81 protein-coding genes are annotated in these 91,523 nt (G+C 52.5%); 45 read left to right on the forward strand and 36 right to left on the reverse strand.

Annotation, left to right across the window (positions count from 1 at the left end; genetic code table 11):
- From ACFQ1T_RS13560 to ACFQ1T_RS13580, 5 genes are all read right to left on the reverse strand, one after another.
- Nucleotides 1–734: hypothetical protein (locus tag ACFQ1T_RS13560; protein ID WP_379077710.1), on the reverse strand; the 734-nt coding region annotated here is incomplete at its 3' end.
- 424 nt (nucleotides 735–1,158) lie between these two features.
- Entirely contained in the window at nucleotides 1,159–1,413 is a 255-nt protein-coding gene (locus tag ACFQ1T_RS13565) for a hypothetical protein (RefSeq protein ID WP_379077713.1), read from the reverse strand.
- Nucleotides 1,414–1,572: 159 nt separating this feature from the next.
- Nucleotides 1,573–2,232 carry an NAD(P)H-dependent oxidoreductase gene (locus ACFQ1T_RS13570; protein ID WP_194747080.1) on the reverse strand — a complete coding sequence of 220 codons (660 nt, stop codon included), beginning with the start codon at nucleotides 2,230–2,232 and terminating at the stop codon, nucleotides 1,573–1,575.
- Between the two features lie 10 nt (nucleotides 2,233–2,242).
- Nucleotides 2,243–5,641 (reverse strand): UvrD-helicase domain-containing protein, encoded by a 3,399-nt coding sequence (locus ACFQ1T_RS13575; RefSeq protein ID WP_379077862.1) that lies wholly within the window; start codon nucleotides 5,639–5,641, stop codon nucleotides 2,243–2,245.
- Entirely contained in the window at nucleotides 5,641–8,412 is a 2,772-nt protein-coding gene (locus ACFQ1T_RS13580) for a PD-(D/E)XK nuclease family protein (protein WP_379077716.1), read from the reverse strand. Before ACFQ1T_RS13580 ends, ACFQ1T_RS13575 begins: the two co-directional genes overlap by 1 nt.
- A 247-nt stretch (nucleotides 8,413–8,659) precedes the next feature.
- Here ACFQ1T_RS13580 and ACFQ1T_RS13585 point away from each other — a divergent pair, with 247 nt between their 5' ends.
- From ACFQ1T_RS13585 to ACFQ1T_RS13595, 3 genes are all read left to right on the forward strand, one after another.
- Nucleotides 8,660–14,650, forward strand: a complete 5,991-nt coding sequence (locus ACFQ1T_RS13585; protein WP_379077719.1) for an alpha-2-macroglobulin family protein — start codon at nucleotides 8,660–8,662, stop codon at nucleotides 14,648–14,650.
- A gap of 5 nt (nucleotides 14,651–14,655) precedes the next feature.
- Nucleotides 14,656–16,851, forward strand: a complete 2,196-nt coding sequence (pbpC, locus tag ACFQ1T_RS13590; protein WP_379077721.1) for a penicillin-binding protein 1C — start codon at nucleotides 14,656–14,658, stop codon at nucleotides 16,849–16,851.
- A 123-nt stretch (nucleotides 16,852–16,974) separates the two neighbouring features.
- Nucleotides 16,975–17,343, forward strand: a complete 369-nt coding sequence (locus ACFQ1T_RS13595) for a hypothetical protein (RefSeq protein ID WP_379077724.1) — start codon at nucleotides 16,975–16,977, stop codon at nucleotides 17,341–17,343.
- A 64-nt stretch (nucleotides 17,344–17,407) separates the two neighbouring features.
- Here the strand turns inward: ACFQ1T_RS13595 and ACFQ1T_RS13600 are convergent, their stop codons facing one another.
- Nucleotides 17,408–19,945 (reverse strand): methyl-accepting chemotaxis protein, encoded by a 2,538-nt coding sequence (locus ACFQ1T_RS13600; protein ID WP_379077727.1) that lies wholly within the window; start codon nucleotides 19,943–19,945, stop codon nucleotides 17,408–17,410.
- Between the two features lie 268 nt (nucleotides 19,946–20,213).
- Here ACFQ1T_RS13600 and greB point away from each other — a divergent pair, with 268 nt between their 5' ends.
- The 10 genes from greB to ACFQ1T_RS13650 all read left to right on the forward strand — a co-directional run bounded on the left by greB (nucleotide 20,214) and on the right by ACFQ1T_RS13650 (nucleotide 27,122).
- The gene (greB, locus tag ACFQ1T_RS13605; RefSeq protein WP_194747074.1) at nucleotides 20,214–20,696 is read left to right on the forward strand and encodes a transcription elongation factor GreB; all 483 of its coding nucleotides are present in this window, start codon (nucleotides 20,214–20,216) and stop codon (nucleotides 20,694–20,696) included.
- Between the two features lie 93 nt (nucleotides 20,697–20,789).
- Entirely contained in the window at nucleotides 20,790–21,200 is a 411-nt protein-coding gene (locus ACFQ1T_RS13610) for a hypothetical protein (protein WP_338657244.1), read from the forward strand.
- A gap of 72 nt (nucleotides 21,201–21,272) precedes the next feature.
- Complete coding sequence (locus ACFQ1T_RS13615; protein WP_313984044.1) at nucleotides 21,273–21,929, forward strand: hypothetical protein; 657 nt, start codon at nucleotides 21,273–21,275, stop codon at nucleotides 21,927–21,929.
- 35 nt (nucleotides 21,930–21,964) lie between these two features.
- Nucleotides 21,965–22,309: a heavy-metal-associated domain-containing protein gene (locus ACFQ1T_RS13620; protein WP_313984047.1), complete on the forward strand. Its 345-nt coding sequence runs from the start codon at nucleotides 21,965–21,967 to the stop codon at nucleotides 22,307–22,309.
- Nucleotides 22,309–22,701 carry a hypothetical protein gene (locus tag ACFQ1T_RS13625; RefSeq protein WP_379077865.1) on the forward strand — a complete coding sequence of 131 codons (393 nt, stop codon included), beginning with the start codon at nucleotides 22,309–22,311 and terminating at the stop codon, nucleotides 22,699–22,701. The genes ACFQ1T_RS13620 and ACFQ1T_RS13625 overlap by 1 nt, the downstream gene beginning before the upstream one ends.
- Nucleotides 22,702–22,896: 195 nt before the next feature.
- On the forward strand, nucleotides 22,897–23,400 hold the full coding sequence (locus ACFQ1T_RS13630; protein ID WP_379077731.1) for a hypothetical protein: 504 nt from the start codon (nucleotides 22,897–22,899) through the stop codon (nucleotides 23,398–23,400).
- A 130-nt stretch (nucleotides 23,401–23,530) separates the two neighbouring features.
- Complete coding sequence (gene earP, locus ACFQ1T_RS13635; RefSeq protein ID WP_379077734.1) at nucleotides 23,531–24,619, forward strand: elongation factor P maturation arginine rhamnosyltransferase EarP; 1,089 nt, start codon at nucleotides 23,531–23,533, stop codon at nucleotides 24,617–24,619.
- Between the two features lie 198 nt (nucleotides 24,620–24,817).
- A complete protein-coding gene (gene efp / locus ACFQ1T_RS13640; protein WP_018986563.1) occupies nucleotides 24,818–25,378 on the forward strand; it encodes an elongation factor P in 561 nt (186 codons plus the stop codon).
- Nucleotides 25,379–25,581: 203 nt separating this feature from the next.
- Nucleotides 25,582–26,070, forward strand: coding sequence for a hypothetical protein (locus tag ACFQ1T_RS13645; RefSeq protein WP_379077737.1), 489 nt, complete (start codon nucleotides 25,582–25,584; stop codon nucleotides 26,068–26,070).
- 14 nt (nucleotides 26,071–26,084) lie between these two features.
- Complete coding sequence (locus ACFQ1T_RS13650; RefSeq protein ID WP_379077740.1) at nucleotides 26,085–27,122, forward strand: hypothetical protein; 1,038 nt, start codon at nucleotides 26,085–26,087, stop codon at nucleotides 27,120–27,122.
- 3 nt (nucleotides 27,123–27,125) lie between these two features.
- Here the strand turns inward: ACFQ1T_RS13650 and ACFQ1T_RS13655 are convergent, their stop codons facing one another.
- A complete protein-coding gene (locus ACFQ1T_RS13655; RefSeq protein ID WP_379077743.1) occupies nucleotides 27,126–27,386 on the reverse strand; it encodes a DUF2934 domain-containing protein in 261 nt (86 codons plus the stop codon).
- A gap of 255 nt (nucleotides 27,387–27,641) precedes the next feature.
- Between ACFQ1T_RS13655 and ACFQ1T_RS13660 the strand changes: the two genes are divergently transcribed.
- Nucleotides 27,642–28,805, forward strand: a complete 1,164-nt coding sequence (locus tag ACFQ1T_RS13660) for a sugar MFS transporter (protein ID WP_379077746.1) — start codon at nucleotides 27,642–27,644, stop codon at nucleotides 28,803–28,805.
- 137 nt (nucleotides 28,806–28,942) lie between these two features.
- On the opposite strand, the gene ACFQ1T_RS13665 is transcribed toward ACFQ1T_RS13660, so the two are convergent.
- From ACFQ1T_RS13665 to ACFQ1T_RS13680, 4 genes are all read right to left on the reverse strand, one after another.
- Complete coding sequence (locus ACFQ1T_RS13665; protein WP_379077749.1) at nucleotides 28,943–29,257, reverse strand: hypothetical protein; 315 nt, start codon at nucleotides 29,255–29,257, stop codon at nucleotides 28,943–28,945.
- 113 nt (nucleotides 29,258–29,370) lie between these two features.
- The gene (gene tldD, locus ACFQ1T_RS13670) at nucleotides 29,371–30,810 is read right to left on the reverse strand and encodes a metalloprotease TldD (protein WP_379077752.1); all 1,440 of its coding nucleotides are present in this window, start codon (nucleotides 30,808–30,810) and stop codon (nucleotides 29,371–29,373) included.
- A gap of 96 nt (nucleotides 30,811–30,906) precedes the next feature.
- The gene (locus ACFQ1T_RS13675) at nucleotides 30,907–31,761 is read right to left on the reverse strand and encodes a carbon-nitrogen hydrolase family protein (protein WP_194747063.1); all 855 of its coding nucleotides are present in this window, start codon (nucleotides 31,759–31,761) and stop codon (nucleotides 30,907–30,909) included.
- 34 nt (nucleotides 31,762–31,795) lie between these two features.
- Complete coding sequence (locus ACFQ1T_RS13680; RefSeq protein WP_379077755.1) at nucleotides 31,796–35,647, reverse strand: YhdP family protein; 3,852 nt, start codon at nucleotides 35,645–35,647, stop codon at nucleotides 31,796–31,798.
- 217 nt (nucleotides 35,648–35,864) lie between these two features.
- Here ACFQ1T_RS13680 and ACFQ1T_RS13685 point away from each other — a divergent pair, with 217 nt between their 5' ends.
- The 12 genes from ACFQ1T_RS13685 (at nucleotide 35,865) to ACFQ1T_RS13740 (ending at nucleotide 50,818) form a co-directional block, all read left to right on the forward strand.
- The gene (locus tag ACFQ1T_RS13685; RefSeq protein WP_379077758.1) at nucleotides 35,865–37,766 is read left to right on the forward strand and encodes an ATP-binding cassette domain-containing protein; all 1,902 of its coding nucleotides are present in this window, start codon (nucleotides 35,865–35,867) and stop codon (nucleotides 37,764–37,766) included.
- Nucleotides 37,767–37,813: 47 nt separating this feature from the next.
- Complete coding sequence (locus tag ACFQ1T_RS13690; RefSeq protein WP_194747060.1) at nucleotides 37,814–38,386, forward strand: hypothetical protein; 573 nt, start codon at nucleotides 37,814–37,816, stop codon at nucleotides 38,384–38,386.
- A 171-nt stretch (nucleotides 38,387–38,557) separates the two neighbouring features.
- Nucleotides 38,558–39,238 (forward strand): response regulator transcription factor, encoded by a 681-nt coding sequence (locus ACFQ1T_RS13695; RefSeq protein WP_194747059.1) that lies wholly within the window; start codon nucleotides 38,558–38,560, stop codon nucleotides 39,236–39,238.
- Nucleotides 39,239–39,256: 18 nt separating this feature from the next.
- Entirely contained in the window at nucleotides 39,257–40,387 is a 1,131-nt protein-coding gene (locus ACFQ1T_RS13700) for a HAMP domain-containing sensor histidine kinase (protein WP_379077761.1), read from the forward strand.
- A 76-nt stretch (nucleotides 40,388–40,463) separates the two neighbouring features.
- On the forward strand, nucleotides 40,464–42,002 hold the full coding sequence (gene lysS, locus ACFQ1T_RS13705; protein ID WP_379077764.1) for a lysine--tRNA ligase: 1,539 nt from the start codon (nucleotides 40,464–40,466) through the stop codon (nucleotides 42,000–42,002).
- 151 nt (nucleotides 42,003–42,153) lie between these two features.
- Entirely contained in the window at nucleotides 42,154–43,593 is a 1,440-nt protein-coding gene (locus ACFQ1T_RS13710; RefSeq protein WP_379077766.1) for a porin, read from the forward strand.
- 156 nt (nucleotides 43,594–43,749) lie between these two features.
- Complete coding sequence (locus ACFQ1T_RS13715) at nucleotides 43,750–43,944, forward strand: YezD family protein (RefSeq protein WP_379077768.1); 195 nt, start codon at nucleotides 43,750–43,752, stop codon at nucleotides 43,942–43,944.
- Between the two features lie 60 nt (nucleotides 43,945–44,004).
- Nucleotides 44,005–45,735, forward strand: coding sequence for an alginate export family protein (locus ACFQ1T_RS13720; protein ID WP_379077771.1), 1,731 nt, complete (start codon nucleotides 44,005–44,007; stop codon nucleotides 45,733–45,735).
- A 14-nt stretch (nucleotides 45,736–45,749) separates the two neighbouring features.
- The gene (locus tag ACFQ1T_RS13725) at nucleotides 45,750–46,757 is read left to right on the forward strand and encodes a sulfate ABC transporter substrate-binding protein (RefSeq protein ID WP_379077774.1); all 1,008 of its coding nucleotides are present in this window, start codon (nucleotides 45,750–45,752) and stop codon (nucleotides 46,755–46,757) included.
- Nucleotides 46,758–46,837: 80 nt separating this feature from the next.
- A complete protein-coding gene (locus ACFQ1T_RS13730; protein WP_194747052.1) occupies nucleotides 46,838–47,116 on the forward strand; it encodes a DUF2325 domain-containing protein in 279 nt (92 codons plus the stop codon).
- Between the two features lie 171 nt (nucleotides 47,117–47,287).
- Nucleotides 47,288–48,940 (forward strand): putative bifunctional diguanylate cyclase/phosphodiesterase, encoded by a 1,653-nt coding sequence (locus ACFQ1T_RS13735; RefSeq protein ID WP_275356856.1) that lies wholly within the window; start codon nucleotides 47,288–47,290, stop codon nucleotides 48,938–48,940.
- A 246-nt stretch (nucleotides 48,941–49,186) separates the two neighbouring features.
- Nucleotides 49,187–50,818, forward strand: a complete 1,632-nt coding sequence (locus ACFQ1T_RS13740) for a putative bifunctional diguanylate cyclase/phosphodiesterase (RefSeq protein WP_379077779.1) — start codon at nucleotides 49,187–49,189, stop codon at nucleotides 50,816–50,818.
- 24 nt (nucleotides 50,819–50,842) lie between these two features.
- Here the strand turns inward: ACFQ1T_RS13740 and ACFQ1T_RS13745 are convergent, their stop codons facing one another.
- The 4 genes from ACFQ1T_RS13745 to epsC form a co-directional block, all read right to left on the reverse strand.
- Nucleotides 50,843–52,162 carry a TAXI family TRAP transporter solute-binding subunit gene (locus ACFQ1T_RS13745; protein WP_379077782.1) on the reverse strand — a complete coding sequence of 440 codons (1,320 nt, stop codon included), beginning with the start codon at nucleotides 52,160–52,162 and terminating at the stop codon, nucleotides 50,843–50,845.
- Between the two features lie 171 nt (nucleotides 52,163–52,333).
- Nucleotides 52,334–54,247: a family 2A encapsulin nanocompartment cargo protein cysteine desulfurase gene (locus ACFQ1T_RS13750; RefSeq protein WP_379077785.1), complete on the reverse strand. Its 1,914-nt coding sequence runs from the start codon at nucleotides 54,245–54,247 to the stop codon at nucleotides 52,334–52,336.
- The gene (locus tag ACFQ1T_RS13755; protein ID WP_379077786.1) at nucleotides 54,234–55,148 is read right to left on the reverse strand and encodes a family 2A encapsulin nanocompartment shell protein; all 915 of its coding nucleotides are present in this window, start codon (nucleotides 55,146–55,148) and stop codon (nucleotides 54,234–54,236) included. Before ACFQ1T_RS13755 ends, ACFQ1T_RS13750 begins: the two co-directional genes overlap by 14 nt.
- Before the next feature lie 47 nt (nucleotides 55,149–55,195).
- A complete protein-coding gene (gene epsC / locus ACFQ1T_RS13760) occupies nucleotides 55,196–56,098 on the reverse strand; it encodes a serine O-acetyltransferase EpsC (RefSeq protein ID WP_379077789.1) in 903 nt (300 codons plus the stop codon).
- Nucleotides 56,099–56,406: 308 nt separating this feature from the next.
- On the opposite strand from epsC, the gene cysK reads away from it, so the two are divergent.
- From cysK to ACFQ1T_RS13790, 6 genes are all read left to right on the forward strand, one after another.
- Nucleotides 56,407–57,393 carry a cysteine synthase A gene (gene cysK / locus ACFQ1T_RS13765; protein WP_379077792.1) on the forward strand — a complete coding sequence of 329 codons (987 nt, stop codon included), beginning with the start codon at nucleotides 56,407–56,409 and terminating at the stop codon, nucleotides 57,391–57,393.
- 187 nt (nucleotides 57,394–57,580) lie between these two features.
- Entirely contained in the window at nucleotides 57,581–58,561 is a 981-nt protein-coding gene (locus ACFQ1T_RS13770) for a sulfate ABC transporter substrate-binding protein (RefSeq protein WP_313984108.1), read from the forward strand.
- A gap of 50 nt (nucleotides 58,562–58,611) precedes the next feature.
- Complete coding sequence (locus ACFQ1T_RS13775; RefSeq protein ID WP_379077868.1) at nucleotides 58,612–59,481, forward strand: EAL domain-containing protein; 870 nt, start codon at nucleotides 58,612–58,614, stop codon at nucleotides 59,479–59,481.
- Nucleotides 59,482–59,590: 109 nt separating this feature from the next.
- Nucleotides 59,591–60,424 carry a sulfate ABC transporter permease subunit CysT gene (gene cysT, locus ACFQ1T_RS13780; protein WP_194747044.1) on the forward strand — a complete coding sequence of 278 codons (834 nt, stop codon included), beginning with the start codon at nucleotides 59,591–59,593 and terminating at the stop codon, nucleotides 60,422–60,424.
- A 57-nt stretch (nucleotides 60,425–60,481) separates the two neighbouring features.
- Nucleotides 60,482–61,372 (forward strand): sulfate ABC transporter permease subunit CysW, encoded by an 891-nt coding sequence (cysW, locus tag ACFQ1T_RS13785; protein ID WP_379077795.1) that lies wholly within the window; start codon nucleotides 60,482–60,484, stop codon nucleotides 61,370–61,372.
- Nucleotide 61,373: 1 nt separating this feature from the next.
- On the forward strand, nucleotides 61,374–62,351 hold the full coding sequence (locus ACFQ1T_RS13790; protein ID WP_194747042.1) for a sulfate/molybdate ABC transporter ATP-binding protein: 978 nt from the start codon (nucleotides 61,374–61,376) through the stop codon (nucleotides 62,349–62,351).
- A 190-nt stretch (nucleotides 62,352–62,541) separates the two neighbouring features.
- Here ACFQ1T_RS13790 and ACFQ1T_RS13795 read toward each other — a convergent pair whose 3' ends face one another.
- The 7 genes from ACFQ1T_RS13795 to ribA form a co-directional block, all read right to left on the reverse strand.
- Entirely contained in the window at nucleotides 62,542–62,910 is a 369-nt protein-coding gene (locus ACFQ1T_RS13795; RefSeq protein ID WP_379077799.1) for a phenolic acid decarboxylase, read from the reverse strand.
- Nucleotides 62,911–63,247: 337 nt separating this feature from the next.
- Entirely contained in the window at nucleotides 63,248–63,544 is a 297-nt protein-coding gene (locus ACFQ1T_RS13800) for a hypothetical protein (RefSeq protein ID WP_379077802.1), read from the reverse strand.
- 70 nt (nucleotides 63,545–63,614) lie between these two features.
- The gene (locus ACFQ1T_RS13805; RefSeq protein WP_379077804.1) at nucleotides 63,615–63,881 is read right to left on the reverse strand and encodes a hypothetical protein; all 267 of its coding nucleotides are present in this window, start codon (nucleotides 63,879–63,881) and stop codon (nucleotides 63,615–63,617) included.
- A gap of 551 nt (nucleotides 63,882–64,432) precedes the next feature.
- Nucleotides 64,433–65,161, reverse strand: a complete 729-nt coding sequence (locus ACFQ1T_RS13810; RefSeq protein ID WP_379077807.1) for a hypothetical protein — start codon at nucleotides 65,159–65,161, stop codon at nucleotides 64,433–64,435.
- A 32-nt stretch (nucleotides 65,162–65,193) separates the two neighbouring features.
- The gene (locus ACFQ1T_RS13815; RefSeq protein WP_379077810.1) at nucleotides 65,194–65,712 is read right to left on the reverse strand and encodes a hypothetical protein; all 519 of its coding nucleotides are present in this window, start codon (nucleotides 65,710–65,712) and stop codon (nucleotides 65,194–65,196) included.
- A 135-nt stretch (nucleotides 65,713–65,847) separates the two neighbouring features.
- Nucleotides 65,848–66,630, reverse strand: a complete 783-nt coding sequence (locus ACFQ1T_RS13820; protein WP_379077813.1) for a hypothetical protein — start codon at nucleotides 66,628–66,630, stop codon at nucleotides 65,848–65,850.
- Nucleotides 66,631–66,834: 204 nt separating this feature from the next.
- A complete protein-coding gene (gene ribA / locus ACFQ1T_RS13825; RefSeq protein WP_379077816.1) occupies nucleotides 66,835–67,434 on the reverse strand; it encodes a GTP cyclohydrolase II in 600 nt (199 codons plus the stop codon).
- Nucleotides 67,435–67,673: 239 nt separating this feature from the next.
- Here ribA and ACFQ1T_RS13830 point away from each other — a divergent pair, with 239 nt between their 5' ends.
- Genes ACFQ1T_RS13830 through ACFQ1T_RS13840 form a run of 3 tightly spaced genes read left to right on the forward strand, consistent with a single transcriptional unit; the run spans nucleotide 67,674 to nucleotide 69,945 of the window.
- A complete protein-coding gene (locus ACFQ1T_RS13830; RefSeq protein ID WP_228518646.1) occupies nucleotides 67,674–67,949 on the forward strand; it encodes a PepSY domain-containing protein in 276 nt (91 codons plus the stop codon).
- Nucleotides 67,949–68,614 carry a winged helix-turn-helix domain-containing protein gene (locus tag ACFQ1T_RS13835; protein ID WP_379077820.1) on the forward strand — a complete coding sequence of 222 codons (666 nt, stop codon included), beginning with the start codon at nucleotides 67,949–67,951 and terminating at the stop codon, nucleotides 68,612–68,614. The genes ACFQ1T_RS13830 and ACFQ1T_RS13835 overlap by 1 nt, the downstream gene beginning before the upstream one ends.
- Nucleotides 68,611–69,945, forward strand: coding sequence for an ATP-binding protein (locus ACFQ1T_RS13840; protein WP_379077823.1), 1,335 nt, complete (start codon nucleotides 68,611–68,613; stop codon nucleotides 69,943–69,945). The genes ACFQ1T_RS13835 and ACFQ1T_RS13840 overlap by 4 nt, the downstream gene beginning before the upstream one ends.
- 17 nt (nucleotides 69,946–69,962) lie before the next feature.
- Here the strand turns inward: ACFQ1T_RS13840 and ACFQ1T_RS13845 are convergent, their stop codons facing one another.
- Nucleotides 69,963–70,292: a PepSY domain-containing protein gene (locus tag ACFQ1T_RS13845; RefSeq protein WP_379077826.1), complete on the reverse strand. Its 330-nt coding sequence runs from the start codon at nucleotides 70,290–70,292 to the stop codon at nucleotides 69,963–69,965.
- Between the two features lie 220 nt (nucleotides 70,293–70,512).
- Between ACFQ1T_RS13845 and ACFQ1T_RS13850 the strand changes: the two genes are divergently transcribed.
- Nucleotides 70,513–70,770 carry a hypothetical protein gene (locus tag ACFQ1T_RS13850; RefSeq protein WP_194747027.1) on the forward strand — a complete coding sequence of 86 codons (258 nt, stop codon included), beginning with the start codon at nucleotides 70,513–70,515 and terminating at the stop codon, nucleotides 70,768–70,770.
- A gap of 6 nt (nucleotides 70,771–70,776) precedes the next feature.
- Here ACFQ1T_RS13850 and ACFQ1T_RS13855 read toward each other — a convergent pair whose 3' ends face one another.
- The 3 genes from ACFQ1T_RS13855 to ACFQ1T_RS13865 are packed head-to-tail and all read right to left on the reverse strand — an operon-like array spanning nucleotide 70,777 to nucleotide 74,011.
- Nucleotides 70,777–71,229 (reverse strand): response regulator, encoded by a 453-nt coding sequence (locus ACFQ1T_RS13855; protein ID WP_194747026.1) that lies wholly within the window; start codon nucleotides 71,227–71,229, stop codon nucleotides 70,777–70,779.
- Nucleotides 71,226–73,208: a hybrid sensor histidine kinase/response regulator gene (locus ACFQ1T_RS13860; RefSeq protein WP_379077830.1), complete on the reverse strand. Its 1,983-nt coding sequence runs from the start codon at nucleotides 73,206–73,208 to the stop codon at nucleotides 71,226–71,228. Before ACFQ1T_RS13860 ends, ACFQ1T_RS13855 begins: the two co-directional genes overlap by 4 nt.
- A gap of 2 nt (nucleotides 73,209–73,210) precedes the next feature.
- Nucleotides 73,211–74,011, reverse strand: a complete 801-nt coding sequence (locus ACFQ1T_RS13865) for a LuxR C-terminal-related transcriptional regulator (protein WP_379077833.1) — start codon at nucleotides 74,009–74,011, stop codon at nucleotides 73,211–73,213.
- Nucleotides 74,012–74,165: 154 nt separating this feature from the next.
- Here ACFQ1T_RS13865 and ACFQ1T_RS13870 point away from each other — a divergent pair, with 154 nt between their 5' ends.
- From ACFQ1T_RS13870 to ACFQ1T_RS13880, 3 genes are all read left to right on the forward strand, one after another.
- A complete protein-coding gene (locus tag ACFQ1T_RS13870) occupies nucleotides 74,166–74,447 on the forward strand; it encodes a hypothetical protein (RefSeq protein WP_379077836.1) in 282 nt (93 codons plus the stop codon).
- A gap of 153 nt (nucleotides 74,448–74,600) precedes the next feature.
- A complete protein-coding gene (locus tag ACFQ1T_RS13875; protein ID WP_275356833.1) occupies nucleotides 74,601–76,187 on the forward strand; it encodes a SulP family inorganic anion transporter in 1,587 nt (528 codons plus the stop codon).
- A gap of 49 nt (nucleotides 76,188–76,236) precedes the next feature.
- A complete protein-coding gene (locus tag ACFQ1T_RS13880; RefSeq protein WP_313984155.1) occupies nucleotides 76,237–76,881 on the forward strand; it encodes a carbonic anhydrase in 645 nt (214 codons plus the stop codon).
- A 72-nt stretch (nucleotides 76,882–76,953) separates the two neighbouring features.
- On the opposite strand, the gene fdx is transcribed toward ACFQ1T_RS13880, so the two are convergent.
- The 9 genes from fdx to cysE form a co-directional block, all read right to left on the reverse strand.
- Nucleotides 76,954–77,295: an ISC system 2Fe-2S type ferredoxin gene (gene fdx / locus ACFQ1T_RS13885; protein WP_194747020.1), complete on the reverse strand. Its 342-nt coding sequence runs from the start codon at nucleotides 77,293–77,295 to the stop codon at nucleotides 76,954–76,956.
- A 1-nt stretch (nucleotide 77,296) separates the two neighbouring features.
- A complete protein-coding gene (gene hscA, locus ACFQ1T_RS13890; protein ID WP_275356832.1) occupies nucleotides 77,297–79,186 on the reverse strand; it encodes a Fe-S protein assembly chaperone HscA in 1,890 nt (629 codons plus the stop codon).
- 6 nt (nucleotides 79,187–79,192) lie between these two features.
- A complete protein-coding gene (gene hscB, locus ACFQ1T_RS13895) occupies nucleotides 79,193–79,705 on the reverse strand; it encodes a Fe-S protein assembly co-chaperone HscB (RefSeq protein ID WP_379077841.1) in 513 nt (170 codons plus the stop codon).
- Between the two features lie 43 nt (nucleotides 79,706–79,748).
- The gene (gene iscA, locus ACFQ1T_RS13900; protein WP_194747017.1) at nucleotides 79,749–80,072 is read right to left on the reverse strand and encodes an iron-sulfur cluster assembly protein IscA; all 324 of its coding nucleotides are present in this window, start codon (nucleotides 80,070–80,072) and stop codon (nucleotides 79,749–79,751) included.
- A 1-nt stretch (nucleotide 80,073) separates the two neighbouring features.
- Nucleotides 80,074–80,457, reverse strand: a complete 384-nt coding sequence (gene iscU / locus ACFQ1T_RS13905) for a Fe-S cluster assembly scaffold IscU (RefSeq protein WP_194747016.1) — start codon at nucleotides 80,455–80,457, stop codon at nucleotides 80,074–80,076.
- A 180-nt stretch (nucleotides 80,458–80,637) separates the two neighbouring features.
- The gene (locus tag ACFQ1T_RS13910) at nucleotides 80,638–81,855 is read right to left on the reverse strand and encodes an IscS subfamily cysteine desulfurase (protein WP_379077845.1); all 1,218 of its coding nucleotides are present in this window, start codon (nucleotides 81,853–81,855) and stop codon (nucleotides 80,638–80,640) included.
- Between the two features lie 26 nt (nucleotides 81,856–81,881).
- On the reverse strand, nucleotides 81,882–83,027 hold the full coding sequence (locus tag ACFQ1T_RS13915) for a cysteine desulfurase family protein (protein ID WP_379077848.1): 1,146 nt from the start codon (nucleotides 83,025–83,027) through the stop codon (nucleotides 81,882–81,884).
- 27 nt (nucleotides 83,028–83,054) lie between these two features.
- Nucleotides 83,055–83,525: a Fe-S cluster assembly transcriptional regulator IscR gene (gene iscR, locus ACFQ1T_RS13920; RefSeq protein ID WP_379077851.1), complete on the reverse strand. Its 471-nt coding sequence runs from the start codon at nucleotides 83,523–83,525 to the stop codon at nucleotides 83,055–83,057.
- Nucleotides 83,526–83,677: 152 nt separating this feature from the next.
- The gene (cysE, locus tag ACFQ1T_RS13925) at nucleotides 83,678–84,412 is read right to left on the reverse strand and encodes a serine O-acetyltransferase (protein WP_275356828.1); all 735 of its coding nucleotides are present in this window, start codon (nucleotides 84,410–84,412) and stop codon (nucleotides 83,678–83,680) included.
- A gap of 199 nt (nucleotides 84,413–84,611) precedes the next feature.
- On the opposite strand from cysE, the gene ACFQ1T_RS13930 reads away from it, so the two are divergent.
- Nucleotides 84,612–84,920 carry a YkgJ family cysteine cluster protein gene (locus ACFQ1T_RS13930; RefSeq protein WP_379077854.1) on the forward strand — a complete coding sequence of 103 codons (309 nt, stop codon included), beginning with the start codon at nucleotides 84,612–84,614 and terminating at the stop codon, nucleotides 84,918–84,920.
- Between the two features lie 102 nt (nucleotides 84,921–85,022).
- Here ACFQ1T_RS13930 and ACFQ1T_RS13935 read toward each other — a convergent pair whose 3' ends face one another.
- Complete coding sequence (locus tag ACFQ1T_RS13935) at nucleotides 85,023–85,775, reverse strand: RNA methyltransferase (protein WP_313984174.1); 753 nt, start codon at nucleotides 85,773–85,775, stop codon at nucleotides 85,023–85,025.
- An 84-nt stretch (nucleotides 85,776–85,859) separates the two neighbouring features.
- Here ACFQ1T_RS13935 and ACFQ1T_RS13940 point away from each other — a divergent pair, with 84 nt between their 5' ends.
- From ACFQ1T_RS13940 to ACFQ1T_RS13960, 5 genes are all read left to right on the forward strand, one after another.
- The gene (locus tag ACFQ1T_RS13940; RefSeq protein WP_194747009.1) at nucleotides 85,860–86,669 is read left to right on the forward strand and encodes an inositol monophosphatase family protein; all 810 of its coding nucleotides are present in this window, start codon (nucleotides 85,860–85,862) and stop codon (nucleotides 86,667–86,669) included.
- A gap of 248 nt (nucleotides 86,670–86,917) precedes the next feature.
- Nucleotides 86,918–89,464 carry a DNA mismatch repair protein MutS gene (gene mutS / locus ACFQ1T_RS13945; protein ID WP_379077858.1) on the forward strand — a complete coding sequence of 849 codons (2,547 nt, stop codon included), beginning with the start codon at nucleotides 86,918–86,920 and terminating at the stop codon, nucleotides 89,462–89,464.
- Between the two features lie 10 nt (nucleotides 89,465–89,474).
- Nucleotides 89,475–90,074: a nitroreductase family protein gene (locus ACFQ1T_RS13950; RefSeq protein WP_275356823.1), complete on the forward strand. Its 600-nt coding sequence runs from the start codon at nucleotides 89,475–89,477 to the stop codon at nucleotides 90,072–90,074.
- Between the two features lie 94 nt (nucleotides 90,075–90,168).
- Complete coding sequence (locus tag ACFQ1T_RS13955; RefSeq protein ID WP_275356822.1) at nucleotides 90,169–90,537, forward strand: thioredoxin family protein; 369 nt, start codon at nucleotides 90,169–90,171, stop codon at nucleotides 90,535–90,537.
- Between the two features lie 278 nt (nucleotides 90,538–90,815).
- Nucleotides 90,816–91,391, forward strand: a complete 576-nt coding sequence (locus tag ACFQ1T_RS13960) for a hypothetical protein (RefSeq protein WP_275356821.1) — start codon at nucleotides 90,816–90,818, stop codon at nucleotides 91,389–91,391.
- The last annotated feature ends 132 nt before the right edge of the window (nucleotides 91,392–91,523 follow it).

Consider the following 91,523-nt stretch of genomic DNA (forward strand, 5'->3'; position numbering starts at 1 on the left):
AGCGTACCTGACTTTACATTGACGGTACCAGAGTTGTTGAAAGCGGTATTAATGCTTGTTTGTTTGCCGGAAGCATCTTGCACAAAGGTACCAGCGTTGTTGAAGGTGTTGTCTGATGACCAATAGTTCTGAATGGTGTTGTCATAAACATTTGCACCATTGTCACGGACATCGCCCTTACTGGTGAATGTGCCGTTGTTATTGATGACACTTGCTTTACTCACATTGAGCGCAGCACTTTGAAAAGCAGTATTGCCGTTCAGGTTTAGTGTGCGACCAGACTCATCGTTACCTAAATGTTGATAAGAGTAGTTATTACCATCGCCGATGGTTGCATTGCCGCTGACAGTTGTGGTGCCATTGCCTTTTTGAGTCGAGCCATAGCCAAACCAGTTGAGCACTGTGGTCAACAAACTACCACTACCACCGATGGTGCCGCCTGTGTGATTAATCCCCAAAACAGTGTGGCTTATATCAAGGTTAACAAACCCATTATTTATCTCGGCAATATCATTCAAGCCTGGAATGATATTGTTTAAGCCATCACTCCAGCTGCTTTCTGTAAACCAGTCATTTGTGCTGCCATCCCAAACAATCGTTGCAGCATTTGCTGGAGCAGAGAGTGTCATGACTGCTGCTGCGATTGGTGCAAGTTTGAATAAGCTTTTTTTGTGCGATGAATTGAATGCTATTTGTTTGGCCGACGAATTACCTGGCCTGCGGTTGCTGGACATAAAAACTCCTCTCAAGATTTAGGCGATTTGGTCAGCCTGTTTTATAAAATTTTTTCAGTGGCAAAAAATTTATACAGGTGTTAATCCCTGATATTTTTCTGTGAGTATCTATTGGAGAGGTATGGGTGTCTATTCCATAAATATGGAATAACTGGCAGATTTTTAAGTCACGAAAGATGGTTTTTTTATTGGTGACTTGGTTTAAGTGTTTGTAATCAAAACAAGTTCTTAAATTATCAACAAAAACTGGAAATGTGATTTTTTTATGACATGCGGCACTGGAGCTTCATTTTAGGTAACGATCTGCGACAGGCGTATGAGCTTTTTGTGGACCTAAGGATAGACATTTTATAGATTTAAACCAAAAAGGCCGTTTACCGGCCTTTTATTTTAGCTGTATGGTTCACAGACTAGGCAAGCCAGATCAGGCAAGCATGGTCTCCGAGTCCGAGCTGTCAGCTTGATCATCATCGTTGCTAGCTATTTTGGCTGTCATGTTGCGATACGTATTTTCGCAGGCATCAAACGTCAAGACGCATGGCACCACGGCATGCGAGAAGGGAAGGCCTGCAGGCGCAATCTCATGCGATAACGTCCAGTGACCTGTAGTTGCATTGGCCGCAACACTTGCCAACATGAGCACATTGCAAGCGAACATATTTTTAAATACTGATTTCATCCGTCACCCCTTTATTTATTTTGAAATCAGACTGTAGCAAAGGGTGGCAAGTCATTTAAATAGCCCTTTGAGGCCAATGCTTGAAGCGTCGCCGTGCGTGAACAATCAAGGTGTCACTGCGTAGTGTTCAGCAGGGGTATCCGAACGCTCCAAGTAAGCTCACTTCCAGGTGACTACCTGCGCCATGGCCCGGCGTGTTTTCGCTTTGGGTGCATGTTTGCGGTAACCAAAGGCGACCATATAGGCCAGTCCATATTCTTGCAGGTTTACGCCAAACTGCTCTGCCAGCAAGGTCTCGGTTTCTTGTTGTTTAAAGCCTTCAATCGGGCAACTGTCTATGCCACGCATGGCGGCGACGGTCATCATGTTGGCCAGCGCGATGTAGCATTGTTTGCTGGCCCAGTCGAACAGTTTGCGCTCGTCTGTGAGGCCAAAGTCAGACTGTTGAAACTGTTTGTAAAAGCCCAGTCGCATGTTGGCGATGTCGTCCGGATGGTGCTGCACTTCACGCATGAATTGCGGCAGGTAGGGGCTGTCTGCGTCCAGAAAGGGAGATTTCATGGCCAGACACAATACAAAGTGGCTGGCGGTATCCAGCTTGAGCGGCGCGCCCCAGGCATGCTGCTTCAGGCTTTCGCGTAGGGTTTTATCTTGCACCACAATAAAATGCCAGGGCTCAAAGCCGAATGAGCTGGGTGAGAGGCGGGCGGCTTCCAGGATCAATTCAAATTCTTCTGCAGGAATCTGTTTGCTGGCATCAAATTCTTTACAGGCATGGCGGAATTGAAATGCATCGAGAATCGCTTGTGTATCTATCATCATCTGTCCTTCAAATAATCTCCACAGGCACGAGTTTGCCTGCGCTTAAAAATAAAATAGCCGTTTTCACCGGCAAGCCTTCGGCCGCAAACAGCTGGGCATAGGCAGCTAATTGTGGCTTGAACGTGGCTGCCAGGCTGGGTAAATCGTCACTTGCTGTGACGGGGGCCGATTTGTAATCGACAATCCAGCGTACACCCTCAGCAACAAAAGTACGGTCTATGACTTTTTTATTGGCGGCAAGTTGCTCCATCGCTAGCTCAGAGGCTGCTTGCGGATGGTCAGCAAGCACCCAGCGGCCATCCGCTGATTGCAGCGTGGTGGTGAGCAGCGTCGCCACTTGCTGGCTGGCTGGCACGGCCTCCGCTTCAGCATAACCTTGCTGCGAAAACCAGCGTTGCATGGCTGCCAGCAATTCCTGGCAACCCGTGCTGCCGTGGGCTTGCCAGGCAGCCAGGCCTTGCTCGGCAATCAGTTGCAGGTAAAGGTGGGCGAGGGTGCCGATATCGGCCTCCAGGCTGCTGACGGTGCTGTCTGCGTGGGCCGTGGCATCATAAGCGCGCGCGAGATCGTTGCTGGGTTGCAAGAGGGCGGGACTGGTGGCTTGCGGCAAGCGGATCAGCTTGGGCACAAACTGCCGGATATCGGCCTGCTGGCTTTGTTGCGGGTAGCGGACCACGATATCTTGTTCGCGATTGAAATGCGTACTCACGGCTGGCCACAGCAGCTGTAAAAACGTATTTTTACGGGGTTGCGCGTCACCATTTTTATCCGGTTTGGCAATGCCGAGCAGATGCAACTGGCGCTCGGCCCTGGTTGCAGCCACATACAGCACGCGGGCGTCTTCATAGGCCGCACGGGTTTTGTCGAGGTCATTCAGGTAATCGTAGGGCGTGACACCGGTGTACTGTCGCTTGAGGGCTGTGGGTACAAAGGGTGCCGCGACCAGTGCGACGTCACCATCGGCTGTCGTGACTTCTTCCCAAATCACCAGCTTGGCGTCATCGGGCGGGTTGCTGCCATCCAGGCCCGGCAGAATGACCGTGTCAAACTCCAGACCCTTGGATTTGTGGATGGTCATGAATTGCAAGCGGTCATCGGCTTTGGCATCGGGGGCCGCATACAGTTTTTTCACATCTTCGGCCAGGCTTTGCGGGCTGAACTGGCCGTGTTGCTCGAGCGCGGCAATGCGGGCAAAAAACGCCTGCACATCTTGCACATCGTTTTCGTTCCATAAGCAGTGTGCGCCGCCCAGCCTCAACCAGGTGTTGTGCACCCAGCGGCTGGTGGCGGTGCGGGACCGCCATTGCAAGGCCGTTTGCATGACCTCACGCACATGGCGGGCGCGGGTCTGGCCATCTGCACTCAGGCGTGCCATCACTTGTTCATCTTCGAGCAGACTCATGACGCTGCGTTGCCCGTCCTGGCCGATTAAGGCATGCAGATCGGCCAGCGTCAGTCCGCACCAGGGTGCGCGCAGCAAGGCCAGCCAATGCACGCGATCAGCCCGCTGGTGCAGGGCGTAGGTGAGCGTCAGCAGGTCTTGCACAATCTGGCGGTTTGCCAGCTCTTCAATCTCCACCGCCTGAAAGCTCAACTCGGCATGGTTGCGCCGCATTTCTGTGACCAGCGCATGCAAGTGCTTTCGTGCACGCACCAGCACGGCAATGGTGGCATCTGGCTGTTCGGCGCGTGTTTGCTGGATAATGCGGATAATCTGTTCGGCTTCGAGTCGGCGCAGATCTGCCGGTTCTTCCTCTTCATGTTCGCTGACTGGCTGGATCAGCGGATGCACAAACACCCCCTCACCAGGCAGAGACGGGCGCGTGGCGACAAAAGGCCGGTAAGCAATCGCGCCTTGCTGCGGGGCATCCTCAGACGGCAGCATGCCTTTAAAGGTCTGGTTGATCCATTCGACCACGGCCGGGCACGAGCGGTTATTGCGCCACAGTTTGAGCGGGGTCAGCGCGATGTCACCGATGCCGAATTCGGCCGCATTCAAAAACAGGCCGACATTGGCTTTGCGGAAGCGGTAAATCGACTGCATGGGGTCGCCCACGGTAAACAGGGTACGGCCATCGCCCGCTTGCCAGCCGCGCGTCAGCGCCTTGAGCAGGTCGATCTGCATCGGGCTGGTATCCTGAAACTCATCGACCAGCAGATGCTGTATGCGGTAGTCCAGCCGCATGGCCAGCTCGCTTGCTTCGCCGCCTTCTACCAACGCTTGCAAGGCGCGCTGGGCGATCTCGACAAAGTCGACTTCGTTTTGCGCCTGAAAGTGCAACCAGAGCTGGGCCGCGGCAATATTCAATAGCTGGCTCAAGTCTGCAATCAGCGCCTCGTCACGGGCATTGGGGTCTGGCAGCATGCGGATGCGCGCCAGGCTGCGTTCTGCGCGGCGATCTTGTGCCAGGCCGTCCAGAATCTCGGTCAAGGCCTCCTTGTAAGGCTTGGCTTCGTCGGTGGCAGGCAGTCCCATGTTTTTATCCAGCCGTTTGCGCAGCCCCCCCGTGCCGGTCAATAACAACTCGGCCAGCGCGCGCCAGTTCGGCAAATCAGCCAGGCGAGGTTGCAAAGCCACTTGCCAATCGCGTAGCTGAGCGATGGCGTGCGTGTCTGGGAGTTGACTGCCGGCATAGCGCGCAATGGGCATCAGCGCCTGTTGCAAACGGGCGGGCAGATGCTGGTGAATCTGCGCCAGCTCACCTTCAATTAAATGCACCAGTGCCAGTTGCCCAGACAGTGTGTGCCCGGTCTGGCTGTGATGCAGCCATTGTTCGCGTTTGGCCAGCATGGACATGAGTAGGGCTTCCAGCCGGGTTTGATCATTATCCATATAGCGCAACACTCGCCGCACCGGTTCGCCCAGCACAGGCTCATCCATGCTTTGCAGCGCCAGCCCGGCGGCTTCGCGGTAGTAACTCCACGCATCTTCTGTCACCGCCGGTTGCGTGCCAAAGCGGCTCAGCAACGGCATTTGCCGTGCCAGGTTGGCACATAACGAGTCTATGGTGTAAATCCGCAAGCGGGCCGGACTTTGCAGCAATTGCCAGTTGAGCGCGGCCGAGCGCTGCAAGGCTTGCTGGCCCAGTGCAAACGTGATTTTCTTGTGTGCGGCTTCGGGTGCCACGCCACTGGCCGCCAGCAACAGGCTATCCAGAATCCGTACGCGCATCTCCGAAGCGGCCTTGTTGGTAAAGGTGATGGCGATAATTTCTTCGGGGGCTTGTACGGTTTGCAGCAACTTGAGAAAACGCTGGGTCAGTAACTCGGTTTTGCCCGCGCCCGCCGGGGCCTCGACAATAAATGACTCCAGCGCCAGCGCGCGTTCACGGTTGGCGGCATCCAGTGTCAGCGCCTCTGACAAAACGGTCTCTGCTGTCATCGTTGATGGTGTTTCTGAGTGCATCATGCGGCACCTTTTGATTTCAAGTGCGCCGATTGCAAGAGGCCAGATTGCAAGTGCTCAAACTGCAATTGCCGCTCTGGCAATCTAAGCAAAGGCAACACATCGCAATAATCCAGATCCTGCTCCGCCTCAAACAGCACCGCCGCCTCGCCCGCCTTGAGGGATTGCGCAGTTAACGTGATTTGCGTGCGCCAGTGCTGCAGAATCGACGGCCAGTCGGGAAAGTCTGCCGGGTCAAACAGTTTGTTTTTTTCGTGATTAAACGCTTTGACGCCAGGCACAATATCTTCTTCGGCGGCGATGCCGGCAAAGCCACCATCCGTGAGCCGCAGCTTGCCAAAGCAGACCGCCGCAATCTCGGCGTCTTGCAAAATAAAGGCCGCATAAATGGGCAGTTGTGGTTCGGTGATTTTATCGCTGGCCCAGTTTTTGGTGTCAGGCATGCTGCCAGTTTTGTAATCAATCACCACCAGGCGGCCATCTGCTAGCGTATCCACGCGGTCTATCACCAGTTTGACCTGGATACCTTCAATCAGCGGCTTAAAGGTTTTTTCAACCAGTGACACGGTAAACGGTTGCATGCGCTCGCGCTCGACTTGCAGCAGCCAGGTCAGGGCGAGTTTGCTCAGGCGCTCGGCTTCGAGCTGGCAAAACACCTCTGTAAATGGCTGCGAAAACTCGGTATTGAATTCGGCCATGACTTGTGCGGCAAGGGCGTCCAGCTGACTTTTCAATTCCTCTTCAGCACAGCTTTGCCAGTCCTCGCGCGGTTGTTGCCAAAATGCCGCCATCACGCGGTGGATGAGGTCGCCGCGCTGCATGACATCCAGCCCGTTATGCGGCGTCTCCAGTTTGCGGGCTTTAAGCCGGTATTGGTAAAACGCCCACGCCGGGCAAATCGCCTGCGCACGCAGCAGGCCAGTGCCGCCACTGACGTGTTCGCCTTCTTGCACGGGCGGGGCCTGATGGTCGTCTAACCATTGCCAGTGCTCGGGCTGGCTGGTGGCCAGGGTTTCCGCCAGCGTGGCGACCCCGGCACTGGCAGCGACTTCGGCAATGTCTTGAATCAGCGGGCTCATGCGCAACAGGCGGTCACCTTCTTTTTGCGCATAAGAAAAAATGACCCGGTGCGCCGTGCCCAGCAGGCGCTGGTGAATCTGGCTGGCAAAGGCGATTTGCACCTCACTGCTGGCATTGGGCGTGCCTGCCTGCCGTTGCAGCTCGGCCGGGATCAGGGCGTTGGTGCGCGACAGCGGGGGCCACACATGGTCGTTCATGCCCATCACCCACACCCCGTCCAGCGGCTGGGCACTGGCTTCCAGCATGCCCATGACGGTGAGGTTGGGCTGGCGCACGGTTTGCGGTTGAAAAATCTGTGCCTGACATAATTGTGTCAGCCGCTGGATGGCTGTAATGGCCGGGATGGGGCCCAGCCAGGCATCCAGCGCACCGAGTTGCACCATGACCTTGTAAAACGATTGCTGGCACTGGTATTCATGGCTGGAAAGGCTGCGCTCGCCTGGCCAATGGCTGGCGGTGAGCAGTGCCGTCAGGCTCTTGGCCCAGGCCGAAGGCAGTTGTTTGGCAGGTAGCTGTCTGGCCGTGGTCAGCAAGGCGTTGAGGTCTTGTAATAGCGCCGGACTATGAATCGCATGCTCATCTTGCTGCTTGCGGGTAATAAACCGCGCAAAGGTCGTGGCCTTGACTTGCAAGGGCAACTGGCGGCGCATTTCGGCGTCCAGCGCGGCGCGCGCATCGGCTTCAAATAGGGCTTGTGACCAATACACATCCGCCAGCAGCGCTGACAGCTCGGTTTGTGCCAGCGGCGTGTGTTGAAAAGCCAGCCGCAACAGGGTTAAGGCGGTATTCACCAGCGGCCAGCGCGTTAACGGCGTGCCCAGCGAAAACTCATAACAGCGGAGGATTTCGGCATGCGCAGGATGCAAGGCCTCAGGATGAAAGGTGTCATCCAGCAGATTGGCCAGTGTGTCGCGCACAGCTTCCAGGTCTGGCACCACGATGGCCAGCCTGGCCTGTTTGTGGGTGCTGAGTGTCTGCTTGGCCCAATGCACGGCAGCGCGCATTTCGTCCAGGCTCTCAGCAAAGGCCATGCGCTGCACCTGCTGCGCGGTGATGCGATGTTCAAAGGGCTCTACGGTCACACCTGCGGCTTGCAAACGGTCGATCAGACGCTGCAAATGCGGATTGATGCGGTCAAACCCGGCCAGGGCAATGCGCTCGGGCAACGGTAGCAAGCCCTGTTGCAGTTGTGCCAATTGCCAGGCTTGGTAACGCACGCCCTCAAGATAGCCACTTTGCTTGCACAGCATCTGAAATTGCTGGCGCCACTGCATGAACTGGCGGGTCTCCTCACTGGCTGCGTCCATATCCAGGCTGATATTCCACTCAATCAGGTAGCGGTTCGCCTCCATCGCCGCGCTGGCGAGGCCGTTAGTGTTCAATAAATCGAGGTGGTCATGCTGGCGCAGACAATGCTGAATCGCTTGCTCCCACAGCAGCGCCTCTTGCGTGGAGGAGAGCATGCCCGCCGGGGCATCCGCCACGGCAATGCGGCCACATAAAATGGCTTGCTCAGTGAGCTGGTGCAGCCAGTCTTGCAGCGGAAACACCTGCGGTGCCTGCCATTGCAACAGCCCTTGCTGCGGGTAGCTGGACGATAACCATTGCCGGATACCTTGCGCCAGACGCGCGGAGGCGCAGAGGATGGTCGCCGCTGGCGTGGGTGAAGGAGGGAGAGAAGCGCTAGGCATGTTCAGCAAAGTGTCATTAACCAACAGGTCATTTTATAAGATAATGTCCCTTTCGGGCACCTCTAATCAATCAACTTGCGTCGCGAGATTGCGTTGCGCATAAAAAAGTTTTCCTCCCGTATCAACGATATGCGGCGACTGAATTTTTTAATCGCGCCATTTTTTAATCGCGCTTAGTCTGGCTTGGCAATTTGAATGATGAGAGCTGCCCTTTCGTCCGCGTTTTTGCCATATTAAGGATCACGCTATGCTGGCCCGTTTTTTGACACACGCTGTGCGCGCACAACCGGCGCGGTTTTCTGAGCGCCTTGCCAGCGGCTGGATGACTGCAAGTTGGCTGGCTGCCTGTTGTGTGCTGTGGCTAGGGTTGCTGGCCGAACATGTATGGGCGGCCGAGGCTGACACCGAAGCGCGCGTGACCTTTGCACCGCAAGGCGAGGTGAAGGCGGTCAGACAAGTCAGCGCCAGGTTTTCGCTGCCCATGGTGGCTTTTGGCGATCCGCGTCTGCCTGCACCGTTTGACATTCAATGCGATGCCAAAGGGCAGGGGCATTGGCTGGATGACAGGCAGTGGGTGTATGACTTTGAGGCCGATTTACCGGCCGGTTTGCAATGCCGCTTCTCTGTTAAAAAAGGTTTGCAAAGCGTCGCGGGCATACCGGTTTCGTCGCAATCTTTCAGTTTTTCTACCGAGGGGCCGGCCATCATCACCTCGCTGCCAGAAGAGGGCATTGAATATATCGATGAGTCGCAGGTGTTTTTGCTGGGGCTGGATGCCCCTGTCAATGAAGACAGCGTCAAGCAGCATGCGGCTTGCAGCATACAAGGGGTGGGTGAGCTGTTTCCGCTCAAGTTGATCACGGGCCAGGCACGCGAGCAGATCCTGCGCGAGCAAAAAGACCGTGCCAGCCAGTTGTTTTTGGTGTTGTTTAAAAATGCGCAGCAGGGTCTGCTCTCAGTCAAAGACCGCCGTATGCAGCAGGCGAATATTGTGGTGGCACAGTGCAGCCGCCCGTTGCCTGCGGGCAGTGAGGTGAGTTTGCATTGGGACGCAGGCATCACCTCCGTCAGTGGTGTGGTTGCCAACAAGCCGCAAGTGCTGAGGTTTAAAGTGCGCGATGCGTTTAAAGTGAATGCCAGCTGCACGCGCACCAATGCCAAGGCGGACTGTATTCCGGTGTTGCCAATACAGGTGCAATTTAATGCGCCCGTCAGTCGTCGCCAGGCTGAAGCGATTCGCCTCAAGCTGCCGGATGGCAGCACGCAAAAGCCGGTGATTGCAGACTATGCACAGGGCGAGACCCTGGAAGCTGTGCAGTTCAAGGGCCCGTTTACCGCGAATAGCCGGGTGGTGCTGCAATTGCCAGGTGACTTTAAAGATGATGCCGGGCGCGTGCCGGTCAATGCGCGCGCTTTCCCGTTGGCGATGACAATGGATGTCGATCCGCCCCTGATCAAGTTCCCGGCAAAATTTGGCATTTTGGAGCGGTATGCGCAACCTGCCTTGCCGGTGACGGTGCGTAATGTCGAGGTCACCTTGCAAGGCGCGCGCATCACCCCCGGCGCCAATGCCGAGCAATCTGGCCGTGTGGGCCGCTTGCAACCTGAGAATGATGCTGAACTGGCGGCCTGGTATTTTAAAGTCACCCAGCATCCTTATGGCAGTGGGGAGTCTGACGCCTTTTTGAAAACGCATGACCGTTACCCGCGCGAGGGAGAAATCCCCCTGCTAATAGGCAACAAGGACGTAGCTTCCAGTGAGATCCGCCTGCCGCGCAGGCAAGGGCAGAAAACGTTTGAGGTGATGGGCATCCCGCTGCAAAAGCCTGGATTCTATGTGGTCGAATTTGCCAGTGACCGCCTGGGGGCGGCGTTGCATGGCGAGCAAAAACCTTATTTTGTCTCATCTAGCGCGCTGGTCACCAACCTGGCCGTGCATTATAAAAAAGGCCATGAGTCCTCGCTGGTATGGGTGACGCGGCTGGATAATGCCAAACCGGTCTCGGGGGCCGAAGTCAGGGTGTCCACCTGCGATGGCGTCTTGCTCTGGCAAGGCAAAACTGACCGCCAGGGCCGCGCGAATATTGCACAGGCCCTTGAAGACAGCTACCGCAAAAGTTGTTATGGTCATCTGGTCACGGCACGCAAAGACGATGATTTGTCGTTTATGTTTTCACAGTGGGACGATGGCCTCAGCCCCTGGCAATTCAACCTGGGCGGCGGCGAGAGCGCGGGCCCGGTACTGGCACATACGGTATTTGACCGCCCCTTGTTCCGCGCCGGCGAAACCGTCTCCATGAAGCACTTTGTGCGCTTGCACACCGGCAAAGGACTGCGCCTGCCCGAGCGGTTGCCGGATGAGATCACCTTGACGCATCAGGGCAGCGGTGAAAGCGAGACGCGCGCGGTGCGCTGGGCCAATGCGGCCGGTACGTCTAGCTGGGTGATTCCCAAAGAAGCCAAGCTGGGCAACTATGTGGTGACCATGATGGTGGAGGGCATGGAGGTAACGATGGGGCATTTCCGGGTTGAGCAATACCGCGTGCCCTTAATGCATGCCAGCCTCAAACCGCCCGCCGCACCGGTGGTCAACCAGCGTCAATTACAGGTGGATGTGCAACTCAACTATCTGGCGGGCGGGCCTGCGGCTGGCTTGCCGGTCAAGTTTCGCAGTCGGCTAGAGCCTTATACCATGCAGTTTGCGCAGTATGAGGCGTTTCGTTTTGGCGGTGAGCGGCCACAGGAAGGGCTGCACGCCATACAACCTTTTTCTTATGACCCGGAAGAAGGCTGGAGTGATGGGCAATCCTCGGATCCAGCATCTGCTGATAGTGACAAGCGCTACCCGCCCCGCACGCAGGCGGTGACGCTGGATGGCAGTGGCGGTGCGCGTGTCACGTTTGACCGTTTGCCGGGTGTACGTACCCCCCATGCCTTGCAGGTGGAGATGGAATATGCCGACCCCAACGGCCAGATATTGACGGCAGCTACACAAGCGCTACTGCTGCCCTCGGCCGTAAATCTCGGCATTAAAATGGATAGCTATTTTGCGACGCAGCAGAGTCTGGCGTTCAAGGTGCTGGCACTGGATAGCGCAGGTAAACCGCTGGTGCGGCAACCGGTAGCCGTCGAGGCCTACCAGCGGCATACCTATGCTTACCGCAAACGGTTGCTGGGCGGGTTTTATGCCTATGAACAAACTGCTGAGGTGAAGCATGTGGGGGCGGTGTGCAACGGGCAAACCGATGGCCAGGGTTTGCTCAGTTGCAAGGGGGCGGCTCCGGCCAGTGGCGAACTGATTCTGGTGGCAACCACTAAAGACAGCAAAAAACAGCCTGCCATCGCCAGCCAGGAAGTGTATGTGGCTGATGAAGACGGCTGGTATAGCGCAGGCGCCAGCGACCGCATTGATATTTTGGCTGACAAGCGCGAGTATGCCCCGGGCGAAACGGCGCAATTTGAAGTACGCATGCCTTTCCGCGAAGCGACGGCGCTGGTGACGGTGGAGCGCGAAGGCGTACTGGCCTCGTATGTCAGCAAAATCAGCATGCAGTCGCCCATCGTCAAGGTGCCGATCGCTGCCGAGTATGGGCCTAATGCCTATGTGTCGGTGATGGTGGTGCGTGGCCGTGTCGATCCGCAAGCGCCTGGACGCTTTGCCTGGCTCAAGCGCATGGTCTATCAGGTGGGCCAGTTTTTAGGCCTGGTCGATCATTTGCCGGTTGAAGTGGATACGCGGCCAACGGCCCTGGTGGATTTAAGCAAGCCGGCCTTCAAGCTGGGCATGACGCAAATCAAGGTGGGCTGGCAAGGCTATGCCCTCAAGGTCAAGGTGGACCCTGAACGCACGGTTTACCGAGTGCGTGAACAGGCCAGGGTCAAGCTGACGGTGACAGACCCGGCAGGCAAGCCGCTCTCGAATGCCGAGGTGGCGCTGGCTGCGGTGGATGAAGGCTTGCTGCAACTGGCCAAGCCTGATTCCTGGCAGTTGCTGGAGGCCATGATGCAGCGCCGGCCGATAGAGGTATATACCTCAACGGCACAGTCGCAAGTGATTGGTAAACGCCACTTTGGTAAAAAAGCCGTCGCCCCCGGCGGCGGTGGCGGACAAGGCGCTAACGCGCGTGAGCTGTTTGACACCTTGCTGCTGTGGAAGCCCGTGATCAAGCTGGATAAACATGGCCAGGCCAGTGTCAGTATCCCGCTCAATGATGCCTTGACCAGTTTCCGCATTGCTGCGATTGCCCATGCCGGTGCATCCCGTTTTGGCTCGGGCAGTGCGCTGATCCGCACCACGCAAGACCTGATGCTGTTTTCTGGATTGCCGCCGTTTGTGCGCGAGGGGGATCAGCTGCAGGCCATGGTGACCGTGCGCAATGCCAGCCAGCGACCCCTCACCACGCAAGTGACCGCCACCCCGCTGGGCGTGGAGACCGCGCTTAAACCACAGCGCGTCAAGCTGGCCGCTGGCCAAGCCGCAACCCTGGCGTTCCCGCTACGCGTGCCTTACAACGTGACCGGCCTGGATTGGCAAATAGATGCGGCGGTGGTCGGGGAGTCTACCGCGCAACCCCCAACTCGTTTGCAAATTAAAGACCGTTTAAAAGTGCACCAGCAGGTCGGTGCGGCTTATCCGGTCCGTGTCTACCAGCAGACCATACAGCAGTTGCAAGCCGGTCAGCCCTGGCAGATGACGGTACAAGCGCCAGCGCAGGCGGTACCGGGCCGGGGTGGTATAGACGTGCGGCTTAACCGCTCGCTGGTTGGTAGCCTGTCTAGCGTGCGCGAATGGATGCAGCGCTATCCCTATATCTGTTTGGAACAGCGCGCCTCGGTGGCGGTGACGCTGGAGGATCAGGCCCGCTGGAATAGCGTGATGCTCAGTCTGGGGCAGCACCTCGATGGCGATGGCCTGGCGCGTTATTTCCCTATGGATTGGTTGCAAGGCGATGACAGCCTCACCAGTTATTTATTGCAAATTGCCGATGCTGCAGGCTATGACATCCCGGACACCGCGCGTGAGCGCATGCTCAAAGGGCTGGAAGATTTTGTCGCTGGCCGCATTCACCGCTATGGCAGCATTCAAACGGCAGATGTCGTGTTGCGCAAGCTGGCGGCGATTGATGCCCTGGCACGCTATGACCATGCCAGACCAGAAATGCTGGACGCGCTGGAGATTCGTCCCGAGCTGTGGCCGACCTCAGGCGTGATTGACTGGTTATCGATTCTTAAACGCATGCCAACGCTGCCAGAGGCTGAGCAAAAGCGCGCCCAGGCCATGCAGGTGCTGCAATCGCGCTGGATGGTTTCAGGCACCCAGTTCACGTTTTCGACCGAGAAACAGGATGACTTGTGGTGGTTGATGGTGTCGCCCGACGTGAATGCGGCGCGTACGCTGGACTTGCTGGCGGCAGACCCGCAATTGCCTGCCGAGGATGCGGGCCGTCTCGCACGTGGCTTGTTGTCGCGACAACAGGCCGGCCATTGGCGGACCACCCTGGCCAATGCCTGGGGCGTGCTGGCGTTGCGGCATTTCCAGAAAGCCCATGAACAGACTGCGGTGACTGGCCAGGTCGAGCTTAGCCTGGCGGGGCAAAGCCAGCATTTGCCGTGGTCACGCGCCGCCGTTGCCAAGCCTGCTAAAGCAGTCAATGCTACCACCCAGCCAGCGCCTTGGGCCGAAGCGGGGGGATTGCTGACGCAGTATGCCTGGCCGCAGGCGGCAGCTCCGCTGCAAATCCAGCAACAGGGTGAAGGCAAGCCTTGGGCATTTGTCACCGCCAAAGCGGCTTTACCGTTGCAAGCCCCGCTGTTTGCCGGCTATCGCTTGCAACGTGAGGTCATGCCGGTGTCGCAAAAAACGGCTGGCCGCTGGCAACGTGGCGATGTCTACCGCGTCCGCCTCACAGTTGAGGCGCAAGCCGATATGACCTGGGTGGTCATCAATGACCCGGTGCCCAGTGGCGCGACCATCCTCGGCAGTGGCCTGGGCGGAGACAGCCAGCAACTGACGCAACACGAGCAACGCCTGGGCTGGCAACGCCCGGCCTATGAAGAGCGCGCACTGGATGGTTTCAGGGCTTATTATGCCTACGTGCCCAAGGGTAAATTCACGGTCGAGTATACGGTCAGACTCAATCAGCCCGGCCAGTTCAGCCTGCCTGGCAGCCGGGTGGAGGCTATGTATGCGCCAGAAGTGTTTGCCGAGCTGCCGGTGCCTGCCATGCAGGTACAGTGAGATTGATGCGACGTTTCCTCCTGCCATTGTGGTTCAGTCTGCGCAGTCGTCCGTGGCTTTGCGTAGTGCTGGCCCTGCTGGCCGGAATCTGCCTGCTGATCCTGTGGGTGGCGACAGTGAAGGTGCCAGACTTCGGCCAGTTTAAGCAACACAGCCAGAGTTCAGAGGCCTGGCTGCTGGATCGACATGGCGCACCGCTGCAACGCTTGCGCCTGAATCATGATTACCGCAGGCTGGACTGGGTGCTGCTGGCACAGATTTCCCCACGCTTGCAGCAGGCCATGCTGGTGGCCGAGGACAAGCGCTTTTATCAGCATGCGGGGGTGGATCCGTGGGCTCTGTTGTCTGCCATCTGGGATAACCTGCATCGCCCGCATCGCCGCGGCGGGAGTACATTGACCATGCAGTTAGCCAAGTTATGGCTGCAAGACACCCAGCCCGGCTTTTCAAACACCTCACCATGGCGCTTCAAGCTGGCACAAATTCGCCTGGCACTGGCCATTGATCATGATTGGCAGAAAAACCAGATTCTGGAGGCGTATTTAAATCGGGTGACGTTTCGTGGCGAACTGGTGGGCATCGATGCGGCCGCGCGTGGCTTGCTGGCCAAAGGCCCGGCGGCACTGGATCGTCTGGATGCGGCCTTGCTGGCAGCACTGGTGCGGGCGCCAGCCGCCAGTGCTTCGCGTCTGGCCGGGCGCGCTTGCGATGTGCTGGCGCATACGCACACGCAGGATGCACGCAAAGACTGCGAGCGCTTGTGGATACGCGCCGCCTTGTTGCCGAAACGGCCTTTCCCCATGGCCGGGCAGGATGATGCGCCTCATGTGGCCAGGCGGTTGCTCACACAGGCCGGACAGCGTGACCGCAGCAGCTTGGATGCCAGTGTGCAACGTTTTGCCCGGCAAACATTGCAAACCCATCTGGCTCAACTGGCCAGCCAGCATGTGACCGACGGCGCGGTGCTGGTGCTTGACAATACCAGTGGCGAGGTACTGGCCTATGTTGGCTCCAGCGGCGATTTATCCGGGGCTGCAGCGGTGGATGGCGTGGCCGCGTTGCGGCAGCCAGGGTCTACGCTCAAGCCTTTTTTGTATGCACTGGCGATAGATCAGGGCTGGTTGCAAGCCGACTCAGTGCTGGATGACTCGCCACTGGCACTGACCACGCCCAGCGGCTTGTATATTCCGCAAGACTATGACCGCCATTTTCATGGCGCGGTCAGTGTGCGCACGGCGCTCGCCTCATCGTTAAATGTACCTGCCGTGCGCGCGTTAACGCTGGTGGGTGTGGACCGCTTTTTACACGCCCTGCAACAGCTGGGCTTGCAGGATTTGAAGCAGGACGCCGATTTTTACGGTTTTGGCCTTGCTCTGGGTGGTGCCGAAACCAGCTTGCTCCAGCTCACCAATGCTTACCGGGCACTGGCCAATGGGGGCCAGTGGCAGCCAGTCAGCTTTCACACAGGCACCAAGCCTTTGTTGCCATCACGCCAGATATTGACTCCGCAAACCAGCTTTATCATCGGTGATATTTTGTCTGACCCGGTGGCGCGCAGTATGACTTTTGGCTTGTCCAGCCCATTATCGACGCGGGGATGGGCGGCGGTGAAAACCGGCACCAGCAAAGGCATGCGAGACAACTGGGCGATCGGCTACAGCCAGCGCTATACGGTAGGGGTTTGGGTCGGTAACTTTTCTGGCGAGCCAATGTGGGATGTGTCAGGCGTGACAGGCGCAGCGCCGGTGTGGCGTGACATCATGGAATATCTGCACCGGGACAGCGCGTCTACGCCGCCGGTGCCGCCAGCCGGTGTCGTGGCGCAAACCGTGCATTATGTGCCAGCCATAGAGGCACCGCGGCAGGAATGGGTCGTGGCTAATGCTGCGTTACCTGCCGCTGCCACAATCCATCTGGCGCCAGTACGACCTCAGCTGATTGCGCCACCGGCTGGCGCCGTCATTGCCCCAGACCCGGATATTCCTGACCGTAAGCAGGCCTTGCTGGTGCAAGCCGCGTTGAGCGGGCAGGGCTGTCTGTATCTGGATCAGCAATTGATTAACCAATGCCGGTTATCGGCGTTGACGGTGCCTTTGCCAGCGCCGGGGCCTCATGAGTTGAGCCTGCGCGACAAGCATGGGCAGGTGCTGGATCAGCACCGATTTGAAGTGCGTGCGATTGCCCTGAAAGCACCGGCTTAAATCAGTGGTCTGGCGGCCGCAAGACTTGCATTCGGGATTACAATAAAGATGGCTGAAACAATGATTCATCCCTTATGATTCAGCCATACAATTCATCATTAACGGAAGAGCAGGATTTTAAACATGCGTGTATTGAAGTGGCTACTATGGTTACTGTTGCCTTTGGCCTTATTTGCAATGTATACCTGGGCCAGTTTGAGTTGGGTGTATTCATCGGGCGACCGTGTCGGCTATGTGCAAAAACTCTCGAATAAAGGCTGGTTGTGCAAAACCTGGGAGGGCGAGCTGGTGCTGGTCACGGTGCCTGGCACACAGGCTGAGAAGTTTTACTTCACGGTGCGCGATCCGGGTGTGATTGCCAAAATCAATGCTTTGTCGGGTGATCGCGTCCGGTTGCAATATGAAGAGCATAAGGGCGTACCGTCAAGCTGCTTTGGTGAGACCAGCTACTACGTTTATAACGTGTTAAAGGTGAATGACGATTACAATTAACCGTGAAGCACAAAAAATGCGCCCAGGCCGGGCGCATTTTTTTATGCCTGGGGTTAGGCAAGCTTCAGGCACTTAAGCGCCACGTCTGTTGTGGCAGGGCGAGTGTTTCTTCTGGTGTTGCCTCCAGTTTGAACTGATTGACGGAGGCCACCAGGGTGTGCACCTGTTCCAGCATGCTTTCTGCGGCCGCGGCAGCTTCTTCTACCAAGGCGGCATTTTGCTGCGTGGTCTCGTCGATGGCGGTCATCGAGGCATAAATCTGCTGCATGCCGTCACTTTGCTGACCGGCTGCTTCGGAGATAGCGCCTATGCTACTGGACACCTGTTGCACGGCCAGCACAATGTCCTGCATGGTGCGACCGGCTTGCCCCACTTGTTTGGCACTGATATTGGTTTGGCTGACCGAGGCGGCAATCAATTCCTTGATCTCTTTGGCTGAAGCGGCCGAGCGGGTGGCCAGGTTGCGCACTTCGCCTGCCACCACGGCAAAGCCACGGCCAGCTTCACCGGCACGCGCAGCTTCTACCGCTGCATTCAGCGCCAGGATGTTGGTCTGGAAGGCAATGCTGTCAATCACGCTGGTGATTTGGGCGATCTGGTCCGAGGTCTCATTGATGCCTTGCATGGTGGTCGACAGTGCTTTAAAGGCATCGCCGCCTTGCAAGGCCATCTGGTTGGCCTGACTGGCCTGCTGGCGGGCCTGACGTGCATGGTCGGCCGTTTGCTTGATATGGCTGGTCAGGGTTTCCAGACTGGCTGATGTTTCTTGCAGGGCATTGGCTTGCGTCTCGGTACGGCGTGACAGGTCGTTATTACCTTTTTCAATTTCCGCGGCAGCCACCTGTATGGTTTCAGCCGCTTGCTTGACGGTTTCTATCGGCGCCACCATGCGTTGCAGAATCTCTTGTGAGCCTTGCAAGGCCAGCCTGAAATCGCCAGCATGCGCCGTCACATCCACCAGGCTATACAGTTGGCCTTGCTGGGCTTCATCGGCAATCTGGCGCGTATCGGCTACCAGTCGTTTCACGGACAGGATGCAGGTGTTCAGATTGTTGATCAGCACCTTGAAGTCGCCATGGTACTGGTTATGGATAGGGGCGGGCAGATCTCCTGCCGCAATGCGTTTAACACAGTCTGCCGCCACATGCAGTGGCGAGACCACCGCGTCCAGGGTCTGGTTGATGCCCTGGATAATCTGACGGAAATCCCCGGCGTGTGCTTCTACGTCTACCCGTGTATCCAGTTTGCCCTGTTGTGCGTCCGAGGCCAGGTGATGAACATCGCTGATCAGCTGGTGAATCGCCTGTGCGCAGTGCTGCAGGCTGGTTTGCATCAGGTTAAAGTCACCGGCAAACTGGGTGTCAATCCGGGTCGGAATATTGCCTGCCGCCATTTGATCCAGATAATGCGCCGTGGTCTGCAAGGGCGTGACCACGGCATCCAGCGTCTGGTTAAAGCCGGCCACAATCTGCCTGAATTCACCCTGATGACGTGATTCATCCACGCGTGTGGAGAGCTGGCCCTGTTCCGCGGCGGCTGACAGCGTATGCACATCTTCCATCAGGCGCTTGAAGTTCAGGCGTACCTGCTCAATGCTCTGGTTGATGTAGCTGCGTTGACCGGGAAAAGTGGTCAGTGGCTGGTTGAAATCCCCTTCGCCAAAGGCTGTGACCACCTGCAAAGACTGGCTCTGTGCCTCAATATGCTCCTCGACCATCTGGTTAATGCCTGAAGTCAGTTGCTGGTAGGCGCCTGCAAATTGGCTGCTGTCTATGCGGTAATCAATCATGCCGGCCCGGTGCTGGCTGGACATTTCATTCAGGGATTGCACGATGTTCTGAATATTGGCTTGCATGCGCTGCATTTCGTTTAACAGTCGGGCAGTTTCGTCGCTCCCTTGTGCCGCTGCCTGAGCAATAAACTGACCATTGGCGATATGCTGCGACATGCTCAGTGCCTGATCGAGCGGTCTGGTGATGGAGTGGGTCATTTTCCAGGCGATGAGCATGGCCATGACTATCGCCACCAGTAATGCGATTTCGATCTGTTTGTTCGCGCTGGCAATGGTGGATGCAAATTGCGCAGAAGCATCCGACACGCCTGCAGTATTCATATCCATCAATAGCCTGAGGGAATGATTTAATGGCTTGTCTGCGCCTTTGACTGTCGCATCAATCTCAGTCACGCCCATGCCTTCGTTTTTGAGCGCTTCGCAGCGTTTCATGGCGTCACGATAAGTGGTCAGGGCAAGGGTGATATTGCCTAAAATCTCTTTTTCCTGGGCATTGAGCGCGCCGGTCGCGGCATAGGCTTGCATGGCTTGTTCAATATCGGTGAGGCCTTGTTCAAATTTGCGGGCTTCGCGGCCGCCTCTGAGGATGTAATTTTTAAAGTGATGTACCGCATCTCCCAGGCCTTTGCTGGCGCTTTCGATCTGGGTTCGTTTGGTCAGCTGTACGGTTTCAAACTGTTGCCAGGTCTGGTGGATATGATTAAACCCGCGCCAGGCAATCACAAAAATAAAGGTGGTAAATAAAATCAGCAATCCATAACTTAAAAACAAACGGGTGCCGACATTGAGATGGGCGAGAGACTTTTTCATGCAATTCCTCAGGGACAAACTTGAACAACGGCCAGTCATCAGGCTGGCGTGGGCGTGCAGATTGCAACGCTCAACCTATTTACGTAAAACAAGGCCTGAACTAAAGCGTTTTCATCAAACTTTCACAAATGTTTCACAAAGCGAGGATGCAACAGGCGAGTGACTGCTTGGCGGGTACTAGACGCATGATGTTGTATGATATGCTCGGCGAGCATGGGCTTGCCTCTAAAGTCAGTGTGCGGGGCACAAAGAATGGATTTGGAATTGAATGGCTGAACAAAAAAACTATATTACGCCCGAGGGCTATGCCGCCCTGGAGAAAGAGTTTCAATACCTGATTAAAGTCGACCGGCCAGAGGTGGTCCGCGTGGTGAGCTGGGCGGCAGGCAACGGTGACCGCAGCGAAAATGGGGATTACATCTACGGCAAACGACGCTTGCGGCAGATTGATTCGCGTATCCGCTTTTTAACCAAACGCATGGAAGCCGCCGAGATTGTTTACAGCCATACGCAAACCAATACTGAAAAAGTGTTTTTTGGCGCCTGGGTGACCTTGTTTAACCTTGGTGATGACAGCGAGAAAACCATACGCATCGTCGGCCAGGATGAACTGGATCCTTCACAAGGCTATATTTCGTGGGTATCGCCGATGGCGAGAGCGCTGCTGGGCAAAAATCTGGGCGATACCGTGCATGTCGTAACGCCAGGGGCCGACACCGAGTATGAAATTATTGATATCCGTTATGCCTGATGGAAGCATCGCGCCGCTCCCGCTGCTGGCAGCGTCATGTAAAAGTATCGACAAAGACTTGAACTAATCATCGCCAGGCCTTATCCTAAAGACATGCGTAAACGTCTCTGCTTGTTCCTGATTTGCTGGTTGCCATGCTTTGTCATGGCTGCCAACGTCATGTCATTGCAGATGACCTTGGCTGACCAGGCCTTCAATCTGGCCGCACATGCTGTGTCTTCGCATGACCGCTCTGCTCAAGTGCAATCGCAGGCCGAGGCCATGCCTTGCCACCATATGGCAGACGCGCATGAACATGCCATGCCTGAAGGGGATAGTGAAGTCGCGCCCGGTCATCAGTGCAGTGTCTGCGGTTTTTGCATGGTCAGCACCGGTGTGGCCGATCTACAAGCTTTTCCAGCGGTTGTCTTCTTCGCACAGTCTCATGCTGCCCCCTTGTTTGAGGCAGATCCTGTGCACTCACAAACTTACCCTCCCGCGATCAAGCCACCCATATTCGCTTAACGCCCAGGACAAATCCGTCCGTACCTAGCGTTTTTGCACAATGCGTTTTTGCATTTTGAATATGGAGGCTATATGTTTAAGCAACGTTATGTTGCCTGTGGCGCCTTCTTGCTCAGCCAGATTAGTTTGACCGCCCACGCGGCGGCGCTGATGGGGTTTGAGGACAGCGCCATGCTCATGACCGAGATCGGTCGCTACAACCAGGAATGGATGTTGAATTACTCGCCCACCTTTGGGCATGCCATTGGCGTCGAGCAAATGCGCATGTCGGGGAAAGGCGAGCAAGCCACCACCATTTCCGGGATCAATTACACCGGCATCATCAAACGCTGGAACCTGCCGTCTGCCCAGGCCAATGTCTGGTTTAACGGCAGCGTCGGCGAGGCAAGCGGTCACTATGATGGCTTTGCCTATACGCCCAGCCTGCAATTTGATGTGGAGTCTACCCGGCTGTATTTTCTCGCCAAGGCGCGCATGATCCGCGCCCCTCACATGAACTATGACACCGCCGCCGTGCAAGCCGGGTTTTCATTTTATGAAACCGGCTTTAACGAGACGCAGCCATGGTTTGTGATGGAGGTTAAAACCATGCGCAACAACGATCCGTCCGTGCAGGTGACGCCTGCACTAAGGCTCATCAACAAAAACTACTTTCTTGAGTTTGGGGTGACCAACCCCTGGCAAGGCGAGGGCTTTGCGCCGCGCCTGAATGCCATGTTTGTGTTTTAACCCTGATTGAATATTGAATAAAAGGAATCTGAATCATGAAAAAATTACTGATCACATTAATGCTGTCTGCAATGACCCCTGCGGCTTTTGCCGTGACCACGATCAAGGCCGAAGTCAACGGCATGGTCTGCGCGTTTTGTGCCAAAGGCATCGAGAAAAAACTCAATGCCTTGCCACAGAAACAGGCCGCATTTGTTGACCTGAAAAGCCGGGTGGTTGCCTTACAACTCAAAGATGGCCAAGAGGTCTCCGATGCGGCCTTTAGCAAAGTGATTGAAGATGCTGGCTATACGGTGGCCAAGCTGGCCCGGGTGAACCAGACTGTTGAAGCGATTCAGGCCGAAGTGGTCAAGGCGGATCACCAGGCAGGTAGCAAATGATGGCCGCTGAAATCAATCATTTGCAAGCGAGCAAGCGCTTGAATCTGTTGTCGCTATTCACCAGTGGCTCGACGCTGATTTGCTGTGCCTTGCCAGCCACGCTGGTGGCGATCGGCTCGGTGGCAACCCTGACCAGCCTGATCAGCCATTTTCCGCAACTGATCTGGATCAGCGAGCATAAGCCGCTGGTGTTTGGCCTGGCCGGTAGCATGTTGCTGCTGGCCGGCATCATGCAGTGGCGTGCGCGCAATTTGCCTTGCCCGGTGGATCCACAGTTAGCCAAGCTATGCCAGCAAACCCGGCGGCAAAGTCTGTGGATTTACGGGATTTCTGTGGTCATCTTTTTGGTCGGCAGCTTCTTTGCTTTTATTGCCCCCTTATTGATCGCTTGAGTTGCATCCCCTGGTGTTGGATGAATCAGGGGTAGGACATTCGGCCGCGTTTATGCGGCTGAATGTCAATAAGCGGTTGAAAACAAATGCTTTTAATTCATTTGCACGTCATATTCGTGCGTATAATTCTGTTTCATTAAAGAAGTCCGTCTTTTTGACGATGACTTAATTAGAAAAACAATGCAGAGAGTTGCCATGAATCCACCTATCATCATCGACATTGAAGCCTCTGGCTTTGGCGCTGGCAGTTATCCGGTCGAAATTGGCTATGTGGATAAAAGCGGGCAGACCTGGAGTGCGCAAGTACAGCCGCATGTGGACTGGCTGCACTGGGATGATGAAGCGGAAAAACTACACCATCAATCTCGTCAGTCGCTGGAAACTTATGGCGCGACGGCACGCGAGATTGCCTTGCATTTGAATCATATGCTCAATGGCAAAACGGTGTATACCGATGGCTGGTATCAAGACTTTGTCTGGTTACACGGCTTGTATGAGGCCGCCGGCTTGAGCCCCAACTTCAAGCTTGAAGATTTGAGCCTGACGCTCACGCTTGACCAGAAAGCCGTCTGGCACGAGACCAAGCAGCGCCTGCGTGAGCAAATGGCCCTGGAGCCCCATCGCGCGTCGACCGATGCCAAGCTGTTGCAATTGACCTGGCTGGAAACCGCTGAAATGACCACCGCCTCAGCGGCATAAACGCGCCAGGCTGCCGACCACAGGCAAGATCGGGTAGACTAGCGCTTCCTGAGTTTCAGCGGCATTCCCCCGTTTTATTCCTCTTATGTGTGCGACTCATATACGCCCTGTTGCGTCACTTCCCAAAGCTGTGTCTGGCGTCCGCTGGGATATTTTTTGCAAAGTGGTGGATAACTTTGGCGATATTGGCGTGTGCTGGCGCCTAGCCAGGCAATTAGCCGATGAGTACGATATTGCACTGCGCCTGTGGGTAGATAATCTTGCGTTGGCCGAACGTTTTGCGGGTGCTGGGCATGCCCGCATTGAGTTACAGCACTGGACTGCAGACGCAGATTTTTCACCAGCCGATATCGTCATTGAAACCTTTGGCTGTGGTTTGCCTGAGCCTTATCAGCAAGCCATGTTGCAAGGCGCTGCCACTTGGATCAATGTCGATTACTTATCTGCAGAATCCTGGGTAGAGGGGTTTCATGCACAACCCTCACCACAAGCCAATGGTTTGATCCGTTATTTCTTTTACCCCGGGTTTACGCCGCAGACCGGTGGCCTGCTGCGTGAGGCCAGCTTGCCCGCATGGCAGGCGACGGCGCAGTGGTCAAGCTTTGAATTTGCTTCGCCGATAGCCGCATCCTCTCATACACTGACGCTCTCCTTGTTTTGCTACGCGCATGCCCCGCTGGCCGCATTGGTGGCGTCACTTGCGCAGTCTCTCCAGCCGGTGTTTGTGCTGGTGCCAGAAACAGTCGCGCCCATGCTGGCAGAGGTGCTAGGCAGCAGCCCGTTGCGGGTGGGTGAGCAGATCCAGCGCCAGCAGTGTACGTTTCTCGTTATTCCGTTTTTATCGCAAGCGGATTACGACCGCCTGCTTTACCTGTGCGATGTGAATTTTGTCCGCGGGGAGGATAGCTGGATACGGGCATTGTGGGCGGGCAAACCCATGGTTTGGTTGCCGTATCAGCAAAGCGAAGAAACGCATCTGGTTAAACTCAATGCCTTTCTCGATCACTATCTGGCACAAGCCGAAGCCTCGGTTGCCGAAACCGTGCGTGAAACCATGCTGGCCTGGGCACGCGGGTACTGGCGTCCTGACTTGTGGCAATCGCTGGTCACTGCATTACCCGCGCTTGCCAGCCATGCGCAAGCGTTTAAGGCGCAACAATCGCAGCAGCCAGATCTCGCCACAAACTTGGTGCGTTTTATTGACAAAATCCGGTGTTAAATGAGCGATGAGCATAAAGCGCAAGGCGCTAACAACGCAGCAAGCAAGGCAGTCGATGAGATACGGCTTGCGCACGGGTCCCGCGCAACACAGCAATTTGCAATCGTGGTCACTTAATCCCTTGTTTTCTTGAGAAATGTCACGCATATCGGGTATAATCCGGCGTTTTAAAATCCCGCATACAAATTAAGGCTTATTATGAAAATCGCTCAAGAACTCCGCGTTGGCAACGTAGTGATGATTGGCAACGACCCGATGGTGGTTGTAAAGACTGAATACAACAAATCCGGCCGTAACGCGGCTGTGGTGAAAATGAAAATGAAAAACTTGTTGACTGAAGCGCCTAGCGAAAACGTCTACAACGCACAGGACAAGTTTGATGTGATCGTGCTCGAAAAGAAAGAAGTGACTTACTCTTACTTTGCTGATCCTACCTACGTATTTATGGATGCTGAATACAACCAATACGATGTGGATGCAGAATTTATGGAAGACGCGCTGCCATACCTCGAAGACGGCATGCCCTGTGAAGTGCGTTTCTACGAAGGCAAAGCGATTTCTATCGAACTGCCAACCACTGTGGTGCGTGAGATCACTTATACCGAGCCTGCAGTCAAAGGCGATACTTCAGGTAAAGTCATGAAACCAGCAAAAATCGCTTCCGGTTTTGAAATTCCAGTGCCTTTGTTTGTGAACCAGGGCGACAAAATCGAGATCGATACCCGCACAGGTGAATACCGCAACCGCGTGATGAAATAATTCATCTGCTTGCGATGACCAACCCCGGATTTTCCGGGGTTTTTTATTGCCTGCCACTGGAGATGACAGTGCGATGATGCCTGGTAGTGCGTCATTCTAGGAAATAATGCAACCGTTCAAGTGAAACATTCACTATCTGCGCTTAAAATTTTTCCATGACAATCGCTGACAGCTTTACATCATTTCAATCTTGGGGGTGTGCAATGCGTGATCAGCGAGTCAAAAAAACAAGCTTCTTCCTGTTGTCCGTGGTGTTGGGGGCGACGCTGTTCAGCAGTGTGTCTGTCCATGCAGAAGGAGAGGGGAAAGCAGACCCCAGATCACTCAAGCATCCCCTGATCGGTTATTGGGAGTCCAGATTGCCGGAGAGTGGTTGCCTCGAAACCTACTGGTTTAAAGAAGACGGCACAGCGGTTTTTACCAGCGGCGACGAGCAACTTGAAGCGCGTTATGAAGTCACCCCGCAACCGGATGAGCATGGTTTTTTCAAGTTGAATCATCGCGTGACCTTAAGCAACAAGGCCCTGGATTGCACCAAACAACATTCTGAAATCAATACCGAGCAAACCAGTTTTGTGCTGTTTAAACCTGATGGCAGCAGTTTTATTTCCTGTGATGACGATGCCCCTTCGCTTGAAAGCTGTTTTGGCCCCATAGAGTTAAAAAATAACGCTGCCAGAAGCTTGCACTAAGCGGTTTAATCCTGATGTGGTACATCAAGCAAGGCTTGCTCAGGCGGATTGCGCCTGTGCTCGTGGTGTGTATGGGATTGACCATGGGCTATCCCACGCAAGCCATTATTCACGGGCTCACGTTTCCGGGTATGACGATCTCCACGGTCAAGCTCAGCATACAGCATGCCCACTTTTTACAGTCTGTTGAAAAGTGGGAGTATTACGACTCGATTTGCAGTGCAGCGATTGTGGGCCTCAAACCATTGACGCTGATTACCGCTGCGCATTGCATGAAAGAAGTGCGGCTGACCGGCCCCAAAGATTTGCCCGTGGTAGGCATTGCGCAACCTGAACTGCTGGGGCTTGAGGACGTGCGCTTAACACAAGCCTTCTACCGGCCCTTTGATCGTGTGGCTGAAGATTTGACTCAGGATGTCGCTGTGCTGGTATTTGATGCCAAAGTACAAAGCCTGATCCAACCGCTGCGCATTCGCATCGACGACCATGTGCCAGATGTCATTATGATTTGCGGCTATGGGCGCGGCTATGGCGAGGCGGATACGCGGCATCCACGCTGCGGCGAACGCAAGCCTGTGCATGACCTCTCGGATTTTTATCAGATATTGCCCAAGCCCTATCGCGACATGGACGAGATGTTGCACTTGCAAGCACAGACCCAGTTTGCCTATACGCAAGAATTGGTGCATGCCGAAAAGGCGCTGCTGGCGGTAAACCGATTAAACGACCTCGACCAGTACGACCATACGATTCCCATGCCTACGGTGGGCGATTCTGGCGGGCCGTGGTTGGTGTTGAACGCACAAGGACAATACGAGTTATTGGCGATTACCAGCCTGGTTGAACGCTTTTACAATCCCAGCGCTAACTGGCCGTTCTTCCAGAAACAGGTGCCGCTCTCAGAGTACCCCTATGTGGCTTATGGACTCAAGTTGAGCCACCCTGAAGTCTTGGGATTTTTGCAATATGCACAACATAGTGGTGCCGATATCCAGTTCACGTCGGCACCGTTAAATCATTACGGTAAGCGGCCTGCAAACCCAGGCCGCTGAGATTCAGGCATTCAGCTTGTGATCAATTTCTTTTTCAGCCTGTAGCCAGTAATCCATGTGGCTATCGCCAAAGCCGTTTTTCTCTGCAATATAGTAGGCCGCAATTTCAATCATCTTGTAACGCTCTTCGCTGGTGATAATAGAAGGTTTTACAGACTTTTTACGGGGGCTGGCAGATTTGGTTTTTGGGGTGTCAGTTTTAGGGGCCGCTTTTTTGGCGCTGGTTTTTTTTGCGGATACATCAGTGGTCTTGCTTGTTGCCATACATAACTCCTTGGTCTAGAGATGAATGAAAATAAAGCTTGTGGCCTCGTCATACTCATATTACAAACGGTAACCCGTCATCGTCAAGCGGCTAACTTCCTGAATATGCAGGGAATTTGATATGTGTCAGCTATTTTTGCTGTTTGAAGCATTTTTCACGGTCAAGTTCACTCGCTTTGCAAATGCAGGGTGGCCCTTCCAAAGTCGCTGCAGATATGGTGTAGTGACAGCAATTCATCATTTTTAAAAATAAATATGTATAAAAAAGCGCTCACTTCACTGACCATCCTGTTCTTTATGATGGGCTTTATCACCTGCCTGAACGATATTCTGGTGCCCTATCTGAAAGCTATTTTTGCCTTGAGCTATGCCCAGGCGGCCTTGATCCAGTTCTGTTTTTTTGCGGCTTATGGCCTGACTTCTATCCCGTTTAGCAAACTGATTGAGCAAGTCGGCTACCAAAAAGGCATGGTGATCGGCTTTGCCTTAGCCGCCCTGGGCTGCCTGCTGTTTTATCCGGCCGTGCTATTGCATACATATGGCTTGTTTTTGGCGGCCTTGTTCGTGCTCGCGTCTGGCATCGTGCTACTGCAAGTGGCCGCAAACCCTTGCGTGTCAATCATCGGACCCAAAGAAACTGCGTCTTCCAGACTGACCATGGCTCAAGCCTTTAACTCTCTCGGCACCTTTGTCGCCCCGTTTTTTGGCGCCTATTTCATCCTCTCTGGCTTGACTAACTCCAGCTATGCCGAAGGCGTGGTCTATCCTTATTTCCTGATTGCTAGCGTATTGATCGTGATCGCAGTCGTGCTATCACGCATCAACCTGTCAGGGATCGAAAGCGCAGAAGCAGACGAGAGCAGCTGGTCTGAAGTATTGCAAGAAAAAGGCCTGTTACTGGGCGTAATCGGTATTTTTGCCTACGTTGGCGCTGAAGTCTCGATAGGCAGTTTTCTGGTCAATTATGTGATGGACATCAGCCATGTTGCTGAAACCCAGGCCGCACCGTTGGTGGCTTTGTACTGGGGTGGCGCCATGATAGGCCGCTTTATCGGCATCTTCACCCTTAAGGCATTCGCCCCCGCCAAAGTGCTCATCACCCACGCATTGCTCTCGGTCATGTTTATCCTGGTCTCCATGCAAAGCACGGGCAATCTTGCAATTGCGACCATGGTGCTGGTTGGCTTGTGTAACTCCATCATGTTCCCGACTATTTTCACACTTGGCATTAAAGGCCTAAAAGCGGGCCAAGAGAAAAAAGGCTCAGGTTTGCTCGCAACAGCAATTGTGGGCGGCGCAGTGATCCCACTTTTGACCGGCTTGCTTGCTGATCGCTTGGGAATACACCATGCCTTTGTGTTGCCGGTGATTTGTTATGCGTATATCGCTTGGTTTGGCATGCGTAATTTGAAGTTATAACCGTAAGTCTGTAGGGTGGGCAACTTGTTGCCCACGCGAGGTAACTTCAAATGCGATGGATATGGTTGGATGCAGATCTATTCAGGTATTTCTGGCCGCGTTGGCAATCAATTGCCCACACTATAAAGTTGTAACCATCACAGGCCTTTAGCCAAAGCATCTTTAATCACTTGAGATACGGTTTTTTCTGTGATTCCATGTGTTTTACAGTAGTCAGACTTCATCCATTCAGAAAGTTTTTTCTGACCTTTACTGGCATTACAGCCCCTGCAACACAGTGCAATATTCTCAAGTGAAATGATGGTTTCATCGTTGATAATGTGTTCCCAGCTGGCAGCAGATCTGGTGGAGACTGAAGTGGGTGTAAACTCTCTGGCGCAATAGACACACGCTTTGTCTCTATTTCTGATGGCTGCCTCAAGCCAATCGGGAATATGCCATTGATTCGCCATAAAATAGACTTCACTTTGTGTATCAACGTATAAGGATTCTGCCCAATATCGGCTAATGATGCAATTAATCGAGCCTCACGTGACGCGTGAAATCCAAAAGCTGACCTAACACGCTACGCCGATGTCCCACCCACCGTCAACCCGTCAATCCTCAACGTAGGCTGCCCAACCCCTACAGGCACACTCTGACCTTCTTTACCACAAGTCCCTACGCCGCTATCCAGCGCCATATCATTGCCTATCATGCTCACACGTTTCAGTACGTCAGGGCCGTTACCAATCAGCGTCGCACCTTTGACAGGGTAGGTGATTTGGCCATCTTCAATCATGTAGGCTTCAGCGGCACTAAACACGAACTTGCCGCTAGTGATATCTACCTGGCCGCCGCCAAAGTTGGCTGCGTATAGGCCTTTTTTGACTGACTTGATAATCTCTTGCGGGTCTTTGTCGCCGTTGAGCATATAGGTGTTGGTCATGCGCGGCATGGGGATATGCGCGTAGCTTTCGCGGCGGGCGTTGCCGGTGAGGCTCATGCCCATCAGGCGGGCGTTGAGCGTATCCTGGATGTAGCCGCGCAGGATGCCGTCTTCAATCAATACGGTTTTTTCCGGGGCGTTGCCTTCGTCATCCATGGTCAGGGAGCCGCGGCGATCGGCGATGGTGCCGTCATCGACAATGGTGATGCCTTTGGCGGCGACTTGCTGGCCGATCATGTTGCTGAAGGCGCTGCTGCCTTTGCGGTTAAAGTCGCCTTCGAGGCCGTGGCCGATGGCTTCGTGCAGCAAAATGCCGGGCCAGCCGCTGCCGAGCACGACAGTCATGCTGCCCGCAGGGGCAGGGAGCGCATCCAGATTAACCAGGGCTTGATGCACGGCTTTTTGTGCGTAGTCTTGCAGCACCTCATCGGTGAAGTAGCTGTAATCAAAGCGGCCACCGCCACCACTGGAGCCTTGTTCGCGACGGCCATTGTGCTCGGCGATGACTTGTAGGGAGACGCGCACCAGCGGGCGCACATCGCCTGCCATGACGCCGTCACTGCGGGCGACCATGACGACTTCGTATTCGGCGGCCATGGAGGCCATCACTTGCGTCACGCGAGGGTCTTGGGCCTTGGCGTAACGTTCTAGTTTTTCGAGCAGCTTGACCTTCGCGTCTGCACTCAGACTGGCAATCGGGTCTTGCGGCAGATAGAGTGGCAGGTGGCTGCGGGTGACGATGCTGTGGCCGGTTTTTTCTTGCCCCAGGCTGGCGATAGCGCGGGTCGCGCTGGCCGCTTGTTGCAGGGCGTCGAGGTGGATGTCATCCGAATAGGCAAAAGCCGTTTTTTCGCCGCTGACGGCGCGTACGCCAACACCCTGGTCGATATTGAAACTGCCGGATTTGACCTGACCTTCTTCCAGGCCCCAGGATTCGCTGCGGCTGTATTGAAAATACAGGTCGGCATAGTCGATATTGTGCGTCATCATGCCGGAGAGCACATTGGTCAGCGCTTCTTGATCCAGTCCAGCAGGGCGCAGCAGTAAATCGTTGGCAGTGGTCAGGTGTGTTTGCATAGTGGGTCTACTTTACTTTCAGCGTCTGGTGAGCGGGTTGTTTTGGTTTGAGTGATTTTTCACCAAGGAGTGCCGCTTGCGTGCTCAGGGTTTTCATTAAATGGCTTTAATGGTTTTGTGTTTAAGCGCAGGTAAGCTTTCGCGCAGGTTTTTAATATAGTTGCGGTTAACATTGGCGATGACAATTCCGGAGCCACGTGGCAAGCGGTCAAGCACGACGCCCCACGGATCGACAATCATGCTGTTACCATGGGTTTCGCGGCCAGAGAGATGGTAACCCCCCTGCGCAGATGCAACCACATAGCACAGGTTTTCTACCGCACGGGCGCGTACAAGGGTTTCCCAATGGGCTTTGCCTGTGGTTTCGGTAAAGGCTGAGGGCACCACGATCATATCCACATCACCCATGGCGCGGAACAGCTCGGGGAAGCGTAAGTCGTAGCAAATCGAGAGACCAATTCGGCCAAACGGGGTGTCTACGGTGACCACGGTATCGCCAGGTTCAATGGTGTTTTCTTCGTGGTAATGCTCGGTGCCCATATCCATGCCAAACAGGTGAATCTTGTCATAACGGGCGACTTGTTCGCCTTTGTCGTTATACACCAGGCAGCTGTTACGCACTTTATTGGCGTAATTGCTTTCCAGCGGCACTGTGCCAGCGACAATCCAGATTTTGTAGGCTTTGGCGGTTTTGCTCAAAAACTGCTGGATAGGCCCGGTATTGGGCTTCTCGCGGATGGTGACCTTGTCAAAATCTTTAAGCCCCATGATGCAAAAGTACTCAGGCAGTACCACCAGCTTGGCGCCAGCCTTGGCCGCCATTTCGATGAGCCGCTTGGACTCGACCAGGTTGGCCGAAACACTGGGGCTGGACGCCATCTGGATCGCCGCAACTTTGACGATGTCATCATTGGCTGAGGATTTGAGTTTTTTGGTTTTATTGTCGGCCATGGCAAGTTTCCGGTTTAAATGCTTGATATTGACATTAATGCAGATTTTTTAAAGGTTGAACAGCAGGGGTGGCCGGGGCTTTTTTATCGGCGTCGGCTTCCTGCGGGTTATCCCAGGTGCCTGTAATCATATACTCACTGGCACTGATTTTGTTAAGTGGATCTTTGAGCAGCTTTTGCGCGACAAAGGCAGCCACGCCGACAATTGGCCCGCCGGCCAGCGCTGCAAGCGATACCGAGTCGGAAATATGTGGGACGACCCGCACTTTGAGGCGCTGCGTTTCGGCCTTGAGGTTGGTCTCCCCCTTGATTCTGGCCTCAGCGGCAGGGCCGGTCATAAACAGGTCGTCGCTGCGTAAAATCCCGTCGCGAATATTGGCGGTAGAGGTGATTTTGTCAAAGGCAAAGCCTTCGCTAAACAAGTCGTGGAAATCCAGCGTCAAGCGCCGTGGCAAGCTCTGCAAGCTCAACAGGCCGAGCAAGCGTCCCACGCCGGGTTGCACTTTCAGGATCTGGCCTTTTTCAAGCTGCATGGTGAAGCTGCCATCCAGGCGTTCAACCGCAAACTCGTGCGGGCTGCCTGGCCAGCTTAGTTGGCCATTCATGTTGCCTGTGCCGCCCTTGACCATTTCCCCTCCGGGTTGAAAACGCTGCAAGGTTTTGCCCAGGTTGCTTGAGTTCAGGTTGAATTTGAGCTGGGTTTGCGGGCTGCGCACCGAGTTGCGCCAGGTGCCGTCCGCGGTGAGCTGGCTGTCCGGATTGGTAATGCTCATGCGCTGGATGACCCAGCTCTCGCCGCTGTTAAAAGCTTTCAAGTCCAGGCTGCCTAATTGCTTGTCGCCAAACTGGAAGTCCTGCGCAGTGATATCCAGCTCCGGGTAGGTCATGTCCAATCTGCGCGCCTCGGCGGGGGCTGGCGTATTGTCATTATCCGGGGTGCGTGGCACACGCAGATAATTTAAACGGGCCACCAGTTTATTGGGTTTGCCAGCCAGCCAGTCTGCCTCGCCCGCCAGCTCCTGGCTTTGTATCAGCAGCTTGAGGCGTTCACTTTCGGGCGTGATATTCAGTTTGATCTGATGCAGATTGCGGTCAAACACATGCAAGGTGCCCGCGGTCAGTTCTACCTGATTGAGCGCCAGTGAAGATGTGGCCGAGTTTTGGGGCGTGCCTGACTGATTAAGATAGGGCAGCCATTCATCAATGTTGAGCTTTTGAAAGTCTGCCCTCAAGTTGATGCCATTGCCTGTGGGCAAGCGGGCAGGGGTGTTGATGGCAATTTCCCCTGCGGTAATGGTTGCCGTTTCGCCATTGACCTGGCGGAACAGGTTGGCGTGTAGCCACTCATTGTAGTCAATCGCAATTTTATCCGGCTGATTGTTTTCCTGACGCACACGGATGATCAGGTTGGCAGGTGTGTCTGCCGTTTTTTTGGCGGGCTCGGGTAAATCAATCGTCATGCCTATCAGCTGCGAGCGAATATCCAGCCTGAGATTCGGTGCCTGAATCAGCACATTGCTTTTCCAGTCGGTGGTGCCATGCAAGGCACGCGTTAACAGGTTGTTATCCAGTTTTCTGAGGGCGGCATCCGTGATGCGGCCGCTGCCCTGAATCATCACAGATTTGTCCGGGCGGGTACTCAAGCTCAGGGTGGCCGGATTGTCGAACAGGCTGAGTTGTATGCCTTGCGCCTGCAAGCCCTTCTCGTTGAATTTGAGATGCCCGTTGATGTTGCCCATTTCGGGCATGGCCATTTGCGTATTGGCGGCGATATGCCCATTTTTGATCGCATAGTCGCCCTGAAACTGGCTGGCATCCACGTTAGTGAGCGGAATTTGTAACGCCAGCTTGAGGTCTGCCGCGCCGGTGGCTTTGAGCGTATCAGTAAAGCCCATGGTGACTTGCTTGACCGGGCTGGTGTTGATGAATTTAATGCCTTGCTCCAGGTTGCCTGTTGCGACGGCCTTGACACTCAGAATAGGGTCATCCGCATCCAGTCTCGGAATCTCTACTTGTGCTTGCGTGATGTGCTGGCCGACCGTGGTGGCATTTTTAACGGCAATATCCATGCGTTTGCCTTCAAACTTGAGGAAGGCGTCGATGTCTTGCAGTTGCGGCCAATCGGTCCCGTATTCCAGGCTGGCACGGTCAAGCTGGGCTGTGACCCTGAATAAACCCAGTGACGGATCTGAATGAAACGCTGCATTCACATAGGGGAAGTCTTTGACCCGGCCTTTGACAATCACTTCGCCGTGTCTAATCTGGCCACCCAGAATCGAGGTATCCAGCCAGTGCAGAGTAGCCTGATCAAGCACCAGGGGATAATAGAACGACGCAAATTTGGCATCGCCGCGTTCAATCTGGCTTTGAAGCTGTATGGTATCGCCACCGGTGGCACCCAATTGGTATTCCATGTTGGTGCGTAACGCCAGATGCGGGTTGGCAAAATGCAAATTGTGTGTGCTGATCAACATTTTTTGGCCGTTATTGCGCCACTCGATTTCGCCTTGTAGCTGATCAATCGGTAGCGGCCAGCGCAATAGACCTGCCAATTCAAGTGTGGCCTCTTTTGTGTCCAGCTCCAGGTTGCCTGCATTGGGTTTGAGAGACAGCTGACCAGCCCAGTTTTGCAAGCCAGGGAGTTTTTCATACGCCTTGGTTTGTATATGATCGAAGCTGGCTGTGATGGCGTAATCCTGCCACTGCTTGTCGTGGTATAGCCAGCGAGCCTTGACTTTGCTGGCATTGCCCGTGGGAACCATGTTTTCGAGATAGCGGGTGAGGGCAGCGTCTGCAGGCAGCCATTGTGCCAGCAGGTTGCTATGCGTCAGACCCAGCTGTTTGAGGCTCAGGGTGCCTTCATGACCGTGCTGGTCCCATTGCACCTCACCATTGGCATCGCTGAGCATGAGGCCGGGCTCAATGTCGGCAGAAAAGTGCTTGAGTGTCAGCATTTGCCGTTGTTCTACACGTTGCCAGCGCACTTCACCACTGACCGTTTTGGCGATAAAGGTTTGCGATGTGCGGGCGGGCGAGACTGCAACATGATTGAGCGCAACCTGTGCCGCCAGTCGCTGTAGCTGCAGCTTGTCAAAGGCCAGCGTCGCGGTCAGGTTGCCTTTGCCCGCCGTCAGCGCGACAGGCAGGTCAATCCAGGGGCTCCAGGCCGCCAAATCGGTTTCAGGCAAACGGAGTGAGAGTTCGCCATGCCATGCTTCTGGCTTGGATACATCATCGCCAACCGCGACGGCTTCAAGATGAATACGTTGCTGGGTCCCTGTTGAAACCAGGCTATCAACATGAATGCTGTGACGGTGCAACAGACGTTGCCAGACCGGTGTCAATATCTGGATATTCAAATCCTTAAGCAGCAAAGGCGGAGCATGGCGTTGTTCATCAAGCCAGGTCACCGTGGCATTGGATATTTTGATGCGTCGTTGCGACAGCAGCCAGTTGGCAAACGCTGGATTCCCCTGTCCGGACATGGAAATGCCGGCCAAAAAGACTTGCCCCTCTGCAGTTCTTCTCACTACCAGATTGGGTGCATCAATATTGAGGCTGACTAGCGAGGGTGAGAGTAGCGCCAGACTGCTCCATGACAGGCGGGTGGTGACCTGGGCCAGTTCAAGCGCCGGGCGTTGTTGCGTATCGTATAGCGTCACCTTGGACAGTGTGACTTGCGGTGCCAGGCCACGCCAGCGGATGGCTATGCTGGCAATGGTGACATTTTGCTTGAGCGCGTCGCTCAAGGTGTGTTCGATCCGGCTGCGATAGTCGTCGATATGGGGGAACACGTAAAACTGGATAACCCCGACGATGCCTGCCAGCAGGATGAGGAGGCCGATCAACAAAGAGAGCAGCCAGCGTTTGATTTTTTGCAGGGGCATATAAGGGATTTTGCAGAACAAAAAAGATATTATTTATTTATGTGACTATTTTACTCGAAAACAGTTGCGTCACTGTCAGCGTTACAACTACATTACGCGCTTTTATCTGGCCTCACCGCTATTTCAGCGGCGCTTCAAGGATTTATCCGCCGAGCGGGCATGATTCGTTTAAAATGCGATTCTTTTGCTGTTCGATGACGTTTAAAGGTATTCAAGAGTGATTCAGTTTAAGCAGCTGACTTTTTCGCGGGCAGGCAAGCCCTTGGTCGAAGGCGCCAGCTTTCAGTTGCATCCCAGCCATCGGGTTGGTTTAACCGGGGCGAACGGCGCAGGCAAATCCAGCCTGTTCGCCTTGTTGCGTGGCGAGCTGGTGGCCGAGGCAGGTGAATTACTGATTCCGCAGCAATGGGTGATTGCCCATGTGGCACAAGAAACCCCAGCGCTTGCACAGTCTGCACTCTCCTACACGCTCGAAGGCGATGAAGAGTTGCATGCCCTGCAAGTAAATCTGGCGCAGGCTGAGGCCAATGGCACACAGGATCCCATACAGGTGGCGGAGTGGCATCAACGATTGGCCGATATTGATGGTTACAGTGCCGAGGCCAGAGCCAGTGCCTTGCTGGCGGGGCTGGGCTTTACCCAGTCACAACTGAGTCAAGCTGTCAGTGATTTTTCGGGCGGCTGGCGGATGCGCCTGAATCTGGCACGTGCGCTAATGTGCCGTTCTGACCTGCTATTGCTGGATGAACCGACCAACCACCTGGATATTGAAGCGGTGATTTGGTTGGAAGGCTGGCTGAGCGCTTATCGCGGCACCTTATTGTTGATCTCGCATGACCGCGAGTTTCTGGATAACACCGTTAACCATATCCTGCATATTGAGCAGCGGCAACTGAGCCTGTACCGCGGCGGCTATAGCGATTTTGAACGCCAACGCGCTGAAAAACTGGTGTTGCAACAAGCCAGCTACCAAAAACAGCAGCAGCAAATCGCCCACTTGCAACAATATATTGACCGTTTTCGTGCCAAGGCCACCAAGGCGCGTCAGGCCCAAAGCCGTATCAAGGCGCTTGAGCGCATGGAGCGCATCAGTGCTGCACATGTGGATTCGCCCTTTAGTTTCGGTTTTCGTGATCTGGGCGCCGCGCCAGATCCTTTGCTGGTGATTAATCAAGCGGCCTTGGGCTATGGTCAGCAAACACTGGTCAAGTTGGCGCATCTGGCGATTCGCCCTGGTGAGCGTATCGGATTGCTTGGTAAAAATGGCGCAGGTAAATCCACGCTGATCAAGGCGCTGGCGCAATCTGAAACCTTGTTGGCGGGCGAGCGGGTGGAGGGCAAAGACCTGCGCATCGGCTATTTCGCGCAACACCAGCTGGAGCAACTGATCGCCGAGGATTCGCCACTCATGCATTTGCAACGCCTGGACCCTAAAGCCAGGGAGCAAGAGCTGCTGGACTTTTTGGGCGGCTTTGATTTTAGGGGCGAGATGGCAAAAAGTCCGTGTGGCCCGTTTTCCGGCGGCGAAAAATCACGGCTGGCGCTGGCGATGCTCATCTGGCAACGTCCCAACCTGATTTTGCTGGATGAACCCACCAACCATCTGGATATCGAAATGCGCCATGCCCTGTCTATGGCCTTGCAGGCCTATGAAGGGGGGATGGTCATGGTTTCGCACGACCGCACACTGCTGGCGACGTGCTGCGAAAAATTTGTACTGGTTGCTGAAGGCCAGGTCAGCGTGTTTGATGGTGACTTGGAAGACTACAAGCAGTCTTTGCTGCAATCTGCGCCGTCTGCCATGTCCGAGCCAACAAGCACGGCCACTAAACAGAATGCCTATCATCAGCAAAAAGCAGATCGGCAGGCGCGGTTGCAAGCGCGCAGACCGCTGCTCAAAAGTCTGGCAGCACTGGAGAAGCAGCTGGCCGAGCTGGAGCAAACCAAGCAATCACTAGACAGCCAACTGGCTGAGAGCGGTATCTATGAAGCCTCGCAACGGGAGGCTTTGCAAGCACTGTTGATTGCACAGGCACAAAACCAGAAACAGCTGGATACGGTTGAGAGTGAATGGTTGTCGCTACAGGAAGCACTAGAGGCATTGCCGGAAGTAGATTAACTGTTGTAGCAAACATATATATAGGAATCATTGATAAAGGAATAGTTATGGAAATGACATATGAAGAGCGGCTGAAGTGGTTACATCAGCTCTGTCAGGCCCAAGCCAATGCAGTGCCGCTGTCTGCTGAAGCGGCCAAGTCTGCCTATGCGAATGCCGATGTGGAAGAGGCCGCGCATTACTTGGCAAGTTTTTTAACTTTTCAAGCCATACGTTCTGCAGAGCGCCATCCGGCCGATGAGTTGCAAAGCGACTTTGATATGCTGGGGGTGTATCAGTGTTTTGGCTTGATGTTGTACGCCTTTTTGCTCATGCCATTAACGCAGGATGGGCACCAGCCAGATTATGCCCGGGCACAAGTGACGATAGGCAAAACCTTGTTTGCAGGGCTGGCGCCAGAAATGCTGGCAGAGATTATCGAGTCTGGGTTTCATAAGTTTCAATTGATTGCAGAAACCGATTCCGAGCACTGGCTGACCTACCGCGAAAATCTGGATAAAGTGACCATCAGCTACCTGATTGCAAGCACAGACGATGACAGTCCGCATGGCCCGGAGGATGTATTGCCCCTGTTTGGTCAGTTGCTCAGCCAGTTGTGTGAGGCTTTTACTGCGGATTAAATTTTGCATCGAACATATTTGCGGTATACTTTAAATTGATTTAACATTTTCGATTCAGTTTGAAAACTTGGGTAAAATGTCTCGCTTACGCTTGTTATTGAATTTGTTTGTTCGTTAAGATTCCGTGGCTAAAGTACATTGAGCCTAATGCAAATCTCAAAAAGGACATAAATGAGCAAGCTGCTGTTGATTGACGATGATGTTGAACTAGCCAACATGCTAAAGGAATTTCTGACGCAGGAAGGCTACACCGTGACAACTGCACATGATGGCCTGACGGGTGAGCAATATGTTCTGGCTGGCAAGTTTGATCTTGCCATTCTGGATGTGATGATGCCTGGCCAGGATGGATTGCAAACATTACGCAACATCCGTCAGCATTCCGATATTCCTGTGTTGATGTTGACCGCCAAGGACGACAACGAAGGCCGTATTGAAGGGCTGGAAGCTGGCGCGGATGACTATGTTCAAAAACCCTGTTTGCCACGCGAGTTGGTTGCCCGCGTGCGTGCGATCTTGCGCCGCCATACCAGTGACAGTCCCAAGGGGAATGATATTGTGGTTGGTCAACTGGTGGTTTCCAGTGAACGCAGAAAAGTGTTCTGGGCGGATAAACCTATTATTTTCACCAGTACCGAATTCAGTTTGATTGAAATTCTTGCCAAACATGCAGGCACCATCGTTAGCAAAGAGGATCTGTCAGTCAAGGCCTTAGGTCGTCCGCTGGTCAAGTATGATCGTAGCATTGATGTTCATTTAAGCAGTATCCGTCAAAAAATCTCTGAAGTTTCCGGCGGCGTCAATGTGATTCAAACAATTTACCGCGTTGGCTATCAACTGGTAAGAGAGTAATTCGTTATTGCGAGGCCTATGGGGCGCCTGTTCTGGAAGTTATTTGCAGCACTTTTTCTGGCGCTCATTTCAACCGATATTATTGTTGGAAACATTGCAGAGTGGGAGCTGAATCGCAAGCTGGTCGGCTACCATGAAGCGTTGCATGCCGCGAGTGACCAGGTTAAAGCACAAGCCCCGACGCAACCCTCTAATGAGCTGATCGCAAAAACACTGTCACATGAACACCTGCCTATGGTGTTTAACCTTCCGGTTTGGGTGTTTGTTTTCGGCATTCTCGCCAATCTCGTCTTTGCCAGTTTGCTTGCCTGGGCCATCGCGCATCCAATCAAGCTGTTACTGATTCATCTTAAAAGTGCAGCAGAGGGCGATCTGCTCGTGCGTGTCAGCCCCAAGATCAAGGCCTCTTATGATGAGTTTTCCGGCTTGGGGCAGGCCTTTGATCTGATGGCGCTGCGCTTGAATAATATGATCAAAAGCCAGTCAAACATGATGCATCATGTTTCCCACGAACTGCGTTCCCCATTGGCAAGAATACAGATGGCTGTTGGTCTGGCTATGCAAAATCCACAAAAAATTCAGAGCTCTTTGCAGCGCGTTGAGCTTGAAGCTGTGCGCATGGAACGCATGATTTCTGAATTACTCGAAATTTTTCGCTTTGAATCGGATATACACAAGCTGCAAAAAGTAGAGGTGGATTTGCAAGCTCTGCTGACAGGCATTGTTGGGGATGTCCTGTTTGAAAAGCATGATGCCAAGCTCCGGTTGTTGATGCCTGATGAGCCCGTCATCCTGGATGGGCAACTGGAGTTGTTGCAACGTGCGATTGATAACGTGATCCGCAATGCGCTCAAATATGGTCCTGTGGATGGTGAGGTGACGATTGAGTTGCAACATAGTCAGCGTACTGGCGAAATTATTCTCGAAGTACAGGATCAGGGGCAGGGCGTAGAGCCACAAGAGCTTGAGCAGATATTCAAGCCTTTTGTGCGAGGTCGCCGCGCTTCGCAAGTCGAAGGGCATGGCATCGGCCTCGCCATGACCAAGCATATCGTTGAAGCCCATGGCGGCTTTGTCAACGCCACCAATCTAAGCCCGGACGGATTCATGATCCGTATTCATTTGCCCATCCAGCAAGAAACGACGTAGACGATCCTCTAAAAATCAGCGCTAACAATGCTAAAATAGCGCGTTTAAGATTACGCAGGCGAATGCCGGATACAATATGACAGCACAACATTCCCACCCAGATAACGCAACTGAGAGCGTGGTTGATGAAAATCATGTGATTGCAGAACGTCGCGAGAAACTACGCTTGCTGCGTGAACAAGCGCAGGCCAGCGAGAAGGCCGTTTTTCCTAACGATTTCAAGCCAGAGCATAAAGCCGTTGCGTTGCAGGCCGCATATGCCGAGACAGACAAGGAAACCCTGGACCCTCAAGAAATCCCTGTGGTAGTTGCCGGCCGCATGATGCTCAAACGCGTGATGGGTAAAGCCAGTTTTGCTACGATTCAGGATAGCTCAGCACGTATCCAACTTTACATTGCCAGGGATGAAATTGGTGAAGCCTTGTATGACCAGTTCAAGCACTGGGACATGGGCGATATCCTTGGCGCGAAAGGCCGGTTGTTTAAAACCCGTACCGGCGAGTTGTCTGTGCATGTCACTGAATTGCGTTTGCTGACTAAGTCCCTGCGCCCGTTACCAGAAAAATTTCATGGTTTGCAAGACCAGGAAATCAAATATCGCCAGCGCTATGTCGATTTGATCACCTCGGAAGAAACCCGTGAAACATTCAAGGCCCGTTCCAAAGTGGTGGCAGCGATTCGCCAGTTCATGAATGAAAATGAGTTTCTGGAAGTGGAAACCCCGATGTTGCATCCTATTCCAGGGGGCGCCTCAGCCAAACCATTTATTACGCATCACAACGCACTTGATATGCAGATGTTTATGCGGATTGCACCTGAGTTGTATTTGAAGCGTCTGATTGTCGGCGGCTTTGAGCGTGTGTTTGAAATCAACCGTAACTTCCGCAATGAGGGCTTAAGCGTACGTCACAATCCTGAATTCACCATGATGGAATTCTACGCCGCCTACACCGACTACCAGTGGCTGATGGATTTTACCGAACAATGTATACGCGCAGCTGCCATTGCTGCACGTGGCACGGCAGTATTGAGTTATGCGGGTAAAGAGGTCGATTTAAGCAAACCGTTTGAGCGCTTAACCATTTTGGGCGCCATTCAGAAATATGCGCCGCACTACACCGCCGAGCAATTGAATGACGCCGAGTTCTTGCGCAAAGAATTACTCAAGTTTGGCGTCAAGGCGTTTGACCATGCAGGACTGGGCGCATTGCAGCTATCATTGTTTGAAGAGACCGCAGAAAGCCAATTGTGGCAACCTACTTATATTATTGATTACCCGGTTGAGGTGTCACCACTGGCGCGTGCCTCCGACAAACATCCTGAAATTACCGAACGTTTTGAACTCTTTATTACCGGGCGTGAAATGGCCAATGGCTTCAGCGAATTAAACGACGCTGAAGATCAGGCCGCGCGCTTCCAGGCCCAGGTAAAAGCCAAAGAAGCTGGTGATCAGGAAGCCATGTATTACGACGCTGACTTTATTCGTGCACTGGAATACGGCATGCCGCCGACAGGTGGATGCGGAATTGGCATAGACCGTTTGGTCATGCTGATGACTGATAGCCCCAGCATTCGTGATGTGATTCTCTTCCCACACATGCGTGCTGAGACTTAACTCAGCGATGATGTGAAAAAGCCACCTTTAAAGGTGGCTTTTTTTATACTAGTCCGCTGTAAGAAATATGTAAGGTTTGTCATTAAAGTGTCATATTTGTTCTTCAAAATACGCCCCGTTGTTTATAGAAATATTCAATCAGGGAAAATTTATGAATTCAAAATTACACCGCATTTTATCTGCGGCGTTGGCTGGTGGCTTGCTTGCAAGTTTATCACTGACCGCGATGGCAGACTCTACCGTTGATCTGGTGCAAGCACTCGTGTCAAAAGGCGTATTGACTGAAGAAGAAGGCGCCTTGCTCATGAAAGGCCGTGACAACGAAGTTGAGGTCCAGAAGAAAAAAGAAAAGAAAAACTGGACTAGTCGCGTGAACATCCGTGGTTACGTGCAAACACGAAACACGACCATGTTAGGTGGTGACGAAGGAGTTAACTTGTGGTCTGACCGTTCAGTCGGCGATGATAAGTCTCTGGGGGATGCTGACAAGAATTTCTTAATTCGTCGTGCTCGTGTGATCATTTTTGGCGATTATGGCGATCACTTAAGCTATTATATTCAGCCAGACTTTGCTTCATCAGCCAGTGGTACTAATAATATCGCACAATTGCGTGATGCTTACGGTGATGTCAATTTTGATAAAACTAAAGTACATCGTATACGCGTTGGTCAATCCAAAGTCCCATATGGTTTCGAAAACCTGCAATCCTCTTCAAACCGCCTGGCGTTGGATCGTAACGATGCATTGAATAGTGCTGTTAGAGATGAACGTGATTTGGGTGCTTTCTACTACTACACGCCTACAGATGTTCAGGCATTGTTTGAGGAAATCAACAAACAGGGCCTGAAACACTCTGGGAACTACGGTATGTTTGCACTTGGTTTGTACAATGGTCAGGGCGCCAACCGCGCTGAGCAGAATGACAATTATCATGTTGTATCACGCCTGACTTACCCTTGGAAAACACAAAGTGGTCAGATTTATGAAGCAGGTATCCAAGCTTATAAAGGTGAATATGTTTCAACAACAGGCGCTTATAGCCGCCGCAATCCTGCGACAGGCGCTTTAGCTTCTGCAACCCCCACGTTAGGTACAGGTACTCCTCTTTCAGGCAGAAACGGTATTGATGATGAGCGCGTAGGTATTAGCTTTATCATGTATCCACAACCGTTTGGTATTCAAGCGGAATGGAACTGGGGTAATACACCAGGTCTTGATATCACCAAGAACGTGATTGAGAAGAAAAGCCTGAACGGTGGTTATGTACAAGCGATGTATAAAATCGACAACTTCCAGTTCCTGAGCACGAATGGTACATTGATTCCATTTATCAAATGGCAATACTTTGATGGCTACAATAAAGCCGAAACAAACTCACCTGAAAACCATGTGAACGATTGGGAGTTGGGTCTTGAGTGGCAATTGGCCCCCGAATTGGAGTTAACCGCTGTGTATCATCGCATGAACCGCACTAACTTGGTAACAGGTAACCGTTCCAGTGCGAGTGCAGCGAATAACTTGCCAGCCAGAGTTGATTACGAAAATTTCAAAGCAGAGGCTTTACGCGTTCAACTGCAGTACAACTTCTAACTTTTTCCGTACGAATCTCAAACTCAAATCCCGCAGTGATGCGGGATTTTTTTACTCTTTATATAGTTAAATGTAATATAAAAATAACGAATAATTATTTTTTAAAATATAAATAGTCTGAAATAATGCCGTTCATTCAATGTGGTGAGAGGCAGCATGTCTACAGAACAACACAAAACTGATAGCGCAGCAGATTCCGCAGTGTTGGCGGTGGTTGCTTCCGCGATCACTGCGGTACAGCAGGATACTGGCTATGGTTCCATCGAAATCACGATACACGATGGCCGGGTGACGCAAATCGAGCGACGCGAAAAAGTCCGCTTTGATCATCAAACCAAATCCAAAAAGTAATTAATAGTTTAGTAAACACTGACCAGGCCGCTGGAAGTCATTCAATTTCGGGAGAATTACATGCAATTAAAAAAAATGAGTCTCGCACTGGCGACCGCAAGCTTGTGGTGGTTGGGTAGTGGCGTGGCCTTGGCAGAAGAGGCACCGCTTGCAGAGACACAAGTAGAGGATACTGAGCAGCAGAAAAAGATCAAGGCACGCCTTGCAGAGATTAAAGCTGAGGAAAAGGCCGCTGCCAAAGCTGCAAATGGTTATTACGTTGAACGTCGCAGCTATGGCACACAAAAAGAAACAGAGCCACCTCGCTATGTCAGGCAGCTGAATAAAACCTGGCTCAAGGATTACGATTCCTTCGCTGATGTGGATTGGCTGGATATCGGCTTGGAACATCGTGCGCGTTTTGAAAGCCGCCAAAATGACTTCCGTCGTGCACAAGAAAACATTGATGAACCCATTCTGTTGCGTACACGGGCTTACCTCGGCTTGAAGAATATCCTGGATCCTTTCCGTTTTGCAGTGGAGGTGCAGGACTCCCGCCGGAATCACAGCGATTACAACGGTTTTAGCGACCCGCGAATTTCTAATGACCCCAAAGATATCGACCATGCGGACTTCATCCAAGGCTACTTGGAGCTCTATTTTAAAGAAAGCATTTTTGGCAAAGATGATTTAGGCAATAGCCGTCCATTTTGGGTGCGCGGTGGCCGCTTGGCCTGGGAAGATCTGGATCGTCGTTTGATTGCGCGCAACGAGTGGCGTAACACGACGAACTCATTCCAGGGTATACGCGCCAATATCGGTGAAAAGAAAAATGACTGGCAACTGGAAGCCTTCGCAGTGCAACCGGTACAACGGTTTGCTAATCAATTAGATCAAGTCGATCATGCCCAGCACTTTTATGGCTTGGTAGGTGATTGGCGTGGCTGGTCTGAGTACGTCACCATTCAGCCATACTACTTTTACTTGAAGCAGGATGGTAGCAGGGTCAAGTATGACGGCAATGGTGTGGAGTACGCTAATCGTGCCTGGTATAACGCGGTAAGACAGGCACAGGCACAAGTGGATCGCGAAATTAGTACGGGCGGTATTCGCGTTTTCGGCATCTTGCCTGGCACACAGTGGGACTTTGATGTGAGCTATAACAAGCAGTGGGGGCATGTACAACGCTTTGTGACGAGCAGCGCGCAATCACTCTCTTTAGCTAATGGCCGGTATATTACTGTTGATCAAGATGCTTATGCCTACAACGCTGAGGTCGGGTATACCTTTAACAAACATCTTTGGAAACCCCGTTTTAGTGCTTCTTACGGTGTAGCGACTGGTGATCATGTTTCTGGCGGTAGTAGTTCCAGAGACACCTCAGACAATCAGGGCTTTGATCGCTTGTTTGGTTTTGCCCGTCCCTGGTCTAACAATGACTACATTCAAATGAACAATATTCGTGCGACCAAAGTGCGGGCAGAGTTCGATCCTAAAGTCCCATTTTTGGAGAATGTAAAGGTTGATACAGGCTTTAGCTGGTATCGATTGGATGATGCAACCGCCAGCTGGTCTGCTGGGAGTAACTTACAAGATGTCAGTGGTCGCTCTGGGACAGATTTGGGTAAGGAGGTTGATTTGAGAATTCGCTTCCCCTTGAATCAGTACGCCTCACTTAATTTAGGCTACGCACACTTCTGGGCCGGTGATTTTGTCAAAGATGCAATCAAGATTGCTTCAAACAACAATGACCCTACGCGCTCACTGAGCTCAGACTTTTTCTACACAGAATTGACCCTGCTAGGCTTCTAGCTTAAAGGATATACATGAAACTTCATCAAAAAATTAAGCAGCTATTTGTCGTTGCGACCTTCGTTGCCCCGTTGGCAGTTTGGGCGGCCGATGTGAATCTGCTCAATGTGTCTTACGACCCGACGCGTGAGTTGTATCAAGACTACAACGAAGCCTTTGCCAAATATTGGAAAGCCAAGACGGGCGACAACGTCATCGTCAAGCAGTCACATGGAGGCTCTGGCAAGCAGGCACGTTCCGTCATTGATGGCCTGCAGGCCGATGTGGTGACGCTGGCGTTGTCTTATGACATTGACGAGATTGGCAGCAAAGGCCGCTTGTTTGGCCCGGACTGGCAGAAACGTCTGCCGCACAACAGTTCGCCTTATACCTCGACTATTGTGTTTCTGGTGCGTAAAGGCAACCCGAAAAACATCAAGGACTGGAGTGACTTGGTGAAACCAGGCACCTCGGTGATTACGCCTAACCCCAAAACTTCTGGCGGGGCACGTTGGAACTACCTGGCGGCCTACGGTTATGCGCTCAAGCAAAACAATAACGACGAGGCAAAAGCCAAAGAGTTTTTGAAAAAACTGTTTAAAAACGTGCCGGTGTTAGATAGCGGTGCGCGTGGCGCAACCACGACCTTTGTGGAGCGTGGTATTGGCGACGTGTTGCTGGCTTGGGAAAACGAGGCTTTCCTCGCGCTCAAGGAGCTGGGGCCAGACAAGTTTGATCTGGTCGTGCCTTCACTGTCTATTCTGGCGGAGCCGCCAGTGACTGTAGTCGACAAGAATGCCAAGCGTCATGGCACTGAAGCGGTATCCAAAGCCTATCTGGAATACTTGTACAGTGAAGAGGGCCAGGAAATTGCAGCCAAAAACTACTATCGTCCGACGTTGGAATCTGTGGCCAAAAAATACGAAAAACAGTTTCCTAAAGTCAATTTGATCAAGATTGACGATGCGTTTGGCGGTTGGCAAAAGGCGCAGAAAACACACTTTGCCGATGGTGGTGTGTTCGACGAGATTTACCAGAAGTAAGCATTGAAATTCAGCAGCTCATTTTAGAAAAAGGCATTTACCCAATGCCTTTTTCTTTCTCTACAACAGGAGAATGTTTCATGTCAAAAGCATTAGTCATTGGTGGTGACCGTATAGAGGGCATCAAACAGGTGTTGCACGCACAAGGGATTGATAAAATTGATCACTGGACGGGCAGAAAACCCGGCGACGTCAAGCGCGAGTTACCTGTTAACGTCAACGTGATTGTGCTGGTCACCGGCTGGCTCAATCATTCCATGATGTACCGCATCAAGCATGTCGCACATAAGCGCGGACTCAAAGTCGTTTATACCCGTAACAGTGCCGATGGCATGCAGCGTGTATTAGAAGCGGCTTGATTCGTGCGTGGTGATTGCGCGCAGCGAGACCAGCTTATTTTAAATCTGCTCTAAATATATCCCCTTTATTGACCGTTAAAACAGGTAAGTTTTAAGGTTTAATGACATTGCTCACACATGTTTTTTAACATGTGCGCAACATTGAGTCGTCAAGGTTTTTAAGGGTTGATAATGAGTCAGAACGGGATTGGCGAGCTGGTAGCGCCACTCAACGAAAACACCACACAGCGGCAGTTTATGCGGCATCGTCTTGTCCGAAAGGTACAAGACAATACGCATTTTCTGGCGATGACCAGCATGGTGTGCGGCTTGTTAGGTTTTCCCCATTATTTGCTGGATGTAGATAACAATATCTGGCTCGCGCAATTGTTGACTTACCTGACCTTTATTCTGGTCAGCTACAATCTGCTGCTCGAAAATGGCCGAAACAACCTGGCCATGTTGACCATGTCGCTGGTGACCATCAGTTTGTTCGTGGTGCAACTGTCACCTTACGCCGCCGATTTTAACGATACCGCCAGCATCTTGCGTGCCTCAGGCCAAACCGGCCTGCATGCGCCTTCCAACAGTTGGGAGTTTATTGCCGGTGGTGTGTTAGCCTGTCTGATTGCGGTCTCCTATCTTTTTCAGCGGCATCATTATGTTGCTGCCAGTCAGGGCATGCTGTGTATTGCGGTCATGATTCCTTTGATTCCTTTGCTAGGGCTGCTTTGCGGCATTGCCAATCCTTATGGTGTCATGTCCCCGCTGACCACCTTGAGTGGCATGCTCTGTGCGTTTGGCTTGCTCGCCAAGCAGGCATCGCACCCGCCCATGAGTTACCTGTTGCTGATGGACGATACCGGTAAACAGATTCGCTCCAGTATCTTGTTGTTAAGTATCTGCGCCATCTTGCTGGCGAGGGCCGGTGTGATGTTTGGGGACAATATGCGCGGCTTGCCCCTCGTGGTACTGGTTTCCTTGATCGCCATCATTTATACCCTGTCGGTGACTTATTATCACCAGGGACAGGTCAGCGAAAAGGTACTGCCCGCAACCGATATGGATTTCGCCAGCCAGGTCGAGACCGCGCTGGATAATCAGCAGTTTTTTATGATGTATCAGCCGCAGGTCGATTTTAAGACGGGCAAACTGAAAGGGGTGGAAGCATTGGTTCGCTGGCGCCATCCTGAAAAAGGCATTATTTCCCCGGAGAAATTCATTCGGGTGGCCGAGTTGACCGGGTTGATTGTGCCTTTGGGCAAATGGATCATGCAAACGGCCTGTGCACAGGCTGCTCAGTGGAAGGATCATCCGGTGCTCGGCAAGATAGAGGTGTCTGTCAACGTCTCTGCATTGCAACTTAAGTCTGGCACTTTGGTAGAAGAGATCATGCAGATTCTGCAAGACACCGGGCTCGCGCCAGAACGGCTGGTGATTGAGTTGACCGAAAGCTCTTTTGTACAGGATGACGGTGAGAATGCGCGTCTGATGCATCAGCTCAAAGAAGCAGGCATCAAACTGGCCATTGATGATTTTGGGACTGGCTATTCCTGCCTGTCTTATTTGCGTGATATTCCGGGCGATTATCTCAAGGTAGACCGTTCATTCGTGATGGAGCTGCCTGGTCACAATAAAGCAGAAGCCGTGATTCAGGCGATCGTCAGCCTGGGCAAAAGCCTGGATTACCGCATTATTGCCGAAGGGGTAGAAACCCAGGCACAGGCTGATTTCCTCAAGTCAATCGGCTGCGATATTGTGCAAGGCTTTTTGTATGCCAAACCCCTTGAAGCCGATGCGCTGCCACAATGGGTCTCTGTGGCACAACCTGAAACGCTCACCTGATTTGCATTGACTGATCATGACTTGACCTGCCATGGTCAGGACTTTTTCCCTCGTTTAGCTTGCTTCCATTCTGCTATAAAAACTATCTGTTTTATAGCGAATCACTCATGAGTATCAATTAATTTGATATAAAGAGTAGAAATGTGCCATTTTATTTTACTTTGGTATCCATTCGTTTCGCCTATAGTGAATGACATGGCCTGTGCCCGCACAGGATCAGAATAGATCAAGATTAGGGGGAGCACTATGTCAGTTTCCAGTATTGACTGGTCTACTGAGCGTCATCACGCAACTTCAACACAGCAGTTATATATGCGGCACCGGTTTTTAAGAACGGTGCAAAAGTTTGCTCCCTGGCTGGCAATTGTCAGTATTGTCACTGTGTTGTGGGGACTACCGTTTTTGCCAGTACACTCTGCGGCAAGCCTGTTTTTAGTGCAAAGCAGTGCATACCTGATCTTCATGTTCGCCAGCCTGGGGGTGGTGTACCAGACCTGGCATCAAAAGCGCGTGATTGGTGGCCTGATCCTGATTGTCGCTGCCGGTTTTCTGTGCCAGCTCTATGTCAGAAGCAGCGATGTCACATTCAACAACGGCTGGGCGACGCTCGCCACATTGTTCGCTGACCAGCAGGGCAATATGGTTTTTGATCTGGGCATGGCCATGTTAGTGTTGCTCGCAGCTGTGCTGCATCATCGCCATTGCAATCGCGCCAGCCAGGTCTTGCTGAGTATTGCCGTTTTGATGCCAGTCACTGGCTTGCTGGCCTGGGCTTATCGTATCCCGCACGCTTACGGTCAGCTCTCACTGTTGACCACGATTGGTGGCTCGCTGTGTGCGGCGGCCTTGCTGGCAAGGCAGATCACCGCTACCCCCATGAGTTACCTGTTGTTGCTGGATGACACTGGCAAGCATCTGAGATGGATCGTCTGCATCTTGATTACATGTGCGATTGTTCTGGGAGGGGTGGGCGTTTTTTTTGATAACGATCTTCGCCTGACGCCCATCATTATCACTGCTGCACTGATTTTAATCATCATTGTGATGACTTTGACCTATTATCACAAAGGGGTGATGCATGAGCAGGTGTTGCCCCCAGAAGACCTGGCTTTTGCCAGTGAACTGGAGGCTGCGATTGCGCAAGAAGCGTTTTATCTGGTGTATCAACCGCAGCTGGATTTTGAGACCGGTAAACTGGTGGGCGTTGAAGCCTTGATTCGCTGGCAACATCCCGAGCGTGGGGTCGTGTCGCCGAATCAGTTTATCGGTGTGGCCGAGTTGACCGGGCTGATTGTGCCCATGGGTGCCTGGGTACTCAAAGCCGCGTGTGCACAAGCGGCCTCCTGGACTACCGGTGAATTGAGTCGGGCCAAAGTCTCGGTCAACGTCTCCCCCTTGCAGTTAAATACCCCCTGTTTTGCCGAATATGTGTTGCTGGTACTGCAAGAGACTGGCCTGGCGCCTGAGCGCCTGGTAATTGAGCTGACCGAGAGTGCGTTTATTCATGCCGACTGCACGGGCAACGAGCGCCTGCAGAAACTCAAACAGCACGGCATTAAACTGGCGATTGATGACTTTGGCACCGGTTATTCCTGCCTGGCTTATTTGCGTGATATTCCGGGGGATTACCTGAAAGTGGATAGGTCTTTTGTCAATGACATTCCCGGCAAAGAGCGCTCAGAGGCGGTGATTAGTGCCATTGTGGTGTTGGGCAAAAACCTGCATTACCAGATTGTGGCCGAGGGGGTGGAAACCGAAGCACAGGCAGACTATCTGAAGGCACTGGGCTGTGATTTTGTGCAGGGCTTTTTATATGCCAAGCCGATGACCGCACAGGCCTTGCAAGACTGGATGCGCAATCGGGCAGACCTTGCCTGAGCTTTGTGCGTTTAAGGCTTGTGCCTAAAACGTGCGCTGATTGAGTTTGGAGCGAACCAGCTCAATATGCGCACGCAACTCGTAAGCATATTGTGAAAAAGGCACCGGTAGCTTGACGTTGACCACCTTGGTTTCAATTTCATTGAGTTTATCCAGGCACTGACGGACATCTTCAGCCGATTTGATCTCTTGCAACTGGGTGTCCAGAAAGCGTAGCTCGCCGTAATAACGGAACAGTTTGCGCTTGACCAGCCACACATACACCATCGGGATAATTTTGGTGAGCGGGATCAGCAACGCCAGCAAAGGCAAAATCACAATCAGCGTGCGATTAACAAAGGTGGCTGCCCAAAATGGCAGGTATTTATCAATAATCGGCAGGCCGGATTTGTAGAAATTCAGCGCCTGCGTGCTGATCGGGAAATCCGTATCCTTGGCAGAAGGGAATTCTCCCTTGCCGTTAAACATGCTTGGGCCACCATGCACTTCGGCAATCACTTTCATCATCAGGTAAATCAGCGCCGGATGCATGCTGTCCTTGATCACCAGCGTCGCGGTTGGCGCCACCAGATGCACATCGTGGCTGGGAATATTGCGCGCCAGGTCCATGGCGCCTTCTGGCAGCACCAGGTGATGCATAAACGCAAACTTGCGTGAAAAGGCTTCAGCGGTGTCCATACTTACCATGGTCAGATGCTTGTCTGCAATGAGCTCGCGGACCAGGCTGGAGTTGGCAACATCCACAAAAAAAGCAGCATCGAGCTTGTCTGATTGCAGGGCCGCCACTGCTTCTTCGGCACCTATGGTGACCAAGGTACTGTTGCTGGCATTGATGCCACTTTCCGAAAGCAGCGTGTTGGCCAGAAAATGACTGCCACTGCCTGGATAGCCGACGCCGATGCGTTTGCCTTTGAGGGCCGATAAATGGGTGGTTTCAGTTTTGCCGCGGCAAAAAATCCATACCGGCTGGTAGTACAGGCTGCCTAATGACAACAGTGAGCCTGCGCCTTCACTATGCGCCATGCCATCTTGAATGAATGCAATATCTACGTTGGAGTCAGGGTCCTTGAGCAAACGCAGGTTTTCATCATCCCCTGCCGTTTTGCGTATCTGCAGATGAATGCCTTCTTTTTTAAGATAAACGCCATAAATCGCGGCAAACGCATTGTAATTGAGGTCCGCTTCGCCGGTGGCAATCACAATATTGCGTGGGGGTGCAGGGTCTATGAATTTGTAAGCAAAAAACAGTGCCAGGCAAATGAGCAGGAAGGAGGGGAGCGTGGCTTCCAGCATTTCGCGGGTGAAAATGGCGGTAAATTTGTTGTTGCGCGGATCAAATTTCATCGGTTATCTGGCGTCTGGTTATGGAAATCACACTCACAGCGAGCTATGCATTACGATTCTACAGAGGCTTGCCGCGAATGTCACAATCTTGGCTGCAACATAAAAATAATCCCCTGCCTTGGCAACGCGCACGCTGCACTGGCAGGGGATGAGCTATGTTACGCGGCTATACTAGGCGTGATAGGACGCCAAGCGCTGTAACACCGTAATCATGCGGTCAATTTCATCATAAGTGTTGTAAAACGCCAGTGACGGCCGTACGGTGGTTTCAACACCAAAGCGACGCAAAATCGGCTGTGCACAATGATGGCCAGAACGCACGGCGATGCCTTCTTCATTAAGCGCTGCGCCTACCTCTTCGCTTTGATAGCCCTTGAGTGCAAAAGACAGCACACTGGCTTTATGTTTGGCTGTCCCGATCAGACGCAGATTGGGGATCTGGCACATGGCTGCTGTGGCATACTCCAGCAGGGCATGCTCATAGGCGGCGATATTTTCGATGCCTAGACGTTCCACATACTGCAAGGCGGCACCTAACCCTACCGCATCGGCGATATTACCCGTGCCTGCTTCAAACTTGGCCGGGGCCGCGTGATACACCGTTTTTTCAAAGGTGACATCTTGTATCATGTTGCCGCCGCCTTGCCAGGCAGGCATGTCTTGCAGCACATCGGCTTTGCCATACAAGGCACCAATGCCGGTGGGGCCAAAGATTTTGTGCCCGGAGAACACAAAAAAGTCAGCATCCAGCGTTTGTACATCGGTCCGCATATGTGACACCGATTGCGCGCCATCCAGTAGCACTTTTGCGCCCGCCCTGTGAGCCATTGCAATCATTTCCTGAGCAGGCGTGACCGTCCCCAACGCATTTGATACCTGGGTAAATGACACCAGCTTGGTTTTTGCCGTCAGCAGTTTCTGGTATTCCTCCAGCAGAATCTGGCCACTGTCATCCACCGGAATCACTTTCAGCACAGCCCCGGTTTCCTGACACAATTGCTGCCAGGGCACGATATTGGCGTGATGTTCCAGATGTGAGACCACAATTTCATCGCCTTGCCCCAGATGTTTTTTGCCCCAGGTTTTTGCGACCAGGTTAATCGCTTCCGTGGTCCCGCGTACAAAAATGACCTGATTCACCGAGGGCGCATTGATAAAACGACGCACGGTTTCCCGCGCTTCTTCATACGCATCCGTCGCGCGCGCGGCCAGCGCATGGGCGGCCCGGTGAATATTGGAGTTTTCGTGCTGGTAAAAATAACTCACGCGGTCGATGACCACTTGTGGTTTTTGCGTAGTCGCCGCATTGTCAAACCAGACCAACTGGCGGCCATTCACCCGCTCATTGAGGATGGGAAAGTCACGCCGTACCGCATGCACATCAAATGCCGGATGCGCAGAAGCCGGCAGGCTGCCCGTCAACCCGGGTTCGGCCTGCAAAAAGTAAAACGATTGCGCGCCGGCTACCGGCGGTTTAGCCGCAGTTTGGGAGGAGGCCGCAGACGGTGGGGACTGTATTGCACCCGCCCCCAGCCAGCGATCCAGCTCCTGCTGGTAAGGAATATCAATGCCCGTCCCGGCAAATGAGCCAGGGGTCAGAAAAGCAGCCTCGGGCTGCAATACATTCAGGTGGGCCGGATGGTTATGTAACGGGTCGCTACCCAAGGCTTCAATGCCAGGCACATACGTGAGCTGCTGAGCTTGCGCCTGCTGGGTGACGGGTTGCGCCTGCGTTTGCGCATAACTCGGTGAGGCCACACCACCTGTGCCACCCACATTGACCAGCTTGGTGGTCAATGAGTCAGTAGGCGGGACAGATGGCTGTGGGGCATGCGCAGCCGCCAACGATTGCGCCAGGTCTGCTGCCGCAAACGGTGCCGTCGCCGGAAACCCTTCAGCGTAGAGATCGTTGACCAGTTGCGTCAGCGTGGCGGTATCCAGCACACCTGTGTTTTCCAGTTCGCGTCCTACACCCAGCGCAGCAGTCATCTTGGGATGCTCACCCGGCAATGAGGCCAAGATGGCCTCAGGCTCAAAACTGGCGCCATCAGTTAAAGTCAAGCCGAATGAATTACTTGTAGTCATAGTAATGATCAACTCCGACATCTTCCAGGACGGCAATCGCGTCTTCGGTCAGCACGGCCAGTGAGCAATACAGCGAGACCAGGTAAGAAGCAATCGCTTTATGGTTGATGCCCATAAAACGTACTGACAGGCCCATGGTTTGCTGGCCTGGCAAGTTCGGTTGATACAACCCGATCACGCCTTGCTTGCTCTCGCCTACACGCAGCAGCAGGATTTTGGATTTGCCGTTGACGATAGGCAGTTTGTCGCTAGGAATCAGCGGAACGCCACGCCAGGTCAAGAACTGTGAGCCGAATAAGGAAACGGTTGGGGGTGGCACGCCACGGCGGGTGCACTCACGGCCAAAGGCGGCAATTGCTTTCGGGTGCGTCAGGAAAAACGCAGGTTCTTTCCAGACTTTGGTCAGCAGCTCATCCAGGTCATCCGGTGTTGGGTAACCATTACGGGTTTTGATGGTTTGTGATTTGGCCACATTGTTGAGCAGGCCGTACTCTTTGTTGTTGATCAGTTCGCTTTCCTGGCGCTCTTTGACTACTTCAATAGTCAGGCGCAGTTGCTCTTTGATCTGGTTGTGCGGGCTGCTATACAGGTCAGACACGCGGGTATGCACATCGACCACGGTATTCACCGCGTTTAGCACATATTCACGGCCCCATTCTTCATAATCGACAAAGGTTGCTGGCAGTTCTTTTTCATCTTTGTTGGAGCAGTCGACAGTAATGGCGTTGGGGTCTTTGGCCTTGTTGACACGGTAAATACCGGCTTCAACGGGTACCCAGTTGAGCAAATGCACCAGCCAGCGCGGGCTGATGGTGCTGAGCATGGGCACCGATTTGGTAGCATTGGCAAGCGTGCGGGCAGCGACATCGCCCAAAGCGCTCTGAAAAGGTTGTTCTGACATAAGGTCTCCTTAAAGTGCAACTATTAATAGGTTGCAATAGTTAAAAATCAAGCCGCAGCCGGAATCGGTTTGGCATCCGAATGTGCTTGTGTGAGGTGACTGTTGGCGGGCACGCTACACGTTACCCAAACATTGCCGCCAATAATCGAATGTTTGCCGATGGTGATGCGGCCAAGAATGGTGGCCCCGGCATACACCACCACGTAATCTTCCAGAATAGGGTGACGTTCAAATTTTTTCACCAGGTGGCCATTGGCATCTTTGGGGAAATTTTTTGCACCCAATGTCACCGCCTGGTACAGGCGGACGTGATTACCAATAATCGCCGTCTCTCCAATGACCACGCCAGTACCATGATCTATAAAAAAGTAATCGCCGATACGGGCGCCAGGATGGATATCAATGCCAGTTTGCGAATGGGCGATTTCGGTGATCAGGCGTGCCGTAATGGTCAAGCCCAAGCGATGTAAAACATGCGCCAGCCGGTAATGAATCAAAGCCAGAATGCCAGGGTAGCTGACCAGGATTTCATCCACACTGTCCGCGGCCGGATCGCCTTGGTAAGCCGCTTCAAGGTCGGTATCCAGTTGCAAACGCGCCGCCGGCAGTTGTTCAGCAAAGGTGAACGTCAGGGCATGCGCCTGTTCATTAAATTCGCTAGCAGGCGTGCCTGCTGCCTTAAACGCCAGTTCCAGCCGGATTTGCTGTTGTAATTCACGCAACGCTTTATCCAGCGTGGTCCCCACATAAAAGTTAATGGCATGTGGCTGAATATCAGAATCACCCAGCCGGTTGGGGAACAGCGCCGCAGCCAGGCCTTCCACGCACTTGGCCAGCACTTTACGTGAAGGCAGCTTGGGTGGTTGCGTCAAGCGCTGGCGTTGTTGCAATGCATGTTCGCGGATGCCCGCCAGTTGTTGCACGATGTGCTCGATGGCAATTTCTTGCATCGTGGATTCCTTGTCATGGTAAGTACGCGATTGCTGACAACAGGCGAAAAAAAAGCCAGTGGCCCTAGCGGGTCACTGGCTTCCAGTTGTCTGGTCAGCATGAATCTCTTTCCACTATAGAATAATCCGCAGCAAATGAACAGGGTGGCTACTAGAATCGTTGCTTATTTGATTATGTGTTTCGGTTATTAGCAGGCCCTAGCCAGCTTCATATAACTATTAAATATATTTATCACTTAAAAAATTATTTTTAAATTACTTCTGCGCTTTTTAAACTAAAGTCACTGTTTTTAGTTAAAGAGCCCTTTATGTCACACTGGTTTAACGACAATGCACAATCCATCGGTAATACGCCTTTAGTTCGCCTGAACCGATTGACCGCCCCTGGTCAGGCCACCATTTTTGCCAAAATAGAAGGCCGTAACCCGGCCTATTCGGTCAAGTGCCGCATCGGTGCGGCTATGATCTGGGATGCCGAACAAAAAGGCTTGCTGGGCCCCGGTAAAGAAATTGTGGAGCCTACCAGCGGCAATACCGGCATCGCGCTGGCCTTTGTGGCTGCGGCACGGGGCATCCCCATTACCTTAACCATGCCGGAAACCATGAGCCTGGAGCGGCGCAAATTGCTGATTGCTTATGGCGCCAAGCTGGTACTGACCGAGGGCGCCAAAGGCATGAAAGGCGCCGTAGCCAAGGCAGAAGAAATTGCCGCCGCGGATCCAGCACGTTATGTGTTGTTGCAACAGTTCAAAAATCCGGCCAATCCGGCCATTCATGAACAAACCACAGGCCCCGAAATCTGGCGCGATACCAATGGCGAGGTGGATATTCTGGTTTCAGGGGTGGGCACCGGCGGCACCATTACCGGTGTTTCCCGCTATTTCAAACAGACTCAGCATAAGAATATCCTCTCTGTTGCGGTAGAGCCGGCAGCCAGTCCGGTGTTGACACAGTTTAGGGCAGGGCAAGCACTCGCGCCGGCACCGCACAAAATTCAAGGCATAGGCGCAGGCTTCGTGCCGGATATTCTGGATTTAAGTCTGGTGGATGACATTGCACAAGTGACCAATGAAGAAGCGATTGCATTCGCCAGAAGACTGGCACGCGAGGAGGGCATTCTGGCCGGTATTTCCTGCGGGGCTGCGGTCGCGGTAGCGGTCAGGTATGCGGCTCTGCCTGAGCATGCGGGTAAACACATCGTGGTGATTTTGCCAGACTCCGGCGAGCGCTATTTGAGCTCCGTGCTGTTTGACGGCATATTTGATGAGCAAGGGCTCAGTGTGTCAGCCGCTTAAATTGCTCGCTGTTTCCCGCTTTGCGCCTTGCTGCGACCATGCGATTAAAACGCCAGTGCTTGCACTGGCGTTTTTTATCATCTTCAGTTTTATATTCTTTAAAATTATAAATATATTATATTTTATTCTTTTTAAAAATATAAAAACCCCGCTATAGTGCCTCCCTATCAAGTTCAGGGAGTTGTTTATGTCGTCTTTTATCCGTCACTTGCTGGTCTGGGCTGCGCTGCTACAAGCACCTGTTCAGGCTGCTGAATTGCTGAATGTTTCTTACGATGTGACCCGCGAGTTTTATAAAGAATTCAACCCGGCTTTTGTCCAGTACTGGAAAGAAAAGACCGGTGAATCGGTGACCATTAACCAGTCACACGGCGGCTCGACCAAGCAGGCGCGTGCGGTTGTGGATGGCTTGCCTGCGGATGTGATTACCATGAACCGTAGCGCCGATATTGATATTCTGGCGCAAAAAGCCAAATTGATCCCGGCAAACTGGCAGAGCAGATTACCCAATAACAGCGTGCCCAGCGCTTCACCCACAGTGTTTCTGGTCCGCAAAGGCAATCCCAAACAGATTAAAGACTGGGACGACCTGATCAGACCCGGTGTGGCGGCGGTGATTCCTAACCCTAAAACCTCGGGTAACGGCAAGTATAGCTATCTGGGCGCCTGGGGCTATATCACGCAAAAAGGCGGCGATGCCAGCAAGGCGCGCCAATTTGTGACCCAGGTGTTTAAACATGTGCCGGTGCTGGATACCGGTGGCCGCGGCGCCACTACCACGTTTGCCCAGCGCGAGATTGGCGATGTGCTGGTGACGTTTGAAAACGAGGCCTATCTGCTGCAAAAAGAGCTGGGGGAAGACAAGTTTGAGCTGGTGTACCCGTCCGTGACCGTACTGGCAGAGAACCCGGTGGCGCTGGTAGACAAGGTGGTGGATAGAAAAGGCACGCGCAAGCTGGCACAAGCCTATCTTGAGTATCACTTTTCACCTGCGGGTCAGGCTTTGGCTGCCAAACATTACTTGCGCCCGCAAGTGGCTGAAGTGGCGCAACCCAGCTTTAAAAAGCTCAATACATTTACGGTCAAACAGGTGTTTGGCAGCTGGAACGAAGCCGAAAACACGCATTTTAGTGATGGCGGCATCTTCGACCAGATTTATCAAAAATAGCGTTTAAAAATCATTGCCTAGCGCATGCTTAAACGCAGAAAGGAGTCATGATGACACAAAAACAGTTATCCCCAGAGCCGGAGCACATTGTGCAATTGCGTGCCGAACTCAAACAGGTGCTTGCGCTGGACCTGGAAGAGCTTGGTCTGCTGGAGGCGAGCTCGGGCGAGTATGAAAGCACCTTTATCGGTGTTCATCTTAAAACCGCTTTTCAGCCGATCTACGATGCCAAACAAGGGGATATTTATGGCTATGAAGCCCTGATTCGTCCCTTATTGTTTGGCACTCTGGGCAGCACCCCCGAGTTTGCGTTTACCTATGCCGAGCAGTCCGGCAAGCTGGTGCAGTTTGACCGCGTCTGCCGCTCGCAGCACGTGCTTAATTACCGGGCCATCCACCAGGAAAACGGCTTGCTGTTTTTAAACGTGCATCCGAAATTACTGCTCGAGGTCAGCGCTCACGGCAAGGTATTTGAACAGATCCTGCATAAGTATTCGGTGCCTACGCATCGCGTTGTGCTCGAGATCAACGAGTCGCTGATCGAGCAGGACAAGCACCTGATCGCTGCCGTGGAGAACTATCGCGCTTTGGGCTATCAGATTGCGTTTGATCATGTCGGCGGCCACCAAAGCAAGCTGTACCGCTTGTGGAGCGTGCAGCATGACTTTATCAAGTTTGATATCTCTGTGATTCAGCAGGCCGCGCAACAACCGGGCTTGGCCAAGGCACTCAAGGGGCTGGTGTCCAGCGTGCAGGATTTGGGCAGCACGCCGGTGATTGTGGGCATTGAAACCCAGCAGCAACTGGATATTGCGATCTCAGCCGGGGCGACCGTGTTGCAGGGCAACTTGCTGGCCGCACCGGTGGTGGCCAAGGTCATTAATGACCAATACCAGCACCGCACGCCAAAAGTTGCCTAATCCATCACGCTTTATATAACAGGCGCTTATAAATTAATGATTATTCATTCTTTAATGATTTAAAAGAATGCAGCTATATTAGCGCCTGTTTAACGGATCACCATACACCATGGCATCACAAAAAAAGAAACATTTACTCCCCGGCTTTGGCTTGTCACTCGGCTACACGCTGGTCTACCTAAGCCTAATCGTTCTCATCCCTTTAGCCGCTGTTTTTCTGCGCACCACCGAGCTCAGCTGGCATGAGTTTTGGGCGGTGGTCACCACGCCGCGCGTGGTTGCTACCTATAAACTAACCTTTGGCGCCTCATTGATTGCAGCGCTGATTAATCTGGTATTTGGCCTGCTCACTGCCTGGGTCTTTGTCAGGTATCAGTTTTTTGGCAAAAAAGTGTTCGATGCACTGGTCGACTTGCCGTTTGCTTTGCCGACGGCGGTGGCCGGGATTTCACTCACCGCGATTTATGCGCCGAATGGCTGGTTAGGCCATTGGCTGGAGCCACATGGCATCAAAGTTGCGTTTACCCCACTCGGCGTGGTGGTGGCGCTCACCTTTATTGGCTTGCCGTTTGTGGTGCGTACCGTACAACCGGTGCTCGAAGACTTTAGTGCCGAGGCCGAAGAAGCCGCGGCCAGCTTGGGCGCCAACCGCTGGCAAACTTTTTACAAAATTATTCTGCCCGCCATCTGGCCGGCGCTACTCACCGGTTTTTCACTGGCATTTGCCCGCGCGGTGGGGGAGTATGGGTCGGTCATCTTTATCGCCGGCAATATGCCGATGATTTCCGAGATTACGCCGCTTATGATCATCACCAAACTTGAACAATATGATTATGCAGGCGCCACGGCCATTGCCGTTGTGATGCTGGTGATTTCGTTTGTGTTGCTGCTGTTGATCAACTTGCTGCAATGGTGGAGCAGTCACCGCCATGGCGCTAAATAATCGGTAGCCGCTGAAAGCATAGCGTTGCGTATATTTTGATAAACCATAGGTAGGATGATGCAAACCACACAATTTCAACAATATCAGGGCAAAGTGGCCTCCAAACGCGCCACCTCTGAACCCACCTGGGTCCGCTGGGGCTTGATTGGCCTGGCACTGACGTTTTTAGGGCTGTTTTTGCTGGTGCCGCTGGCCGCCGTTTTTACCGAGGCCTTGCGCAAAGGCTGGGACGTCTACCTAGCTGCGATCACCGAAGCTGATGCCTTGTCCGCGATGAAGCTGACTCTGATCGCCTCGCTGATCTCGGTGCCACTGAATCTGGTATTTGGCGTGGCCGCCGCCTGGGCAATTACCAAGTTTGACTTTAGAGGCAAAAGCTTTTTGATCACCCTGATTGACCTACCGTTTGCCGTCTCGCCGGTGATTGCCGGGTTGATCTTTGTGCTGATTTTTGGCCTGCAAGGCTGGTTTGGTGAATGGTTGATCGATCACGACCTGAAAGTGGTATTTGCCGTGCCTGGCATTGTGCTGGCGACGATTTTTGTGACCTTTCCGTTTGTGGCGCGCGAGTTGATCCCGCTCATGCAGGCGCAAGGCAAAGAAGAGGAAGAGGCTGCACTGGTGCTGGGCGCCTCTGGCTGGAAAATGCTGTGGCATGTGACCCTGCCCAATGTGAAATGGGGGCTGATTTACGGCGTGATCTTGACCAACGCACGCGCCATGGGCGAGTTTGGTGCGGTGTCTGTGGTGTCTGGCCATATCCGCGGCCTGACCAACACCATGCCTTTGCATGTCGAGATTTTGTATAACGAATATAACTACGCGGCGGCCTTTGCAGTGGCCTCATTATTGACGCTGCTGGCCCTGGTAACCCTGATTTTGAAAACCTATGTTGAATGGCAGGCATCCCGCGATGCCGCCGCGATTGAAAAGGAAGTGACGGCTTAAGATGAGCATTACCATACAACAGATCAATAAAGGGTTTGGCCAGTTTAGTGCCCTGCGCGATATCAATCTGCAAGTCCCCTCAGGCGAGTTGGTGGCCTTGCTTGGGCCTTCAGGCTGCGGCAAAACCACGCTGTTACGCATTATCGCTGGCCTGGAGACCCCAGACAGCGGCCAGGTGCTGTTTGATGGCGTGGACACCACCCACCGTGATGTGCGCGAGCGCCAGGTCGGTTTTGTGTTCCAGCATTATGCGCTGTTCCGCCATATGACCGTGTTTGAAAACGTCGCCTTTGGCCTGCGCGTGCGCCCCAAAGAAACGCGCCCCTCGGAAGCCGAGATCAAAAAACGCGTGCATGACTTGCTCAAGCTGGTACAACTCGACTGGCTGGCTGACCGTTATCCACCGCAATTGTCTGGCGGCCAGCGCCAACGGATTGCCTTGGCACGTGCCTTGGCCGTCGAGCCAAAAGTACTGTTGCTGGACGAGCCATTTGGCGCGCTAGACGCCAAAGTGCGTAAAGACCTGCGCCGCTGGTTGCGCCGTCTGCATGACGAACTGCATGTGACCAGCGTATTCGTCACGCATGACCAGGAAGAAGCCCTCGAAGTCGCCGACACCATCGTCGTCATGAATCACGGTCAGGTTGAGCAGGTCGGGTCACCGCAAGCGGTGTATGACCAACCCGCCACGCCGTTTGTGTATGAGTTTTTAGGCAATGTAAACGCCTTTGAAACCCCGCAAGGCAAAGGCTTTGTGCGTCCATATGAGATTGCCGTCAGCCGAGAAGCAGACGCGCAAAGTATCGCCGGTGCGCTCACCTATGTGCACTCTGTGGGCTCACTGGTGCGTTTGGAGATCAAACGTGCAGACAATGAGCAATATGTGGATGTGGAGTTGGGGAGAGAGCAGTTTAATCAGTTAAGTTTCAAGCAGGGGGAGACGGTGTATTTGAAACCTACTCAGTTGCGGGTGTTTTAATTTGACTTGGTAAATACAAAGGCGCAGCGATTATGGCTGCGCTTTTTTGCATTTGTGGTAATCAACGATTGTTAAATGGCTGAAAGCAACTCATCGTTTGTCGAGAATGATTTCAACGCGTGGGCAACAAGTTGCTCACCCTACAAACTGCATGGCGAATGGACATCATCGTTCGCCATGCAGGTAAATCTCACTTCTCGCGTACGATAGCCCCTGAAATCACATAGCGTTCCTTGCCATCAATAATGGTCGAATACACCTTCATGGTGTTCAGGTTGACTACCTGAGTGACGTTGATTCCAGTTTTCTCAACCCAGCTAGCAAAGTAAATCTTATCGGCTATTTTAAAGCGATCAGGGCGCTCCTTGCCGCTGGCACCTTTCTCTGACCCTTCTACGCAGGTCCATGTCATGAATTGCGGGTCTTTGACCTCCACCCGGTAAATGCTTCCGCCATCATATTTGTAAAGAAACTGCCCAATAAATGCCTCAGCGGCATGCGCTGCAGGTATCCAAGTTGCAAAGAGTAAAGAGCTGAACAAGAGAGATAGCGATTTCATGCCTACTTTCCTAAAGTGTGTTTTCTGTAAGTGTCATCGGTTAAAAATGTAAGTATAGTAGGTTGCGCAACTAGTTGCCCACGCGGCACAATACCCAAACGCTCTAACTATCCCCAACCCACTCTCTTCAAACGCTAAGCAACTTTCCCAATTTTCAGCAAAAATCCTCATCTTTGAGTCGCGATGAAAAGTAGAGTAAGGCCACCCTCAATGCCCTTGCCAAATCGTGAGTATTACCCAGCCTCTTGATTGTTCTAGTGTGCGAAGGAATAAAAAAACCGCCCAAAAAACAGGCGGGTAACACAGAGAGATTTAAAATCGTTTGGTAAATCAGACGTTAGTCAGGGTTATGCGGTGCAACATATGGCCGTTTACCAATAAAATTCATTTGATGTTGATTATGTTTCATCAATTTCTTTTCAGCTTGTTCAGGGTCTTCAGCCACTAAACCAGTGCCTTCCCAGGCTTGATCAGCCCCCTTGGCTGGTTTATCAAGAATTTTGTTGTAGGGACGTTTCCCGATAAAGTGATTGTGATGTGACTGGCCTACACTTTGCTCGTTATCCGATAAATCAGCAGCATTTACTTGCGCCACAAAGCCTAAAGCCAATACGGTTAAAAATAATTTTTTCATTTGTAATCTCCTAAATTTGTCCTAAAGCAATTGGGGCGCTTCACTTTTCGCGTGGACCCTATGCCCTGGATTAAAAAGCGCGTTTACCAAGCATGTGCAGTTTTTGCACTTCATGAACGTTCGCACGTCCGCTGTTACCATCCACCACCAGTGTCGCACCTACCCAGGGTTGCTCACCGTCAGCTTTCGCAACCACTGGGCTAGCATATGGACGCTTGCTCAAAAAGTGTTGAGCAGTTTGTACTTTTTCAATCCCACCATTTTGTTCAACCGCCACTACTGGGGCAGCAACAATAAAACCACTTACTAAAGCAATTGCAGAAATAACGTTACGCATGTTTGTTCTCCTATCTATTAGTCAATGTGATGGCAATCTGTTAAAAATTTGCTCAATCACGATGGTTTGTATTATGCGCGGACTTTTTCCATAAATCGTCTATAGATATAGGTAGGTTGGTATATACCAAACGGCATACTTGGATTGCTTTAAGCATAAGAAAAATCAGAGCTGAGATGAGCTATTTTCAAGTCTCAACGAGGATTCGATGATCACAATAACGGTGTAGCAATAGGGTAGCTTCCCGCAGCGCAAAGCGCACATCGACATCACATAAGAAGCGTTGCTTACGGTAAGTGACTACTGTGAAAGGTAACTTGTTTTAGGAGGGTTGGCGCGTTGGTGATGCAATATTGAATCAATATGCGAGGGATTTAACGCGTGGGCAACAAGTTGCCCACCCTAAAGGGCTAACCAGAATGCCAGTGGTACACAAGCTGATGGTGTGTGCTAATAGGAGGCGCGTTGAATCTCTGCTATTGCAGAGTTAACCAGTACTGCGCGGTTTTATTGCGCAGCGTCCAGCGAAGTGAGATTGATAGTGGGTAGTTTCATTTTGAAAACCAAATTTCAAGAAATCTCTTTTCACTGCCCTTGAACCAGAGATACGCGGCTGACCACATGGAACCGCAGACAGTCGACCAATAAATGAATTGTATCCAAGCGCAAATGGGTTTGTTGGTGCGTGAATCGTTGAATATCTTCACGAGCTTCTGAAACGGTTCGGTTAGACCAACTGCGAGAAAAAAGATGATACCAGCAGAAAAAGATAATGCTGCAAAATGCCCCCAAAGAGCTAGTGAACTCTTAGGTAGTTTAGGGGCGGATTGTGATGGACAGTCAATGTATTTAAACTCGTTATAAGGAACGCGTCTTGGTTCTTTTCCACGAAAAAAACAAGGACGAGCTTCCCACTTCGCACGTTCCCAATCATGTTTTAGAAGTATTGCCATTCGCTCAGTAAACTCTTTTACTTGAGCATCTTTGTCTTCGGCTGTGGCCAGCAGTTCTGCTGCTTTGATCAATGCCCTATCCTCGGCGCTAAAAGGACTTACGTTCAAGGCAAGCTGGGAGCAACAAAATCTAACGGTTTGAATGTCTTTCGTAAGACTTGCCTTGACGAGAGAGTCGGAAAGATTCCGCATAGTGATACGCCATTTGGCGCGTTCTTGGGTGACATTCTCAATCTGAATTTTTCTCTCATTTGTACGAAGAGAAATGAGTGCTGCCACAAAAGCAGATACTACGGTTGATGACAGAAAAACGCTAAATGGCTCCAAGGTGACTCCTGTAATGGTTATGAACTTTTAAATTAGCTAGAAGACTGCGCAGCTTTTTGCGTCGCTGCGGTTGAATGAATATTTGGATTTTTTACTGGCAAAATTGAGTTTACACTTTGCTCAAGCTTGGGTTCCCAGAAAGTAACTAAATCTGCGGTTAGAGAATTGTCACCGAGTAATTGGCTGCGTGCATATAAGAGAATATCGAATATTGATTTTGAATCTGGACGAAGTTGAAGTGTCTTGCTGAGTTCAGCTGCGAGCTCCTCTGGGAGCCAAAGGCTTGCTTGAAATGAAAGTTTATTCAGTGTTGTGCGTTGATCTGTTGGTATTTCCTCGCCATTAGGATGTTTTATCCATTCGGCTAGCAATTCTGCTACTAGCTCAATCTTTTGTTTTCTATCGAGCTCTCGCTTGTATGTCTCAAATTGGCGGTCATACTCGTTTTTGATTGAATGAGTAATGCGAGCTGTAAACCAAGTCTTTAGTAGGAAGATTGTGAAGATTACACCTAATGACGACGAGAAAAATACTTTGGCAAAATCTTCCATATTATTGACTTCAAAAAGTTAATGATTGACATAAGAGGATTGCAATATCGGGAACGCAATTCTTATAGGAATTTAAATTCTATCATCGAAAAATGATTGAGCCAGTCATGCATGATGGATTGATTAAGCATGTGGTTACGCATTCTTGATGTAGGACCGATCCCACCATCGTTTGCATAGGCGAGGAATTCCAGGGAATCGGTCGGAGCGTGGTTCGATGTCAGGGCAGTGCGAGTAGACCTGTTCTTTGAGTATTGTAAACCCTTCCGAGTTACTCATATAGGCACGTTCCCATTCATTTGCGGCATGATATTCCCATGCAGGAACTTTGAAACCAAACCGATTAAGAGAGTGCTTAAATTGCTGATTGCTTAACAAACATGGGTGTGTTTCATCACCGTTCATTCCCACGTAGTTCCAGCCTAACAGCCAATATGGGAATGATTCTCCCAGTCCAGAATAAATCGTGACGATTGCACGTTGCAGGGCTTGAACGAAGATAAGAATGTTGGTTTCATCAAGCTCCTTATAAAGAGAATGATCTTTACGCTTGCGATGAGTAACTTCATTTCTAAGGTCGAGGAAGTCAGCTATACAATTAATATCTGCCGGAGTAATTGCTGTTTCACAAAATTCTGAGGGCCACCTTTCGAGCTTGTCGCGTAGATTTGTAAAGCGAAGGCGCTTTAGCACTTGGTCTTCATCGACACCTTTACTTTTGCAATGGGCGCGCATCTTGGCGTTCAAGAATGATTCAATAGCACAGCCACCGAATAGAAGCGAAGCACTCAGGTGGTGGTACCGCTCAATTTCGTTACAAGACGTATGTGTAAGCGAAGCCTCTTGGAACATAGAGGAATAGCTTTGCCACACGTCATCAACATTCCACCGCCAAATGTCCGTTATTTCTTCCACCATATGTTCCTCACATGCTCAATGCTCGTGTTAACGCGATTAAAGCGCATAGCAATACGAGATAAGCTGATTATCGTAAACGCTTTACAGAAAATCAATTTAAAAGATTATCCTGTAAGAGCAGACGCAATTTGGCAATTCCGAAAAGAGACTACCTTTTATTGCAATTAAGCGTTTTGGTTTGTTTGAAGCTTTGGTGATGAATCATCACAAGTCTGGAATCAAATGCCCAAGTTTGACTGACTTGGTTTGCAAGTATTTGAGGTTCTCTATGGTTGGGGTCGTGAGCAAGGGGACTTGCTGATCCACGCTGATCCCCAGCGATTGCAAGGCTGTGCGTTTTTCCTGGTTATTGGAAAGCAACTGGATGGTGTTGATTTCAAAATAGTGCAGCATGTCTGCGGCTGCTTCGTAGGTACGCGCATCGACTGGCAGGCCCAAGGCAAGGTTAGCCTCTACCGTATCCATGCCTGTGTCTTGCAAGGCATAGGCGCGCATTTTGTTATTGAGGCCAATGCCGCGGCCTTCGTGGTTTTTTAAATACAGGATCAGGCCTAGGCCGGTTTGCTGGATCAGGCGTTGCGCGTGGTGCAACTGTTCACCACAATCACAGCGTGTTGAGCCAAACACATCGCCGGTTAAACATTCGGAATGCACCCTGACCAGCGGCGACTGCGCGCCTTGCAGGTTGCCGCAGGCCAGCGCAACATGTTCGAGGCCATTGCGGTTATCGGTAAAGACATGGATATCAAACTCGCCAAACTGGGTAGGTAAGCGGGCGGTGGAGCTGTGAGATAAAAATTGCATGATGCGTTGGGCGTTGGAGATGTGTGCCAAACCAATATTGTAGCTGCAACCGGCTTTTTAAAGGGCGGGTTTTGAAATAATCCATCGTCTGTGGCCATGCAGCCAGGTCATGGCCCAATTTAAGCTTGGTTTAAGATGAATGCTGTTAAACTTTTCGGCATAGTCTCTGTTGCAGGAGTTGGATACGCATGGTTGGGATGCCCCGTCGCGCCAGGAGAGTACTTCTCGCGCTTTTGATCATGAGCACTACATTAGCCTGCTTGCCGCAGGCAGATTCAGGGGAAAGCCCTGACAATGCCGGCCGATTGTCTGCCAAAGGTGAAATTCTGAGTCTGGAAAAAATCTCTCAAAAAGCCAGAGCTTACAAACCCGGTGAAATTCTCGAGGTTGAGTTGGAGAAGAAACATGGCCGCTACGTGTATGAGATAGACATTCTGGATGCGGGTAGCCAGGTGTGGGAGCTGAAACTGGACGCCAAGACCGGGCAGTTGCTCAAAATGGAACAGGATGATTGATGCGGTTGCTGTTAGTAGAAGATGATGCCTTATTGGGCGCACAGCTGCAGCAGTCACTTGCGCAGGCGGGCTACGCTTGCGATTGGTTGCAAGCGGGCGTTGAAGCCGCGATACAGGGTAGCCTGGAACCTTATGATCTGGCGATTCTGGATTTGGGCTTGCCGGACCGTCCGGGCATGGACATTCTGGCCGAGTGGCGGCGCAAGGGGCTGGCGTTGCCGGTGATTGTTCTGACCGCGCGTAGCAGCTGGCAGGAAAAAGTCGAAGCCTTTCATGTGGGCGCCGATGACTATGTGACCAAGCCCTTTCACTTGCAGGAGCTACTGGCCAGATTGGCGGCCGTGCATAAACGCACGGTGGGGGTGGTCAGTGGTGAGTTGGTGGTGGACGATCTGCGTTTGGATGAGCAAACGCAAACGGTGTGGCAAGCGCAGCGCGCGCACGTGTTGACGGGCACCGAGTTCAGGCTGTTACGGTATTTAATGCTGCATCCTGGGCGTATTTTTTCTAAAACCGAGCTCACCGAACACGTGTACGCCTATGATGCAGACAAGGACAGTAATGTGATCGAAGTCTATGTGAACCGCTTGCGGCACAAGATCGGCGCTGACCGTATCCAGACCCGGCGTGGACAGGGCTATGTGTTGATCGTGCAGGCAGCATGAAGTCTTTACGCACGCAATTGTCGCTAGGGTTGACGCTCAGTCTGGTGGGGCTGCTGACGCTGCAATGGGCGGTGGTGACGTTTACCATAGACCACCTGATCCAGTCGCAGATGACGGCGCGCATGCAGCAGGAAGCAGAAGGGGTGCTCGCGGGTGTTACAGTCAATGCGCACGGGCAATTGGTCTTGGCACCGCATGTGATGACGGCGGCATACCAGCGTCCTTTTTCCGGGCGTTATTTTATTGTGATGCTGGACCAGTCTAAAACCCAATCCCGCTCGTGGTGGGATGTGAACTTGCCGGTGAGCGCGCTCAAGGTGGGTGAAGAGCGGGTCATGCACCTCACCGGCCCTGAGTCGCAGCCACTGTTGTTATGGGGCCATGGCTACCGCAAGCAGCAGCGAACCATCACGATTTATATCGCCGAGAGTCTTGTCGAGTTGCAGCAAAGTTTGCGCATGTTTCATTGGTTGTATGGCGTGTTTTCCTTGCTGGGGTTGCTGGCACTGCTCGCCTTGCAGCGCTGGATTGTCGTGAATACGCTCCATCCCTTACAGCAGATCAAGGAAAGCCTGGCAAAAGTGGCCAGCGGCGAGTTGCAGCAGATGAATGCCAGCGGTCCGGCCGAAGTCATGCCGCTCATCAATGAGTTTAACCGTATCCTCAAAAGTGCCAGCCAGAAAACCCGGCGCTCGCGGCTGGCTATCGGCAATCTGGCCCATGGGCTTAAAACTCGTCTCACCCAGCTGCAATTGTTGTCAGGGGACGCCTCACTAGAGAGTGATGCTCAGTTGCGGCACATGGTACAAAGCTGTGCCGATGAAATTTATCAGGATGTGGAGCGCGAGTTAAAACGGGCGCGCTTGATGGGCGATGCCTATACCAGCCAAACGACGGACCTGGAACTGGTGCTACCCACGCTGGTGGCGACCCTGCAAAAAATCTATAGCGAAAAGACCGTAGGATTTGCCTGGCAGCACGACGGTCAGCCGCGCGTGATGATAGATCGCGAAGATATGCTGGAACTCCTTGGGAATGTGCTGGATAACGCGTTTAAATGGTGCCGCAGCCAGGTTCAGTTAAATATCTCGGTGCAGGCGGAGATACACATCATTGTTGAAGACGATGGGCCCGGTAGCCAGGCTTCAGAACTGGCGGCCTTGCTGCAACGTGGCATGCGTATGGATGAATCCAAGCCGGGCAGCGGATTGGGTCTGGCCATCGTGCAGGATATTGTGCAGCATTATCAGGGCAGCATCGTACTCGACCATTCGCCATGGCTGGGCGGACTGCGGGTGACATTCACGCTCAGGCCCGGCGTGCAGGCCTAAGCGCTTGAGTCGACCCGTTAAAACCAGTCGCGGTTGAGGCTATTCACTTTGCCGGTCTTGGCATCCAGCGTGACTTCCCACTCTTTGCCCTTGGCATCGAAGATTTCCACTTCGTAGTCCCAGCCATCTCTAAATTTGCGGCGTTCCAGCTCTATCTCCTTTACCACGCCAGGCTTGGCTGCCAGGGCTTTGGTCTGTGCCTCCTGCTGAGAAATCAGGCCGAACGCTTTTACCATTTGTTCCATTTTCTGCATATCGTCTTCATCGTCGTCGTCAGCCCAAGCTGGCTGCAACAAGCTGCTGGCAATTAGCAGGCTACTCAATACATAAGGCAGTATTTTGTTCATTTTGGGGCTCCTTGTTTCACAATGAACCGTCAAGATACCTGCGCAGCCTTAACTCAAGCTGAAAAGCCCTTTATTCAAGAAGTCTTTTTTAATTCATATTTTTTTAATATTTGCAAGGCTGTTGTAAGGGATTGTGTGCAGAATGACACTTACAGAATCCGTTAAGCCTCATTTGTTAAGCAAGACGGCCCTCGTAACCACTTAAAGACAGGAGTTTCAAATGAATATTTCTAAATCATTGGTTGTTGTGGGTATGGCATTATTCACTGTTGCAGGAACTGCATTAGCGGATCAGAGCATCCCTGTTCAGCAACAAAACTTTGGTAAACGCCCATTAACAGTAAATGCGACTGCTGAAAAATCAGAACAGGCTTGGGAAGGCACCGGCTTGAAGGTAACTGATCCGGCACAAAGCGTTGCACAGCATCAGCGTCAATTATTAAATCTGCGCTTTGCCAGCAAACGCGCTTATCAATAAGGTTGTTTACTGATAGCCCGGCAATTGCAAATCAGGTTGATGTTGCTTGAGCTGGGTGAATAACCAGCGCGTCTCCAGCAGAATCCAGACGCGCAACATGGCCTCCATGGGGTCAAAAGGTTTGGTTAAAAAATCTTTTGCCCCCAGGGCCAGCGCCCGTCTACGGGTAGCGATGGTCGCATCCGCAGTCAGTACCAGCACCGGCAAGTATTCATTATGGCCGACATGGTGCGAGAGCTGGTCGAGCACGGCAAACCCGTCCAGTACCGGCATCATCAAATCCAGCAAGATTAAATCAGGTTGAAAGGCGTTGACCAGATCCATGGTCTTGGTTGGGTCTGTGGTGCTGATCACCTGCTCAAACCCTTCTTTGGTCAGCAGTTCTTCGAGTAAGCGCAAGTTGGCTTCAGCATCATCAATAATCAGAATTTTGGACGCACGCAGTTGTTCTATGTTCATGAGGCAGACTCTGGTAATAATTTAAGCAATAGCTGGTTGAAACTGGCTACATTTAATGGCTTGGTAAAATAATGTGTAATGCCCAGCTGACTCAGGCGCTCCCTGGTTTCCGGCAAGGCATCCGCACTTAACACGACGATGGGCATGGACTGCAAGGACTGCCGTTCGGCCTGTATGTGCTGAATCAGTCTCTCCCCCGAACCGTCTGGCAAATTGAGATCCAGCAATAGCAAATCTGGCTGCATATCCCTTAACCAAACCATGCTTTCCTGCAGGTTGGCAGCCAGATGCAGCTTGAGGTGACGATGCTTGCTCACAATCGCTTCAATCAGGGCCTGGTTACTCGGGTTGTCTTCCACGTACAAAATAGGCCGTTTGCCGGTGGAAGGGGTGGTGACCGGCTGCACAGGCGCGCCTGGCTCCACTGGCGCAGACACATGCATGGGCTGGGGGTGTGCATTAGGCTGTGCCGGCAGGCTGATCCAGAATAGGCTTTTATCTTCAGCGACCCCGATTTGCCCGCCCATGGCGTCCATCAGTTGTTTACTGAGCACCAGCCCCAAGCCGGTGCCTTCCGTCACGGTACGTTCGGCGCCGAGGCGGTCAAATGGCGTAAACAGCCGGGAACGCATCGCGAGCGGAATGCCTTTGCCCGCATCCTCGACCTCTACGCGTACCTGACCATGCTGGGGATAGGCCCTGAGCTTGACCACACTGTTTTCGGGGCCATATTTCAAGGCATTTGACAGCAGGTTAAGTACCACTTGCAGCAGCCGCTGACGGTCTGCCTGTACGGCCAGGTCTGCTGCAAACTCGGTTTGGATCGAAATATCACGCACCTTTTCCAAGGGCTTGAGGTAGTGGTAAGCCTCTTCTAGCAGTCCATTCACCGAGACGTGTTCCAGCGCCATGTCAATATCGCCACTTTCAATCCGCGAGATGTCCAGCACCTCGTTAATCAGCTTTAACAGATGCTGGCCCGCATTATGAATCAAGGTTGCGCTGTCTTTTTGCCGCCCCTCGGGCAAGTCATTTTCCAGGATCTGGGCAAAGCCTAAAATGGCATTGAGTGGCGTACGCAACTCATGACTGGTGCGCGACAAAAAATTACTTTTTGCGGCACTGGCTTCTTCGGCTTCTACCCGTGCCAGATGCGCCTCCTGTGCACTTTTAGTCAGCAATTGTGAGGCATGCTCCAGCTCACTGGTCAGCTCACCGAGTTCGTCGCGGCTAATGCTGGGCAATGCCAGCGGTTCGCCTTTGACCAGATGGGTGGCACTGTCACGGATGGTCCGCACCCTGGCGACGATGGTCTGGCTGAAAAGCCAGACACCAATCAGGGAACCCGCTACCCCGGCGATGACTGCCATCAGCGTAATGCGCAAATTGCGTTTGCGCTCAAAAATCACTTCTTTCTTGTCTTGCTCGACGATGGCTGATTCGCGCGCGCTCATCTGATTCAAATGATTGCGCAATTGATTCAAGGCTTTGCCTTGTGAGGAAAACTTTGTAATCAGCGCCTGGTCGGCTTCCTGCGCTCGGTGACTGGCCATCACGGCCAGGTCTTCCAGGTTTTGGGCGACCAGCGGGTGAATGACATCGAGCAGGTGTTGTTGCGAGGCATCGTCCAGGTTGGTTTCGAGTGAGTGCAGCAAATGCGGCATACTTTGCTTGGCACTTTCGTAGCCAGTCAGGAATTGCCGGTTACCCGTCAGTAAAAAGTCTCTTACGCCAGTGGAGGCTTCCAGCAACAAGGTTTGCAGGGTCTGGATATCCTGCTGGATTTGCAAGGCATTCTGCACCCGTCTTTCGAGCAGGGCTGCTTGCTGTTCACTCTCGAAAATCAGCGCCAGTGACGCCAGTAAGACTGTGAGCGGCAAGGCATTGAGCACGATCCCCTTGGTGGTGAGCGATAAATCCTGCCACAGCCGGTTCATGCGGTTGCTGAATTGGTGTAAGCCTGCCACGATCCACTGCATGTTTATAGCCCGTCGCTGCTAAAACCGGCTTCAACTGCCTTGACTGCCGCTTGTGTGCGGTCCCGCAAGTCCAGTTTGCTTAAAATACGTTCTACATGAATCTTGATCGTGCCCGGTGAAATGCCCAGCTTTTGCGCCAGGATGGCATTGCTGGCGCCGGAGGGTAACAAGGCAAAGACCTCGCGTTCGCGCGGGGTCAGTTTTTGCAGCACGCTGTCATCAATGCTAGTGGCAGTGCGGGTGGATTGTTGCAGGGCAAATCCAATCAATCCGCACAGGCTATGCAATAGCTGCAGATTGGCGGGGCTAAGTGGATTGCTGGTCATGAGTGCCAGCAGGCCAACCGCCCGCTGCTGGACGGCAATCGGCAGATGATAGCAATGCAAGGTGGGTGCTGTGCCTGCGGGCGGTTGTAGCGTCCATAAGCTGGCGACATATTGAGTATGCACTTCAAACGTGATTGGTTCCTTGAGCCATAGCGCCAGCGCACCCAGCATGGGGATACGCGCGCCCACCGGATAGGTATTGCCTCTTTGTGCCAGAATTTTGAGCGCCCCGGCATGCTGCTGGCTGATCAGGGCATGCGGCGCACCAAATTGTCCGCTTAACTCATCCAGTACCCATTGCAGCAGGCTCTCTGACCAGCCATGACTAAATAATTGCTGCCCGAGCTTTTCAAACAGGCGCTCATGCGCGATTTGCACCTGATTTTGTTTGAGGGCGTTGCGCAGGGCAAATGCACTTTCCGTGGCAGGCGCATTTGCAGTATGGGGTATGGGTGAGTGAGCACTGTCGTTAGACATATGCCATTTAGTATATACCGAACTCCGTATATTGGTTGATTTTTTATTGTCAGGACCCGTGCACAATGCTTGATCTGGTTATCAGACAACGCATTGTGGTGCATGAGATACCCGGCGTCATTGAGATGAATCAGTGACACGAAAAGGATAAACAATGAAAAAATTATGGTTGGCAGTCATCGCTGCATTTGGTTTAATGGGTTCAGTCCATGCGGATGATGTTGATCAGGCGCAAGCGGTCAAGCAACAGCAGCATCACAACTTTTTGAGCAAACGGCCTTATGCAAAAGTGCCAGTTGCCAAACAGGATGCCGATGGCAAATGGATTGGCGCAGGCATCGTGACTGACAAGCCTGAGAAGGGCTTTGACAAGCACCAGCAAATGCAACTGCATTTTATCGGCAGGCGTCCTTACACTGCGCCCATGGCTGACTAAGGCGGCACTTGAACAAGATCGGGTGGGAACAGGTCAGCGATGGCCGTATTCCCTCCGTTGCACACTGGTGATCGCACATCCCGCATACAGGCGGGGCTAGTATTTAAAAAAATGATGATAAAAACGAATAAATTAAAAGAGGACTGATACACCATGTCAACCGATACTCAACGGTCAGGGCCGTTGTCATTGTTAGCGCATTTGAACCGCGACCTGCCGGCTTCGATTGTCGTCTTTTTTGTCGCCTTGCCCCTGTGCCTGGGCATTGCACTGGCTTCTGGCGCCCCCTTGTTTTCCGGTGTGATTGCCGGGATTATCGGTGGCATTGTGGTTGGCCTCGCCAGTGGTTCGCAACTGGGGGTGAGTGGACCCGCGGCCGGCCTGGCGGTGATTGTGCTGGCCGCCATCAGCAACCTGGGTTCTTATGAGGCATTTCTCGCTGCGGTCGTACTGGCCGGGGTGTTCCAGTTTTTGCTGGGCCAGTTTAAAGCCGGCTTCATTGCTTATTTTGTGCCATCTTCGGTGATTAAAGGCATGCTGACCGGCATCGGCCTGTTGATTATCCTCAAGCAGATTCCGCATGCCTTTGGCTATGATGCGGACTTTGAAGGGGACGAAGCCTTTGAGGAGGCAGGCGGCCACAACACATTTAGTGATATTTTGCAGGCCTGGGATTTATTGACGCCAGGCGCCATCCTGATTGCCGCTGTTTCCTTTGCCATCCTGATTTTTTGGGATGTCTATTTGAGTAAAAAGCATCGTGTGTTTCAAGTGCTGCAAGGGCCGATTGTGGTGGTGTTAACCGGTATCGCGCTCAACTGGGCGTTTATGCATGAATGGCTGGACTTCAAACTGGCGGCAGACCAGATTGTGAGCTTGCCCGTTGCCAGCAGTCTGGGCGACTTCGCCAGTTTTTTCACCCACCCGGATTTTAGTCAGATGGCTCAGCCTTTGGTGATCAAAACCGCACTGGTGATGGCGATTGTGGCCAGCCTGGAAACCCTGCTGTGTGTGGAGGCGACGGATAAACTAGACCCGCATAAGCGTGTGACACCGACCAACCGTGAGCTCAAGGCGCAGGGGTTAGGCAATGTTCTGTCTGGCCTGATTGGCGGTTTACCCATCACACAGGTGATCGTGCGTAGCAGTGCAAACATTACCTTTGGTGCACACACAAAAATGTCAGCGATACTGCATGGTTTTTGGTTACTGTTGAGTGCCATCACCATCGCCAGCCTGTTGAATATGATTCCGCTGGCCAGCCTGGCAACCATTCTGATTATGGTCGGCTATAAGCTGGCCAAACCCAGCCTGTTTAAGCAGATGTATGCCTTGGGCTGGGAACAGTTTGTGCCGTTTGTGGTAACGATTGCCGCGATTGTGTTGACTGACTTGCTGACCGGCATCGGCTTGGGCCTGGTGGTGGCTATTTTCTTCACCTTGCACCATAGCTATCGTAATTCGCATTACATCAAGCAAACGCGCTCGAACGAAGAGGGCCGCGAAGTGTATCATCTCGTTTTGGCCGAAGAGGTATCGTTTTTTAATAAAGCGAGCATCCTCGAAGTCCTGGCATCCATCCCGCGCAATAGCAAGGTGGTGATTGATTGCACCAATAGCAAATCTATCGCCTATGATGTGGTGGAGTTTATTCAAGACTACCAGCAACAGGCCAAACTGAAAAATATTGAGGTTGAAACCATCCAGTTTAACCCGCCCAAATTTATGCTTGGCCATTAAGATTTTGGCTGATCAATAATAAAAAACTGATTATTAAGGATAGATTGATATGTACAAACATCCCTTGCTCGACCGTGACAAAATGACCCCGCGCGAAGCGCTGGAGATTCTGGTCGAAGGCAACCACCGATTTACCAGTGATCTCGAGCAGGACAAGGACTTCAAAAGCCTGATTCAAATCACCAAAGATAAGCAACACCCGTTTGCTTCATTCCTCAGTTGCAGTGACTCCCGAGCACCGGTGGAGTTGTTGTTTGATCAGGCGCTGGGCGATGTGTTCAGTGTGCGTCTGGCAGGCAATATTGCCTCGGATAAAGCGATTGGCAGTCTTGAATTCGCCAGTAAATACCTCGGCAGCAAACTGATTGTGGTCATGGGCCATAGCTCTTGCGGCGCAGTCAAAGCGGCTTGTGACGATTTTAAAGACGGGCATATTGGTGAGATTATCAATCTGATCAAACCCTCTATCCGTCACGAAAAAACAGTCTCAGACCCGGCGCAGCGTAATTCTAAGAATGGCGACTTCGTGGAAAAGATTTGTGCACTCAATGTGAAATATCAAATCGATACCATCATCCGCTGCAGTGATATTGTCGATGATATGCTGCAAAGCAAGCAAATCGGTATTGTTGGCGCGGTTTATGATATCTCGAATGGCAAAGTTGACTTTCTCGAAGAGACGTATATTGGCTAGTGGCTGGTCTGGTACAAACAAAAAGCCGATGCATGCATCGGCTTTTTTTGTGGGAGCACAGGACTCAGGCGCCTAGTGGTTACCCTCTTTGGCCAGATTGATGCTGTATTTCGGAATCTCAACCGTGACATCCTGATCCTGCAACACGGCCTGGCAGGACAAGCGTGAATGCGGTTGCAGGCCCCAGGCACGGTCCAGCATGTCTTCTTCATCTTCTTCGATCTCGTTCAAGCTGTTAAAGCCTGCACGCACAATGACATGGCAGGTGGTACAGGCACACACGCCGCCACAGGCATTATCAATGTCTATGTCGTGCTTCAACAAGGCGTCGCAAATCGAAGTCCCTGAGGCTGCTTCAATCACGGTGCCTTCCGGGCACAGTTCAGCGTGGGGAAGTATGGTAATTTTAGGCATATCAGAGTTCCAGTGAATCCAGGTTTTTACCGGCCAGCGCTTTTTTGACAGACGCATCCATGCGTCTGGCGGCAAAGGTTTCGGTGGCATGGTTGAGGGTTTCGGTCGCTTGCTTGATGGCTTGGCTATCGTGTTCATTACACAGGGCACGTAACGCCTGGATAGACGCTTCTATCTGCGCACGCTCCGCCGTATCGAGCAAGGTATCGCCACTCTCTGCGAGGGCGGCTTCAATCGCTTCAATCAGGCGCTGGGCATCGACTATCGCTTCACGCAGCATGCGCGCCTGTTTGTCTGCTTCGGCGGCGCCAAACGAGTCTTTGAGCATACTGGTGATTTGTTCTTCGTTGAGGCCATAAGACGGCTTGACGGTGACATTGGACTCGACGCCACTGGTCTGTTCGCGCGCGGAGACCGAGAGCAGGCCATCGGCATCAATCTGAAAGGTGACGCGGATACGGGCAGCCCCAGCCGCCATGGGCGGAATGCCACGCAGTTCAAAGCGTGCCAGTGAACGGCAGTCGCTGACCAGCTCGCGCTCGCCTTGTACCACATGGATCGCCATTGCCGTTTGGCCGTCTTTGTAGGTGGTGAAATCCTGGGCACGTGCAATCGGCAAGGTCGAGTTGCGCGGAATGACTTTTTCAACCAGCCCGCCCATGGTTTCCAGTCCCAAGGAGAGCGGCGTCACATCCAGCAGCAATAAATCATCGCCACTACGGTTGCCAGCGAGAATGTTGGCCTGAATGGCAGCCCCCAGGGCCACCACTTTGTCCGGGTCCAGATTGGTTAAGGGTTCTTGCTGAAAAAAGGCTTGTACGGCATGACGGATATGCGGCATGCGCGTTGCGCCGCCAACCAGTACCACGCCCTTGATTTCATCGATGGCCAGTCCGGCATCGCGCATGGCTTTGCGGGTAGGGCTCAGGGTTTTATTGACCAGATGTTCGGTCAGAGCAACAAACTGGCTCACGCTCAGGGTTTCATCCACCAATGCACCATTACTGAGTTTGCAGACAATATTGGCTTCATGGTTATCGGTCAGCCATTCTTTCGCCTGGCGCGCTTTGGTCAGCAACAGGCGCGTGTCTTCTTCGGTTAACGGTTTGAAGTCTGCCGTTTTGCTACGCACCTGATCAAGCACCCAGCAGTAAATCCGGTGGTCAAAATCATCGCCGCCCAGGGCAGAGTCGCCATTGGTTGACAGGACTTCAAACACCCCTTTGCTCAAGCGCAGGATGGAAATATCAAATGTACCGCCGCCCAGGTCATAAATGACATAGACGCCTTCTGCCGCGTTATCCAGGCCGTAGGCAACGGCGGCGGCCGTCGGTTCATTGAGCAGGCGCAAGACATGCAAGCCTGCCAGTCGGGCCGCGTCTTTGGTCGCCTGACGTTGCGCATCATCAAAATAGGCGGGCACGGTAATGACTGCACCGGTGAGTTCACCGCCCAGCGCCTTTTCAGCGCGCACTTTCAGTGTCTTTAAAATCTCGGCAGAAATCTCAATCGGGCTTTTGAGCCCGGCACGGGTTTTCAGCTCCAGTATGCCGTGTGAGCTGTCGTTCTCGACAAAATGGTAGGGGATGTGCGCGCGGTCGGTGATGTCGTGCAAGGCCCGGCCCATAAACCGTTTGACCGAAACAATGGTATTCACCGGGTCCTGGCTTTGTGCCGCTTGCGCCTCATGGCCGACGACGACAGCCTCTTCGAGGTAACGTACCACAGAAGGTAACAAGGCATGCCCGTGTTCATCGTGCAACACGGTGCTCATGCCGCTACGCACGGTCGCCACCAGCGAGTTGGTGGTGCCCAGGTCTATGCCCACCGCCAGTTTGTGCTGGTGTGGGGCTGGGGAAAAACCTGGTTCTGAAATCTGTAATAGGGCCATGAAATTCTAATCTTCCAACTGGGCGATGATCTGGTGGATATCCTCAGTCACTTTGTCAATAAAACGCATTTTACGCACGGTCATCGCCGCCGCTTGCGGGGCGTCAGCCAGCTCGGCTTTCACCTGTTGTTGCAAGTCTTTGGCCGCCAGATGCATTTCTGACAGCAAGCGTTCCAGTGCTGGAATGTCTTTGCCAAACTTGGCGTCTTCCATTGCCTCGCGCCACTCCATTTGTGACATCAGAAAATCCGCGGGCATGGCGGTATTCTGTTCCTCATCGGTAGCAATCCCCTGCAGTTGCAGCAGATAACGGGCACGGGCAGTCGGCTGCTTCAAGGTTTGATAGGCCTCGTTGGCCAAGGTGGCCATCTGCATCGATTGCATGCGTTCAGCAGGGGAGGCGTTCACAAACTTGTCAGGATGCACTTCAGCTTGCAGTTTGCGGTAGTGCGCATCGAGTGTGGCCAGATCAATTTCAAATTGGGCTGGTAGCTGAAACAGCGAGAAATGGTTTTGCATAAAGTCATCAGCCGCAGAAAACGAAGGTTATCTGCGGCAACAATTAAACCGTAAAAGACTCACCACAACCACATTCGTCCTTGACGTTGGGGTTGTTGAACTTAAAGCCTTCATTGAGGCCTTCTTTGGCAAAGTCGAGCTCGGTGCCATCGATGTAGACCAGACTCTTAGGGTCTACAATCACTTTAATGCCATGGCTTTCAAACGTCGTATCCTCTGGCTGCAGATCATCCACAAACTCCAGCGTGTAAGCCATGCCCGAGCACCCTGTGGTTTTGACACCGAGGCGCAAGCCTATGCCTTTGCCACGGTTCGCCAGAAACTTTTCAACACGTTGGGCCGCGGCTTCTGTCAGGGTAATCGCCATATTACGCGCCTTGCTTGGATTTCAAATCGGCAATCGCGGATTTGATCGCATCTTCGGCCAGCACTGAGCAGTGAATTTTCACTGGCGGTAACGCCAACTCTTCCGCAATCGCAGAGTTCTTGATCTCTTGCGCCTGATCCAGGGTTTTGCCCTTGAGCCATTCTGTCACCAAGGAGCTCGAGGCAATGGCAGAGCCACAGCCATAGGTCTTGAATTTGGCGTCTTCAATCACGCCCGCATCATTGACCTTGATCTGCAATTTCATCACGTCGCCGCAAGCGGGCGCACCGACCATGCCGGTGCCGACATTCGGGTCGTTTTTGTCCATAGAACCCACATTACGTGGATTTTCGTAGTGGTCTAAAACTTTATCTGAATAAGCCATGCTCTTGCTCCTATCAATTAAATCGCGGTACTCAGGCTGATTTTCGCGTTTTAATTATTAAAATATTTCTTTAATGAATAAAAATTGCAGATTTCATTGTCTGGCAAGGCGGAGGCATGGGCCGTTTAGTTTAATTTAAACAAGCATGTCGACGACGCCGCCAGGCGATGAAAGATCACATTAATGCTCTGCCCATTCAACTTTGGACAAATCAATCCCATCCTTGAACATCTCCCATAATGGGGACAGTTCACGCAGTTTTCCAATCTTGCTCTTCAACAAATCTATCGTGTAATCCACATCGGCTTCAGTGGTAAAGCGGCCAATGCTGAAACGGATGGAGCTGTGAGCCAACTCGTCAGAGCGGCCCAAGGCGCGCAAGACATAGCTTGGTTCCAGGCTGGCCGAGGTACAGGCAGAGCCGGAGGAGACGGCGATATCCTTGATTGCCATAATCAGCGATTCACCTTCTACAAAGTTGAAGCTCACATTCAGATTGTGCGGGACGCGGTGATCAAGATCCCCATTGACGTAAGTTTCTTCAATTTGCAGCAAACCGTTTAGTAGACGGTCACGCAACATGCGGATACGTTCGTTCTCGCTCGCCATTTCTTCACGCGCAATGCGGAAAGCCTCGCCCATGCCCACGATTTGGTGGGTGGCCAGCGTCCCGGACCGCATGCCACGCTCGTGACCGCCGCCATGCATCTGCGCTTCAATGCGGATGCGTGGTTTACGGCGGACATACAAGGCACCAATCCCTTTAGGGCCATAGGTTTTGTGCGCAGAAAAGCTCATCAAATCCACAGGCAGTTTTTCCAGGTCTATCGTCACTTTGCCGGTGGCTTGTGCGGCATCCACATGAAAGATCACGTTATTGGCACGGCAGACATTGCCCAGCGCTTCGATATCCTGAATCACGCCGATTTCGTTATTCACCAGCATGATGGACGCCAGCACGGTATCCGGGCGAATGGCTGCCTTGAATTTTTCCAGTGAAATCAGGCCGTCGGCTTCTGGTTGCAAATACGTGGCTTCATAGCCCTCGCGCTCCAGTTCACGCACGGTGTCCAGCACGGCTTTGTGCTCGGTGGCCGAGGTAATGATGTGTTTGCCTTTGCTGGCAGCATAAAAATGCGCAGCGCCTTTAATCGCCAAGTTGTTGGACTCGGTCGCACCTGAAGTCCAGACGATTTCGCGTGGATCCGCATTCACCAGCTTGGCAACTTCTTCACGTGCATGCTCAACCGCCTGCTCGGCTGTCCAGCCGTAAGGATGGCTACGCGAGGCCGGGTTACCAAAATCCTCGGTCAGGTAAGGGATCATCTTTTGTGCAACACGAGGATCCACAGGGGTGGTCGCAGAATAATCCAGATAGATCGGCTTTCTTTCAGACATATTTCAATGCTCTTTCCATAAAATACTTATGCCGCGATGGCACTTAACCCTTTGAGACGCTGCACTTCTTTCTGCAACGCGGCTAAAAATTCGCTGATTTCTTCGGCGGTGTTACTGTCGCTCACACTCACGCGTACCGCACCGCGCGCAAGGTCAGGTTCTATCTCCATGGCCAGCAGGACATGACTGGGCTCAGTACTGTCACTGGAGCAGGCGGAGCCGCTGGCGACAGCAAATCCGGCTTTATCCAGCGCGGTGACCAAGGTCTCACCCTCAATATTGGGGATGGCAAAAAAACTCGTATTGGGCAGACGTGTTGCATTCGCTGCAAAGATCACCGCGCCCAGACGCTGCAATCCGGCTTCAAGCTGAGACCGCAAGGCTTGGGTCGCCTGGCTGCGGCTTTGCAGCGTTTGCATGGCAAGCTGGCAGGCGTGTGCAAAGCCGACTATGCCGGCGACGTTCTCGGTGCCGCTACGCAAGCCTTTTTCTTGCCCCCCGCCGTGCAGCAAAGGGGCAATGTCCACCCGTTTGTCCAGAATCAGTGCACCGACGCCAACCGGACCACCGATTTTATGGCTGGAAATCGTCATCGCATGCACGCCCAAAGACGTAAAATCGACAGGCACCTTGCCAAAGGCTTGTACGGCATCGGTATGGATCAGCGCGCCACGCGCTTTTGCCAGCGTTGCCAATTCAGCGACCGGCTGTAAGGCACCTGTTTCGTTATTCGCCAACATGCAAGATACCAAGCCTGTCGATGTGTTCAGCGCTTGTTCGGCTTGCTGCAGGTCCAGCGTGCCTTCGGCCGTGACCGGCAGCGTTGCCACTTTCCAGTCATGCCACGCCAGCGACTGCGCCGGTTTGGTGACACAGGGATGTTCAATAGCACTGATCAATAATTGCGAGGCACTCAAGTTGGCCGCCATGCCTTTAATGGCAAAATTATTGGCTTCGGTACCACCGGAGGTAAAGACCACTTGCGACGGTTGCACCCCCACACATTCGGCAATCTGTGCTCTGGCCAGTTCCATGGCATCGCGCGCATTGCGCCCAAACACATGCCGACTGGTCGGATTGCCACACGCTTGCCCCAGCCACGGCAACATGGCGTCCAGCACTTGCGGTTTCAGTGCGGTGGTGCTGTTGTGGTCAAAGAATGCGGTGGTCATGGACTTGGCGTGCCTTGATGCCCGGCCTTAAGCTGCAATGCTGGCTTCTGAGCCACATTTTCGCGGGGCAAAAATCACCTGGCCTGTAGATTTGTTGCGTTGCATGTCTACCATGTCGGCCAGTGTGACGCCTGACAGGTAGTCCAGAATTTTGCTGTTTAAAGAAGCCCATAGCTCATGCGTCATGCAGCGGCCTTCGTCATGGCAATTCTCGTTGCCACCACATTGGGTCGCGTCAATTTGCTCATCTACGGCAGTGATAATGTCAGAGACGGAAATCTCATGATGCGCTTTAGCAATACGGTAACCACCGCCGGGACCGCGCACGCTGGAAACCAGGCCTTGTTTGCGCAGGCGACTGAATAACTGTTCAAGGTAAGATAATGAAATGCTTTGGCGCTCACTGATGCCGGCCAATGTCACTGGTTTATCCGCTTCATAGAGCGCGATATCCAACATGGCGGTAACGGCAAAACGACCTTTGGTAGTTAATCGCATCTTGAGATGACCTTTAAAAACAGTATTGAATTATAGAATAACCTACTGTTTTAGTCAATTATTATGCTGTAAAAGTTCAGTCTGTTTTTATCCATCTAATCAAGGCCTCAATGCGGGCCCGAGGTCAGGCTGGAAAGGCCTGTTCGCTGCCTTTATTCCGGCTTTTTGGCAAACGCCTCACCGACATTGCTGTCGTTTTCCACATCATTGAGCCTGGCGACTTGCGCCTTCAGCTCTGCAATTTCTGCTTCTTGCTTGTGTGCATGATCGAGCAAGCCGTTGATCGCCTTGATCATCGGGTCATTCTCATCATTGCCCACCGCATAGGCGTTGAACCCCATTTTCTGTGCGACATCATGGCGTTGCTTGGCTTTTTCCTCCTCGAGGATACGTGCCGGAATCCCTACCGCAGTGGCGTTTTCAGGGACGTCTTTGACCACCACGGCATTGGAGCCGATTTTGGCGTTCTTGCCGACGGTGATGGGCCCCAACACTTTAGCCCCTGCGCCTATCACAACGCCAGATTCCAGTGTCGGATGACGTTTGCCCTTGTTCCAGCTGGTGCCACCCAAGGTGACGCCATGGTAGAGGGTGCAGTCATCGCCAATAATGGCTGTTTCACCAATTACCACGCCCATGCCATGATCAATAAACACGCGCCGACCAATGGTGGCGCCGGGATGAATCTCGATGCCGGTCAGCCAGCGGCCAAGATGCGACAACGCGCGTCCCAGCCAATAGAGCCGGTGGCTCCATAACCAGTGACTGAAGCGATGCAAAATCAGCGCGTGGACGCCAGGGTAGGTGGTCAGAATCTCGAAATGTGTCCGTGCGGCCGGGTCACGGTCAAACACAATCGAAATATCTTCTTTAAGATGTTTGAACATGCGCGCATTATGCCACAAGTCGTGGCTTGCGCTTGCCGGGTTGTTGGTTGGGAGGGATGGTTAGCCACAGAGGGCAAAAACATTACAGAGAAAACCCATGAAACACACGTTTTTGTTTTCTTTGCCTGGTGTGGGCGTTGTGGCGAAAGAAGGGAAAGTCGTTAAAATAGTGAGCGTGTTTATTAGAAATTCGTGTTGAATGTCAGATCATTGCCAATCCTGCGGTGCCTGTTGTGCCAGTTTTCGCGTCTCGTTTTACTGGGCTGAGACTGACGCGCATCCACTGGGGACGGTGCCGGCCGCCATGACGAAAAAAGTCAATGAGACCTATGTTTGCATGCAGGGCACCGAGATCAAGCCGGTTCGTTGCGTCGCGTTGCAAGGGCAGGTCGGGCAGTCAGTCGGGTGCAGTATTTATGCCTTGCGCTCGAGCACCTGCCGCGAGTTTGAAGCAGGCTCGGTCGTTTGCAATGATGCGCGGGCGAAGATTGGGTTGGCGGCGATTTGACGGCACATGGGGCACCACAATATTAACCGCCAATAAAAAAACAAATCGGCTTTTGCCTGCTTATCTGCGGCTCTGCTTGATACTTTGTGGTGAACGCAGCCACTAATACTTGCTGTGTTTCTTGGGATTGACCGTGAGCGTCAAAATCCCGCGCAACAGGTTCACTTCCTCTTTTTCGAGCCGGGTACGGCCATACAGGCGGCGCAAGCGCTCAAACAGTTTTTTCGGTGCACGTGGATTGATATAGCCGATATGCTCCAGGACTTCGCGCATGTGCTCATAAAAACGCTCCAGGTCCTCCTGCGTCGCCAGTTCCACCGGTTTCTCCTGGTAATGCAGTTCACCGGTCGTCACGGCCATGCGGGTTTCATAACACATCACTTGCACGGCTTGCGCCAGATTGAGCGAAGTGTATTCCGGATTGGCCGGAATCGTAGCCAGCACATGGCAGCGGTCCGCTTCGGCGTTGCTGAGTCCGCTCATTTCGGTGCCAAACACCAGCGCGACCTCGCTATGGCTGGCGACAGCTTTGACTTCCTGTGCTGCTTCACGCACGGTCATCACTTGTTGCGACAACGAGCGCTCTTTGCCGCTCACGCCAATCACAAACTGGCAATCAGCCAGCGCTTCTTCCAGGGTTTGTGTCACCACGGCGTGGTCCAGCACATCACCTGCATTCACGGCCAGTGACTTGGCTTCGCCATCGGGAAAGTGCTTGGGGCGCACCAGATAGAGCCGGTTCAGGCCCATGGTTTTCATGGCGCGCGCGGTCGAACCGATATTGCCAGGATGGCTGGTTTGGCATAACACGACGCGGATATTGTTAAAAATGGGGGATTCAGAGGTAGAAGACATGCGTATATTTGGTCGTTGTGTTTGTGACACAGCGCTTAAAAAGCTAAAATAGCATTTTATCAGTGTAATCAAGAATCCCACAGCATGCATCCAACCCTGAATGTCGCCATCCGCGCCGCGCGTGAAGCTGGCAAAATCATTAACCGTGCCGCCATGGATATTGGCGCCCTCAAGATCGAGCAGAAAGACACTAACGATTTCGTCAGTGAAGTGGACCGGGGTGCCGAGCAAGCCATTATTGCCGTGCTCAAGGACGCGTATCCCACCCATGGCTTTTATGGGGAAGAGAGCGGTAAATCCAATAGCGAGTCCGATAGCATCTGGATCATTGACCCGCTGGATGGCACCACCAACTTTTTGCATAACTTTCCGGCATATTGCATCTCGATTGCCTTGCAAGAAAAAGGCGTGCTGACGCAAGCCGTCATTTACGACCCTGTTCGTAACGACCTGTTTACCGCCACCAAGGGCAGTGGCGCCTTCCTGAATAATCGTCGTATCCGCGTCACCCAGCGCGCAAAACTGCAAGAAGCCTTGCTCTCTACCGGCTTCCCATTCAAAGATTTTAGCTATCTGGAAACCTACATCAACATTTTCCGCGACATGGCCAAGAAAACCTCTGGCTTGCGCCGCCCTGGTTCGGCTGCACTCGACCTGGCTTACGTTGCCGCGGGTTACAGTGATGGTTTCTTCGAGATTAATCTCTCCCCCTGGGATATTGCTGCCGGCGCTTTATTAGTGCAGGAAGCTGGCGGGATCGTCGGCGACTTTGAGGGCAACGAGAGCTGGTTGCGTACTGGAAACATTGTTGCGGCTAATCCTAAGGTATTTAGCCAAATGTTGCAGGTGATTGCACCGCATTTAACCGAGCGGATTAAAACGCCGACTTTGTAATTTTGTATTGCGTTCAGGCATGTCACAAACCCGGAGTTGAATCCGGGTTTGTTTTTTTCTGGCACAACAACCCGCATCAAGGTTGTTCTCCTCGCTTGAAACAATGGCTTTTTTATAGATCTATTGGTCACGGTTGTATTCGTCATGCTCGCTGGCCGGACACATGATCATCCTGCATCCTTTTGTTGTAAGATGCCAAGGCTAAACACACTTATTCACTCAACCCATACTCGCACTGATTTATCCGCATGTCCTTCGAAAACCACACCCCCATGATGCGTCAATACCTGACGCTTAAAGCACAGTATCCCGATATGCTGTTGTTCTACCGCATGGGTGACTTTTATGAACTGTTTTTTGAGGATGCAGAAAAGGCAGCCCGTTTGTTGGGGATTACCTTAACTCGCCGCGGTGCCAGCAATGGCGAGCCGATCAAAATGGCAGGCTTGCCTTACCATGCGGCCGAGCAGTATCTGGCCAAGCTGGCAAAAATGGGCGAGGCAGTGGCTATTTGCGAGCAGGTGGGCGATCCGGCGACCTCAAAAGGGCCGGTGGCGCGCGAAGTGACGCGCATCCTGACGCCGGGCACACTGACGGATGCGGCCTTGCTGGATGAAACCCGCGATAACACTTTGCTCTGCGTAGCCCGGGGCGAGGGTGTATTGGGGTTAGCACGGCTCAATCTGGCCTCAGGCGAGTTTGTCTTGACTGAAATTGCACCAGGACACTGGCCGCAGGAGCTGGAGCGCATCCACCCGGCTGAGCTGGTGATGGCTGAAGATCATAATATTGAGGCCTTGCAGCATGCACGTTGCGCCAAAAAACGGCTGGCCCCCTGGCAATTTGACCTGGAAACGGCCAACCGCAGTTTGACCCAGCAATTCAATACGCATGACCTGGCCGGGTTTGGTTGTGGCGAGATGCCCGCGGCAGTGACGGCGGCGGGGGCCTTGCTGGAGTATGTGAAACATACGCAGCGCACGGCCTTGCCGCATATTGTCGGCTTGCGTGTCGAGCAGAGCCATCATTACCTGCAACTCGATGCGGCCACCCGGCGCAATCTGGAAATCGATACCACCATACGCGGTGAGACTTCTCCCACTTTGTATTCGCTGCTGAACTCGACGCAAACCGCCATGGGTGCGCGTTTGTTGCGGCATTGGTTGCATCATCCTTTGCGCAACCAGCAGACCATCCAGCAGCGGCATCTGGCAGTCGCCGAGTTATTTGAACAGTTTTTGGATAGCGCGTTGCAACAAGCCTTGCATCCGGTGGGCGACATTGAGCGCATGACCGCCCGCGTGGCGCTCAAATCTGCCAGACCGCGCGATTTGTCTGGCCTGCGTGATAGCTTGTTGCAGTTGCCGGCGCTGGTCAGCGTCTTGCCGCGGACACAATCCGGCTTGTTGCAGAGCCTGATCGCCGAATTGCAGGTACCTGCCGAGGCTTTGCAGATATTGGTGCAGGCGATTCAAGCCGAGCCGTCTGCCGTGCTGCGTGAGGGTGGTGTGATTGCGACGGGGTACGATGCAGAGCTGGATGAGCTGCGGGCGATCCAGACCGATCACGGCGATTTTCTGTTGCAATTCGAGGCCGCTGAAAAAGCCCGTACCGGCATTACTAACCTCAAGGTTGAATACAACAGCGTGCATGGGTTTTACATTGAGATCAGTCGCTTACAGGCAGAAAGTGCGCCCGCGGAATATCGTCGCCGCCAGACCTTGAAAAATGTAGAGCGCTTTATCACGCCTGAGTTAAAAGCGTTTGAGGATAAAGTGTTGAGCGCCAATGAGCGTGCGCTGGCGCGTGAAAAAATGCTGTATGAACAGGTATTGGAAGCCTTGCTACCGCACATCTCGCAGTTGCAGCGTATTGCCACCGCGGTGGCAACGTTGGATGTGCTGGCTTGTTTTGCCGAGCGCGCACGGTCGCTCAATTATGTGCAGCCGCAATTCCGCGCAGAGAATGGCCTGGATATCCAGGGTGGGCGGCATCCGGTGGTCGAGAGTATCGCGCAGCCCTATGTAGCCAACGATGTCGTGCTCAATCCCTATCGGCAGTTATTGCTGATCACCGGCCCCAACATGGGCGGTAAATCTACCTTTATGCGGCAAACGGCCTTGATTGTGTTGCTGGCCTACTGCGGCAGTTTTGTGCCTGCCCAAAGCGCAATGATTGGTGAGATAGACCGTATTTTTACCCGTATCGGCGCCTCTGACGATTTGGCAGGTGGCCGCTCCACGTTTATGGTCGAAATGACGGAGACGGCGAATATCCTGAATAATGCCACCGCAAACAGCCTGGTATTACTGGATGAAATCGGCCGCGGAACCAGTACCTTTGATGGCTTGAGCCTGGCTTGGGCGGTGGCCAAACAACTGCTCGAAAAAAACAAGTCACTGACTCTGTTTGCCACCCATTATTTTGAGCTGACGCGCATTGTCGATGAAGCCAAGCATGCCGCCAACGTCCATCTGGACGCCGTTGAGCATGGTCAGGGCATCGTCTTTTTGCATAAAGTTGAAGAGGGCGCCGCGACCATGAGCTATGGTATACAGGTGGCGCAACTGGCCGGCATTCCCAAATCGGTGGTGCAATTGGCTAAACGCAAATTGCAACAACTCGAAAACCAGACCATTGCAGCGACACCGCAAAATGATTTGTTTGCCAGTGCCGTGCCCCCCGAGGAACCGCCTGCCCATCCGGTGGTCGCAGAATTGGAACGCATACAGCCTGACGACCTGACACCGAAGCAGGCGCTAGAGTTACTTTATCAATTGAAAAAACAACTGTGAGGATTTCACCATGCAAAAGCCAGCCATTACCCAGCAGCCTATACACGATTTGATTGCCAACCGTTGGAGTGGCCGCGCCTATGATGCCAGCCAAGGCGTGAGTCAAGAGCAAGTCATCAGCCTGCTAGAAGCAGCCCGCTGGGCGCCTTCCTGCTTTGGCGATCAGCCCTGGCGCTACGTTGTTTGCAACAAGGCGGATAACCTGCAAGCCTGGCAAGAAGCATTTGACTGCCTGGTGCCTGGCAACCAGAGCTGGGCTGTGAATGCACCGGTGTTGTTACTGATTTGTGCCGATACCCTGTTTAGCCATAACGACAAACCCAACAAATGGGCACCATACGATACCGGCGCTGCTACTGAAAACCTGTGTCTGCAAGCCACTGCCCTCGGCCTGATGGCGCACCAGATGGGCGGTTTTGATGCCGACAAAGCCAGAGCGACCTTCAACGTGCCTGAGCGCTACCAGATTCTAGCCATGGTCACCGTCGGCTACCAGGCGGATGTTGAAAGTCTGACAGGTGAGACCAAAGAGCGTGAAACTGCTGCGCGTAGCCGTAAACCGCTCAATGAGCTGTTTTTCAATGGGCAATGGGACCAAAGCATTGTTTAAACTTTGCGCGATTGCAGCAAAAGCGGTTAGCGTGCCTGCCATCCTCTGCTAAAATGCTGGCGATAAAAATATAATTGAACGGATTGGAGATCATATGGCAGTCGTTACGCTGACCAAAGCAAACTTTAAAGAAACCATCGAAAATAACCCATTCGTGATTGTCGATTTCTGGGCGCCTTGGTGTGACCCCTGTGTTGCCTTCACGCCCACCTTTGAGGCCGCGGCAGCAAAAAATCCTGATATCGTGTTTGGCATGGTCAATACCGAAACCGACCCTGAAATCTCAGATTATTTTGAGGTGAAGCAGATTCCAGGCTTACTCGTGATACGTGAACGCGCAGGCATACACGCACAAGTCGGCGAGATTGGCGCGCCAGCGCTGGATGAAATTATCAAATGGGCAAGAGACTTTGACATGACACCAGTGCGGGAATATTACAAAGCAGAAGATGCCAAGCAATAATTGGTGAGTTTGCCTAAGTTTAAAAAGCCATGCTTAGCATGGCTTTTTGCTTTTCTGAGAGATGATAAATTTGTATGTCGCAGAACAAGTTGAAAGTTTGATCCTATCGTCTACAATCACTAAAACAGTAACGCTCTGTCTCTATATTAGTAATTTAATAAGGAGACGCATAAATATTAAAACCAAGAAAGAGCAATGGATTCCAGCCATGTATATCAAATATCCAATTCTTAATATAGAGACCCATGGGTCTCTATAATTACTGTTGGGCGTCTAGAATGGTCTCGATTGATATTCGTAGATTTTTTACGGTAATACTATTACTTTTCATACCCTTAATCACTGGTGCGGCTCCGCTGGGTAATGCTCCTCAAAATAATTACTCAGTTCCGCAGTTTTGGAATATCTGTCTCAATCCTGTTACTGTTTTAATGCAACAACCCTCAGTTATTTACAGCTCAACATCAAAAAAATCAAAGGTTGTTGCAAAGTTAAGTCGCAAAGAAAAGGTTAGCGTGGTTGAAGCTGTTGATATTGTTATAAAGCCTGGAGTGGCTAAAGTCGTGGGTGATTTTGAAAACAATTACTTAAAATTGTCTGTTGGAACAGAAGTTTATGTTTTGGCTGAATGGGAGATTGACTACGCCCACGCTTGGTATGCTGGAAAAGCAGTCGAGGGTGGGTTGCCCATATTCGACCCCAGCGCTTTTTCAATCATAAAGAAACCTACAATCGAAAGGTGGTTAAAGATTAAAAACAGCCAATCCCCTTACAAAAGTGGCTGGGCACTAGATAGCGAAGCTTTCAGTGACAATAACGCAATCAGTACCTGTAAAAGGGCATATGAACAATAAACGCCCAACCCATCATTCAAGCGGGACACTGGACTTGCCTTAGAAAAGTAGACACATCGACCTAACTTTTTAGGAGATGTTAAATGGCAAGAACAATCAAACGGATATACGCACGATATTCGGAATCATTTA

Source organism: Methylophilus glucosoxydans, from assembly GCF_042676145.1.
Lineage (GTDB): Bacteria > Pseudomonadota > Gammaproteobacteria > Burkholderiales > Methylophilaceae > Methylophilus > Methylophilus glucosoxydans.

Excerpts from the sequence above, each read along its gene's own strand:
- cysW (WP_379077795.1), top strand. The coding sequence starts at position 60,482 with ATGCAAACCACACAATTTCAACAATATCAGGGCAAAGTGGCCTCCAAA.
- mutS (WP_379077858.1), top strand. The coding sequence starts at position 86,918 with ATGTCCTTCGAAAACCACACCCCCATGATGCGTCAATACCTGACGCTT.
- hscA (WP_275356832.1), bottom strand. The coding sequence starts at position 79,186 with ATGGCCCTATTACAGATTTCAGAACCAGGTTTTTCCCCAGCCCCACAC.
- iscR (WP_379077851.1), bottom strand. The coding sequence starts at position 83,525 with ATGCGATTAACTACCAAAGGTCGTTTTGCCGTTACCGCCATGTTGGAT.
- ribA (WP_379077816.1), bottom strand. The coding sequence starts at position 67,434 with ATGCAATTTTTATCTCACAGCTCCACCGCCCGCTTACCTACCCAGTTT.
- iscU (WP_194747016.1), bottom strand. The coding sequence starts at position 80,457 with ATGGCTTATTCAGATAAAGTTTTAGACCACTACGAAAATCCACGTAAT.
- ACFQ1T_RS13835 (WP_379077820.1), top strand. The coding sequence starts at position 67,949 with ATGCGGTTGCTGTTAGTAGAAGATGATGCCTTATTGGGCGCACAGCTG.
- ACFQ1T_RS13850 (WP_194747027.1), top strand. The coding sequence starts at position 70,513 with ATGAATATTTCTAAATCATTGGTTGTTGTGGGTATGGCATTATTCACT.
- ACFQ1T_RS13665 (WP_379077749.1), bottom strand. The coding sequence starts at position 29,257 with ATGGCGAATCAATGGCATATTCCCGATTGGCTTGAGGCAGCCATCAGA.
- ACFQ1T_RS13680 (WP_379077755.1), bottom strand. The coding sequence starts at position 35,647 with ATGCCCCTGCAAAAAATCAAACGCTGGCTGCTCTCTTTGTTGATCGGC.
- ACFQ1T_RS13910 (WP_379077845.1), bottom strand. The coding sequence starts at position 81,855 with ATGTCTGAAAGAAAGCCGATCTATCTGGATTATTCTGCGACCACCCCT.
- ACFQ1T_RS13845 (WP_379077826.1), bottom strand. The coding sequence starts at position 70,292 with ATGAACAAAATACTGCCTTATGTATTGAGTAGCCTGCTAATTGCCAGC.
- pbpC (WP_379077721.1), top strand. The coding sequence starts at position 14,656 with ATGCGACGTTTCCTCCTGCCATTGTGGTTCAGTCTGCGCAGTCGTCCG.
- epsC (WP_379077789.1), bottom strand. The coding sequence starts at position 56,098 with ATGCAAGAAATTGCCATCGAGCACATCGTGCAACAACTGGCGGGCATC.
- ACFQ1T_RS13740 (WP_379077779.1), top strand. The coding sequence starts at position 49,187 with ATGTCAGTTTCCAGTATTGACTGGTCTACTGAGCGTCATCACGCAACT.
- ACFQ1T_RS13675 (WP_194747063.1), bottom strand. The coding sequence starts at position 31,761 with ATGGCCGACAATAAAACCAAAAAACTCAAATCCTCAGCCAATGATGAC.
- ACFQ1T_RS13690 (WP_194747060.1), top strand. The coding sequence starts at position 37,814 with ATGGAAATGACATATGAAGAGCGGCTGAAGTGGTTACATCAGCTCTGT.
- ACFQ1T_RS13745 (WP_379077782.1), bottom strand. The coding sequence starts at position 52,162 with ATGAAATTTGATCCGCGCAACAACAAATTTACCGCCATTTTCACCCGC.
- ACFQ1T_RS13565 (WP_379077713.1), bottom strand. The coding sequence starts at position 1,413 with ATGAAATCAGTATTTAAAAATATGTTCGCTTGCAATGTGCTCATGTTG.
- greB (WP_194747074.1), top strand. The coding sequence starts at position 20,214 with ATGGCTGAACAAAAAAACTATATTACGCCCGAGGGCTATGCCGCCCTG.
- ACFQ1T_RS13695 (WP_194747059.1), top strand. The coding sequence starts at position 38,558 with ATGAGCAAGCTGCTGTTGATTGACGATGATGTTGAACTAGCCAACATG.
- iscA (WP_194747017.1), bottom strand. The coding sequence starts at position 80,072 with ATGGCGATTACCCTGACAGAAGCCGCGGCCCAACGTGTTGAAAAGTTT.
- ACFQ1T_RS13915 (WP_379077848.1), bottom strand. The coding sequence starts at position 83,027 with ATGACCACCGCATTCTTTGACCACAACAGCACCACCGCACTGAAACCG.
- ACFQ1T_RS13805 (WP_379077804.1), bottom strand. The coding sequence starts at position 63,881 with ATGCGTAACGTTATTTCTGCAATTGCTTTAGTAAGTGGTTTTATTGTT.
- ACFQ1T_RS13570 (WP_194747080.1), bottom strand. The coding sequence starts at position 2,232 with ATGATAGATACACAAGCGATTCTCGATGCATTTCAATTCCGCCATGCC.
- ACFQ1T_RS13950 (WP_275356823.1), top strand. The coding sequence starts at position 89,475 with ATGCAAAAGCCAGCCATTACCCAGCAGCCTATACACGATTTGATTGCC.
- ACFQ1T_RS13955 (WP_275356822.1), top strand. The coding sequence starts at position 90,169 with ATGGCAGTCGTTACGCTGACCAAAGCAAACTTTAAAGAAACCATCGAA.
- ACFQ1T_RS13860 (WP_379077830.1), bottom strand. The coding sequence starts at position 73,208 with ATGCAGTGGATCGTGGCAGGCTTACACCAATTCAGCAACCGCATGAAC.
- ACFQ1T_RS13855 (WP_194747026.1), bottom strand. The coding sequence starts at position 71,229 with ATGAACATAGAACAACTGCGTGCGTCCAAAATTCTGATTATTGATGAT.
- ACFQ1T_RS13595 (WP_379077724.1), top strand. The coding sequence starts at position 16,975 with ATGCGTGTATTGAAGTGGCTACTATGGTTACTGTTGCCTTTGGCCTTA.
- cysT (WP_194747044.1), top strand. The coding sequence starts at position 59,591 with ATGGCATCACAAAAAAAGAAACATTTACTCCCCGGCTTTGGCTTGTCA.
- tldD (WP_379077752.1), bottom strand. The coding sequence starts at position 30,810 with ATGCAAACACACCTGACCACTGCCAACGATTTACTGCTGCGCCCTGCT.
- ACFQ1T_RS13700 (WP_379077761.1), top strand. The coding sequence starts at position 39,257 with ATGGGGCGCCTGTTCTGGAAGTTATTTGCAGCACTTTTTCTGGCGCTC.
- ACFQ1T_RS13600 (WP_379077727.1), bottom strand. The coding sequence starts at position 19,945 with ATGAAAAAGTCTCTCGCCCATCTCAATGTCGGCACCCGTTTGTTTTTA.
- lysS (WP_379077764.1), top strand. The coding sequence starts at position 40,464 with ATGACAGCACAACATTCCCACCCAGATAACGCAACTGAGAGCGTGGTT.
- ACFQ1T_RS13770 (WP_313984108.1), top strand. The coding sequence starts at position 57,581 with ATGTCGTCTTTTATCCGTCACTTGCTGGTCTGGGCTGCGCTGCTACAA.
- ACFQ1T_RS13620 (WP_313984047.1), top strand. The coding sequence starts at position 21,965 with ATGAAAAAATTACTGATCACATTAATGCTGTCTGCAATGACCCCTGCG.
- ACFQ1T_RS13865 (WP_379077833.1), bottom strand. The coding sequence starts at position 74,011 with ATGTCTAACGACAGTGCTCACTCACCCATACCCCATACTGCAAATGCG.
- ACFQ1T_RS13875 (WP_275356833.1), top strand. The coding sequence starts at position 74,601 with ATGTCAACCGATACTCAACGGTCAGGGCCGTTGTCATTGTTAGCGCAT.
- ACFQ1T_RS13645 (WP_379077737.1), top strand. The coding sequence starts at position 25,582 with ATGCGTGATCAGCGAGTCAAAAAAACAAGCTTCTTCCTGTTGTCCGTG.
- ACFQ1T_RS13750 (WP_379077785.1), bottom strand. The coding sequence starts at position 54,247 with ATGACTACAAGTAATTCATTCGGCTTGACTTTAACTGATGGCGCCAGT.
- ACFQ1T_RS13930 (WP_379077854.1), top strand. The coding sequence starts at position 84,612 with ATGTCAGATCATTGCCAATCCTGCGGTGCCTGTTGTGCCAGTTTTCGC.
- ACFQ1T_RS13585 (WP_379077719.1), top strand. The coding sequence starts at position 8,660 with ATGCTGGCCCGTTTTTTGACACACGCTGTGCGCGCACAACCGGCGCGG.
- ACFQ1T_RS13715 (WP_379077768.1), top strand. The coding sequence starts at position 43,750 with ATGTCTACAGAACAACACAAAACTGATAGCGCAGCAGATTCCGCAGTG.
- ACFQ1T_RS13615 (WP_313984044.1), top strand. The coding sequence starts at position 21,273 with ATGTTTAAGCAACGTTATGTTGCCTGTGGCGCCTTCTTGCTCAGCCAG.
- ACFQ1T_RS13790 (WP_194747042.1), top strand. The coding sequence starts at position 61,374 with ATGAGCATTACCATACAACAGATCAATAAAGGGTTTGGCCAGTTTAGT.
- ACFQ1T_RS13650 (WP_379077740.1), top strand. The coding sequence starts at position 26,085 with ATGTGGTACATCAAGCAAGGCTTGCTCAGGCGGATTGCGCCTGTGCTC.
- ACFQ1T_RS13630 (WP_379077731.1), top strand. The coding sequence starts at position 22,897 with ATGAATCCACCTATCATCATCGACATTGAAGCCTCTGGCTTTGGCGCT.
- ACFQ1T_RS13800 (WP_379077802.1), bottom strand. The coding sequence starts at position 63,544 with ATGAAAAAATTATTTTTAACCGTATTGGCTTTAGGCTTTGTGGCGCAA.
- ACFQ1T_RS13840 (WP_379077823.1), top strand. The coding sequence starts at position 68,611 with ATGAAGTCTTTACGCACGCAATTGTCGCTAGGGTTGACGCTCAGTCTG.
- ACFQ1T_RS13610 (WP_338657244.1), top strand. The coding sequence starts at position 20,790 with ATGCGTAAACGTCTCTGCTTGTTCCTGATTTGCTGGTTGCCATGCTTT.
- ACFQ1T_RS13870 (WP_379077836.1), top strand. The coding sequence starts at position 74,166 with ATGAAAAAATTATGGTTGGCAGTCATCGCTGCATTTGGTTTAATGGGT.
- ACFQ1T_RS13710 (WP_379077766.1), top strand. The coding sequence starts at position 42,154 with ATGAATTCAAAATTACACCGCATTTTATCTGCGGCGTTGGCTGGTGGC.
- cysK (WP_379077792.1), top strand. The coding sequence starts at position 56,407 with ATGTCACACTGGTTTAACGACAATGCACAATCCATCGGTAATACGCCT.
- ACFQ1T_RS13735 (WP_275356856.1), top strand. The coding sequence starts at position 47,288 with ATGAGTCAGAACGGGATTGGCGAGCTGGTAGCGCCACTCAACGAAAAC.
- ACFQ1T_RS13580 (WP_379077716.1), bottom strand. The coding sequence starts at position 8,412 with ATGCCTAGCGCTTCTCTCCCTCCTTCACCCACGCCAGCGGCGACCATC.
- ACFQ1T_RS13960 (WP_275356821.1), top strand. The coding sequence starts at position 90,816 with ATGGTCTCGATTGATATTCGTAGATTTTTTACGGTAATACTATTACTT.
- ACFQ1T_RS13655 (WP_379077743.1), bottom strand. The coding sequence starts at position 27,386 with ATGGCAACAAGCAAGACCACTGATGTATCCGCAAAAAAAACCAGCGCC.
- ACFQ1T_RS13725 (WP_379077774.1), top strand. The coding sequence starts at position 45,750 with ATGAAACTTCATCAAAAAATTAAGCAGCTATTTGTCGTTGCGACCTTC.
- ACFQ1T_RS13795 (WP_379077799.1), bottom strand. The coding sequence starts at position 62,910 with ATGAAATCGCTATCTCTCTTGTTCAGCTCTTTACTCTTTGCAACTTGG.
- hscB (WP_379077841.1), bottom strand. The coding sequence starts at position 79,705 with ATGCAAAACCATTTCTCGCTGTTTCAGCTACCAGCCCAATTTGAAATT.
- ACFQ1T_RS13720 (WP_379077771.1), top strand. The coding sequence starts at position 44,005 with ATGCAATTAAAAAAAATGAGTCTCGCACTGGCGACCGCAAGCTTGTGG.
- ACFQ1T_RS13755 (WP_379077786.1), bottom strand. The coding sequence starts at position 55,148 with ATGTCAGAACAACCTTTTCAGAGCGCTTTGGGCGATGTCGCTGCCCGC.
- ACFQ1T_RS13660 (WP_379077746.1), top strand. The coding sequence starts at position 27,642 with ATGTATAAAAAAGCGCTCACTTCACTGACCATCCTGTTCTTTATGATG.
- fdx (WP_194747020.1), bottom strand. The coding sequence starts at position 77,295 with ATGCCTAAAATTACCATACTTCCCCACGCTGAACTGTGCCCGGAAGGC.
- ACFQ1T_RS13880 (WP_313984155.1), top strand. The coding sequence starts at position 76,237 with ATGTACAAACATCCCTTGCTCGACCGTGACAAAATGACCCCGCGCGAA.
- efp (WP_018986563.1), top strand. The coding sequence starts at position 24,818 with ATGAAAATCGCTCAAGAACTCCGCGTTGGCAACGTAGTGATGATTGGC.
- ACFQ1T_RS13940 (WP_194747009.1), top strand. The coding sequence starts at position 85,860 with ATGCATCCAACCCTGAATGTCGCCATCCGCGCCGCGCGTGAAGCTGGC.
- ACFQ1T_RS13935 (WP_313984174.1), bottom strand. The coding sequence starts at position 85,775 with ATGTCTTCTACCTCTGAATCCCCCATTTTTAACAATATCCGCGTCGTG.
- cysE (WP_275356828.1), bottom strand. The coding sequence starts at position 84,412 with ATGTTCAAACATCTTAAAGAAGATATTTCGATTGTGTTTGACCGTGAC.
- ACFQ1T_RS13830 (WP_228518646.1), top strand. The coding sequence starts at position 67,674 with ATGAGCACTACATTAGCCTGCTTGCCGCAGGCAGATTCAGGGGAAAGC.
- ACFQ1T_RS13820 (WP_379077813.1), bottom strand. The coding sequence starts at position 66,630 with ATGGTGGAAGAAATAACGGACATTTGGCGGTGGAATGTTGATGACGTG.
- ACFQ1T_RS13775 (WP_379077868.1), top strand. The coding sequence starts at position 58,612 with ATGACACAAAAACAGTTATCCCCAGAGCCGGAGCACATTGTGCAATTG.
- ACFQ1T_RS13575 (WP_379077862.1), bottom strand. The coding sequence starts at position 5,641 with ATGCACTCAGAAACACCATCAACGATGACAGCAGAGACCGTTTTGTCA.
- ACFQ1T_RS13730 (WP_194747052.1), top strand. The coding sequence starts at position 46,838 with ATGTCAAAAGCATTAGTCATTGGTGGTGACCGTATAGAGGGCATCAAA.
- ACFQ1T_RS13625 (WP_379077865.1), top strand. The coding sequence starts at position 22,309 with ATGGCCGCTGAAATCAATCATTTGCAAGCGAGCAAGCGCTTGAATCTG.
- ACFQ1T_RS13815 (WP_379077810.1), bottom strand. The coding sequence starts at position 65,712 with ATGGAAGATTTTGCCAAAGTATTTTTCTCGTCGTCATTAGGTGTAATC.